General features: G+C 70.0%; 98 protein-coding genes and 2 pseudogenes (1 of these 100 running past the window's edge). 44 read left to right on the top strand and 56 right to left on the bottom strand.

Annotation, left to right across the window (positions count from 1 at the left end; genetic code table 11):
• Both AB0I69_RS12950 and AB0I69_RS12945 read left to right on the top strand, forming a co-directional pair.
• Nucleotides 1-1,233: the 3' portion of a sialidase family protein gene (locus tag AB0I69_RS12950; RefSeq protein ID WP_363095669.1), read on the top strand. The gene continues 639 nt to the left of window position 1, outside the view; 1,233 of the gene's 1,872 nt are visible here — the last part of the coding sequence; its start codon lies beyond the left edge, outside the window; it ends in the stop codon at nucleotides 1,231-1,233.
• Nucleotides 1,234-1,243: 10 nt separating this feature from the next.
• Complete coding sequence (locus AB0I69_RS12945) at nucleotides 1,244-2,482, top strand: DUF4185 domain-containing protein (RefSeq protein ID WP_363095668.1); 1,239 nt, start codon at nucleotides 1,244-1,246, stop codon at nucleotides 2,480-2,482.
• Here the strand turns inward: AB0I69_RS12945 and AB0I69_RS12940 are convergent.
• Nucleotides 2,415-3,431 (bottom strand): bile acid:sodium symporter family protein, encoded by a 1,017-nt coding sequence (locus AB0I69_RS12940; protein WP_363096131.1) that lies wholly within the window; start codon nucleotides 3,429-3,431, stop codon nucleotides 2,415-2,417. The genes AB0I69_RS12945 and AB0I69_RS12940 overlap by 68 nt on opposite strands.
• 174 nt (nucleotides 3,432-3,605) lie before the next feature.
• Between AB0I69_RS12940 and AB0I69_RS12935 the strand changes: the two genes are divergently transcribed.
• Nucleotides 3,606-4,475 carry a LysR substrate-binding domain-containing protein gene (locus AB0I69_RS12935; protein WP_363095667.1) on the top strand — a complete coding sequence of 290 codons (870 nt, stop codon included), beginning with the start codon at nucleotides 3,606-3,608 and terminating at the stop codon, nucleotides 4,473-4,475.
• 170 nt (nucleotides 4,476-4,645) lie between these two features.
• Here the strand turns inward: AB0I69_RS12935 and AB0I69_RS12930 are convergent, their stop codons facing one another.
• Nucleotides 4,646-5,794 carry a DUF3500 domain-containing protein gene (locus AB0I69_RS12930; protein WP_363095666.1) on the bottom strand — a complete coding sequence of 383 codons (1,149 nt, stop codon included), beginning with the start codon at nucleotides 5,792-5,794 and terminating at the stop codon, nucleotides 4,646-4,648.
• Nucleotides 5,795-6,003: 209 nt separating this feature from the next.
• Nucleotides 6,004-7,017 carry an Lrp/AsnC family transcriptional regulator gene (locus AB0I69_RS12925; RefSeq protein ID WP_363095665.1) on the bottom strand — a complete coding sequence of 338 codons (1,014 nt, stop codon included), beginning with the start codon at nucleotides 7,015-7,017 and terminating at the stop codon, nucleotides 6,004-6,006.
• 108 nt (nucleotides 7,018-7,125) lie between these two features.
• On the opposite strand from AB0I69_RS12925, the gene AB0I69_RS12920 reads away from it, so the two are divergent.
• Entirely contained in the window at nucleotides 7,126-8,637 is a 1,512-nt protein-coding gene (locus AB0I69_RS12920) for an MFS transporter (protein ID WP_363095664.1), read from the top strand.
• Nucleotides 8,638-8,878: 241 nt separating this feature from the next.
• Nucleotides 8,879-10,705 carry a long-chain fatty acid--CoA ligase gene (locus AB0I69_RS12915; protein ID WP_363095663.1) on the top strand — a complete coding sequence of 609 codons (1,827 nt, stop codon included), beginning with the start codon at nucleotides 8,879-8,881 and terminating at the stop codon, nucleotides 10,703-10,705.
• 12 nt (nucleotides 10,706-10,717) lie between these two features.
• Here the strand turns inward: AB0I69_RS12915 and AB0I69_RS12910 are convergent, their stop codons facing one another.
• The 4 genes from AB0I69_RS12910 to AB0I69_RS12895 are packed head-to-tail and all read right to left on the bottom strand — an operon-like array spanning nucleotide 10,718 to nucleotide 19,276.
• Nucleotides 10,718-12,784: a PQQ-dependent sugar dehydrogenase gene (locus AB0I69_RS12910; RefSeq protein WP_363095662.1), complete on the bottom strand. Its 2,067-nt coding sequence runs from the start codon at nucleotides 12,782-12,784 to the stop codon at nucleotides 10,718-10,720.
• Nucleotides 12,781-17,295, bottom strand: coding sequence for a glycosyl hydrolase family 28 protein (locus AB0I69_RS12905; protein WP_363095661.1), 4,515 nt, complete (start codon nucleotides 17,293-17,295; stop codon nucleotides 12,781-12,783). The genes AB0I69_RS12910 and AB0I69_RS12905 overlap by 4 nt, the downstream gene beginning before the upstream one ends.
• A 12-nt stretch (nucleotides 17,296-17,307) precedes the next feature.
• The gene (locus tag AB0I69_RS12900) at nucleotides 17,308-18,096 is read right to left on the bottom strand and encodes a Tat pathway signal sequence domain protein (protein WP_363095660.1); all 789 of its coding nucleotides are present in this window, start codon (nucleotides 18,094-18,096) and stop codon (nucleotides 17,308-17,310) included.
• A 4-nt stretch (nucleotides 18,097-18,100) separates the two neighbouring features.
• A complete protein-coding gene (locus tag AB0I69_RS12895; RefSeq protein WP_363095659.1) occupies nucleotides 18,101-19,276 on the bottom strand; it encodes a glycoside hydrolase family 88 protein in 1,176 nt (391 codons plus the stop codon).
• A gap of 555 nt (nucleotides 19,277-19,831) precedes the next feature.
• On the opposite strand from AB0I69_RS12895, the gene AB0I69_RS12890 reads away from it, so the two are divergent.
• Together AB0I69_RS12890 and AB0I69_RS12885 are read left to right on the top strand one after the other, a co-directional pair.
• Complete coding sequence (locus AB0I69_RS12890; RefSeq protein WP_363095658.1) at nucleotides 19,832-20,668, top strand: aldo/keto reductase; 837 nt, start codon at nucleotides 19,832-19,834, stop codon at nucleotides 20,666-20,668.
• Between the two features lie 178 nt (nucleotides 20,669-20,846).
• Complete coding sequence (locus AB0I69_RS12885) at nucleotides 20,847-21,539, top strand: glycoside hydrolase family 75 protein (protein ID WP_363095657.1); 693 nt, start codon at nucleotides 20,847-20,849, stop codon at nucleotides 21,537-21,539.
• Nucleotides 21,540-21,595: 56 nt separating this feature from the next.
• Here AB0I69_RS12885 and AB0I69_RS12880 read toward each other — a convergent pair whose 3' ends face one another.
• Nucleotides 21,596-22,300 carry an SDR family oxidoreductase gene (locus AB0I69_RS12880; protein ID WP_363095656.1) on the bottom strand — a complete coding sequence of 235 codons (705 nt, stop codon included), beginning with the start codon at nucleotides 22,298-22,300 and terminating at the stop codon, nucleotides 21,596-21,598.
• A 100-nt stretch (nucleotides 22,301-22,400) separates the two neighbouring features.
• On the bottom strand, nucleotides 22,401-23,291 hold the full coding sequence (locus AB0I69_RS12875) for a methyltransferase (protein ID WP_363095655.1): 891 nt from the start codon (nucleotides 23,289-23,291) through the stop codon (nucleotides 22,401-22,403).
• Nucleotides 23,292-23,415: 124 nt separating this feature from the next.
• Between AB0I69_RS12875 and AB0I69_RS12870 the strand changes: the two genes are divergently transcribed.
• Complete coding sequence (locus tag AB0I69_RS12870) at nucleotides 23,416-24,210, top strand: phytanoyl-CoA dioxygenase family protein (RefSeq protein WP_363095654.1); 795 nt, start codon at nucleotides 23,416-23,418, stop codon at nucleotides 24,208-24,210.
• An 81-nt stretch (nucleotides 24,211-24,291) separates the two neighbouring features.
• Here the strand turns inward: AB0I69_RS12870 and AB0I69_RS12865 are convergent, their stop codons facing one another.
• A complete protein-coding gene (locus AB0I69_RS12865) occupies nucleotides 24,292-26,007 on the bottom strand; it encodes a glycoside hydrolase family 6 protein (RefSeq protein ID WP_363095653.1) in 1,716 nt (571 codons plus the stop codon).
• 76 nt (nucleotides 26,008-26,083) lie between these two features.
• On the bottom strand, nucleotides 26,084-27,565 hold the full coding sequence (locus AB0I69_RS12860) for a cellulase family glycosylhydrolase (protein ID WP_363095652.1): 1,482 nt from the start codon (nucleotides 27,563-27,565) through the stop codon (nucleotides 26,084-26,086).
• Nucleotides 27,566-27,842: 277 nt separating this feature from the next.
• On the opposite strand from AB0I69_RS12860, the gene AB0I69_RS12855 reads away from it, so the two are divergent.
• The gene (locus AB0I69_RS12855) at nucleotides 27,843-30,761 is read left to right on the top strand and encodes a glycoside hydrolase family 48 protein (RefSeq protein WP_363095651.1); all 2,919 of its coding nucleotides are present in this window, start codon (nucleotides 27,843-27,845) and stop codon (nucleotides 30,759-30,761) included.
• A 374-nt stretch (nucleotides 30,762-31,135) separates the two neighbouring features.
• Here the strand turns inward: AB0I69_RS12855 and AB0I69_RS12850 are convergent.
• Nucleotides 31,136-31,579: pseudogene (locus AB0I69_RS12850) on the bottom strand (rhamnogalacturonan lyase); the annotation flags it as partial.
• A gap of 7 nt (nucleotides 31,580-31,586) precedes the next feature.
• A pseudogene (locus AB0I69_RS12845) lies at nucleotides 31,587-32,549 on the bottom strand (YafY family protein).
• A 39-nt stretch (nucleotides 32,550-32,588) separates the two neighbouring features.
• On the opposite strand from AB0I69_RS12845, the gene AB0I69_RS12840 reads away from it, so the two are divergent.
• Nucleotides 32,589-33,092, top strand: a complete 504-nt coding sequence (locus AB0I69_RS12840; RefSeq protein ID WP_363095650.1) for a hypothetical protein — start codon at nucleotides 32,589-32,591, stop codon at nucleotides 33,090-33,092.
• Nucleotides 33,089-33,556, top strand: a complete 468-nt coding sequence (locus AB0I69_RS12835; RefSeq protein ID WP_363095649.1) for a hypothetical protein — start codon at nucleotides 33,089-33,091, stop codon at nucleotides 33,554-33,556. Before AB0I69_RS12840 ends, AB0I69_RS12835 begins: the two co-directional genes overlap by 4 nt.
• Here AB0I69_RS12835 and AB0I69_RS12830 read toward each other — a convergent pair.
• The 3 genes from AB0I69_RS12830 to AB0I69_RS12820 all read right to left on the bottom strand — a co-directional run bounded on the left by AB0I69_RS12830 (nucleotide 33,534) and on the right by AB0I69_RS12820 (nucleotide 35,791).
• Complete coding sequence (locus AB0I69_RS12830; protein WP_363095648.1) at nucleotides 33,534-34,283, bottom strand: class I SAM-dependent methyltransferase; 750 nt, start codon at nucleotides 34,281-34,283, stop codon at nucleotides 33,534-33,536. The genes AB0I69_RS12835 and AB0I69_RS12830 overlap by 23 nt on opposite strands.
• A 65-nt stretch (nucleotides 34,284-34,348) precedes the next feature.
• The gene (locus tag AB0I69_RS12825) at nucleotides 34,349-34,654 is read right to left on the bottom strand and encodes a 4a-hydroxytetrahydrobiopterin dehydratase (RefSeq protein ID WP_363095647.1); all 306 of its coding nucleotides are present in this window, start codon (nucleotides 34,652-34,654) and stop codon (nucleotides 34,349-34,351) included.
• 108 nt (nucleotides 34,655-34,762) lie between these two features.
• Complete coding sequence (locus AB0I69_RS12820; protein WP_363096130.1) at nucleotides 34,763-35,791, bottom strand: ADP-ribosylglycohydrolase family protein; 1,029 nt, start codon at nucleotides 35,789-35,791, stop codon at nucleotides 34,763-34,765.
• 69 nt (nucleotides 35,792-35,860) lie between these two features.
• Between AB0I69_RS12820 and AB0I69_RS12815 the strand changes: the two genes are divergently transcribed.
• The 3 genes from AB0I69_RS12815 (at nucleotide 35,861) to AB0I69_RS12805 (ending at nucleotide 38,524) form a co-directional block, all read left to right on the top strand.
• A complete protein-coding gene (locus tag AB0I69_RS12815; RefSeq protein ID WP_363095646.1) occupies nucleotides 35,861-36,694 on the top strand; it encodes a helix-turn-helix transcriptional regulator in 834 nt (277 codons plus the stop codon).
• A gap of 85 nt (nucleotides 36,695-36,779) precedes the next feature.
• A complete protein-coding gene (locus tag AB0I69_RS12810; RefSeq protein ID WP_363095645.1) occupies nucleotides 36,780-37,643 on the top strand; it encodes a helix-turn-helix transcriptional regulator in 864 nt (287 codons plus the stop codon).
• A 65-nt stretch (nucleotides 37,644-37,708) separates the two neighbouring features.
• On the top strand, nucleotides 37,709-38,524 hold the full coding sequence (locus tag AB0I69_RS12805; protein WP_363095644.1) for an SAM-dependent methyltransferase: 816 nt from the start codon (nucleotides 37,709-37,711) through the stop codon (nucleotides 38,522-38,524).
• Nucleotides 38,525-38,528: 4 nt separating this feature from the next.
• On the opposite strand, the gene dnaK is transcribed toward AB0I69_RS12805, so the two are convergent.
• The 6 genes from dnaK to AB0I69_RS12775 form a co-directional block, all read right to left on the bottom strand.
• Entirely contained in the window at nucleotides 38,529-40,412 is a 1,884-nt protein-coding gene (dnaK, locus tag AB0I69_RS12800) for a molecular chaperone DnaK (RefSeq protein WP_363095643.1), read from the bottom strand.
• A gap of 115 nt (nucleotides 40,413-40,527) precedes the next feature.
• The gene (locus AB0I69_RS12795; RefSeq protein ID WP_363095642.1) at nucleotides 40,528-40,953 is read right to left on the bottom strand and encodes an OsmC family peroxiredoxin; all 426 of its coding nucleotides are present in this window, start codon (nucleotides 40,951-40,953) and stop codon (nucleotides 40,528-40,530) included.
• A gap of 71 nt (nucleotides 40,954-41,024) precedes the next feature.
• Nucleotides 41,025-42,830 (bottom strand): hypothetical protein, encoded by a 1,806-nt coding sequence (locus AB0I69_RS12790; protein ID WP_363095641.1) that lies wholly within the window; start codon nucleotides 42,828-42,830, stop codon nucleotides 41,025-41,027.
• A complete protein-coding gene (locus AB0I69_RS12785) occupies nucleotides 42,827-43,888 on the bottom strand; it encodes a MoxR family ATPase (RefSeq protein ID WP_363095640.1) in 1,062 nt (353 codons plus the stop codon). Before AB0I69_RS12785 ends, AB0I69_RS12790 begins: the two co-directional genes overlap by 4 nt.
• A gap of 79 nt (nucleotides 43,889-43,967) precedes the next feature.
• Nucleotides 43,968-46,043, bottom strand: coding sequence for a phage holin family protein (locus tag AB0I69_RS12780; protein WP_363095639.1), 2,076 nt, complete (start codon nucleotides 46,041-46,043; stop codon nucleotides 43,968-43,970).
• 82 nt (nucleotides 46,044-46,125) lie between these two features.
• Complete coding sequence (locus AB0I69_RS12775; RefSeq protein ID WP_363095638.1) at nucleotides 46,126-46,557, bottom strand: hypothetical protein; 432 nt, start codon at nucleotides 46,555-46,557, stop codon at nucleotides 46,126-46,128.
• Nucleotides 46,558-46,642: 85 nt separating this feature from the next.
• Here AB0I69_RS12775 and AB0I69_RS12770 point away from each other — a divergent pair, with 85 nt between their 5' ends.
• A complete protein-coding gene (locus tag AB0I69_RS12770) occupies nucleotides 46,643-47,416 on the top strand; it encodes an MBL fold metallo-hydrolase (protein ID WP_363095637.1) in 774 nt (257 codons plus the stop codon).
• Nucleotides 47,413-48,042 (top strand): VTT domain-containing protein, encoded by a 630-nt coding sequence (locus AB0I69_RS12765; protein ID WP_363095636.1) that lies wholly within the window; start codon nucleotides 47,413-47,415, stop codon nucleotides 48,040-48,042. The genes AB0I69_RS12770 and AB0I69_RS12765 overlap by 4 nt, the downstream gene beginning before the upstream one ends.
• 79 nt (nucleotides 48,043-48,121) lie before the next feature.
• Here AB0I69_RS12765 and AB0I69_RS12760 read toward each other — a convergent pair whose 3' ends face one another.
• The 7 genes from AB0I69_RS12760 to AB0I69_RS12730 all read right to left on the bottom strand — a co-directional run bounded on the left by AB0I69_RS12760 (nucleotide 48,122) and on the right by AB0I69_RS12730 (nucleotide 54,866).
• Nucleotides 48,122-49,186 (bottom strand): MBL fold metallo-hydrolase, encoded by a 1,065-nt coding sequence (locus AB0I69_RS12760; RefSeq protein ID WP_363095635.1) that lies wholly within the window; start codon nucleotides 49,184-49,186, stop codon nucleotides 48,122-48,124.
• The gene (locus AB0I69_RS12755; RefSeq protein WP_363095634.1) at nucleotides 49,183-50,430 is read right to left on the bottom strand and encodes an aminotransferase class I/II-fold pyridoxal phosphate-dependent enzyme; all 1,248 of its coding nucleotides are present in this window, start codon (nucleotides 50,428-50,430) and stop codon (nucleotides 49,183-49,185) included. The genes AB0I69_RS12760 and AB0I69_RS12755 overlap by 4 nt, the downstream gene beginning before the upstream one ends.
• 52 nt (nucleotides 50,431-50,482) lie before the next feature.
• Nucleotides 50,483-51,076 carry a hypothetical protein gene (locus AB0I69_RS12750; protein ID WP_363095633.1) on the bottom strand — a complete coding sequence of 198 codons (594 nt, stop codon included), beginning with the start codon at nucleotides 51,074-51,076 and terminating at the stop codon, nucleotides 50,483-50,485.
• Between the two features lie 215 nt (nucleotides 51,077-51,291).
• A complete protein-coding gene (locus AB0I69_RS12745; protein WP_363095632.1) occupies nucleotides 51,292-52,089 on the bottom strand; it encodes an RNA polymerase sigma factor SigF in 798 nt (265 codons plus the stop codon).
• A 118-nt stretch (nucleotides 52,090-52,207) separates the two neighbouring features.
• Complete coding sequence (locus AB0I69_RS12740; RefSeq protein WP_317887395.1) at nucleotides 52,208-52,480, bottom strand: DUF6158 family protein; 273 nt, start codon at nucleotides 52,478-52,480, stop codon at nucleotides 52,208-52,210.
• A 40-nt stretch (nucleotides 52,481-52,520) separates the two neighbouring features.
• Nucleotides 52,521-54,140, bottom strand: coding sequence for an ATP-binding cassette domain-containing protein (locus AB0I69_RS12735; protein ID WP_363095631.1), 1,620 nt, complete (start codon nucleotides 54,138-54,140; stop codon nucleotides 52,521-52,523).
• A 42-nt stretch (nucleotides 54,141-54,182) separates the two neighbouring features.
• Nucleotides 54,183-54,866 carry a histidine phosphatase family protein gene (locus AB0I69_RS12730; RefSeq protein WP_363095630.1) on the bottom strand — a complete coding sequence of 228 codons (684 nt, stop codon included), beginning with the start codon at nucleotides 54,864-54,866 and terminating at the stop codon, nucleotides 54,183-54,185.
• Nucleotides 54,867-54,943: 77 nt separating this feature from the next.
• Here AB0I69_RS12730 and AB0I69_RS12725 point away from each other — a divergent pair, with 77 nt between their 5' ends.
• From AB0I69_RS12725 to AB0I69_RS12715, 3 genes are all read left to right on the top strand, one after another.
• Complete coding sequence (locus tag AB0I69_RS12725) at nucleotides 54,944-56,461, top strand: phosphatase PAP2 family protein (protein ID WP_363095629.1); 1,518 nt, start codon at nucleotides 54,944-54,946, stop codon at nucleotides 56,459-56,461.
• A gap of 78 nt (nucleotides 56,462-56,539) precedes the next feature.
• Nucleotides 56,540-57,361 carry a class I SAM-dependent methyltransferase gene (locus AB0I69_RS12720; RefSeq protein ID WP_363095628.1) on the top strand — a complete coding sequence of 274 codons (822 nt, stop codon included), beginning with the start codon at nucleotides 56,540-56,542 and terminating at the stop codon, nucleotides 57,359-57,361.
• Nucleotides 57,362-57,432: 71 nt separating this feature from the next.
• Entirely contained in the window at nucleotides 57,433-57,780 is a 348-nt protein-coding gene (locus AB0I69_RS12715; RefSeq protein WP_363095627.1) for a VOC family protein, read from the top strand.
• Between the two features lie 27 nt (nucleotides 57,781-57,807).
• On the opposite strand, the gene AB0I69_RS12710 is transcribed toward AB0I69_RS12715, so the two are convergent.
• Entirely contained in the window at nucleotides 57,808-59,769 is a 1,962-nt protein-coding gene (locus tag AB0I69_RS12710; RefSeq protein ID WP_363095626.1) for a DUF5107 domain-containing protein, read from the bottom strand.
• A 158-nt stretch (nucleotides 59,770-59,927) separates the two neighbouring features.
• On the opposite strand from AB0I69_RS12710, the gene AB0I69_RS12705 reads away from it, so the two are divergent.
• Nucleotides 59,928-60,275: a DUF6204 family protein gene (locus tag AB0I69_RS12705; RefSeq protein WP_363095625.1), complete on the top strand. Its 348-nt coding sequence runs from the start codon at nucleotides 59,928-59,930 to the stop codon at nucleotides 60,273-60,275.
• Here the strand turns inward: AB0I69_RS12705 and AB0I69_RS12700 are convergent.
• From AB0I69_RS12700 to AB0I69_RS12665, 8 genes are all read right to left on the bottom strand, one after another.
• Nucleotides 60,247-60,798, bottom strand: coding sequence for a GNAT family protein (locus AB0I69_RS12700; RefSeq protein WP_363095624.1), 552 nt, complete (start codon nucleotides 60,796-60,798; stop codon nucleotides 60,247-60,249). The genes AB0I69_RS12705 and AB0I69_RS12700 overlap by 29 nt on opposite strands.
• A 19-nt stretch (nucleotides 60,799-60,817) precedes the next feature.
• Nucleotides 60,818-61,060, bottom strand: coding sequence for a LapA family protein (locus AB0I69_RS12695; protein WP_266864038.1), 243 nt, complete (start codon nucleotides 61,058-61,060; stop codon nucleotides 60,818-60,820).
• Nucleotides 61,061-61,103: 43 nt separating this feature from the next.
• Nucleotides 61,104-62,879, bottom strand: a complete 1,776-nt coding sequence (locus AB0I69_RS12690) for a CocE/NonD family hydrolase (RefSeq protein WP_363096129.1) — start codon at nucleotides 62,877-62,879, stop codon at nucleotides 61,104-61,106.
• A 172-nt stretch (nucleotides 62,880-63,051) separates the two neighbouring features.
• Nucleotides 63,052-63,984, bottom strand: a complete 933-nt coding sequence (locus tag AB0I69_RS12685) for an LD-carboxypeptidase (RefSeq protein WP_363095623.1) — start codon at nucleotides 63,982-63,984, stop codon at nucleotides 63,052-63,054.
• Complete coding sequence (locus AB0I69_RS12680) at nucleotides 63,981-65,933, bottom strand: prolyl oligopeptidase family serine peptidase (protein ID WP_363095622.1); 1,953 nt, start codon at nucleotides 65,931-65,933, stop codon at nucleotides 63,981-63,983. The genes AB0I69_RS12685 and AB0I69_RS12680 overlap by 4 nt, the downstream gene beginning before the upstream one ends.
• A 15-nt stretch (nucleotides 65,934-65,948) precedes the next feature.
• The gene (locus AB0I69_RS12675; RefSeq protein ID WP_363095621.1) at nucleotides 65,949-67,259 is read right to left on the bottom strand and encodes a M20/M25/M40 family metallo-hydrolase; all 1,311 of its coding nucleotides are present in this window, start codon (nucleotides 67,257-67,259) and stop codon (nucleotides 65,949-65,951) included.
• On the bottom strand, nucleotides 67,252-68,085 hold the full coding sequence (locus AB0I69_RS12670; RefSeq protein ID WP_363095620.1) for a M55 family metallopeptidase: 834 nt from the start codon (nucleotides 68,083-68,085) through the stop codon (nucleotides 67,252-67,254). The genes AB0I69_RS12675 and AB0I69_RS12670 overlap by 8 nt, the downstream gene beginning before the upstream one ends.
• A gap of 94 nt (nucleotides 68,086-68,179) precedes the next feature.
• Nucleotides 68,180-68,383: a hypothetical protein gene (locus AB0I69_RS12665; protein WP_363095619.1), complete on the bottom strand. Its 204-nt coding sequence runs from the start codon at nucleotides 68,381-68,383 to the stop codon at nucleotides 68,180-68,182.
• Between the two features lie 197 nt (nucleotides 68,384-68,580).
• Between AB0I69_RS12665 and AB0I69_RS12660 the strand changes: the two genes are divergently transcribed.
• Complete coding sequence (locus AB0I69_RS12660) at nucleotides 68,581-69,387, top strand: thioesterase family protein (RefSeq protein ID WP_363095618.1); 807 nt, start codon at nucleotides 68,581-68,583, stop codon at nucleotides 69,385-69,387.
• Here the strand turns inward: AB0I69_RS12660 and AB0I69_RS12655 are convergent.
• From AB0I69_RS12655 to AB0I69_RS12635, 5 genes are all read right to left on the bottom strand, one after another.
• Entirely contained in the window at nucleotides 69,359-70,090 is a 732-nt protein-coding gene (locus AB0I69_RS12655) for a TetR/AcrR family transcriptional regulator (protein WP_363095617.1), read from the bottom strand. The two genes, AB0I69_RS12660 and AB0I69_RS12655, sit on opposite strands and share 29 nt — an antisense overlap.
• A gap of 153 nt (nucleotides 70,091-70,243) precedes the next feature.
• Entirely contained in the window at nucleotides 70,244-70,969 is a 726-nt protein-coding gene (locus tag AB0I69_RS12650) for a class I SAM-dependent methyltransferase (RefSeq protein WP_363095616.1), read from the bottom strand.
• A 162-nt stretch (nucleotides 70,970-71,131) separates the two neighbouring features.
• Nucleotides 71,132-73,594: a SpoIIE family protein phosphatase gene (locus AB0I69_RS12645; RefSeq protein ID WP_363095615.1), complete on the bottom strand. Its 2,463-nt coding sequence runs from the start codon at nucleotides 73,592-73,594 to the stop codon at nucleotides 71,132-71,134.
• A 148-nt stretch (nucleotides 73,595-73,742) separates the two neighbouring features.
• Nucleotides 73,743-76,130 (bottom strand): MFS transporter, encoded by a 2,388-nt coding sequence (locus AB0I69_RS12640; RefSeq protein ID WP_363095614.1) that lies wholly within the window; start codon nucleotides 76,128-76,130, stop codon nucleotides 73,743-73,745.
• 191 nt (nucleotides 76,131-76,321) lie between these two features.
• Nucleotides 76,322-76,765: an SRPBCC family protein gene (locus AB0I69_RS12635; protein ID WP_363095613.1), complete on the bottom strand. Its 444-nt coding sequence runs from the start codon at nucleotides 76,763-76,765 to the stop codon at nucleotides 76,322-76,324.
• Nucleotides 76,766-76,933: 168 nt separating this feature from the next.
• On the opposite strand from AB0I69_RS12635, the gene AB0I69_RS12630 reads away from it, so the two are divergent.
• The 4 genes from AB0I69_RS12630 to AB0I69_RS12615 all read left to right on the top strand — a co-directional run bounded on the left by AB0I69_RS12630 (nucleotide 76,934) and on the right by AB0I69_RS12615 (nucleotide 80,771).
• Nucleotides 76,934-77,980, top strand: a complete 1,047-nt coding sequence (locus AB0I69_RS12630; RefSeq protein ID WP_363095612.1) for an Rv2578c family radical SAM protein — start codon at nucleotides 76,934-76,936, stop codon at nucleotides 77,978-77,980.
• Between the two features lie 139 nt (nucleotides 77,981-78,119).
• On the top strand, nucleotides 78,120-79,700 hold the full coding sequence (locus AB0I69_RS12625) for an alpha/beta hydrolase (protein WP_363095611.1): 1,581 nt from the start codon (nucleotides 78,120-78,122) through the stop codon (nucleotides 79,698-79,700).
• 98 nt (nucleotides 79,701-79,798) lie between these two features.
• Nucleotides 79,799-80,197 carry a RidA family protein gene (locus AB0I69_RS12620; protein ID WP_363095610.1) on the top strand — a complete coding sequence of 133 codons (399 nt, stop codon included), beginning with the start codon at nucleotides 79,799-79,801 and terminating at the stop codon, nucleotides 80,195-80,197.
• Between the two features lie 40 nt (nucleotides 80,198-80,237).
• Entirely contained in the window at nucleotides 80,238-80,771 is a 534-nt protein-coding gene (locus AB0I69_RS12615; RefSeq protein WP_363095609.1) for a GNAT family N-acetyltransferase, read from the top strand.
• Nucleotides 80,772-80,792: 21 nt separating this feature from the next.
• Here the strand turns inward: AB0I69_RS12615 and AB0I69_RS12610 are convergent, their stop codons facing one another.
• Nucleotides 80,793-81,368, bottom strand: a complete 576-nt coding sequence (locus tag AB0I69_RS12610) for an adenylosuccinate lyase (RefSeq protein ID WP_363095608.1) — start codon at nucleotides 81,366-81,368, stop codon at nucleotides 80,793-80,795.
• Between the two features lie 319 nt (nucleotides 81,369-81,687).
• Between AB0I69_RS12610 and AB0I69_RS12605 the strand changes: the two genes are divergently transcribed.
• From AB0I69_RS12605 to pssA, 9 genes are all read left to right on the top strand, one after another.
• Nucleotides 81,688-83,493 (top strand): 3-hydroxybutyryl-CoA dehydrogenase, encoded by a 1,806-nt coding sequence (locus AB0I69_RS12605; protein ID WP_363095607.1) that lies wholly within the window; start codon nucleotides 81,688-81,690, stop codon nucleotides 83,491-83,493.
• A 142-nt stretch (nucleotides 83,494-83,635) separates the two neighbouring features.
• A complete protein-coding gene (locus AB0I69_RS12600; RefSeq protein WP_363095606.1) occupies nucleotides 83,636-84,463 on the top strand; it encodes a TetR family transcriptional regulator in 828 nt (275 codons plus the stop codon).
• A gap of 424 nt (nucleotides 84,464-84,887) precedes the next feature.
• Nucleotides 84,888-86,225 carry a crotonyl-CoA carboxylase/reductase gene (ccrA, locus tag AB0I69_RS12595; protein WP_363096128.1) on the top strand — a complete coding sequence of 446 codons (1,338 nt, stop codon included), beginning with the start codon at nucleotides 84,888-84,890 and terminating at the stop codon, nucleotides 86,223-86,225.
• A gap of 17 nt (nucleotides 86,226-86,242) precedes the next feature.
• Nucleotides 86,243-88,270: a protein meaA gene (locus AB0I69_RS12590; RefSeq protein ID WP_363095605.1), complete on the top strand. Its 2,028-nt coding sequence runs from the start codon at nucleotides 86,243-86,245 to the stop codon at nucleotides 88,268-88,270.
• On the top strand, nucleotides 88,267-89,238 hold the full coding sequence (locus AB0I69_RS12585) for a CoA ester lyase (protein ID WP_317772595.1): 972 nt from the start codon (nucleotides 88,267-88,269) through the stop codon (nucleotides 89,236-89,238). Before AB0I69_RS12590 ends, AB0I69_RS12585 begins: the two co-directional genes overlap by 4 nt.
• A 5-nt stretch (nucleotides 89,239-89,243) precedes the next feature.
• Complete coding sequence (locus AB0I69_RS12580) at nucleotides 89,244-89,756, top strand: MaoC family dehydratase (RefSeq protein ID WP_363095604.1); 513 nt, start codon at nucleotides 89,244-89,246, stop codon at nucleotides 89,754-89,756.
• A 2-nt stretch (nucleotides 89,757-89,758) separates the two neighbouring features.
• Complete coding sequence (locus AB0I69_RS12575) at nucleotides 89,759-90,964, top strand: acyl-CoA dehydrogenase family protein (RefSeq protein WP_363095603.1); 1,206 nt, start codon at nucleotides 89,759-89,761, stop codon at nucleotides 90,962-90,964.
• A 169-nt stretch (nucleotides 90,965-91,133) separates the two neighbouring features.
• A complete protein-coding gene (locus AB0I69_RS12570) occupies nucleotides 91,134-91,790 on the top strand; it encodes a phosphatidylserine decarboxylase (RefSeq protein ID WP_317886748.1) in 657 nt (218 codons plus the stop codon).
• A gap of 22 nt (nucleotides 91,791-91,812) precedes the next feature.
• The gene (pssA, locus tag AB0I69_RS12565) at nucleotides 91,813-92,634 is read left to right on the top strand and encodes a CDP-diacylglycerol--serine O-phosphatidyltransferase (RefSeq protein WP_363096127.1); all 822 of its coding nucleotides are present in this window, start codon (nucleotides 91,813-91,815) and stop codon (nucleotides 92,632-92,634) included.
• An 87-nt stretch (nucleotides 92,635-92,721) separates the two neighbouring features.
• On the opposite strand, the gene AB0I69_RS12560 is transcribed toward pssA, so the two are convergent.
• Nucleotides 92,722-93,840 (bottom strand): glycerate kinase, encoded by a 1,119-nt coding sequence (locus tag AB0I69_RS12560; protein WP_363096126.1) that lies wholly within the window; start codon nucleotides 93,838-93,840, stop codon nucleotides 92,722-92,724.
• Nucleotides 93,841-94,051: 211 nt separating this feature from the next.
• On the opposite strand from AB0I69_RS12560, the gene AB0I69_RS12555 reads away from it, so the two are divergent.
• A complete protein-coding gene (locus AB0I69_RS12555) occupies nucleotides 94,052-95,128 on the top strand; it encodes an ADP-ribosylglycohydrolase family protein (protein WP_363095602.1) in 1,077 nt (358 codons plus the stop codon).
• Here AB0I69_RS12555 and AB0I69_RS12550 read toward each other — a convergent pair.
• The gene (locus tag AB0I69_RS12550; protein ID WP_363095601.1) at nucleotides 95,125-96,144 is read right to left on the bottom strand and encodes an NAD-dependent epimerase/dehydratase family protein; all 1,020 of its coding nucleotides are present in this window, start codon (nucleotides 96,142-96,144) and stop codon (nucleotides 95,125-95,127) included. The genes AB0I69_RS12555 and AB0I69_RS12550 overlap by 4 nt on opposite strands.
• Before the next feature lie 134 nt (nucleotides 96,145-96,278).
• Here AB0I69_RS12550 and AB0I69_RS12545 point away from each other — a divergent pair, with 134 nt between their 5' ends.
• A complete protein-coding gene (locus tag AB0I69_RS12545) occupies nucleotides 96,279-96,845 on the top strand; it encodes a TetR/AcrR family transcriptional regulator (protein WP_363095600.1) in 567 nt (188 codons plus the stop codon).
• On the opposite strand, the gene AB0I69_RS12540 is transcribed toward AB0I69_RS12545, so the two are convergent.
• Complete coding sequence (locus AB0I69_RS12540; RefSeq protein ID WP_363095599.1) at nucleotides 96,814-97,704, bottom strand: SDR family NAD(P)-dependent oxidoreductase; 891 nt, start codon at nucleotides 97,702-97,704, stop codon at nucleotides 96,814-96,816. The two genes, AB0I69_RS12545 and AB0I69_RS12540, sit on opposite strands and share 32 nt — an antisense overlap.
• A gap of 108 nt (nucleotides 97,705-97,812) precedes the next feature.
• Between AB0I69_RS12540 and AB0I69_RS12535 the strand changes: the two genes are divergently transcribed.
• Nucleotides 97,813-98,685 carry a helix-turn-helix transcriptional regulator gene (locus AB0I69_RS12535; protein ID WP_363095598.1) on the top strand — a complete coding sequence of 291 codons (873 nt, stop codon included), beginning with the start codon at nucleotides 97,813-97,815 and terminating at the stop codon, nucleotides 98,683-98,685.
• Nucleotides 98,685-99,182, top strand: a complete 498-nt coding sequence (locus AB0I69_RS12530) for an NUDIX hydrolase (RefSeq protein WP_363095597.1) — start codon at nucleotides 98,685-98,687, stop codon at nucleotides 99,180-99,182. The genes AB0I69_RS12535 and AB0I69_RS12530 overlap by 1 nt, the downstream gene beginning before the upstream one ends.
• Nucleotides 99,183-99,258: 76 nt before the next feature.
• Here the strand turns inward: AB0I69_RS12530 and AB0I69_RS12525 are convergent, their stop codons facing one another.
• Nucleotides 99,259-99,459, bottom strand: coding sequence for a DUF2191 domain-containing protein (locus AB0I69_RS12525; RefSeq protein ID WP_363095596.1), 201 nt, complete (start codon nucleotides 99,457-99,459; stop codon nucleotides 99,259-99,261).
• A 66-nt stretch (nucleotides 99,460-99,525) separates the two neighbouring features.
• Between AB0I69_RS12525 and AB0I69_RS12520 the strand changes: the two genes are divergently transcribed.
• The gene (locus tag AB0I69_RS12520; protein WP_363095595.1) at nucleotides 99,526-99,837 is read left to right on the top strand and encodes a hypothetical protein; all 312 of its coding nucleotides are present in this window, start codon (nucleotides 99,526-99,528) and stop codon (nucleotides 99,835-99,837) included.
• 70 nt (nucleotides 99,838-99,907) lie between these two features.
• On the opposite strand, the gene AB0I69_RS12515 is transcribed toward AB0I69_RS12520, so the two are convergent.
• Together AB0I69_RS12515 and AB0I69_RS12510 are read right to left on the bottom strand one after the other, a co-directional pair.
• Nucleotides 99,908-100,588 (bottom strand): HAD-IA family hydrolase, encoded by a 681-nt coding sequence (locus AB0I69_RS12515; RefSeq protein WP_363095594.1) that lies wholly within the window; start codon nucleotides 100,586-100,588, stop codon nucleotides 99,908-99,910.
• Nucleotides 100,589-100,599: 11 nt separating this feature from the next.
• Nucleotides 100,600-101,592: a pyridoxal-phosphate dependent enzyme gene (locus AB0I69_RS12510; RefSeq protein WP_363095593.1), complete on the bottom strand. Its 993-nt coding sequence runs from the start codon at nucleotides 101,590-101,592 to the stop codon at nucleotides 100,600-100,602.
• A 121-nt stretch (nucleotides 101,593-101,713) separates the two neighbouring features.
• Here AB0I69_RS12510 and AB0I69_RS12505 point away from each other — a divergent pair, with 121 nt between their 5' ends.
• Nucleotides 101,714-102,442 (top strand): Sir2 family NAD-dependent protein deacetylase, encoded by a 729-nt coding sequence (locus tag AB0I69_RS12505; protein ID WP_363095592.1) that lies wholly within the window; start codon nucleotides 101,714-101,716, stop codon nucleotides 102,440-102,442.
• Here the strand turns inward: AB0I69_RS12505 and AB0I69_RS12500 are convergent.
• Both AB0I69_RS12500 and AB0I69_RS12495 read right to left on the bottom strand, forming a co-directional pair.
• A complete protein-coding gene (locus AB0I69_RS12500) occupies nucleotides 102,439-102,921 on the bottom strand; it encodes a methylated-DNA--[protein]-cysteine S-methyltransferase (RefSeq protein WP_363095591.1) in 483 nt (160 codons plus the stop codon). The two genes, AB0I69_RS12505 and AB0I69_RS12500, sit on opposite strands and share 4 nt — an antisense overlap.
• Nucleotides 102,922-102,955: 34 nt before the next feature.
• On the bottom strand, nucleotides 102,956-104,422 hold the full coding sequence (locus tag AB0I69_RS12495; protein WP_363095590.1) for an AlkA N-terminal domain-containing protein: 1,467 nt from the start codon (nucleotides 104,420-104,422) through the stop codon (nucleotides 102,956-102,958).
• A gap of 177 nt (nucleotides 104,423-104,599) precedes the next feature.
• Between AB0I69_RS12495 and AB0I69_RS12490 the strand changes: the two genes are divergently transcribed.
• Nucleotides 104,600-105,886, top strand: a complete 1,287-nt coding sequence (locus AB0I69_RS12490; protein ID WP_363095589.1) for an aminotransferase class I/II-fold pyridoxal phosphate-dependent enzyme — start codon at nucleotides 104,600-104,602, stop codon at nucleotides 105,884-105,886.
• A gap of 76 nt (nucleotides 105,887-105,962) precedes the next feature.
• Here AB0I69_RS12490 and AB0I69_RS12485 read toward each other — a convergent pair whose 3' ends face one another.
• Nucleotides 105,963-106,553: a TetR/AcrR family transcriptional regulator gene (locus AB0I69_RS12485; RefSeq protein ID WP_363095588.1), complete on the bottom strand. Its 591-nt coding sequence runs from the start codon at nucleotides 106,551-106,553 to the stop codon at nucleotides 105,963-105,965.
• Nucleotides 106,554-106,698: 145 nt separating this feature from the next.
• Here AB0I69_RS12485 and AB0I69_RS12480 point away from each other — a divergent pair, with 145 nt between their 5' ends.
• Both AB0I69_RS12480 and AB0I69_RS12475 read left to right on the top strand, forming a co-directional pair.
• The gene (locus AB0I69_RS12480) at nucleotides 106,699-107,451 is read left to right on the top strand and encodes an SDR family oxidoreductase (protein ID WP_363095587.1); all 753 of its coding nucleotides are present in this window, start codon (nucleotides 106,699-106,701) and stop codon (nucleotides 107,449-107,451) included.
• A gap of 116 nt (nucleotides 107,452-107,567) precedes the next feature.
• Nucleotides 107,568-107,954 (top strand): luciferase family protein, encoded by a 387-nt coding sequence (locus AB0I69_RS12475; RefSeq protein WP_043678676.1) that lies wholly within the window; start codon nucleotides 107,568-107,570, stop codon nucleotides 107,952-107,954.
• A gap of 110 nt (nucleotides 107,955-108,064) precedes the next feature.
• Here AB0I69_RS12475 and ppk2 read toward each other — a convergent pair whose 3' ends face one another.
• The 3 genes from ppk2 to AB0I69_RS12460 are packed head-to-tail and all read right to left on the bottom strand — an operon-like array spanning nucleotide 108,065 to nucleotide 110,421.
• On the bottom strand, nucleotides 108,065-108,955 hold the full coding sequence (gene ppk2, locus AB0I69_RS12470) for a polyphosphate kinase 2 (protein ID WP_363095585.1): 891 nt from the start codon (nucleotides 108,953-108,955) through the stop codon (nucleotides 108,065-108,067).
• Nucleotides 108,956-109,015: 60 nt separating this feature from the next.
• Nucleotides 109,016-109,249, bottom strand: a complete 234-nt coding sequence (locus AB0I69_RS12465; RefSeq protein ID WP_019062951.1) for a hypothetical protein — start codon at nucleotides 109,247-109,249, stop codon at nucleotides 109,016-109,018.
• A gap of 17 nt (nucleotides 109,250-109,266) precedes the next feature.
• A complete protein-coding gene (locus AB0I69_RS12460; protein WP_363095584.1) occupies nucleotides 109,267-110,421 on the bottom strand; it encodes an inorganic phosphate transporter in 1,155 nt (384 codons plus the stop codon).
• A 292-nt stretch (nucleotides 110,422-110,713) separates the two neighbouring features.
• Between AB0I69_RS12460 and AB0I69_RS12455 the strand changes: the two genes are divergently transcribed.
• Nucleotides 110,714-112,573 (top strand): M1 family aminopeptidase, encoded by a 1,860-nt coding sequence (locus tag AB0I69_RS12455; RefSeq protein ID WP_363095583.1) that lies wholly within the window; start codon nucleotides 110,714-110,716, stop codon nucleotides 112,571-112,573.
• Nucleotides 112,574-112,670: the final 97 nt, after the last annotated feature.

Below are 112,670 nucleotides of genomic sequence, written 5' to 3'. Positions count from 1 at the left end.
TGGGACGGGAGTCGGGTCACCGCGAACAACGCGGCGCTGATCGTGAGCGACGACGGAGGCGACCACTGGAGGATCGGCGCCACCGACTCGTATCCGATCGCGGCCGACGGGACCTGGCGGCAGAAGCCGTCCGAGGTGACGTTGACCGAGCGCATCGACGGTTCGGTCCTGGTGAGCGGCCGTGAACAGGACGGCACCGACCTCGGCCACCGCACCCAGGCGGTCAGCCGCGACGGCGGCGACAGCTTCACCGCGCCCTTCCGTGACCTGCCCGACCTGTACGCCCCGCAGGTCCAGTGCTCGACGCTGGGCGTCGGCTCCCGCATCCTGCTGTCCTGCGACGCCGACCCCGACCGCCGCCGCACGATGATGATCCGCTCCTCCTACGACGGCGGCCGGACCTGGGACAGCGTGGACCGCGGCACGGTCGTGACGAAGGACTGGTCGGGCTACTCCGACATGGCGCGCATCGACGGCGACACGGTGGGGCTGCTCTACGAGGGCGGTGCCGTGAGCGCCACCGACGAGATCCGCTTCGCCCGTTTCAACGAGGCCTGGCTGCAACCGCGTCGGGGCCCGGACCCGACGACCGCCGACCTCGCCCCGCACGCCGAGCGCTCGGCCGTACTCGGCGGCGCCCAGGAGACGGACGGCGTGTCCGGCGGCGCCCTGTCCTTCGACGGCGTCGACGACGCCGTCCGCCTGCCGTACAGCGACCGACTCCCCCTGGGCACAAAGGACTTCACGGCATCCCTCTGGTTCCGCTACACCGCCACGACCGGCGATCAGCCGTTCCTGTGGATGGGCGGGGTCGGCACCACCCAGCCGCAGGTCTGGCTGCGCGGTGAGCCCGCCGGCAACCATGTCCGGGCGCTGATCACCACCCGGGACGGTGCGACGACCGTCCACACCACCTCGGTCGTCACCACCGGCGCCTACAACGACGGCGAGTGGCACCAGGCCGTACTGCGGCGCGGCGGTGGGCAGTTGACCCTGTCCGTCGACGGTACGGCGGTGAGCACGGCGGACGTCGTGGGCTCCGTCAGCCGCAACTCGCCGTTCGGTGTGCACATCGGTCAACGTATGGACAGCCTCCAGTACTTCACCGGGTCGGTCGACGAAGTCCACGTCTGGGACCGGATGTTGACGGACGACGAGCTGGCCGCGCAGGATCCCCCCACCGCGGGGACCGTGCTGTGGCTGCCCATGGACCATGTGAGCGGCAGCCACTAACGTCCCGGGCGTGCCCGACGACCGACGAGCACGACAGCGCACGGGAGCCGGGGTCGGCCTGCTGCTGACCCTGGTTCTCGCGGCCGTGCTGCTCACCTCCCTCCCGAAGGACCACGACCGGGAGGGCGGCGGCGCGTGCACGGCCCGTACGGTGCGCTCCTGGTCGGCGGATGCTCGGCTCACCAACTCCTTTGCCGCGTACGGCGACGACGAGACCCGCACCGACGACTGGACCGGCGGCGACGGCACCCACTCGGTGCGGCTGCCGGACGGGCGGATGCTGTGGCTGTTCTCCGACACCTATCTCGGCCAGGTGCACGGCCCGCCCAACCCGGTCGGCGAGTCGTACGCCTGGCGGGACACCACCGCGCCGCTGGTGCGCAACTCGGCGGTGGTGATGCGCGACGGGCACCCCCAACTCACGCTCCCCGCACCGCTGTTCCCCGATCCCGCCCCGAACGAGTGGCGTTGGCCGGTCGCGGCCCGTGTCGAGCCCCGCTCCCCCGGCTCGGCCGAGTCGGTCGTACGGGTGCTGCTGTGGACGCGGACGGCCGGGCAGTACCCGTGGATCTACGGTGTGCCGACCGCGACCGAGGTGGCCACGTTGTCGCTGCCGGACCTGCGGGTCGAGTCGATCGTGAAGGTCTTCGACCAGCAGTTGGTCCAGGACCCGTCCCTGCGGGTGCAGTTCGGGACGACGTTGGTCGCGGTGGGCGGGTGGACGTACGTCTTCGGTGGGAACGACGCCCAGGCCGCGGCCCGGCCGACCTCCTCGGCGTATGTGGCGCGGGTGCCGGAGGGGCGGCTCGGGGAGCCGGTCGCCTGGGAGTACTGGGACGGCTCGGCGTGGACGGGTCGTGCCGGGCCGCGGCCGGTGCTCGGTGATGGTCGACACACGGGTGTGGGCAGCGCGTTCTCGGTGGTGCGGGACGGCGGGACGTACGTCCTGTTCACGATGGCCGCGGGCAGCCGGGGCCTCACCACCGTCACCTCGTACTGGGCCTGTTCGCCCACCGGGCCGTGGCACGGGCCGACCAGGAGTTTCAGCCCGCCGCTGCCGCCGGGGCAGGTCGCCGCGTACAACCCGCAGGTGCACACGGCGTTGCGCGGCGACGGGCGGATCGTGCTCAGCTACGACGTCAACTGGCTGGACGCGACGGCCACTTCGGCGGCGCTGAACCTCAGCCGGAACGTGTCCCTGTACCGACCGCGGTTCGTGACCCTGCGGTTGGGGCCGCCGACTCGGTGACCTCGGGCAGTGGATCGCGGGCGCGGCGCTTGGCGATGACCGCGCACACCATCAGCTGCATCTGGTGGAAGAGCATCAGCGGCAGCACGGCCAGTGAGGCGTGGGCGCCGAACAGGACGCTGGCCATGGGCAGTCCGGAGGCGAGGGACTTCTTCGAGCCGGCGAACTGGATGGCGATCCGGTCCTCCCGGTCGAAGCGCAGCGCCTTGCCGCCGTACCAGGTCAGGGTGAGCATCACCGCGAGCACGACGGCCTCGACGGCGAGCAGTCCGGCGAGGCGAACCGCACTCACCTGGTGCCAGATGCCCTGGACCATGCCTTCACTGAACGCGGTGTAGACGACAAGCAGGATCGAGCCGCGGTCGACGTAGCCGAGGATCTTCTTGTGCCGGGTGATGAAGCCGCCGATCCAACGCCGCAGCAACTGCCCGGCCAGGAACGGCACCAGGAGTTGCAGCACGATCTTGAGGAGTGAATCGGCGGAGAAACCGCCGCCGCTGCTGCCGAGCAGGGCGCCGGCCAGCAGCGGGGTGATGACGATGCCGGCGAGTGAGGAGAAGGAGCCGGCACAGATCGCGGCGGGCACGTTGCCGCGCGCGATCGACGTGAACGCGATCGACGACTGGACGGTCGACGGGACGAGGGTGAGGAAGAGCAGCCCCTGGTAGAGGGGGTGGGTCAGCAGCACCGGGACGAGACCGCGGGCGGCCAGGCCCAGCAGCGGGAAGACGACGAAGGTGCAGGCCAGGACGGTGGTGTGCAGTCGCCAGTGCTTGAGTCCGTCCAGTGCCTCACGCGTCGACAGCCGGGCGCCGTAGAGGAAGAAGAGGAAGGCGATCGCGGCCGTGGAGGCGCCCGAGGCGACGTCGGCGCCCGCGCCTCTCGCGGGGAGGAGTGCGGCGATGCCCACCGTCCCGAGGAGCAGCAGGATGTAGGGGTCGATCGGCATCCAACTCGGCCATCGCAGGCGTTTCACTGTGCTCCACTACCTCGCTGTACGTCCGCTCCGTCTTCCGGCACGGACTCGTGCCCTCCCATCGTCCTCGCCAGACCCTTGATCGGGAATCCGTCATACCGCTCTGACTGCCATCACGTTTCGCGATAACCGGTTACGGTGTATGGCATGTACGACCTCTCTCACCTGCGTACCTTCCTCGCGGTGTCCCAGACCCTGAGTTTCACGCAGGCCGCCCGGCGGCTCGGGCTGCGTCAGTCCACCGTGAGCCAGCACGTGCGGCGCCTGGAGGACGCGACGGGACGGCAGCTGTTCACCCGGGACACGCACTCCGTGGAGCTGACGGAGGACGGCGAGGCGATGCTGGGCTTCGCGCGCCGGATCCTGGAGGTGCAGGAGCAGGCCTCGGCGTTCTTCACCGGCACCCGACTGCGCGGGCGGCTCCGCTTCGGCGCGTCCGAGGACTTCGTCCTCACCCGGCTGCCGGAGATCCTGGAGGGCTTCCGGTACGACCACCCCGAGGTCGACCTTGAGCTGACGGTCGAGCTGTCCGGCACGCTGCACGAGCAACTGGCGGCCGGCAAGCTGGACTTGGTGCTGGCGAAGCGGCGGGCCGAGGACCTGCGAGGTGAACTGGTCTGGCACGACAAGCTGGTGTGGATCGGCGCGGAGCGGCTCCGCCTGGACGTGGATCGCCCTGTGCCGCTGATCGTCTATCCGCCGCCGGGCATCACGCGGGCGCTCGCGCTGGAGGCGTTGGAGCGGCAGGGGCGGGCGTGGCGTATCGCGTGCACCAGCGGGAGCCTCAACGGGCTGATCGCCGCGGCCCGGGCGGGGCTGGGGGTGATGGCGCACTCACGAGGTCTGGTGCCACCGGGGCTGGTGCGGGTGCCCGATCGGGCGGGGTTGCCGGAGTTGGGCGAGGTCGACTTCGTGTTGGTGCACGGGCGGCGGCGGGTGTCGGCGCAGGGGGCGGCGGACGCGTTGGCGGCGGCGATTCTGGCGGGCGGGGATCGGTTGCACCGGCGCGGTCCGTAGTCCCGGTCTTTTCATTGCAGTTCGATGCCGGGATTCAATTCCGCGGGGGTGCGAGAAAACGCGTACAAGAATGCTGACGACGATGAATTCCTCGACCGTCTGCGGGTAATTCCCGACAGCGGGCGGCACTGCCGGAAGCAGCGCCGCCCGTTATGTCATCGGGGGGTGGTTCAGGAGAACGAGAATTCTCCTCCGTAGTCGGTGTCGTGATCGCGGTAGACGGAGCTGTAGTTGAGCTGGCTGGTGTCGACCACGCCGTCCTTGACCGAGAACTCGATCCAGACACCGGGTCCGTCGATGCGGACGTAGTCGCCCGCGGTGTCCAGTGCGGTGGTGCCGGAGTACGAGATGTAGGTGTCGTCGAGCTCCGACTTGTAGGTGCTCAGGGTGGACGCGGCGGTCGTGTCGTCCGCGGCCTCGACCCACGGCTCGATGGCGTCGAGCACCAACTGCTGCTGGTCGTCGGTCAGTTCGCTGACCGCGAGGCCCTCCTTGGTGTCGGGGAAGTCGCCGTCCTCGTCCGGGCCGAGCACCACGTCGCTGGTGGAGTCGGAGAGCTCCGCCTCCGTCAGTTCGTCGTCGCTCAGACCTTCGAGCATCGCCTCCACCCCGTCGTGCATCCCGGCCAGGGGTGCGTAGGTGGTGCCGTCGTCGTCGGTCCAGCTGGCGGGTTCCACCCCGGCGAAGTACGGGGTGGAACCCACGACCTCCCCGTCCTTGTAGGTGAGGTTCACGGCCAACTGGTCGCCGCCGAAGTGCAGTTGCCAGGTGCCGGAGGTGCTCGGGGTGCCCAGGAAGGCGAGGTAGTAGTTGCCGCTGCCGTAGCTGCTGTCGGTGTCGCCGAGGACGTCGTCGGCCGCCAGGATCTGGCTGATCTGGTCGTAGCCGGTGTCGGTCCCGGTGCCCGTGGCCGCCTCGACCACCGCCTTGGCGGCGGTGAGCTGGGTGTCGCTGAGCGTGCTCAGTTCGATGCCGACCCGGCAGGTCGAACCGCACGTCTCGTTCGACCAGGCGATGGCGTTCGCCTGCGTGAAGTCGAGGAGTACGTCGGCCTGTTGGTCGTCGTCCAGGGTCTTCAGGAACGCGTTGGCGGCGTCGACCACGTCCGAGACGGAGGAGCCCGTCCCGGCCGTGCCCGTGGGCTCGGGGGCGGAGGCGGAGGCCGGCGTGGACGGGGAGGTGGATCCAGGGGTGGTCGGGGACGTCGATCCGGGGGTGGTCGGGGACGCGCTGGTGGAGGGGTCCGGCGTGACGGATGCGGCGTTCGCGTTGGCGTACATCGCGCCGCCGAGGAGGGTCGTCGCCGCCGCTAAGGCCATGACGATCTTCCTGCGGCGACCCAGCGACCTGCGGTGAGCGTTTTGGGTCTTCAATTCGATATTCCCTTCAGGTGGCTCACCGGAAGGACTTCCGAAGACTATTTCCAAAAGATCTTTCGGGAAATCCCTGCGGCATCGGTTTGGACGAGCCACATTCGATCGCCGAACACTGTGATTCCCATCTCCGGGTGCTTGGTTTTGCGCATGATTTATCTTGAACTTACTTTGAGGGAGGGCGAGTTGAGCGGGAGCGTCCGATACGTCAGCTGCTTCACGCGCCGCAGGAACGGGCTCGCCTCCACATGCCGCACCCCGTCGAGCTGTCCCAGAGCCCCGCTGAGGTAGTCGTACAGTCCCGCCGTGTCCTTCACCACCGCGGTCACGACGATGTTGGACGGGCCGGCCGTGGCGGAGGCGTACGCGATCTCGTCGTGCGTGGCCAGTGCCTCGCCGACCGACTGCAGCGCGGCCGGGGTCGCCGTGATCCAGAGCACGGCCGCACGCGTGTAGCCGAGCACCTCCGAGTCGAACTCGATGTCGATGTACACCGCGCCCGAGCCGATCAGGGAGGCGAGGCGGCGTTTGACGGCGGACTCGGAGCGGCCGGTGGCGCGCTGGAGTTCGGGATAGCCGGCGCGGCCGTCGCGTTCGAGGACGGCGATCAGGGCCTCGTCCTCGGGTTCGATGCGGGCGGGGCCGGGTGCGGGCGCCGGTTCGGGGAGCAGCGCGGCGATCTGGTCGTCGGCGAGCACCTTGAAGCGGCGGAGCCAGCCCGTCGGGCCACCGTAGAAGCGGTGGAGCATCTGGTGGGCGCGGATGTCCAGGACGCTGGGGGTGCGCGGGAGTTTGCCGAGCAGGAGGTCGTCGTAGTCGCCGGGGCTGCGGGGGCGGGTCAGGCAGACGATCTCGGTGCCGCCGGAGGCGAGGCCGATCCACGCGGTGTCGGGGCGTTTGGCGAGGGCGTCGGCGATGTTGAGGGCGTTGTCGGGGGCGCAGCGCAGGCGCAGCATCCACTGGTCCTGGCCGAGGCGTTCGGCGTCGCGGATCGCGACGACCCGGAGACCGGCCTCGGCGGTGAGTCTGCGGAAGCGGCGGGCGATGGTCTGGTCGGAGGCGCCGAGCACCGCACCGAGGCGGCTGAAGGAGGCCCTGCCGTTGAGCTCCAGGGCGGTCAGCAGTTGCGTGTCGAGCCGGTCGAGGGTGTCGGATTCCATCTCCAGCATGCCTCCTCCTGTCGGATTCCGGCGGCAAGGTGTCCGACACCGACTTGATCGTCCGGGTGGAACCCATCGTACGGAGAACTGCACAACCCGGACAGGGGAGTTGAGGACATGCGTACATGGGGGCCGCTCACGGCGGTGTGCCTGGGCACGTTCATGTTGTTGCTGGACGTGACGATCGTGGTCGTCGCGTTGCCGGACATGGCGCGGTCGTTGCACGCATCGCTGAGTGATCTGCAGTGGGTGGTGGACGGGTACGCGCTGGCGCTGGCCGCGCTGCTGCTGGGGGTCGGTGCCGCCGCCGACGTCCTGGGGCGTCGGCGGGTGCATGTGGTGGGTGTCGTGCTGTTCGCGGTGGCGTCGTTGTCGTGCGGGCTCGCGGGCGGGCCGGGTGCGCTCGTGGCCGCGCGGGCCGTGCAGGGTGTGGGGGCGGCGGCGATGCTCGCCACGACGTTGCCGCTGCTCGGTTCCGTCTACCAGGGGCGGCAGCGGTCGGTGGCGCTCGGGGTGTGGGGTGCGGTCAGCGGCGGGGCCGCGGCGGTCGGGCCGGTGCTGGGCGGGGTGCTCACCGAGGGGCCGGGCTGGCGGTGGATCTTCTTCGTGAACCTGCCGGTGAGCGTGGCCGCGGTATGGCTGACGCTGCGGGTGGTGCCGGAGTCGAAGGGGCCGCGCGGGATGCGCATCGACTGGCTCGGCACGATCGCGTTCGCGGGGTTCGCGGGCGGGGTGACGTATGCGGTGGTGCGCGCCGGCGAGGATGGCTGGGGTGCGTCGGTGACGCTCGGGTCGTTCGCGGTCGCGGCCCTCGCGCTGGTCTGCTTCGTGCTGGTGGAGCGGCGGGTGGCGCATCCGCTGCTGGATCTGTCGCTGCTGCGCAAGCCCGCCTTCGTGGGCGTGATGGCGGGGGCGCTCGCCTTCAACGGGGTGGCGTTCGGCGGGATGCCGTATCTGTCGATCTGGCTGCAGACGCTGCTGGGGATGAGTCCCGTGCGCGGCGGGCTGACGCTGCTGCCGCTGACGGGTGCGGCGGTCGTGGTGTCGGTGCTCGCCGGGAAGCTGCTGCACGGGGTGCCGGCTCGGCTGACCATCGGCGGCGGGCTGCTGCTGATCGGTACGGGCTGCTTCTGCCAGGCCGTCCTCGGCGCCGGTTCGGACTGGACGACGCTGACGCCGGGGCTCGTCCTGGTGGGCATCGGCACGGGGCTGGTGGCGCCCGGGATCGCCGGGGCGGCCCTCGCGGCGGTACCGGCCGAGCGTGCGGGCATGGCGGGCGGCGCCGTGAATACCGTACGACAGTTGGGGTATGCACTCGGCGTCGCCGTGTCCGGGACCGTACTCACCTCGCGGATGCGGGACACCCTCCCGCACGACTCGGCGCACACGCTGGCGGGCGGCGGGGCCGGGGCACTGCGCGGGACGTTCTCCGAACACGCGCTGCGGGCCGCGTTCGCGTCGGGTCTCGACTCGGCGCTCGTGGTGGCCGGCTTCGTCGGGACGGCGGCGGCCGTGCTGGTGCTCACCCTGGTCAGGCCGGGTCGCGCGGAGCGGACCGGAGGGACGGCGGGTGTGACGGAATCCGCCGCGCGGACGCTGTTCGGAGAGGAGACGGCGTCGCACGGGTGACGTCGTGCGAGCGGGACGTCAGGGGTAATCGGGTCGTACAGATTCGGTGGAGATTACGGGACCGAAACCTACGGAACCGTAAGGATTTCTGTCCGACCCTTCCCCTTGTGAGGGCATTTTCCGTCGCTGACCAGTGCAGACGTGAGCACCGCTCGATTTCCGCCCCCCTCCCGCCCGTCGGCCCGGTGGGGTAGCTTTCACGGCGCTGTAGGGGAGTGCCAACAGGAGCGGGGAGCGGGGTTTGCGCGAGTACAACAACCCTCCGTTGGCGTTGGCACCGCCGGTGGGCGGTCTGGCCGACGTCGTCTTCGAGCGTGCCCAGGACGACCCCCTCCATGTCTCCCTCGGCCGCAAGGACGAGCAGGACGAGTGGCGGGACGTGACCGCCGCCGAGTTCCGTGACGAGGTCCTCGCGCTCGCCAAGGGCCTGCTCGCGCGGGGCGTCCGCTTCGGCGACCGGGTCGCGATCATGTCCCGTACCCGCTACGAGTGGACGCTGTTCGACTACGCGCTGTGGACGATCGGCGCCCAGGTGGTGCCGGTCTACCCCACGTCGTCGGCCGAGCAGTGCTTCTGGATGCTGCACGACGCGCAGGTCTCGGCGGCCATGGTCGAGCACGAGGACCACGCGATGACCATCGCCACCGTCATCGACCGCCTCCCCTCTCTGCACCAGCTGTGGCAGCTCGACACGGGCGCCGTGCAGGAGTTGTACGACGCCGGCGCGCACATCGAGGACGAGGTGGTGCACCGGCACCGCCAGGCCGTCACCCCGGACTCGACCGCGACGATCATCTACACCTCGGGGACCACGGGCAGACCCAAGGGCTGTGTCCTCTCGCACGGCAACTTCGTGTACGAGGCGGACACGGTCATCGACCGCTGGGAGTCCGTCTTCCACTCGAAGAAGGGTGACGAGGTCGCGACCCTGCTGTTCCTGCCGCTGGCGCACGTCTTCGGGCGGATGGTGCAGGTCGCGGCGATCCGCGGCGGGGTCCGCTTCGGCCACCAGCCGCAGCTCAACGCGGCTGCCCTGCTGCCCGACCTGGTCGCCTTCAAGCCGACGTTCATCCTCGCCGTGCCGTACATCTTCGAGAAGGTCTTCAACGCGGCCCGCCGCAAGGCCGAGAAGGACGGCAAGGCCGGGCCGTTCGAGAAGGCCGTCGAGATCGCGGTGAAGTACGCGGACGCCGTCGAGGCGAAGGCCTGGGGCACCGGCCCCGGCCCCTCGGCGGGGCTGCGCATGCAGCACCAGCTCTTCGACAAACTCGTCTACTCCAAGGTGCGGGCCGCGATGGGCGGCCGTATCCGCAACGCCATGTCCGGCGGGTCGGCCATGGACCGTCGCCTCGGACTGTTCTTCGCCGGCGCGGGCGTCCAGATCTACGAGGGCTACGGCCTCACCGAGTCGACGGCCGCCGCGACCGCCAACCCGCCCGACCGCACCCGCTACGGCACGGTCGGCCAGGCCATCCCGGGTGTCACCGTGCACATCGCGGACGACGGCGAGATCTGGCTGAACGGCCCCAACGTCTTCCAGGGCTACCTCAACAACCAGAAGGCCACCGACGCGACCCTGCACGACGGCTGGCTCGCCACCGGTGACCTGGGCTCCCTCGACGAGGACGGCTATCTCACCATCACCGGGCGCAAGAAGGAGATCCTGGTGACCTCCGGCGGCAAGAGCGTCGCGCCGGGAATCCTTGAGGAGCGGGTGCGGGACCATCCGCTGGTCTCGCAGTGCATCGTCGTCGGCAACGACCGCCCCTACATCGCCGCCCTCATCACCCTCGACCACGAGGCCGTCGAGCACTGGCTCACCATGCGCGGCAAGCCGCAGCTGAGCCCGGCCGAGCTGGTGCGGGACAGCGACCTGGAGACCGAGGTGCGGCGCGCGGTGGTGGCCGCCAACACCCTGGTCTCGCAGGCCGAGTCGATCCGCACGTTCCGGATACTGGCCCAGCCGTTCACCGAGGAACACGGCCTGCTGACCCCGTCCCTGAAGCTGAAGCGCAAGGCCATCGAGAACACGTACTCCAACGAGGTCGAGGCGCTGTACCGGGCCTGAACTCCCGCTGCCCTAGCCGATGTTCACGCGGAAGATCTTGTCGGAGCCGTCCGCCTGGTTGCCGTTGTTGTCGCAGTTGGTGGTCGACAGCCACAGCTGGTCGGCGCCGGGGACCTTGGTGACCGTGCGCAGACGACCGTACGTTCCGACGTAGTACGCCGTCGGGGTGCCGACGCTCTCGTTGTCGCCGTTGATGGGGACGCGCCACAGGCGTTCGCCGCGCAGGGACGCCATGTAGACGACGTTGCGGACGATCGCGATACCGCTGGGCGAGGCCTCGTCGACGTTCCAGGTGGCCTTGGGGTTGGTCATCCCGGCAACACTGCAACTCCCTTCGCAGGTGGGCCAGCCGTAGTTCGCGCCCGGCTTGATGAGGTTGAGTTCGTCCTTGGAGCTGTTGCCGAACTCCGCTTCCCACAGACGGCCGTTGCGGTCGAAGGCCAGTCCCTGCGGGTTGCGATGGCCGTACGAGTAGACGTAGTTGCCGAACGGGTTGCCGGGGGCCGGTTTGCCGTCCGTCGTCATGCGCAGGATCTTGCCGTTGAGGGAGGTCTTGTCCTGGGCGAGGTCGGGTGTCTGGGCCTCGCCGGTGGAGACGTAGAGGTAGCCGTCCGGGCCGAAGGCGAGGCGCCCGCCGTTGTGGTAGCGGTTCTTCTTGATGCCCTGGAGGAGGACCGTGTAGCCGGTGAGGGTGGTGCCGTTGTACGTCATGCGGACGACGCGGTTGCCCTCGGACGCGGTGTGCATGAAGTACACGTAGTGGTTGGTGGCCCACTTCGGGTCGACGGCGACGCCGAGGAGGCCGCCCTCGCCGTTGGTGGTGACCACGTTGGGCACGGTGCCCACCTGGGTGCGGGTGCCGTCCTTGGTCGTCTTCCAGACCCGGAAGTCGTCCCGCTCGGTGACGAGAGCGCTCTGGCCGTCGGGCATCCAGTAGGTGCCCCACGGGATCGTCCAACCGGTGGAGAGCGTGGCGATGGAGGACGGGACGCCGCCGTCGGTGGCGCAGGCCTTCGTGGTGAAGGTGACGGTGTTGCTCGGCTCGGAGAGGTTGCCGGCCGCGTCACGCGCTACGACGTTCAGCGAGTACGGGCTGTCGCAGGCGAGGCCGGTGAGGGTGGTCGAGGTGCCGGTGGTGACCGTCTTGTAGACGGTGTCCCCGCTGCGGATGTCGTATGCGACAACCGATCGGTCGTCGGTGGACGCGCCCCAGGTGAGGTCGACCGTATTCGATGTGCTGTCGACCGCGGACAAAGTACCGGGCTTCGTCGGCGGGCTGGTGTCGGAGCTGGGTTTCGTCGTGCAGTCGACGACCGGGCTGGCGGGCGAGGTGTTTCCGGCCGCGTCGCGGGCGATGACGGTGAGGTCGTAGGTGGTGTTCGGGGCGAGCCCGGTGAGCGCCTGGCTGGTCGAACTCCCGGACGCCTCACCGATCTTGTTGCCGTGCTCGTAGAGGTCGTACGCCGTGACGCCCACGTTGTCGGTCGAGGCGCCCCAGGCCAGCGTGAGGCCGTCCTCGCCGATGTCCGAGCAACTCGGCCGGCCGGGACGGGTCGGGGCCTGTGCGTCGGACGCGGTTGCGACGCTGATGCCGTCGAGGTTGGGGCCTCCGTTCGCGGTGGTCGCGGTGGCCCGGATCCTGTCGGTGCCGGCGGTCAGCGGGACGTTCACGGTCTTCGTCGCCCAGGTGTTCCAGTCGGCGGTGGCGGGGAAGGAGACGGCGGGCGCTACGACCGTGCCGTTGACGGAGATGTCCAACGGGCGGTCGACGGCGGTGCCGTTGGCGTAGCGCAGGGCGAGCGACGCGGTGCCGGTAGCGGTGGCGCTCACCGTGAACTCCACATACGAACCAGTGACGTTGGTGTAGTCGACGAAGCCGGTGCCCGTGTACCCGGTGTGGTTGGTGGCCACGGTGCCCTGGACGACGGTGGCGTCCTCGGCCTGGTAGTCGGTGGTCGCCGCGTGCGCGGTGCTGCCGGTGAGTCCGGCGAGCGGCACGGCGAGCGCCAGGGTGAGGGCGAGGGAGAGGATCGGCGAGAGGCCTCGCGTGCCCCGCGCCGGTGTTCTGTCGCGCGTCATGAGTGCCCCCTCGGAGTGCTGTCGACCGGGTTCACCCGGATCAGGCGGGTCTCGCCCGGCCGTAGCGTCGCGCTGTACGAGTCCGCGATGCTGCCCTTGTGGGAGCCGGACCAGAGGTCGGTGACGTCGCCGGAGCCGGTGAAGCCGACCTGCGACCAGTTCACGGAGACCGTCGCGCTGCCGGACGTACCGGTGTTGAACAGGGCGACCACGTACGCGCCGTCGCTCTCGCGTTTGCTCCAGACCTGCTGCACGCCGCTGTTCACCACGCGTTTCGCGGCGACGCCGTCCTGATCGACGCCAATGAGACGGTCGTTGGTGAGCATCGCCTTGTCGACGGGGTCGAGGTGGGTGACGTCGGTGCCGAGCAGCAGGGGCGAGCCCGCCATCGCCCACAGGGTGAAGTGCGAGCGCCGCTGGTCGGCCGTCAGGCCCACCTGGTCGCCGTTGCCGACCTCCAGGGAGTCCAGGTCGTTCCAGCCACCCGGACCGGCGTACGGCTGCCAGGACGCGGCGGTGTTGAAGCGCGCGGAGACGTGCGACCAGTCGGTGAGCGGATAGCCGCTGCCGTTGGCGCCGGGGCCGCAGTAGCACTCGACGTCGCCCTGCGTGCGCCAACTGTTCGCCAGCGAACGCCAGGTGGCGGCATCGGCGATCGGAAGGTTGTTGGACAGCGCGAAGTTGACGGTCCGTCCGCTCGCCCGCAGCGCCTTGTCCCAGGCCTGGACGTCCGGGATGTCGGCACTGCCCACGCCGTCGATCTTCAGGTAGTCGACGCCCCAGGAAGCGAACTGCTTCGCCCACGAGTTCACGAACTCCTGGGCGCCCGGCTTCCCGTAGTCGATGTAGTACATGTTCTTGCAGTTGTAGTTCTTCTCGGTCCTCGTCGTGTCCGCGATGTCCTTCGCGTGGTACGAGGTGCCCTCGATCGGAGTGTTCGCGGTGACGGCGTTCCTGGCGATGCCCGGGGTGACGTAGAAGCCGAACTTCAGCCCCTTGGAGTGGATGTAGTCGGCCAACGCCTTTATTCCGGACGGGAACTTGGCCGTGTCGACGGCCCAGCGGCCGTAGGAGTCGACGGTGAAGCCGTTGGCGTCGCACTTCTGCCAGAAGTCGTCGAGGTTGACATACACGAAGCCGTGGTTCTTGAGGCCGCTCGACACCAGGGCGTCAGCCTGGGCTTTGATCTTGGCCTCGGTGGGCGTGCGGCGGACATAGCTCCAGCTGCTCCAGCCCATGGCGGGACGGAGGGACTGGCCGTTGTCGGACTTCGTGGTGAAGGTCGCGGGGGTCGCGTAGGACGTGCCGATCCACCCCTCGTCGATCCGCAGCCGCTGGTAGCGGGCGGTGTCGGTGGCGGCTGCCCAGGTCGAGTCGACTTCGAGGCGGACGTAGCGGGCGTTGGCCGCGGTGAGGTCAATGCCCTGGATTCCGCGGCGACTTGGGAGCTGCCCGGTCTTGACCGCGCTCCCCCAGTTGGTGCCGTCGTTGCTCAGGAACACCTTGTAGTCCTTGATGCGCGCCGACTGTTCGGTGTCGGAGCGGGCGTAGGCGACGGAGTCCTCGCGCTGGTTGAGCCCGATGTACTGCACCCTCTTCGAACTGCCCAGGTCGAAGGTGAGGTTGACCGGCAGGGTCTTGTCGTTGTCCCAGTAGGTGAGGTAACTCCCGTCCCCGGCGGCCGAACCCGCGTGCCCGCTCGCCGAGGCGCTCGCGCTCACGGTGACGCCGGACAGGATGCCCTGGCGGCCGACGGTCGTGACCTTGAAGACGGTGTCGTACGGGTCCCAGCCGCCGAGACCGCTGAGCGTGAGCACTCCCCCGGACTGGGACCACGAAATCGCCGCGCCGGTACGGAGGTTGGTGACGGAGGCGATGCGGTAGCCGTTGTCGCGGATGCGCAGGGTGCTGGTGCTGGGCGGGGTCAGCACGTGGACGTACTGGAGGTTCGGGTCGGTCCGGCTGATCGTGGTGACGCCGTGGGCGCCGTCGTTCCAGAAGCCGGGTTTGAGGCCGCCGTACATGTAGCCGCCGCCCTCGGTGCCGTGCAGGGATTCCCAGATGGGGTCGAGGTAGGAGTCGGCGAAGGTGTTGAAGGCTGCCTGGTTCGCCGGGAATCTGCCGTTGACCTGGGCGGTCTCGGCCATCAGCGCCTTGACCGAGGAGCCGGCGTTGGTGACGAGGCGGCCGAGGGTGAGGGCGCGGTCGACGGTCGGGTCGGAGCCGTCGTACCACCAGGCGCCGGTCGACGGGAGCTTGAAGTCGGCTTCCGTCAGGCGGGGTTGTGCGGTGTACACGGCCTGCGGGTAGTCGTACGCGGGCGACATTCCCGTCTTCTGCTCGTTGCTGATCATGTCCATGATCGGCGTGTCTTCGTTGTTGTTGCTGAGCGTGTAGTTGGGGCGTTTCTGGTAGATCTGCTGGTAGAGGTCGTGGCTCTCCCAGTACGCGTTGTCGTTGTCGATCCAGAAGCCGCCGAGGTCGGGATAACGGTCCATGACCTCGAAGAAGTTGTCGTAGCTGAACTGCCCGAAGCCGTCGCGGGTGGTCAGGTCGACGTTCTTGCCCTTGTAGGCGGAGTAGGCCGCCGAGTCGAGCCACTCGTGGCCGCCCTCGTCGTGCCACTGCGGGTCGTCGGTCATGTAGAGGACGACCTTCATGCCCTTGGCCTTGGCGGCGGTGATCAGCTCGCCGAGGAAGTCCCGCTTCGTGGAGCAGGATCCGGGGATCTTCGAGGGCCAGGGGCGCGCGTAGCCGAGCCGGCTGTGGAATGTAGCCAGTACGAGGTATTGCGTATGCAGTTTCCGGGCCTCGTTCACCCAGTAGTCCGGCGTCCAGCCGCCGTTCGTGACATCGCTCTCCCAGCCGGTGCAACTGGTGTGGGCGGGCGCGGTGCGCAGACCCCAGTGCAGGAACAGGCCGCCGACGGAGTGACGGAGGAAGTCCTGGCGGGGGTTCTCCAGGTCGAGCGGGCGTGCGTTCGTGGCCGCGCAGTTCTCGGTGGAGCCGGTGCTGGACACACGCGTCGAACCGGCGCCGCTCACGCAGTATCCGTTCACGTCCTGGAAGCCCATGTCGTACGGCGAGTTGGAGCCGCGCTGGGCGGTGAAACCCGTGAACCGGATGCCGCTCGCCGCGTTGGCGACGACCGCCGGCCGTCCGTCGTTCGCCGCGAACTCGACCGAGCTGTCGGTGAATTGGACGTTGTAGGCGTTGTGGAGATACCAGCCGTAGGCGGGCCGGGTGCCGATGGCCTTGGGGTTGTAGTCCTTGGGGTCGTTGCTCGGCACACTGGTGGACATCGTGCCGTTGCCGCCGGGGACGGTGATGTCGACGTTCGTGAACGTGATCCCGTCGATGCGGTGACCGGTCTCGCCCCACAGAGTCGGGCTGAACGAGGGGCTGTTGCCGGTGGCCTTGATGTTGTCGTAGGTGACATCGCTGATCGAGCCGACACCCGGACTGTTGCCGCAGCGCTTTCGGGTGCCGATCTTCTCCATGATCGGTGAGTGGACGTCGGTCATGGTGATGTCGCGGTAGTGGACGTCGGAGATCTTCGCGCCGTCCATGGAGACCATGCCGAGGCCGGACTTGTCGGCGCCCTCGATCCGGATCTTCTCGAACCGGTAGTCCGAGAAGTCGCCGCAGGTCTCGGAGCCGAACATGAGGGCGTTGCAGCACTTGGCCGACAGATACGAATCACTCACCCGCACATGGCCGTTGGGGAGTTTGGCGCCGAGCGCGTAGTCGCTCTTGAAGACGAGTGCGTCGTCGTTCGCCTTGATGCCGGCGTTGGTCACGGTGACGTTCGTCGTGGAGATGATGTTCCAGCCGTCGCGGTCGCTCGCGGTGTCGATGGTCAGGTGGTCCGAGGTGACGTTCTTGCAGCCGTTGACGAGCGCGGCGAAGTGGCCGCCCCGGCGCAGGGTGAGCCCGTCACCGATGCGGAGCCCGTCGCAGCGCGTCAGCGACAGGATCTTGTCGGCCTGGCCCGACTTGGGGTTGCCGGTGATCAGGTTGCCGAGCCCGTCGATGACCCCGCCGCCGACGAAGCCGATGTTGGTGAGCCGGTCGCCGTAGATCATCGCGTCGTGGAAGTGGCTGTGCCCGTAGTCCTGGTACTGGTCGTACGGATTGGGCTCGGGGGCGTCGTAGGTGTCCGCCGACGAGCCCTGGATCGTGGCGCCGGTGTCGACCTGGAGCGTCACGTTGCTCTTCATGTGGATGGTGTTCTTGGACTTGTAGGTGCCGGCGGGGAAGCGGACCGTGCCGCCACCGGCCGAATTGGCCGCCGTGATGGCCTTGTTGACGGCCGGGGTGTCGTTGGCGGAGCCGTCGCCCTTGGCGCCGTAGTCGCGGACGTCGTACGCGACGGCGTGCGGCGCACGCGGTGCGGGATGCGCCGCCGCGAGGGCCGAGGGGTGGGCGAGGCCGAGGACGACGGCGAACGCGAAGAACACGCTCGCCGCCCAACTGCGGTGGTACATGGGCGATTTCATGGGGGGTTTCATGGAGCGTGCTCCTCACACGAGCTGGTAGCCGCGGAGATCGGTGAGCAGGAGGTAGGTGTCCTGCAGGGACCCGGAGGTGTCGCCGAGGGAGCGGTAGATGCCCCACTTGGGGCGCACCCGGTCGGCGAGGAAGGTGTCGACGCCGGTCCTCGACTTGTCGATCACGGTCGTGGAACCGGACTTGAGGATCCAGCGGACCGAACCCGCCGTGCCGTCGCCGACCTTGATCTGGAAGTCGACGTCGGTCCACCGGTCGTGCAGCGGATCGAGGTCGGTACGGCCGACCAGGACACCGGCGATCGGCAGGTTCAGCTCGATGGTCTGCACGCCGTTCACGCGGCGCAGGGACTGCACGACGATCGGCGAGGTGCCGTTGCCGGGCTGCTTCATCTGCATGATGTGGGTGAAGGTGGTGGTCGCCTTCAGGGAGCTGGGGATGTACATCGAGTACGTGATCCGCCAGGTCTGCCCCTGGGTCCACTTGAGGTAGCCGCTGCTGCCGGTACGCAGACCGGTGACCTCCTGGCGCTGCCGGTCGGTCGACGTGTCGCGGTCGACCGTGTGCATGTTGAAGCGCCAGTTGTCGCCGGTGGCGTAGATGTGCGGGTGCCCGGCCGGGTGCGAGTCGGCGCGGTCGTCCTCGACGGTCTCGAAGGCGCCGAGGCCGTCGCCGGTCGCGGTCGGCGCCCACTTCTGCTGCCAGGAGGCGGCGTGCGCGGGGGCGGCGGTCGAGAGGCCCGCCACGGCACCGGCCGCTCCGCTCACGGCGGCCCCGAGAAGGACCCTTCTGGACGTGCTCATGACACTAATCACCTCGCAGTTGTTCGTTCATGATCAGGAAGGCGCCCAGTCCGTGGAAGTCGTTCACGGCCCGGGTGCGGGCGACGTAGTACGCGTAGTCGCCGACGTTCGTGCCGATGGAGATGTCCGTGAGGTCGGTGCGACCGTCGGTGCCGACCGAGAGTTCCGCGAGGACGCCCTCGTAGCCGCGCCGGGCTACGTCGGCGAAGTGCCGGTCCAGGTAGCCCTGTTGGGCGCCGCGCGAGAGGGCGTAGGTGAACATGCTGGAGCAGGACGTCTCCGTCCAGTTGTCGCTCCGGGCACCCTTGTCCATGACCTGGAACCAGCGGCCGGTCGCCTGGTCCTGGTACTTCTCCAGTCCGGCCGCCAACCGGCGCAGGATGCCGAGGAGTTGGGGCCGTCGCGGATGGTCGGCAGGGAGTGCGTCGAGGACGTTCGTGATGGCCATCGCGTACCAGCCGACCGCGCGGCACCAGTGTTCCGGCGCGAGTCCGGTCACCGGATCGGCCCAGCTCGCGGTGCGCGACTCGTCGTACGCGTGCCTCAACAGGCCGTTCGCGACCTGGAGATGACTGCCGTAGACGTACAACTGCTTTGCCGCCTCGTCGTTCGTGTAGGCGCTGTCGCCGAACTCCTTGCCGTACTCGACGAGGAACGGGTTCACCATGTAGGCGCCGTCCGCCCAGAGTTGATGGGCGCGGCTGCTGCTGTCGGCGTGCCAGAGGCCGCCGTCGCCCGTGCGCGGGTAGGTGTCGAGGCGGTCGCGGATCTTCTTGGCGGCCTTGCGGTAGCGGTCCTGGCCGGTCTCGTGGTGCAGGATCACCAGGAGGCGGCCGGCCTGCATGCTGTCGAGGCTGTCGAAGGACTGGCCGATCGAGCCGTCGCTCTTCACGAAACGGTCGACGTAGCCCTTGATGTAGGTCAGGTAGCGGGCGTCGTGGGTCCGCTCGTAGGTGAGGTACTGGCCGTAGAGGTAGAGGCCGACCGGGTACGACCAGCCGCCGATGGTGCTCGGTGTGTAGCGGGCCGTGGTGGAGTCGACCACGGCCACGGACCAGTCGGGCGCCGCGGCCGGGCGGCTCGCCGCCGTCACCGTTTCGAGCGGCGGGGCCGCCGCGGTCAGGGTGGCGGTGGCGAGGGCCGCCGCGGTCAGGGCAGTTCGCAGTCGTCGGCGTCTCATGTTCCTCCTTTTCGCGTTGGGTCGGTTCGAGTGGCCCGTGCTGGTTCGCCGACGCGGGCCCGGTGCTCGGGATCACCGCGCCGGCCGTCATCGCTATTGACCGACTGGTCAGTCGGTCCGGGCGAAGAGACACCCGCTCGCCGTCGCCGGTCCGTTCGGCGTGCGGGCCCGTGGCCGACGAGGCCTTCACCACACCTTTTCATCCGATGTTTCCTGCATACGATGCGCTGTCTACGACATCCCGGGCGGCATCTGCTCGTGCATGCATACCTGCTCTCCTGAGGGGTGGGGGGTCTCGGAGTCCAAACAGGCGCTGATGTTCACATGGGCGTACCGCGTTCACGGACGCGTCCGGCGGCGTGCTTCAGCGTTGCGGCACGAAGGTCCGCGGTCAATGGTCCGGACCGAAAAAGGTCGGATGCATTTCTCGCCAATCTTCAGCGGACGGCGCCGACTCGCCGCTGGGTCCGGACGGATTTCGCGGTCAGGAATGCGGCACGGCCCGTGTTCGTTGACCATGGGAGTTCCACCCGACGACTGAAGGATCGAGAGCTCGTGAGCAGCAAGGTCCCCCCGATCATCCTCAACAACGGTGTCGAGATGCCCCAGCTGGGCTTCGGCGTCTGGCAGGTGCCGGACGACGAGGCGGAGCGGGCGGTGGCCACGGCGCTGGAGGCCGGGTACCGCAGCATCGACACAGCGGCGATCTACGGCAACGAAGAGGGCACCGGAAAGGCCATCGCCGCGTCCGACGTCCCCCGCGAGGACCTCTTCGTCACCACCAAGCTCTGGAACGCCGACCAGGGGTACGACGCCACCCTGCGCGCGTTCGACGTGTCGCTGGAGAAGCTCGGCCTGGAGTACCTGGATCTGTACCTGATCCACTGGCCGACCCCGGCCCGGGACAAGTACCTCGACAGCTACAAGGCGTTCGAGAAGCTGTACGCGGACGGCCGGGTTCGTGCCATCGGCGTCTCCAACTTCGAACCCGACCACCTGGCCCGGCTGATCGCGGAGACCTCGGTCATCCCGGCGGTCGACCAGATCGAGCTGCACCCGCAGCTCCAGCAGCGCGCGGGCCGCGAGTACCAGGCGGAGCAGGGCATCGCGACCGAGGCCTGGTCGCCGCTCGGCTCGGGCAAGGGCCTCCTGGAGGTCCCGGCGATCGTCGCCATCGCCCAGAAGCACGGCCGCACCCCGGCCCAGGTCGTGCTGCGCTGGCACATCCAGCTCGGCAACGTCGTGATCCCCAAGTCCGTGACCCCGTCGCGGATCAAGGAGAACATCGAGGTCTTCGACTTCAGCCTGGACACCGAGGACCTCGCGGCGATCAGCGCGCTGAACGAGGACCGGCGCCTGGGCCCCGACCCCTCGACGTTCAACGCGGCCTGACCCGGACCCGACCTCGCAGCACTCCCGTTGCGCCCCCGGAGCCCGACTCCGGGGGCGCTTCGCGTTTCCGTGACCGCGGACACTTGGTTCGTACCAGGGTCTTGACGCGAGCATGTCGATTGGTCCACCTTGTTGCGCACCCGGTAAGGAAACTTTCCTAACAGAAGGGTCCCCCACAGTGCGCATGCGAACACTGACCCTCGCCGCGGCCTCAGGTGCCGCCCTGCTCGCCGCCGGAGTGCTCCCCGCGAGCGCCTCCGGCGCCACTCCCAAGTCGGCCCAGGAGGGCTCGGTCAGCGCGGCCGACCTGCTCTCCAAGGTGACGTCCTGCTCGCAGATATCGAACGGCAAGTACCGTACGGACGACGAGACCTCGGCCACCATCCCGGTCTGCGGCAAGAACGGCGCCGTGTTCTGGAAGGCCGACATGGACATCGACTGCGACGGCCAGCGCACCACGAAGTGCAACGAGAACGCCGACCCCTGGTACCAGGACGACACGGCGTTCCACCAGTCCAACGGCCAGCCCCTGAAGGCGGATTCACTGCCGTACATCGTGGTGCCCAGCTCCAGCAGCATCTGGAAGTACTCCAGCTACGGCATCAAGGGCGGCGGCGTGGTCGCCGTCATCTACAACAACAAGGTCGAGTACGCCGTCGTCGGCGACACCGGCCCCACCAACATCATCGGCGAGGCCTCGTACGCCACCGCCAGCGCCCTCGGTATCGACCCCGACCCGGCGACCGGCGGCGCCGACTCCGGCGTGACGTACATCCTGTTCAAGAACTCGACGGTGTCCCCCATCGAGAGCCACAGCGCGGCGGTCTCGCTGGGCGACCAGCTGGCGAAGCAGTTCCTGGCGAACAACTGACGTACGGGTGGGGCCCGTTGCCGCTTTCCCCAGCGGCAACGAGCCCCACCTGTCTGTCAGTTGGGCTGCCCGATCGGTCGTACGACGACGGTGTTGATGTCGACTCCGGCGGGCTGGCGGATCGCCCAGAGGATCGTGTCGGCGATCTGGTCGGCGGTGAGGAGATGGCCGGACGGCAGGCTGCCGTTGCCGTCCCAGAACGGGGTCTCCACCCGGCCCGGGGCCACCAGTGTCACCCCGATGCCGAACTCAGTGACCTCGCGCCGGGTGTTCTCGGCGAGGCCGGTCATCGCCCACTTGGTCGCGCCGTAGATGTTGCCGGGTGTGTGCACGAACCCGGCGACGCTGCCGATCAGCACGATCCGGCCGTGCGTCTGCTTCAGCGCGTCGACGGACGCCCGGATCAGCAGGGCCGGCCCGAGGACGTTGGTCAGCACCATCTCGGTCCACCCGGCCGGGTCGCCCTCGGCGACCGAGTCGTGCGTGGCGATCCCGGCGTTGGCGACGACCGCGTCGAGCCGCCCGAACCGTTTGAGCGTCGTCTCGACGGCGGCCTGCACCTCGTCGTACTCGGCGGCACTGCCGGGGATCGTCAACAGGCCCTCGGGGTGGCCCAGTTGGGCGGCGAAGTCGTACAGCCGCTGCTCACTGCGGCCGGTGACGGCCACCCGGCCCCCGGCGCTGAGGAGTTGCCGGGCGACAGCGGCGCCGATCCCGCTGCCGCCGCCGGTTATGAGCGCGACGTGAGAGTTGTCGTTCATGGTGGTCGTACCCCCGTGGGTCGGTGAACTCCGCGCAGTCTGAGGGGCAGTTCATCACCTTGAGCACTCTCGAAGTCAAGCCGCCGAGATCACGGGTCTTTCACCCTGCCCGCACAGCCGTGTGGACGGTGTGCGCGGCGAGTACGAACACATCGGCGCGCCGATGCACACTCGCCGGGTCCCGCGGGTCGACGAGCCGGTCGAGGGTGGCCCGGTCGTCGGCGTCCAGGGCCTCGCCATAGGCATCATGGACGCGGGTCAGCCAGGTCGCGGCGTAGGCGCGGACGCGGTCCGGGGCCGGGGCGGGCAGGTCGAGGAGGAAGCTGCGGCTGCCGGTGTGCTTCAGCCCGACCGAGGTCAGGAGGGCGGGCCAGTCCTCGGTCTCGGTGACGGCGCCGGGAAGGTCGGCGCGCATCTGCGCGAACCACTCCGCCTCGATCGCGTCGATCCGCGCCTCCAGTCCCGGGCGGCCGATGCCGAAGTCGCGGGGCAGGAACCGGGAGGGCAGGCCGCCCTCCATGATGGCGAGGGTGCCACCGGGCGCGAGCCGCTCGGCGAACGCGGCGAGACCGGCGCGCTGGTCGCCCAGGTGGTGCAGGCTGCGGCTCGCCCACAGGATGTCGGCCGGGTACTCCAACTCCGCGAGCACATCGGGCAGTTCACCGGTGAGCGTGCCGAAGCGGTCACCGAAGCCCTGCCGGTCGGCGCGGGCGCGGGCCCGCTCCAGCAGCGGTTCGGAACCGTCCACCGCGACGACCCGGGCCCCCGGGAACGTCTCCGCGAACAGACACGCGACCACACCGGGCCCGCTGCCCACGTCGACGATCAGCCCCGGATCGGTCCGCTCCTTCGCGAGCCACGCCATGGCCCGCTCGTACAGCGGCGCGAACAGCTCCGCCTGCGACTCCAGCAGCGGGCCCATGACGGCCCAGTCGATGTCGGTGTGGTCGTGGTGGTGGGGTGCGTGCTTCTCGTCGTGCTCGTGCGCCATGGTGGTCAGCCTCTCGTCCGCGTGCCGCCAGCCTGCGCCGACGCACCGCCCGACGGCCACTTCCGTTGCCGAAGCGGCAAAAAATGGGATGCGATGTGGGCTGCCGGTCGCCGAGCATGCCCGTATGGACGACACGGACGACGTGATGGTGGAACGCTTCCTCGAAGACGGGTTCGTGAAGATCGAGGGGGCCTTCCCGCCGCGGGTCGCCGCCGACTGCGCGCGGCTGCTGTGGCGGGAGACGGGCTACGACCCCGACGATCCCGGCACCTGGAAGGACCCCGTGGTGTGGGTACCGGGCATGGGGCAGGGCCCGTTCGCCGCGGCCGCCAACTCCCCTGCGCTGCATGAGGCGTTCGACCTCCTGGTCGGCGAGGGACGCTGGGCGACGCGCTACGGTCTGGGCGCGTTCCCGCTGCGGTTCCCGCACGAGGAGGAGCCCGACGACGCCGGCTGGCACATCGACGGGAGCTGGACCCCCGAGGGCGAGACATGGGGGTACGCCAATCTGCGGTCGCGGGACCGGGCGCTGCTGATGCTGTTCCTGTTCACCGAGGTGACCGAGGACAACGCCCCGACCCGTATCCGCGTCGGCTCGCATCTCGATGTGCCGCCGCTCCTGGAGCCCTACGGCGAAGCGGGTGTGTCCTTCATGGAGATCGCCCCTCGGCTGGTCGAGGCCACCGCCCACCGCCCGCTCGCGTACGCCACCGGCAACCCCGGTGACGTGTACCTGTGCCATCCCTTCCTGGTCCACGCGGCCCAGCCGAACCACGGCACCCGTCCTCGGTTTCTGGCACAGCCGCCCCTGGACCCCGCGGTCCCGTACGAGTTGGAACGGTCCGACGGCAACTATTCGGCGGTGGAGTTCGCGATCCGCCGGGCCCTGTCCAACGAGGGCCAACCCCCGCGCCCCTGAAAGGGGCGCGGGGCTGTATCGATTTGCGGCTCCGCCGCGTGGGCGCGACCAGCCCCCACCAGCCCGCAGCTTGAATCTGACCTACAGAGGCGGATACGCGTTGGCCATCAGCTGCTGGAACTGCGCAGAGAACCAGTGCCCCGACAGCGGAGCGTTCGGCAGAGCACCGGACATGTTGTTCCCGTTACGTGCATTCCCCGTGTACGTCGGATCGCACATCCGGTCGAACCCCTTGCCCTCGTCGTTCGCGATGGCCGTACTGGACCCGTCCGACTCCCCCGGCGGCTTCATCCACACATACGCGTCGATCCCGGCGGCAGGAGCAGCCTGCGGCCGCTCGCCAAGACCCGCGCCGGACTGGTTGCACCAGTTGCCGACCTGGATGCGGCGGTCGTAGCGTCCGCCGTCAACGTATGTGTCCACACTGGTCGTTGCACCCGGACCGGTCGGCCGTGCCGAACCGCCCCAGCCGTTCCTCGATGTGTCGATCAGCATGCCGATACCGGAGTTGAAGCCGACCGACACCAACTCGCTGCGGAACGCCTGGGCGTACGACTGCTCGTCCACGTAGCGGTTCCAGTCGACCCACTTGGACTGGCGCACGGAGACGCCGTTCACGCTGTCGTTGATGGTGAAGTTGTTCTCCTTCAGGGCGCTGTAGTTGGCCGTGTTGGTGATGAAGCCGGCCACGTCGTTCACGGTCGCGCCCTCGGCGTTCGCGGCCTGGTAGAAGAGGTTCGCGGAGGGGGCGAAGTTGTCGTCCCAGCCGAGCCAGCCGTGGTGTCCGGCGTCGATGTAGTTGTAGACGTTGGGGATCGCGCCGAGCTTGTTCAGCGCGTAGCCGACGCCCTTCACGTAGTTGCCGTTGGCGAGCATCGTGTCGCACTGCGGGGTCGCGGTGGCCTTGCTGCCGGTGTTGGTCACGAGGTTGGGCAGCGAGTCGATCTCGATCGTGGTGACGATCCGCAGCGAGGCGTACTTGCTGTCGGCGAGGATCGCGGCGATCGGGTCGATGAACTCGCTCTCGTAGCGGCCGATTTCGGTCGGGCCGAGCTCACCGTTCGAGGCCAGGGCCGCGCAGTCGCGTCCGGGGAGGTCGTAGACGACAAGCTGGACGACTTCTTCGCCGGTGCCCTTCTGGGCGAGCGCCGCGTCGAGATGGGCGCGCAGGCCCATCCCGCCGTTGACGCCGTTGATGGCGGCGATGCGGTCGAGCCAGACCCCGGTGGGCTGGCCGGAGATCCGGCTGCCGCCAGTCTCGGCGGCGGCCTTCGCGGACCACTCCGGGTTCACGTACACCTTGGCGCCCGCGTACGGGTTGTCGACCCGCCCGCTGGGATCGGTGCCGCCCCCGCCTCCTCCCCCGCCGCTGCCGTCGTCGACGTTGCAGGTCACGCCGTCGAGGGTGAAGGTGGTCGGCAGCGCGTTGGTACCGCTGTAGGAGGCGTTGAAGCCGAAGCTGACCGAACTCCCGGTCCCCAGGCTCCCGTTGTAGGTCTCGTTGGCCGCCGTGACGGCGGTCCCGCTCTGGCTGATCTTCGCGTTCCAGCCACTGGTGACCTGCTGGTTACCGGCGTACGACCACTTCACGGCCCAACTCGACTTGGTAGCCGAGTTGTTGGTGACCGTCACGGCGGCGGTGAAGCCGGTGTCCCACTGGTTCTGCACCTTGTAGTCGACGCTGCAGGGGATCGCGGCGATGCCGACATCCGCCGAGGGGGTGACGGCGACCGCCGTCCCCGAGGCCCCGGCGACGAGCACCAAGGCAGCGAGCAACGCTGTTCTGGTACGGCTCATGAGTGCGGGTTTCCTTGTCTGTGAAGGAAGTTGGTTGCAGGTGCTGCGGTGTGCGTTCTTCGGAGTGCGGGGGCGCCTATCCGTTGAGGGTGCGCAGATGGTCGCGCAGCCCGATGCCGTACGCGGTGGGCGTACCGGCGTAGTCGGAGATCAGCGACGGACCCGAGGAACAGTCCCAGGTGTTCCAGGTCCAGCCGAGATACGAGAGCCCGCGGTCGTCGAACCACTTCATGACCTGGTCGACGAAGGCGTGCGAGCAGGTGTTCTCGCCGATCTCCCCTGCCACCAGCGGCACTTGGGCCGCGACGGGGGCGAGTGTGGAGTTCCAGCAGCTCTCGCTCGCGCAGGTGTTGAAGTTGTACACGTGGTACGCGGCGACGAGATTGCCCGTCGGATCGGTGGGCTTGTAGGCCAGCCACTGGCTCAGGTCGTTCGAGTACGCGAGCCCGCCGGCCATGATCACGTTGGTGGCGCCGGTGGACCGTACGGCGTCGACGAGATCCTGCATACCGGCGACCTCATACCCGATGCCGGGGCAGGTGCCGCCGTCCCGCCAGCACTGCCACGCCTGGGTGGTCGTGGAGGTCGCGCGGTCCGGGTAGGGCTCGTTGAACAGGTCGAACGCGACCGCCTGGTCGCCCTTGAAGGTACTGGCGACCGAGGACCAGAACGACGGTGTGTACTGCGCGTCCGGCATCGGCTTCTGGCAGGTGGCGTGCACGTCGGAGCAGCCCGCCGAGTTGCCGGTGTACTGGCCGTAGGTCCAGTGCAGATCGACGATCGGCGTCATGCCGTGCGCTTCGACCTTCGCCACCAGGTCCTTCACGGCGGCGATGTAGTTGGCGCCCGCGTACTCGGGCTTGATGTTGGAAAGGCCCAGCCAGCACTCCTCGTTGAGAGGGATGCGGACCACATTCGCCTTCCAGTCGGCGATCGCCGCGACGGCAGCGTCGTCCACCGGACCGTCCCAAATGCCGTAGCCCTGCACGCACATGAACTCGCCGCCGGACCGGTTGACGCCGAGCAGACGGCGGTTGGTGCCGTCGGCGTCCACGAGCTTGTTCCCGGAGACGTGCAGTGCGGGTGCGGTGCCGTTGGTCGGCGGTGAGGTCGGAGGCGGTGACGTGGGTGGCGTCGGCTCCGCATCGACGTTGCAGGTCGTGCCGTTCAGCTTGAACGCGGACGGTACGGCGTTGCTCCCCGACCAGTTGGCGAGGAACCCGGCGCTGATGCTCGCGCCGGTGCCGAGCGAGCCGTTCCAGCTCTCGTTGACCGCGGTGACCGTGGTGCCGGACTGGGACCACTTGGCGTTCCAGCCCTGGGTGACCTTCTGGCCGCCGGCGAAGTCGAAGCTGAGGCTCCAACTGCTCACCGGTGCCGTGTTGTTGGTGATCTGCACTGCGCCCTGGAAACCGGTGTCCCACTGGCTGGTGACCGAGTACTGCACCGTGCACGCGGGGGTGGCACCGGACGCCGTGACCACCGGAACGACCGTTGCCCCGACAAGGGCGGTCGCACCGGCGACGGCTAAATGTACTGAACGCGGAGGGTGTCGCATGAGCGACTCCTTGCAGCTCGGGCGCGTCGCACGGACGCGTCGACTGACGGAATCGCTCCCACTGGTGTCCAGGAAGGTAGCGCCAAGTGACGGTAAAGGACAGGGGAGTCACAGACTTTCGCTGACTTTCCCTCAACTCACGCCCGTCGAATCTTTTCGACTCCGTAAGCACCTTGACGACCCTCACCTCCGTCCTCACGATGGGAGCGCTCCCACTGGTTCAAGGCTTGTTGCTGCTCCGCCCCCACTTCTCCGAGCCGCAAGGAGGAACCAGCACATGCACCCCAGAAGGAGACACCGCGTAACGCGGAGACTCTGGACCGCTGTCGTGGCGGCCCTCACTCTTCCGGTCTCGATGCTCGCGACCGGCACAACTCCCGCCCAGGCGGCGACAGTTCAGTGCAGCGTGGACTACAAGACCAACGACTGGGGCTCCGGCTTCACCGCGGACCTGACCCTCACCAACCGGGGCACGGACGCGATCAACGGCTGGACCCTGACGTACGCCTACTCAGGCAACCAGAAGCTCGGCAACGGCTGGAACGGCACCTGGTCCCAGTCCGGCAGCGCGGTCTCGGTGACGAACGCGTCGTACAACGGGACGATCGCCGCGGGTGCGGCCGTCTCCACCGGCGCGCAGTTCAGCTACAGCGGCACCAACACCTCGCCCACCTCGTTCGCGATCAACGGCACCACCTGCGCCGGCGCGCACCAGCCGCCGATCACCGTGCTGACCAGCCCGAGCGCGGGCGCGATCTACACACAGGGGGCCGCGATCCCGCTCGCGGCGACCGCGGCGGCGGCCGACAACGCGACGATCAGCAAGGTCGAGTTCTACGACGACACCACGCTGCTCGGCACGGACACGAGCTCGCCGTACTCCCTTTCGGCCTCTGGGTTGACCGTGGGCAGTCATTCGCTGGTGGCGAAGGCCTACGACAGCCTGGGCGCTTCCGGGGAGTCGACGCCGGTCGGTATCACCGTCGCGTCGGGACCCGCGGTGGTGGCCTCGCCGACCCAACTGGGCGTCCAGCAGGGGAAGTCGGGCGCGTATGCGGTGTCGCTGTCGACGCAGCCGGCGTCGAACGTGACGGTCACGACGGCTCGCGCGAGCGGCAACACGGGGTTGTCGGTCACCGGAGGTACGTCGCTCACCTTCACGCCGTCGAACTGGAACACCGCGCAGACGGTGACGCTCACGGCGGACGCGTCGGGCACCGGTTCGGCTTCCTTCGAGTCGACCGCGACGGGGTTCACCAAGGCGACGGTCACCGTGACGGAGCTGGCGGCGTCGAACGCGTACGACGCCCGTTTCCTGGACCTCTACGGGAAGATCACCAACCCGGCGAACGGCTATTTCTCGCCCCAGGGCATCCCCTACCACTCGGTGGAGACCCTGATCGTCGAGGCGCCGGACCAGGGGCACGAGACGACGTCGGAGGCGTACAGCTATCTGCTGTGGCTGCAGGCGATGTACGGGAAGGTGACGGGCGACTGGTCGAAGTTCAACGGCGCCTGGGATCTCATGGAGAAGTACATGATCCCGACCCACGCCGACCAGCCGACGAACTCGTTCTACAACGCCTCGAAACCGGCGACCTACGCGCCCGAGCTGGACACCCCGAACGAGTATCCGGCGAAGCTCGACACCTCGGTGCCGGTGGGATCGGATCCGATCGCCGGTGAACTGAAGACTGCATACGGTACGGACGATGTCTACGGTATGCACTGGCTGGAGGATGTCGACAACACCTACGGCTACGGCGACACGCCGGGCGGTGGGTGCGAGGCGGGGCTGACGGCGAGCGGGCCGTCGTACATCAACACCTTCCAGCGCGGGCCGCAGGAGTCGGTGTGGGAGACGGTGCCGCAGCCGACCTGCGACGCCTTCAAGTACGGCGGTACGAACGGGTACTTGGACCTCTTCACCGGTGACTCGTCGTATGCCCGGCAGTGGAAGTACACGGACGCTCCCGACGCCGACGCGCGGGCTGTGCAGGCCGCGTACTGGGCCGACACGTGGGCCAAGGAGCAGGGCAAGGGCAGTGACGTCTCCACGACCGTCGGCAAGGCGGCGAAGATGGGCGACTATCTGCGCTACGCCATGTACGACAAGTACTTCAAGAAAATCGGCAACTGCGTCGGACCGTCCACGTGCCCGGCCGGCACCGGCAAGGACGCCTCGGACTATCTGCTGTCCTGGTACTACGCGTGGGGCGGCGCCAACGACACCAGCGCGGGGTGGGCGTGGCGTATCGGGTCCAGCCATGTGCACGGGGGTTATCAAAACCCGTTGGCTGCCTACGCGTTGAGTTCGTACGCGGACCTGAAGCCCAAGTCCGCCACGGGCGCGGCGGATTGGGGCACTTCGCTGTCACGGCAGCTGGAGTTCTACCGCTGGCTGCAGTCGAGCGAGGGTGCCATCGCCGGTGGGGCGACGAACAGTTGGCAGGGGCGGTACGCGAGCCCGCCGGCCGGGACGTCGACGTTCTACGGCATGTACTACGACCAGCAGCCCGTCTATCACGACCCGCCGTCCAACCAGTGGTTCGGCTTCCAGGCGTGGTCGATGGAGCGGGTCGCCGAGTACTACCAGCAGACGGGGAACGCGAGCGCGAAGGCGGTTCTCGACAAGTGGGTGGCTTGGGCGTTGTCCAAGACCACGATCAATCCGGACGGCACGTATCTGATTCCCTCGACGTTGCAGTGGTCGGGGCAGCCGGACACGTGGAACGCGTCAAGTCCCGGGTCCAACGCGGGACTTCATGTCACCGTGGCCGACTACACGAATGACGTGGGTGTGGCCGCCGCGTATGCCAAGACGTTGACGTACTACGCCGCGAAGTCCGGTTCCACGGCGGCGAAGACGACCGCGAAGGCGCTGCTCGACGGGATGTGGGGCAACTACCAGGACAGCCTGGGTGTCGCCGTTCCGGAGACTCGGGCGGACTACAACCGGTTCGACGACAGCGTGTATGTGCCGAGCGGGTGGAGCGGGACGATGCCGAACGGGGACGCGGTCAACTCCGCTTCTACGTTTGCGTCGTTGCGGTCCTTCTACAAGAACGATCCGGCTTGGTCGAAGATCCAGAGCTATCTGGCGGGCGGGGCTGCGCCTGTCTTCACTTATCACCGGTTCTGGGCTCAGGCGGATGTTGCGCTGGCCATGGGGTCGTATGCGGAGCTACTCGAATAGTTCCCCTGGCGGGTGCTCCGCGGGTTGGGCGGTTCGGAACAGTGCCGGTCCGTTGTGGCTGGTCGCGCGGTTCCCCGCGCCCCTAAAAGCAAAAACCAGGGCGTTGGACAGCGCCGTTTCTCGGAGAGTGCCTCGCAGTTCCGTGTACGTGGTCCCGTCACCTGACGGCGGGGCCCACCGGCCGGGCGGCCCCTACCCGCACTGGGGGTCGCCCGGCGCTCGTGTCTTGAACCCCTCTTCATTAGAGGACCCCCGTGCGAAGAACCCGAATCCGGCGGCGAGTCTTCGGTGGGCTTCGGGTTCACGGGGGGCGGAGGTGAACACGAAGCCGGGCGCGTTCAAAGTGGGCGATCACAGCCGCACGGCCACCTGTCTCACGGTGTGTATACGGTCGGTCGAGGTGCCGTCGTCATCCCGTCGCCGATGTAGAAGCTCGGGTGGGGCGGCTGGTTGTAGGCGGTGTTTTGCCAGGCCAGGGCCGTGCGGTACTGGGTGTTGTAGAGCAGGGTCGTGATCCTGGTGGTCGTCTCGTACGGGGTCGAGTAGATCCGTAGTGCCGTGTTGTCCGTGGTGGGCCAGACGGCCTCCTCGCGCCAGTCGCCGAGGATGTCCCCGGACAGGGTGGGGGTCGCCTTGGTGCTGTTGTTGGAGTGGACGTCGGAGGCGGTCAGGAGGCGGGTGTCGGCGGTCGTGCCGTACTTGTCGATGTGGGTGGCGTCGAGGAGTTCGCGCACCGGGTCGCCGTCCCACCAGGACAGGAAGTCGGTGCTGGAGGGCTTGCGGCTCGCCACCACCGTGCCCTTGCGACGGACGGGTTCCGTAGCCTCAGTTGCCGCCGCCTGTGAGCAAGTTGCCGTATCTCTCGGTCAGTTCGGCCACCGTGTGCGCGATGCGGTCGCGCAGTTCGGGCGGTGACAGGACCTCGATGTCCGTGCCCAGTCGGAGGAACTCGCCGTGCGCGTGCTCGACGGACTCGATCGGGACCGACATCAGGGTCCAACCGTCCTGCTCCGTCCGCCCGTTGACGGGGACCGCCCGGGCGAGCGTCGCCCCCGGTGCCAGTCGGACCACTGCCTCGCTCCGCTACAGGCGGTCGTGGAAGTCCCGTTGGTGGGCCGTCCAGTACGCGGCCAGGTCGAAGCCCTCCGGGCGGGTGAACTCCTCGTCGGAGTCGGAGGTGGTGAGGGCGAGGATCTGGTCGACGCGGAAGGTGCGCGGTCCGGGACCGGCGACCACATACCAGCGGCCCGCCTTCAGTACGAGTCCGTACGGCTCCAGTCGGCGCTCCACGTCGGTCGGCTCGCGCCAGCGACGGTAGATCGCATACAGGACACGGTTGTTCCATACGGCCTCGGCGACTGTATGCAAAAACGGTGTCTCGTCGACATCCGTGTACCAGCCCGGCGCGTCCAGATGGAACCGGCCGCTGATCCGGTCGGCATGCTCGCGCAGTTCGGCCGGCAGGGCCGCGCGCACCTTCAGCTGAGCGGCGGCCAGGACCGGACCCAGGCCCAGTTCGGCGGCCGGTCCCGGCACACCCGCGAGGAACAGGGCCTCGGCCTCGTCCGAGGTGAGGCCGGTGAGGCGGGTGCGGTAGCCGTCGATGAGGCGGTAGCCGCCGGCGTGGCCCGCGTCGCCGTACAGCGGGACACCCGCCGTGCTCAGCGCCTCGACGTCCCGGTAGACAGTGCGGACCGAGACCTCCAGCGCCTCGGCCAGCTGGGCGGCGGTCATCCGGCCGCGGGTCTGGAGCAGCAGCAGGATCGAGAGGAGTCGGCTGGACTTCACTGACACAGGATGTCAGTGAAGTGGTCCTAGCGTCCTGCCATGCCCTTCATGGAGAAACTGCTGACCGTGCCACCGCCGATCGAGGTGGCCGGGCGGCACATCAAGCGCTACCACGTCACCGCCGACCCCGCGGGGATCGCCCCGGAGGTGGAGCGGGCGGCGTACGCGATCCTGCCGGAGCTGCTGCCCGAGCCGCGCCCCGGTGACGGGCCGACGGGTGACGGCACTCCGCCGGCCACGTTCGTCGTGCTGCACCGGGGTGGTGACGACGGCGCCTATCTGAACGCGTACAGCTGGGTGTGGGACAACGTCCTGCACTTCCGGGGCGCGTCGGCGGGCCAGCCGGTGCTCGGTTGCCCGGACCTCGACCCCACCCACTTCATCAAGCCGGACCTGCCGTGGATCGGCTGCGTCTGGGAGCTGCCGCCGATCCTGCACGAACGGGACGCCTGGGTACGGCATCTGCTCGCGCCCGAAGTCCCGGACCTGGACGCCTACTTGGCCGACTCCCTGCCCGCCGGAACCACTGGAGACCGCTCATGAGCAGCCCGCACGACTTCGACTTCCTCCACGGCGAGTGGGAGGTCGCGAACCGTCGGCTCGCCGACTTCCTCCAACCCGACAGCGCCTGGGAGGAGTTCGAGGGCACCAGCCGTTGCTGGCCGCTCTTCGACGGTGCCGCGAACGTCGACGAGATCGACATGCCGTACCTGACATCGAAGGGGCTGACCCTGCGGCTTTTCGACCGGGAGACCGAACAGTGGTCCCTGAACTGGTCGTCGAGCCGCAGCGGGAAGTTGTTCCCGCCGGTGACCGGGCGGTTCGAGGACGGCCGGGGCGAGTTCTACGGCGACGACGCGCACGACGGGAAGGACGTGCGGGTGCGGTTCGTGTGGTCGGGGGTCTCGGAGAGTGGCGCACGCTGGGAGCAGGCCTTCTCGGCGGACGACGGGGCGAGTTGGGTGACCAACTGGACCATGGACTTCACTCGGCCGAAGGCTTCCTGAAGGCCAGGATCGTGAACTCGGGGTCCGCGCGCGGTCGTTCCTGGTCCGGGAGCAACTCCAGCTGTGCGGCGAACCGTTCGGTGAGCGGTTCGCCGGGCGGCAGCATGGTGAACCAGCCGCGTCGCAGGTCCGCGCTGGTGCTGCGGGGGCTGCGGCCCTGGCCGTGGCCCCGGAAGCGGGCCATGCCGACCGGGTGGAGGTCGTACTCGGCGGCGTACGCGCGCACGTGGTCGGGGCGGTCCTGGGCGGGGCGGCGTGGACGCGGTGCGAGGACGGCGTCGATGTCGCTGCCGACGTCGTGGGCGGCGGCCTTGTCGACCGTGGTGATGTACACCCCGCCCGGTCGCAGCACCCGCGCGCATTCGGCGACGATCGCCCGCACCTCTTCGGGGCCTTCCACGAGGTGCAGCAGCCATACGGTGGTGACCGCGTCGAACACCCGGTCCGGGAAGGGCAGTTGACGGCTGTCCGCGAGAAGTACGGCGCCGGGCAGCCGCGTTGCCGCCGTGCGGGCCATGGCGGGCGCCGCGTCCAGGCCGGTGACCCGCAGCCCGGGGCGGGCGGTGGCCAGGCGGCGGGTGACGATGCCGGTGCCGCAGGCCACGTCGAGCAGGGTGTGGGCCTCCTGCGGGACGAAGCCCAGTACGGCGTCGGCAGCGGCAGCTGCGCGGGGCTCACCGCCGCGGGTCGCGTCGTACGCGTCGGCTTCCTTGTCGTAGTCGAGCACGCGCTTGCGTCCTGCCCTTCCTGTCGTGGTCGAGCCCGCGGTCCCGTCCCGTCCGCCCCGTCCTGTCAGCTCGCGCCGTGTCCAGGCGCCAAGTCCTCGACTCTCCGGGCGAGTTCGAAGTCCAGCTCGGTGATCGCGCCGCCCACGCTGTGGGTGTTCACGGTGAGGGAGACGGTGTTGTAGCCGAGGGTGAGGTCGGAGTGGTGGTCGAGTTCCTCCTGGACCTGGGCGATGTGGACGACCATCGCGGTGGCCGCGAAGTGGGAGCCGAGCCGATAGGTGCGGGTGAGGCGGTCGGCGTCGGCGGACCAGCCGGGGAGTTCCGCGAGGCGGTCCTCGATCTCCTTCTGCGACAGCGGTGCGACGGGCATGGCCTCGCTCCTTCCTCGGGGTGGACTTCGGGTCGGACTCGGGTCGGGTGTCTCTTCAGCGTGCCACAGGCAGCTGGTCGCGTCCCTGGTCAGAAGGGTGCCCGGAGGTCAGCCCGGTACGCACTCGGCCGCGAGATCGTCGGCGAGGGCGGCGATCGTGGCACGGCCCTCGACCTGCTGGACCCAGCTGTGGGGCAGGCCGTGGTCGCCGTACCGGGCGCCGAGGAGGTTGCCGCAGATGGAGCCGGTGGAGTCGCTGTCGCCGGAGTGGTTGACGGCGAGGAGCAGCGCGGCCTTCACGTCCCTCGCGACCAGCGCGCTGTAGACGCCGATCGCGAGGGCCTCCTCGGCGACCCAGCCCGCGCCGAGCGACTCGATCTTCTCCGCGGTGGGCGAGCCCTCGGCGGCCAGGTCGAGGGCTCCGCGGAGGGCGGCCGAGGTCTCCTGGTGGGCGGGGTGGCGCTCCAGCAGTCGTAGCGCGCGCAGGACGGAACCCTCCAGGGATTCCCCGTCGACGAGGTGCGCGACGATCGCGGCGAGGGCGCCCGCCGCGTAGTAGCCCGTGGGGTGGCCGTGGGTGATCTGGGCGCCGCGGGCGGCCATCGCGAAGGCCGCGTCGGCGGGGTTGACCAGGCCGAAGGGGGCCGAGCGCATCACCGTGCCGCAGCCCTTGGAGTCGGGGTTGACGGGCCCCGGCTTGCCGTCGAGTTCGAGCCACGGGTCGGGCGCGTACATCTGGGCGACTCCGGACAGGCAGGCGTTGCCGGGGGCGCGGCGGGCGTACAGCCAGGGCTCGGCGATCAGACCGTCCGTGGCACTGTCGGCCGGTGCGGGCTTCGACTGGGTCTCCAGCCATCGCTCGTACGCGTGCCGCAGCAGCAGGGACCAGGCGCCGCCGATCCCCTTCTCCCGTTCCCGCGCGTGGGCCGTGATGAGCGCCTCGACGGTGAACAGGGTCATCTGGGTGTCGTCGCTGATCAGGCCCAGTGCGCTGTGGGCGCCGGGCACGTACCCCGTCACGCCGTGCCTGCCGTGGCTCGCGCGGATCCGGTCGAGGGAGGCGAACTCGATCGGGTAGCCGAGGGCGTCGCCCACCGCCCCGCCGAGCAGACAGCCCCGGACTCTGGCCCGGTACATCGCGGTGGCTTCCCCGGACGGGTTCCTCAGCTCGTTCACGTGCGTGCTCCTTCGACTACGGTCGTGCGTATGACCATTGTCCCGACCGGCACTGACATCTCTGCCACGGCCCCCGCCGGCAAGAGTGTCGGCCCGCTGCTGCGTGCCTGGCGGGAGCGGCGTCGGGTCAGTCAGCTGGAGCTGGCGTTGCGTGCCGACTCCTCGGCTCGGCACATCAGCTTCGTCGAGACGGGACGGTCCCGGCCGAGCGAGGAGATGGTCCTGCGGCTGGCCGAGCACCTGGACGTGCCGGTGCGGGAGCGCAACTCCCTTCTCCTGGCGGCCGGTTACGCCCCGCACTATCCGGAGACCCCGTTGGACGACCCGGCGTTGGGCGCGTTGCGCGAGGGTCTGGAGCGGCTGATCCAGTGCTACGAGCCGTATCCGGCGCTGGTGGTCGACGCCACCTACGACGTGGTGGCGGCGAACCGGGGCATCACCATGCTGCTGGACGGCGTACCGGAGTCCCTCCTCCAACCTCCGCTCAACGCCATGCGGTTGACGCTGCACCCGCAGGGCATGGCGCCGCGCATCCGCAATCTGGGTGAGTGGCGCGGGCATCTCCTCGCGCAGATGGAGCGGCAGATCGCCCTGCACCGGTCCGAGCCGTTGCGGGCGCTGTACGAGGAGGTCACGGCGTATCCGGCACCGGAGGCGGCATCCGGCGAGGACGAACCGGCCGGTCCTGTCCCGCACTTCGCGCTGCCGATGCGGATCGAGCACGACGGCCGGGTACTGTCCTTCGTCTCCTCGATCTCCACCTTCAACACCCCCATGGACGTCACCGTCTCGGAGCTGGCGATCGAGACGTTCCTCCCGGCCGACCCGGCGACGGCCAAGTACCTGCGCTCGTTGGGGGACTGACGGATGATCCCCTCGGAACCGCTGAGACAATGGCCGGAACATGGCACACTGCCCCCAGACTTCGGCGCGTATGGGGAGGCGTGGCGTGAGTGAACGGCGGCCCGCGCCCACAGTGGGCCAAGTGGTGCTGGGCAGAAGGCTGCAGGAGCTGCGTGAGGCGGCCGGCATCAAGCGTGAGGAGGCCGCGCAGGTCCTGCGGGTGGCCCCGGCGACCGTACGGCGGATGGAAATGGCCGAGGTCGCGCTGAAAGTGCCGTATGTCCAGGTGCTGTTGACGACGTACGGCGTGCCCGACGAGGAGGCGGACGCGTTCGTCGCGCTCACCGAGGAGGCGAACCAGCCGGGTTGGTGGCAGCGGTTCCACGACGTGCTGCCGGAGTGGTTCAGCCTGTACGTGAGCCTGGAGGGTGCCGCCGGGCTGATCCGCTCGTACGAACCGCACTTCGTGCCCGGCCTGTTGCAGACCGAGGACTACGCGCGTGCCGTGCTGGAGGCCGGGACGATCGGGCAGACCGGTCCGGAGACGATCGAGCGGCACGTGTCTCTGCGGATGGCCCGGCAGGGGCTGTTGGAACGGGACAATCCGCCGCACCTGTGGGTCATCATGGACGAGACGGTGCTGCGGCGGCCGGTGAGCATGCGCGGCGAGGTCATGCGCGAACAGCTCGACAAACTCCTGGAGTTCGGCGAGCGCGACCGGGTCACGCTCCAGGTCGCCGAGTTCGAGAACGGCCCGCATCCCGGGACGTACGCCCCCTTCTCGCTGTTCCGTTTCACGGAACCGGAGCTGCCCGACATGGTGTTCACCGAGTACCTGACCGGCGCCCTGTACCTGGACTCCCGTACGGAGGTCTCCGCGCATCTGGAGGTCCTCGACCACATGACGGCGCACGCCGCGTCCGCACAGCGCACCAAGAAGATCCTGCGGGACTACCGCGAGACCTTCTGAGCACCCAGCACGTACTGAGCACGGTCCCGGCACACAGACGCGAACTCCCGAGGAGACGACACCGCATGACCGGATCCGAAGCCGCGCCCACCCGTATCGACACCAGCCGGCCGCATCCGGCGCGGGTGTACGACTGGTGGCTCGGCGGCAAGGACAACTATCCGGTGGACGAGGAGCTGGCCCGCAGGATCCTCGCCACGGACGGCACCGTGATCCGCGGCGCGCGTGCCAACCGCCGGTTCATGCACAGGGCGACGCGGACCGCCGCCGAGGCGGGGATACGCCAGTTCCTGGACATCGGCACCGGCATCCCCACCGAACCGAACCTCCACCAGGTGGCGCAGAGTGTCGCCCCGGACGCCAAGGTCGTGTACGCGGACAACGACCCGATCGTGCTGCGGCACGCGGAGGCCCTGCTGCACGGCGCGGCCGAGGGCAGCACGGAGTACGTGCACGCCGACGTCCGCGACCCGGACACGATCCTGCGGCTGGCCGGCGAGACCCTGGACTTCACGCAGCCGGTCGCTCTGTCGCTGGTCGCGCTCACGCACTACCTGAGCGAGGCGCCCGACGGCGACGACGTGTACGGCCTGATCAAGCGCTACGTCGACGTGCTCGCCCCGGGCAGCTACCTGGTGATGTCGCAGGTCACCCCGGACCTCAGCCCGGCCGCCATCGCGAAGGCCGCCGAGCACTTCCAGCGCAGCGGCACCCCCTTCTTCCCGCGCACCCTGGCCGAGTTCTCCCGCTTCTTCGACGGCCTTGAGCTGCTCGGTCCCGGTGTCATCTCCGTCTACGGCTGGCGTCCGGCACCGGAGGACGTGGCCGCGCAGGCGGAGGGCATCGTCCCGGTCTACGGCGGTGTCGCCCGCAAGCCCTGAACGTCTACGCCGCTCCACCCTTCGTGTCACGTTCATCGTCGATGATCTCCGCGTCGACGACACCTTCCTCCTCCTCGTGCTGCCGCGCGGAGTCGGGCTCCTCGGTGCTCTCCGCCTGTTCCGTGGGTGACTGCTGCGCCGCCTGTGCGTACATCGCCTGGCCCATCCGCTGGCTGACGGTGGCCAGTTTCTCGACGCCGGCGCGCAACTCGGCGGTGTCCGCGGTGCGTTCCAGGAGGGACTTCAGTTCCGTGGCCGCCGCCTCGACCTCGGTCCTGGTGTCGGCCGGGACGCGTTCCTCGTTCTCGCGGATGAACTTCTCGGTCTGGTAGACGAGTTGCTCGGCCTGGTTGCGGGTCTCGGCGGCCTCACGGCGCTTGCGGTCCTCATCGGCGTACTGCTCGGCCTCCCGCATCATGCGGTCGATGTCGTCCTTGCCGAGGGCGGAGCCGCCGGTGACGGTCATCTTCTGTTCGCGGGCGGTCGCCAGGTCCTTCGCCGAGACGTGCATGATTCCGTTGGCGTCGATGTCGAAGGCGACCTCGATCTGCGGAACCCCGCGCGGGGCGGGCGGCAGACCGGTGAGGTCGAAGACGCCCAACTTCTTGTTGTACGCGGCGATTTCACGCTCGCCCTGGTAGACCTGGATGCCGACCGAGGGCTGGTTGTCGGTGGCGGTGGTGAAGATCTCCGAACGCCGGGTGGGAATCGTCGTGTTGCGTTCGATGAGCTTCGTCATGATGCCGCCCTTGGTCTCGATGCCCAGGGACAGCGGGGTGACATCGAGGAGGAGGACGTCCTTCACGTCGCCGCGGATGACCCCGGCCTGGAGGGCGGCGCCGACCGCCACGACCTCGTCGGGGTTGACGCCCTTGTGCGGGTCCTTGCCGGTGAGTTCCTTGACGAGGTCGGTGACGGCGGGCATCCGTGTCGAGCCGCCGACGAGGATGACGTGGTCGACCGCGGAGAGCTTGATGCCCGCGTCCTTGACCGCCTGGTGGAAGGGGTTCTTGCAGCGGTCCAAGAGGTCGGCGGTGAGTTCCTGGAACCCGGCGCGGGTCAGCTTCTCGTCGAGGTGCAGCGGGCCTTCGGCGGAGGCGGTGATGTAGGGCAGGTTGATCGTCGTCTCGGAGGACGAGGACAGCTCGATCTTCGCCTTCTCCGCACCCTCACGCAGCCGTTGGAGCGCCATCTTGTCCTTGCCGAGGTCGACGCCGTACTGCCCCTTGAACTTCTTCACCAGGTGGTCGACGACCCGCTGGTCCCAGTCGTCGCCGCCGAGATGCGTGTCGCCGTTGGTGGCCTTCACCTCGATGACGCCGTCGCCGATTTCCAACAACGACACATCGAAGGTGCCGCCGCCGAGGTCGAAGACGAGCACGGTCTGCTCCTCGCCCCGGTCCAGGCCGTAGGCGAGCGCGGCGGCCGTCGGTTCGTTGATGATCCGCAGCACCTTGAGGCCCGCGATCTCACCGGCCTCCTTGGTGGCCTGGCGCTGGGAGTCGTCGAAATAGGCCGGGACGGTGATCACGGCGTCGGTGACGTCCTCGCCGAGATAGGCCTCCGCGTCCCGCTTGAGTTTCTGCAGCACGCGCGCGGACAACTCCTGGGCGCGGTACCGCGTTCCGCCGATGGCGCCCGTGTCCGGGAACCGCCAACTCGTGTCGCCCATATGCCGTTTCACCGACCGCGCGGTGCGCTCGATGTTCGTCACCGCCTGCCGTTTGGCGACCTCGCCGACGAGCACCTCGCCGTTCTTGGCGAAGGCCACGACCGAGGGTGTGGTCCTCGCCCCCTCCGCGTTGGCCACCACGGTGGCCTCGCCGCCCTCCAGCACCGCGACCACCGAGTTCGTGGTCCCCAGATCGATACCGACCGCACGTCCCATCGCCGTCCCCTTCCGCCAGGCGCTGCCCGATCTCCAGCTGAGAACCTGGGTGCGGGAATGTCAATGCCGCACCCGTTTTTCCGGGCGCGGCATCGAGAGGGGAGAGAAGCGGGGGTCAGGCGGATTCCACCGTCAGCGTGATCGTCGTACCCGCGAGGGCCTGGCTGACCGGGCAGTTCTTCTTGGCGTCCTCGGCGGCGGCGGCGAAGCCGGCCTCGTCCAGGCCGGGGACCTCGCCGCGGACGGTGAGGTGGATGCCGGTGATGCCCTCGCCGGGCTGGAAGGTGACGTCGGCCTTGGTCTCCAGGCGGGTGGGCGGGGTGCCCGCGCCGGTCAGGCCGTGCGACAGCGCCATGGAGAAGCAGCTGGAGTGGGCGGCGGCGATCAGTTCCTCGGGGCTGGTCTTGCCGTTGGCGTCCTCGGCGCGCGACGCCCACGTCACCGGCTGCACACCGATGCCTGACGAGTCGAAGGTGACCTCGCCGCTGCCCTTGATGAGTTCGCCTTCCCAGACGGTGTGTGCGGTGCGCGTGGTTGCCACGATGATTCCCTTCGGTGGGGCCCGTGCCCGTTGGCCGGGCTTCGTACCTCCCCATCCGATCACATTCCGCTTCAGCGCACCCGGAAGACCGGCCCACGCGGGGTGAACGGCAGGCGAGCGCCTTGTGGAATCAGATAGGCGTGCTCGCGCCGCACCCGCAGCACGTCGCACCACCCGTCCGTGATGACGAGGACGGGCGCGCCCGGCGGGAAGTCGTCCGCGCGGTGCAACAGATCGACTCCGGGCTGCAGGACGGTGCCGCCGCGCCCGTGCACGCGCACCCGGCCGGCGATGTCCGTGACCGGCAGATAGCCCGCGTCGTGCGGGGCCGCGTCGCAGAACACGACCCGGGCGGCCGGTACGTCACGGGCCTCGGCGTACGAGGCGATCGCGCCCAATGCCTTGCCGAGGAGGGTGCGTTCCATGGAACCGGAGGTGTCGAGGACGACGCCGAAGGTGCAGCGGGCGACCTCTTCGGGCGGGAAGTACCGGCCGGCGCGCGGGATGTCGGGAGTGGAGGACTGGCGTCGCGAGGGGCGGGCGTACGACCGCACGGGCTCCGGGCGCGGCACGAACTCGTCGAACCAGCGGGCGAGTTGGGCGTCCCACGGCAGCGGCGGATGGCTGAGGGCGCGGATCTCCTCGACCAACCCGCCGGGCAGGAAGCCGCGTTCGTGCTGCTGGTGCAGGTCGAGGCCGCGGGCGAGGCCACGCCGGTAGAACTCGTCGAGGTCCACGTAGTCGCGGGCGCTGCCGAGCGGGCCGCCGAGGATGTCACCGGCGCCCTTGCCGCGCAGGGTGGCCAGGCGGCGCATCCGGCGCAGGTCGCCGGCGATCCGGTCGTAGACCTCCTCTGCGGAGAGGTCCTTCAACTCCGGGTCGTACAGCAGCCCTTCGGGCATCGTGCCGATGTCCATCTCGCGCAGCCAGCCGTTGATGACGTAGTCGGCGGCGATGTTGAAGAGGAGCGGGTCGCGGGTGCCGCAGCGGTCGCCGTGGCGCAGGGCGGCGTGCAGCATCTCGTGGGCGAGGACGAACCGCCATTCCTCGTCGTCGAGTTGGCGCAGCGGGTTGACGTAGATCTCGGCGGCCTCGGTGTCGACGGCGGCGACGGAGATGCCGTGGGCGCGGGCGAGTTCGGCGTCGGCGACCAGGGTGATGCCGGCCGCGATGCCGCCGAGGAGGGGGTAGGAGGAGACGAACCAGCTCAACGCCCGTTCCCAGGGCTGGAGTCGGGTGGGTCCGCCACGCATCGAGGCACGCCGACCGCCCGCCACGTCCATCGCCATGGCGACGGTGCGGGTGAGGGCGCTCGCGAAGTTGACCTGCCAGTCGGGGGCGTTGCCGCCCTGCCAGGTGTCCCACGGCACGAGCACCTGGTCCGGCTCACCGCCCGCCGTACCGCAGCGCTCGTAGAGGGGTGGGATGCCGTCGCGGCGCCAGCGGGCGGCGAGTTGCTCCTCGTCGCCGCCCGGGTAGGAGGCGGGCAGGTCCTCGGGGGTGACCCCGATGGGGAAGCCGAGCAGGAAGCGGTTGACGACGGTGCAGCGCGCCGCGAGGGCGGGCCCGTCGGGCTGGTCGCGCAGCTTCGGCGCCGCCGGGACATGGCCGAAGCCCAGGTGGATGATGCAGTGCGCGATCGCCCAGGCCCACGCGGCGGGTTCGGCCCGGCGGGTGGGGTGGACGTGCAGCACACCGTTGGAATCGACGCGCACCAGACCGGAGTTGGGCGTGTGGTGGCAGTCGTCCCGGCGGCAGATGCTGAAGCCGATGGCGGCGAGCGCGCGGTTGGCCCGCACCAGCCGCAGCCCCTCCTCGAAGGCCTCGGCGGCGAGGTCTTTCTTCTTCGGCTTCCCCTTGCCCTGGGTGCGGCTCACTGCCGGGCCTCGACCAGCCGGGGCATGTCACGGGCCGCCTCGACCAGGAACCAGGCGGGCAGCAGGGGGTTGCCGTCGGTGTCCGGGGCGATGACGCTCTGCGCGACCTCCACGGAGATCTCGGCGAGCTGCACGAGCAGTGACTTGGCGCGGTACGCGGTCTGCAGCCCGTTCGCCGACAAGTGGTCCTTGCTGGCCGGGAGTTCCTTGATGAGGCGGCCGCGGAAGGACTCGGCGAGGTAGTACAGGAGGTCGCGGTCCTCGGGGCGGTTGGGCCAGCGGGCGTCGCCCTTGAGGACGGCCTCGATGCCGAAGCGGCTGCGCACGATCTTGACGTAACCGCAGAACGCGACCGCGTGGGCGGGCGTCAGCGTGCCGTGCGCGATGACCTTGAGGGTGTCCTCGTCGAGGTCGGGCCCGAAGGAGCCGAGCGCGTCGGAGAGCATGTGCCAGGAGCGGGGTGTGGAGAAGGGTTCCTCGGTCTTCGGCGGCTTGGACCACAGGTGGTCGGGGCGGTCGGTGAGGTGGTCCAGGATCCACGGGTGGATGCCGTTGCCCGCCGCCCACACGAGCCAGTCCTTCGGGGACGCCTCCAGGTGGACGTGCGTGAGCCGGTTGATCAGCGCGGACGCGATCGGGCGGGCCAGCGCGTTGTCGGTCGCGCGGTTGCCCGCGCCGATGACTATCGAGCCCTTGGGCAGTTCGTAGCTGCCGATACGGCGGTCCAGGATCAGCGAGTAGAACGCCTTCTGCACATCCGGTGTGGCCGCGTTGAGTTCGTCCAGGAACAGGCAGTACGGCTCGTCCCGCGCGATGGCCTCCGGCGGGCAGAACACCGACCGTCCGTCACGGATCTGCGGGACGCCGATCAGGTCCTCGGGCGCGAGCTGCGTACCGAGCAGACTGACGCACTCCAGGCCCAGCGACTGGGCGAACTCCCTTACCAGGGACGACTTTCCGATGCCGGGCGCGCCCCAGAGGAAGACGGGGCGGACGGTCGCGAGACCCAGCAGCAGTTCGGGGATCCGGGCCGGAGTGACGGTGACGGCAGCCTGCAAAACAGCGGCTCCTGAAGGAGGTTCGAGGTGGGGAGACTCGAACAGTGTGTGCTCACCGCCCCCTCACCGCAGCCCATTTTCAGGCGGCCCGCTCCTCCCGCTCCGTCGACAGCGGCACCTGCGGGCCGTTCACCTCCCGTAGCCAGCGCCGCAGTACACGGTGGACGTGCTCGGCGCCGACGAGATCCTCGCCGTCGTCGACCGGTGCGGAGAGGGCGTACGGCGACAGCAGGAACGGCTTGCCCTGGGAGCCGCCGAGGCCGCCGTGGGAGCCGATCTGCTCCTCGAAGGCGAGGACTTCGCCCTCGGTGGGGTCGTACCAGGAGTTGACCATGATGTCGGCGGTGTGCGGGAAGGAGTGGGTGCGCCGGACGGCTTCCGCGGCGCCGGGGCCGAAGTCCGCCAACGGGCCCTGTTTGTCGTCGAGTTCGGCCACCGGGAGTTCGGCACCGTGCGCACCGAGCACGACCCCGCCGTGCTCCTCGCTGCGGACCAGGACGAAGCCGACGCCCGGGTGGTTGGCGAGGGTCGTCAGCAGTGCCGGGTGGCGGGCGTCGATCTCCTCCTTGGTCATGCGGTGCGGCACGTCCGGGAAGGAGACCAGGCCGAGGTTGCCGGAGGCCAGCACGATCGGCTCCGAGTGACGGCCGGGGTGGCGGTGCTGCCCGTCCTTCTCCTCGACCGGCCGGCGCAGCGCAGCGCGGACGGCCGCGCGGGCCTCGGCACCGCTGTGGGTGCGGCGGGCCCGGCGCGGCACGGGCAGCCCGCAGCCCGCCCGCACCAGATCGCCGAGGGTGAGGCCGTAGCGGCCCTGGAAGGTTTCGCCGGGGCTCTGCCCGTGGTCGGAGAGGACGACGATGCGGTACGGGCGCGGGGCGTGCTCGGCGACGTTCTCGATCAAGGCGATGGAACGGTCCAAGCGTTGGAGGACCTTGGCGGCGTCGCGGCTGCGTGGTCCGGAGTGGTGGGCGACCTCGTCGTAGGCCACGAGGTCGGCGTAGACGGCGGTGCGGCCTGCGAGCATGTCGCCCATGACGGCGGCGACGACCACGTCCCGTTCGACGACGGTCGCGAAGGCGCGGACGAGGGGGTAGAGGCCGCCGCGCTTGATCCGGGGGCGCTGCTTGGTGAGGCGGCTGCGGGTCGACTGGCCGATCTCGCGGCCGACTTCGGCGACGAAGGACATCGCGGTGCGGACGGCGTTGGCCGGGTCGGAGAAGTAGGCGAAGTAGCCCGCGCGGGAACGGTTCTCGCGGCCCCGGCGGCGAATGGCGATGGACAGGACGAGGGCCTGTTCGTCGGCGCCGCCGCTGAACAGGTTGCCGCGGCTGGCGCCGTCGAGTGTGAGGAGGCCGCCGTCGCCGGTGAACTCGACGGCGCGGCGCTGGAGTTCGGCGGCGCTGGTCGGGCGGTTGCAGACCATCACCTCGCCGGTGTCCTTCTCGTACCAGCGGAACGCGGGGATGTCGTGGTTGGAGCCGTGCAGGATGCCGAGCTGGCTGGCGCCGGTCTGGCTGGACCAGTCGGTGCGCCAGGGGGTGAGGCGGTGGGTGGGGCGGTCGCCGCCGAGGAGTTTCGCGACGGTCGGCATCAGGCCCTTGGCAACCGCGCCGAGCAGCACGTCGTGGCCGACGCCGTCAAGCTGGAGGAAGACGGTGCCGGGCGAGGACGGGCCGGGCGGCAGGGCTCTGCGGCGGCGGTCGGCGAGGCGGTAGAGACGCCGGCGGTAGGCGTCGTCGTCGCGCACGGCCAGGGCACCGCCGGTCGCGGAGGCGACGGCGGACATCACGGCGGCCACGACGACCGCGGTCTCCGGGGCCACCTGGCCGCGCAGCCCGCCGTCCGGGTTGATACGCAGGGCGATCAGCAGCAGGGACCCGTTGAGCACGAAGACGAGGAGGCCGAGGACGAGCGCGGGCACGAGCAGCAGCAGCCGTACCAGCAGCGGCCAGACCAGGGCCGACAGCAGACCGAAGGCGCCTGCGCCGAACGCGGCCGTGACGCCGATCCGGGTGGCACTGTCACCGTCCGCCGACTGGAGCTTGAAGTCCGGCAGGATCCCGGCGAGCACCAGCATGGTGACCGTGGAGACGGCCCACACCGCGATGCTCCGCCCGACCTGACTGGCGAGCCGCCGCCAACGCGCTCCACCCACGCCCCGTACACCTCACGTCCCGGGCCCGTCGACCTGCCGGGCCTCCACCCACCTTGTCACAAGGGACGGACGTGTCCCCGTGTCACCGGCCGTCGTAGCCCGCCGTCGGCATGGACAGCCGTCGGTGCACGCTGGCCTTCATCTGGGCGTCGTAGGAGGGTTCCGCGCGGCCGACCGTCTCGATGCGGACCCCGCGGCGCGCGCACTCGGCGGTGAACTCCTCGACGGAGGACAGCGCGCTCTCCAGGACGCGGCGGCTGGGGGCGACGAACAGGTCGAGGCCGGGGCGGACGCCGTCCCACAGGGCGGAGTGGTCGGGGCGCAGCCCGCGGACGAGGAGTTCGCGGGCGATCACGTAGCCGTGGTCGGCGGCCCAGCGGGCGCACATCGCGTGCTGGCTGCGGGAGTCGACCAGGAAGGGGTCGTCGTCCAGCTCCTCCAGCGGCGTCAGGCTGGCGATCGCCGTGACCCGCAGCCGCGAGGGCATACCCAAGGCACCCCGTACCTGTCCCATGGCGTCCCCCTCACCTCCGGGTTTCGCCGCCGACCCTACTCCTGCCCGTAGGCTTCGGGGGAGTCGCGCGAAGGAGGCAAAGAAGGTGCCGGTGGAGATCACCTGGTGGGGTCACGCCACCTGCACGATCGAGGACTCGGACGTACGCGTCCTCACCGACCCCTTGTTCGCGCGCCGGCTCGCACACCTCAGGCGCCGCCGGGGCGCCGTGCCGCCGCCCGCGGCCCGGCGCACGGACCTGGCGCTCGTCTCCCATCTGCACGCCGACCATTTGCACCTGCCCTCGCTCGCCGGCCTCGCCCCGGGCACGCGCCTGCTCGTGCCCCGGGGCGCACTCCGCGCGGTACCCGGACTGCGCCGGCTCCGGCAGCTGCGGATCGACGAGATGGCCCCCGGCGACCAGACGATGGTCGGTGACCTGGTCGTACGGGCCGTGCCCGCACGGCACGACGGACGCCGGCTGCCGATCGGACCGCACCGCTCCCCCGCGCTCGGCTACGTCGTGGAGGGCGAGGCGCGGACCTACTTCGCCGGGGACACCGGGCTGTTCGACGACATGGCCAAGGAGGTCGGGCCGGTCGACGTGGCGCTGCTGCCGGTGGGCGGCTGGGGGCCGTATCTCGGCGAGGGGCATCTCGACGCGGGGCGCGCGGCGCAGGCCCTCGCGCGTCTCTCGCCGCGCAGTGCGGTGCCGGTGCACTACGGCACGTACTGGCCGATCGGGATGGACGCGGTGCGCCCGCACGAATTCCACACGCCGGGCGACGAGTTCGTACGGATCGCGGCCCAACTCGCGCCCTCTGTTTCGGTGCACCGGCTCGGGCACGGGGAGAGCGTGCGCCCGGAGGTCGCCCGGTGAGCTGGATCGCGGACGCGCTGTCCGCGACGGCCACGACGTCGCCCGAGTCCACCCAACAGGCCATCGGTTACCCGTCGTTGTTCCTGCTGGTGCTGTTCGGGGCGTTGGTGCCGGTGATTCCGACGGGGGCGCTGGTGAGTTCGGCGGCCGTGGTCGCCTTTCACCAGACGGCGCCGTTCGCGCTGGCGCTGGTGTTCGTGACGGCCTCGCTGGCCGCGTTTCTCGGGGACGTTGCGCTGTACTGGCTGGGTCGGCGTGGGATGGGGTCGAAGAACGGGTCGCGCTGGCTGGAGGCGATCCGTGCGCGGGCTCCGGAGGAGCGGCTGGAGCAGGCCCAGAAGAAGCTGGCCGACCACGGGGTGACGGTGCTGGTGCTGTCCCGGATGGTGCCGGCGGGTCGTATCCCGGTGATGCTGGCGTGCCTGATCGCCGAGTGGCCGATCCGCCGGTTCGCCCGGGGCAATGCGCCCGCGTGTCTGGCGTGGGCGTTGACGTACCAGCTGATCGGCATCCTCGGTGGCTCGTTGTTCCCCGAGCCTTGGGAGGGTGTGGTGGCGGCGGTTGTGTTGACGGTGGTGATCAGTGTGGCGCCCAGTTTGTGGCGGCGGGTTCGGGCTGCCGGTTGAGGGCTCGTTGCGGGGTGCGGGTCGCGTGTGGCTGGGCGCGCCCCGCGGCGGAGCCGCAAATCGACACAGCCCCGCGCCCCTACGGCATCTGATCCAGCACCCTTGAGCCTCCCACCGGCAAGTCCCACAGGTCTTCGCGCGCCAACTCCGCGTTCTCCCAAGCGGCCTTGACCCGCGTGAGCGGCTCCAAGACCGGCTCCGCCGACAGGACGAACGTGCCCCAGTGCATGGGGGCCATCCGCCTCGCCCCCAGATCCTGTACGGCCTGTACCGCCTCCTCCGGGTCGCAGTGCACGTCACTGAGCCACCAGCGCGGGTTGTACGCGCCGATGGGGAGGAGGGCGAGGTCGATGCCGGGGTAGCGGGCGCCGATGCGGGAGAACCAGTGGCCGTATCCCGTGTCGCCCGCGAAGTAGACGCGTCGGCCGTCGGGTGCTGTCAGCACCCAACCGCCCCACAGGGAACGGCAGGTGTCGGTGAGGCTGCGCTTGGACCAGTGGTGGGCCGGTACGAAGTCGAGTCGTACGCCGTCGAGTTGGGCCGCCTCCCACCAGTCCAGTTCGGTGACGTGGGTGAATCTGCGGCGGCGGAACCAGCTGCCGAGGCCGGCGGGTGCGAACACCGGGGTGTGGCGCGGGAGTCGGCGCAGGGTGGGGGCGTCGAGGTGGTCGTAGTGGTTGTGGCTGATGACGACGGCGTCGATCGGCGGGAGTGTTTCCCAGGCCACTCCTACGGGGGTGATGCGGGCCGGGGTGCCGAGGATGCGGCGGGACCAGACCGGGTCGGTGAGGATCGTCAGGCCGCCGATGCGCACCACCCAACTGGCGTGCCCCGCCCAGGTGACGGCGACGGTCAGGGTGTCGATCTGGGGCAGGGGCTCCGGTGCGAACGGGAGTTGGGGAATGTCGGCGAGGCCCTCCGGGCGGGGTCGCACTGAACCCTCGCGGGCGAAGCGGGCGAAGGCCTTGAGGCCGGGCAGCGGGGCGGTGAGCCGGTCGTGGAAGGTCCGGGGCCACACGCGCCGCTCGCCGAGAGGGCGGGGCTCGGCGAGCGGCGGGGAGGAAGGGGCGAACGGGGGCGGCGGGGCGGCGCTTTCACGCGTGGTCGTGGTGCTGGTGGTGGTCGACTCGGACTGCTGCGTCATCGAGGAGGCTCCCATCGCTGAGCGTCGTCGCGGAGATCGTCGAAGATCGACCTCAAGGACATCAACGCGCGTTGCACGTGTGGCAGTTCCAACGGCAAGGGTGACGTGAGACATTCCGCGCGTTCCGCGTCCGTACGGCCCAGCAGCGGCCCGGTGGACAGCCGTACCCGCAGTGCGCCCAGGTCGTCGCCGAAACGGTGGCCGCCCGGCGCGGGCATTCCGAGGCGGGCGGTGAGGAACTCCTCCAGGTCCTGCGCGTCGCCCACTCCTTGCGGCGTGAGCACGTGGCGCAACGGCCCGAGATCGACGTACAGATGACGTCCCGCCTGCGGCGGCCGGGAGAACGCGCCCGCCCCGGTGACGGCGGCGTGCGCGGCGGCGGCCACGCGCGCGTGCAGGCGTACGGCGATGTCGCGGCGGGTGATGACGGGCGTGGGTTCGCCGAGGGCGTGGCCGGCCGCGGCGGCGACCGGTGCGGCTACGCGGGCGCCGAGTGCGGTGAGGACGTCGAGCACGCGCGCGCGTAGCGCCTGCCCGGCGCGGTCGGCGGGGAAGCGGGCGACGGCGGCCGGCCAGCCGGACGGGAGCAGCGCCCCAGCCAGGTCGGTGACGACGGTGACCTTGTCTGGCAGCATCTCGGCGGGGCTGAGCAGCATGGTGCGGCGAGGTGTGTGCAGGGTGTCGCGCCAGGTCTCGTCGCTGACCAGGTGCAGGCCCTCTGCGGCGGCGGCCTCGACGGTCTCGTGCATGACCTCGGGCGGTGCGACGGTGGCGGTGGGGTCGTCGGCGACGGACAGCACGAGCAGCCGCGGGTCACCGCCCTCGCCCCGGATCCGGCGCACGGTCTCCAGCAGGGCGTACGGATCGGGCACCCCGCCGCACTCGGCCGGGGTGCCCACATGGAACACGGATCTGCCCAACAGGCGGGCGTACGGCGCCCACCAGGCGGCGCAGGGTCTGGGTACGAGTACGTCACCGCCGAGCGCGGCGGTCAGGGCGACCAGCAGGGAGGGGGCGCCCGGGGCGGCGGCCACGCGGGCGGGTTCGGTGGGCAGGCCACGGCGTTCGAAGTAGCCGCTCGCGTCGTCGAGCAGGGCGGGGGCTCCGCCGACGGGCTGTTCCTCGGTGCGGCCCGCGGCGGCGGCGAGCACGGCGGCCAGTTCCGGCAGCACGGGCAGCCCGTCGTCGGGGAACACCGGCCCGTACCGGACGGGCCCCTGTCCTACCGCGTCCGCCTGCCGCATGGTGCCTCCGCGCCGTCCCTGATGCGTGCCGTGCCGTGTCCTGGTCGCGCCCTCAGCGTCCCGGCGTCGGCGTCCGCCTGCGCAGCCGGTACACGGCACCGCCGCACGCGCCCGCGATCAGCACACCCCCGGCGACCAGCGCCGGCACGGAGTCGGTGAAGGTGCCGCCCTCCCCCGCCCGCACCCCGCGCTGGATCGTGGCGGCGGCACCACAGGAATCACCCCGGGGCTCCTGACACGGCGGCTGCCCGCCCCCGCCACGCTCCACGGTGAAGGTCGCGCTCCAGGGCCTGCCCTGTCCGCCGGGCGGCGCCGGGCAGGTCCCGTCGACGGTCCACGCGGGGTCACGGCCGACCCCGTCGCCGTCGGAGATCCGGGCGGTGCCCCGATAGGCGGCTGCGGCGGCCCGGTCGTCGTTGCCGGGCACCCGTTGCAGCTGGACGGTCCCGTCGTCGAACCCCTGGGACGTGGCGTCGATGGTGTCGGGAGCGGTCCCGCCGATCGCCTCGCAGGAGACGGAGACGGTCACGCTCCCGCCGGCCTGGACGGTGCTGGGGCTGACCTCCGCGGCGGGATCGGCGGCCTGAGCGGGCCCGGCGGCGCCGACAAGGCCGACGACGGCCAGAGCAAGGGCGATGCGACGCATGAGCGGGTCTCCTTGGACCGAGGACGGCGGCAACACCATCACAGCCCGGCCAGGAGAGAGGCGCGCGCGGCCGAGCCCCATTGGAGGTAAGGAGAGGGGCCGAGCGGGTGAACGCAGGCCGGCTGGTGCTTTCAGGGGCGCGGGACTGTATCGATTTGCGGCTCCGCCGCGTGGGCGCGACCAGCCACAACGGACCCGCACCCGACATACGACCTCTACGCGGCCGCATCCTCCAGAACCTGTTCCCGAATCCGCCGGCAACACCGGCTGATCAACCGGGACACATGCATCTGCGAAATCCCGAACCGCTCGGCGATCCGGCTCTGCGTCATGTCCCCGAAGAACCGCAGATACAAGATCGCCCGCTCCCGCTCGGGCAACGCGGCAAGCCGAGGCCGCACAGCCTCCCGGTCCACCACGACGTCCAACGCCGGATCAGCCGCCCCGAGAACGTCGCTCAACGCGTATCCGTCCTCGCCGCCCAGCAACTCCGCGTCCAACGACAGCGCGCTGAAACTCTCCAGCGCCTCAAGCCCGGCCCGCACCTCCTCCTCGGAGAGAGACGCGTGCGCGGCGATCTCCGCCACGGTCGGCCGCCGCCCCGGCGTGGTCTGCGCCAGCTCCTGCCCGGCGACGCGCACCCGGTTGCGCAGATCCTGCACCCGGCGCGGTACGTGCAGTGTCCACATGTGGTCCCGGAAGTGCCGTTTGATCTCGCCGGTGATCGTCGGTACGGCGTAGCTCTCGAACGCGTTGCCCCGCTCGGGGTCGTACCGGTCGACGGCCTTGAGCAGGCCCAGGGCCGCGACCTGGCGTAAGTCCTCGGTGTTCTCGCCCCGGTTGCGGAACCGTCCGGCGAGCCGGTCGGCCATGGGCAGCCAGGCCTCCACGATCCGTTCGCGGACGGTGTCGTGCTGCGGACCGGGAGGCAGCGTGGCCAGTGTGCGGAACGCCTCCGCGGTGTCGGGGGCGTCATGGTGGGAATGTCGCTTCGTGTGCGTGCGAGTGGGCATGGTGCGTCACAACTCCCTTGAGCATGCTCCGGGTTGGACGGTCACCGGTGGGAACGCGTTTGCGATCCAGCGCTGAAGGTTCGCCTGCCCCCGACCTCACGGCACAAACGCACACCCCTCAGTCCCGCTCGCGTGCCCCCTGCCGGGTGCGGCCGGGGGCCACGAGGCGGCGCGGGTGGCGGCGCAGGTACTCGCCCTCCAGTCCGGCCATACGGTCGTTGTGGGCGCGCAGCGCGTCGTTCGAGCCGTACAGCAGGGTGTCGTGGCGCGTGCGGTGGATGGTCTCCAGCTCCTTCATGAGCTGGGAATCGTCCAGGCGCGCAGGGTCGACTCCGGTCATGGTGTGCCCCGCTCGTCGAGTCTCACGGTCCTGTGTCCACTCTACGAACATTCAGGCCCCACGGCCTCCGCACTGCACGGAACCATCGCGACTATCGCGCGCGCTCCACCCGCCGCTCGTCCCAGACGGGCTCGGTGCTCTCGCGGACCTTGCCGTCGCTGCCGAAGACCAGGTAGCGGTCGAAGGAGCGGGCGAACCAGCGGTCGTGCGTGACGGAGAGCACGGTCCCGTCGAACGCCTCAAGCCCCTCCTGGAGGGCTTCCGCGGACTCCAGGTCGAGGTTGTCGGTGGGCTCGTCGAGGAGGAGGGCGGTAACTCCCTGGAGTTCCAGGAGCAGGATCTGGAAGCGGGCCTGCTGGCCGCCGGAGAGCCGGTCGAAGCTCTGCTCGGCCTGGCCGGTCAGCTCGTAGCGGCGCAGTCGGGACATGGCGGGCCCCTGGGCCTGCGCGTGCTCTTTCCACAGGATGTCGAGGAGGGTGCGGCCCTGGAGTTCGGGGTGGGCGTGGGTCTGCGCGAAGTGGCCGGGCACGACGCGCGCGCCGAGCTTCCACTCCCCCGTGTGCTTCACGTCGTCGCCGGCGAGGAGGCGCAGGAAGTGGGACTTGCCCGAGCCGTTCGAGCCGAGGACGGCGACCCGTTCGCCGTAGAAGACCTCCAGGTCGAAGGGTTTCATCAGCCCGGTGAGCTCAAGTCCCTTGCAGGTGACGGCCCTTACGCCGGTGCGGCCGCCCTTGATGCGCATGGTGATGTCCTGCTCGCGCGGCGGCTCGGGCGGTGGGCCCGCCTCCTCGAACTTGCGCAGGCGGGTCTGGGCGGCCGCGTAGCGGGACGCCAACTCGTGGCTGATGGAGGCGGCCTGACGGAGGTTCAGGACGAGCTTCTTCAGCTGGGCGTGCTTCTCGTCCCAGCGGCGGCGCAACTCCTCGAAGCGGGCGAAGCGTTCGCGTCGGGCCTCGTGGTAGGTGGCGAAGCCGGCGCCGTGCACCCAGGCGTCGGCGCCGGTGGGCGAGGGTTCCACGGAGACGATCTTCTCGGCGGCGCGGGCGAGGAGTTCACGGTCGTGGGAGACGAACAGGACCGTCTTGCGGGTCTCCTTGAGCCGCTCCTCCAGCCAGCGCTTGCCGGGCACGTCGAGGTAGTTGTCGGGCTCGTCGAGCAGCAGCACCTCTTCGCTGCCGCGCAGCAGCGCCTCCAGCACCAGCCGCTTCTGCTCACCTCCGGAGAGGGTGCTGACCTGCCGGAACTGCGCCTTGTCGTACGGCACTCCGAGCGCGGCCATCGTGCACATGTCCCACAGCGTCTCGAACTCGTAGCCGTGCACCTCGGCCCAGTCGGACAGGGCCTGCGCGTAGGCGAGTTGGGCCGCCTCGTCGTCGACGGTCATGATGCCGTGCTCGGCCTTGTCGACCTCGGCCGCGACCTCGCGGATGCGGGGCGGGGCCACCGACACGAGCAGGTCTCGTACGGTCGTCTCGTCGCGTACTGAGCCCACGAACTGGCGCATCACGCCCAGGCCGCCGCTCACGGTGACCGTGCCGCCGTGCGGTTTCAGCTCGCCGGAGATCAGCTGCAGCAGGGTCGTCTTGCCGGCGCCGTTGGGCCCGACCAGGGCGACCACCGCGCCTTCGCCGACCCGGAAGGACACATCGCCGAGCAGCGGCCTCCCGTCGGGGAGGTAGTACTCAAGGTGTGCGGCTTCCAGATGTCCCATGACCACGCATTCTGTGGGGCGGCCTCGCGGCCGGGCAAACCCTTATTGTGCCCGCTCGGGCTTCTGGTCCTCGTCGAGCGGCTGTCCGGTCGGGCCCGCGTCCGTGTCCGGTCCGGGCGTCTCCACCGACGCGCCCGCCCAGGACAGCACCTTCCAGCCGTCGGCCGGTGAGCCGTCCAGGACGACGATGCCGGTGTTGTCGAGGGGGCGGGCGGCGGCGAAGGACACGTCGACGTTGTCGGCGCGGGCGGCCGTCCACATCCGGATCGCGGCGCCGTGGCTGACCATGGCGACGGTACGGGCGCCGCTGTCCGCGGCCTCCGCGATCACGCCGTCGTAGCGGGCGAGGGCCTCGGTTCCGCTCTCGCCGCCCGGCATCCGCAGCTCCGTGTCACCGGCGGCCCACGCGAACACGATCCGCATGTACTCGTGGCCGGGCTCGGTGTCGCCGGGCAGCATCTCCAGGTCACCGGCGGTCAGCTCCCGGATGCCGTCCCGAACGCGCACGTCGAGGCCGCGGGCGGCGGCCAGCGGGGCCGCGGTCTGCTGGGTGCGGACGAGGGTGGAGGCGTACAGGGCCTCGATGTCCTCGTCGGCGAGCGCCTCGGGCAGGGCGGCGGCCTGGCGGCGGCCCAGGTCGGTCAGCTCCGCGCCGGGGACGGCCGTGTCGAGGAGAAAGTCCACGTTGGCCGTCGTCTGGCCGTGGCGGATGAGGAGCAGGCGCATGCGGGGATCCTCCGATGGAACGGTCCGCCGACGGTCCGCCGGGCAGCAAACGGCCATTTCAGGGTACCCGGCACCGCATGAGCCCTGACGTCGACCTCACAGTCCCCCTCCCCGGCCGCCACGCCCTGCGGGAATGGCTGCTCACCCTCGACTCGCGCCTCTTCGAGGTGGCCGCCGAGCGGCACTGGCCCGCCGGCGCGCCCGTGCTGCCGAGGCTGAGCCGGAGTGCCAATCACGGCGTGCTGTGGTTCGCGACGGCCGCCGCGGTGGCCGCGAGCCGTACTCCGCGGGCCCGCCGGGCCGCCGCTCGGGGCATCGCCTCGCTGACCCTGGCCTCCGTGGCCATCAACACGATCGGCAAGCGGAGCGTGCGCCGCCCCCGGCCCGTCCTGGACCCCGTCCCGCTGGGGCGGCAGCTGAAACGGCAGCCGATCACCACCTCGTTCCCGTCCGGTCACGCGGCGTCGGCGGCGGCCTTCGCGACCGGCGTGGCCCTGGAGTCCCCGGGCTGGGGCGCGGTCGTGGCCCCGATCGCGTTCTCGGTCGCCATGTCCCGCGTCTACACCGGTGTCCATTTCCCGAGCGACGTGCTGGCGGGCGCCGCCCTGGGCGCGTGCGCGGCGTTCGCGGTGCGCGGCATGGTGCCGACGCGCGGGCAGATCGTGCCACCGGCCCGCACCCGCGCCGAGGTTCCGGCGCTGGAGGACGGTGAGGGCCTGGTGATGGTGGTCAACGCGGCGTCGGGTACCGCGGACCGGGCGGACGCGCTCACGGACTTCCTGCCGGGCGCGGAGGTCGTCGCCTGTGAACCGGCGGACATACAGGCCGAGTTGGAGAAGGCGGCGGTCCGCGCCCGGGTCCTCGGGGTGTGCGGCGGCGACGGCACGGTGAACGCGGCGGCCGAGGTCGCCCTGCGCCACGGCCTGCCCCTCGCGGTCCTCCCGGGCGGCACCCTCAACCACTTCGCCTACGACCTGTGCGTGGAGGGTCCCCGCGATCTGAGCCGCGCGATCACCCAAGGCGACGCGGTACGTGTGGACGTCGGCCGGTTCACGTCCGGCGCCACCCGGGGCATCTTCCTCAACACCCTGAGTCTGGGCGTCTATCCGGAGCTGGTGTGCGAGCGGGAGCGCTGGGCGCCCCGGATCGGTGGCTGGCCCGCGGGTGTGCTCGCGGCGCTGCGGGTGCTGCGCACGGACCGGCACCCGCTGGAGGCCGAACTCGGGGGCCGTACCCGCCCGTTGTGGCTGCTGTTCGCCGGCAACGGCACCTACCACCGGAGGGGGATCGCGTCGGGCCGCCGGGTCGACCTGGCGGACGGGCGGCTCGACATCCGGGTCGTGCACGGCGGTCACAGGCCCGCACTGCGGCTGCTCGCGGCGGCCCTCGCCGGCCCGTTCTCCCGTTCCCCCGTCCACGCCTCGGTCCAGGTGCACCGACTGCGCCTGACCGGCCTCAACCCCGGCACGCTCCTCGCGTACGACGGCGAAGTCACCGATGTGGGAGGCGAGTTGACGTTGGAGGAGCTGCCCGAGGCGCTGACTGTGTACCGCCCGCTGACGGAGTCCCTGATCACCCGTCAGTCCACATCGTAAAACGCAGGTCTCATCATGCGACATGCGCGCGTACCTTGATGCGTACGACGAAGAAGACGCGAAGGGGTAGGTAGAGCCATGCCGAAGCCGCAGGAGACCGCCGTCTACACGCACGGGCACCACGAGTCCGTACTGCGTTCGCACACACAGCGAACAGCCGCCAACTCCGCGGCCTACCTGCTCGGTTCGCTCAAGCCCCACATGAAGATCCTGGACATCGGCTGCGGCCCGGGCACCATCACCGCCGACCTGGCGGCGCTGGTCCCGGACGGTCACGTCACCGGTGTCGACCGCGAGCCGGGGATCCTGGACCAGGCAAGGGCCACCGCCGCCCAACGCGGCCTGGAGAACGTCGACTTCGCGGTCGCCGACGTCCACGCGCTGGACTACCCGGACAACACGTTCTGCGTGGTCCACGCCCATCAGGTGCTCCAGCACGTGGGCGACCCGGTGCAGGCGCTGCGGGAGATGGTGCGGGTGACCAAGCCGACCGGGTTCATCGCCGTCCGCGACGCTGACTACGCGGTGATGACCTGGTATCCGCTGGTGCCGGGGCTGGACGACTGGCTGGACCTGTACCGGCGGGTGGCCCGCGCCAACGGCGGCGAGCCGGATGCCGGACGCCGTCTCAAATCATGGGCACTGCAGGCCGGGCTGGCGGACGTCACGGCCACATCGAGCACCTGGACGTTCCACACTCCGGACGAGCGGGCCTGGTGGAGCGGCCTGTGGGCGGACCGTACCGTCGCGTCCTCGTACGCGGGGGTCGCCACCGAGGGGGGCCATGCGACCCCCGAGGAGCTGGGCGCCGTGGCGGAGGCGTGGCGGGAGTGGGGGAAGCAGGAGGACGGCTGGTTCGCCGTGCTGCACGGGGAGATCCTCGCTCGTAAGCCCGCCTGATCCGCCTGATCGGCACCGGGATCGTCCGAAAGGATCAGCATTGCCCCGTCTCCCCAACTAGGCTCGTCCGTATGGAGATTCTGGGAGCCACGCTGCGTATCTGCGTCGACGACCTGGAGACCGCCGTCCCCTTCTACGAACGCCTCACGGGCGCCTCGGCGCTCCGTTTCGAGCGCGGCGGGGTGTCGGTGGCCGCGGTCGGCTTCTTCCTGCTGATGAGCGGGCCCGAGGCGGAGTTGGAGGTGTTGCGCAAGGTCGCGGCGACGATCGCCGTCAAGGACGTCGACGAAGCGCACACGCTCCTCACCGAACTCGGTGCCCGGATCGTCGCGGGCCCGCTGGCGACACCGGTGGGCCGCAATCTGATTGCGGTGCATCCGGACGGGACGGTGTACGAGTACGTGGACCGGCGGGGCTGATCGACGACCGCCGGTCCACGGTTCGTCTCAGGGCGTTTCCGGCCGCATCCGGAAGTCGTAGCGCGTCGGCAGTGGCTCGTCGGTGAGGCGGGACCAGAGCCGGCCGATCGACTCGGCGCCCTCGCGCAGGTCGGCGACCTCGAAGCCGTCGCCGAAGACGGCCCACGCGTCGTCGCGGCGCCCTTCCGCGAGCAGCAACTCGGCCTGGAGCAGCAGGAATCGGCCGCGTTCGCGGGTGGCGGGGTGCAGCATCTCCCACACGGCGCGGGCGTCCGCCGTACGCCGCACCCGCAGCAGCGCCTCGACGGCCTCGCGGCCGAGCGCGGCCGTGGCGGCGGTCCACCGCTCCCCCGCGTCGCGCCGCTCGTGACACAGGTCGGCGAATGCCTCGTTGTACCGGTCCGCGGCCCGCTCGTGGTTGCCCGCCTCCTGATCCGCCACGGCCAGACAGCGCAGCAACGGCCAGAGGGACGGGGCGAGTTCGATGGCCCGCTCCCAACTGCGGACCGCCTGCGCCCGATCGCCGGCGTGCCACTGCGCGACGCCGAGGTGGTACTCGGTGAGCGGGGTCGCGGGCGCGGTCTCCAGCATGTCCCGCCAGTGCGAGGCGACCAGCGTCTCGCCGGGCGGCCGGACCCGGCGCGGCTCGGGCAGGACACCGCTGCGCAGGAGTTCCGCCCAGGGCTCCTGGGCCTCGCCGAGCAGGGACTCCTCGAAGGGCGTGCCGGGCAACTTCCAGTCCGTGCGCAGGACTTCGAGGGCGCCCCAGCCGGAGCCGGTGGCGAGGATCTCGCCGGGTTCGGTGTCGGCGCACGGTTTCCAGGCGGCGTAGGCGGCATCGAAGTCGGCGCGGGGCAGGGCGGTTTCGAGCCGTGCCTCGGCACCGTCCACGACGGTGGACCACTCCCCCTCCGCCTCCGCGTCGAGTGGCCCGTACGCCTCCAGCCAGGACACCTCGCTCTCCGGTTCCAGCCGTACGTGCTCCAACTGGGTGCGGGCCAGGCCCGCTTGGATCTCGCAGTAGCCACCGGTCCCCGGCTCGGTGAGCCACTCCTGCCAGCGCCGGCCGCCACTGCCGGTGCCCCACACGAACAGCTTGCGGCCCCGCAGCACGTCGGTGGACGTCTGCACCAGCCCGTGCCCGTCCGCGTCGAGCGCGGCGATCCAGCGGCGCCGACCGTCCGGCAGTTCGTAGAAGTAGTCGGCGGCGTAAGGGCTGTTGAGGGGATAGGACCGGTCCACTCCGTCGTACGACGGCACGGGCACCCGGTGCAGCCGTCGCTCGTACCCGAAGTGCCAGGCCTCCTCCGCCGGGGCGAGGACCCGGCGTTCCTCCGGTACGGCGATGTTGGACCACCAGTAGGTGGGCGCGGGTCGCTCGTGCGGGTTGCGGACGCGGACGCCGACGTAGAGGAAGTCGGAGCCGTCCGGGAGCCAGAGGTCGACCTGGAAGGGGAGGTCGCGGAGGCGCTCCCACTCCCACAGGCGGAGCATCTCGCCGCCGTCGGGGGCGGGGACGCGGGCGGCGTGCAGGGGTGCGCAGGAGAGGGTGGTGTGGCCGGTGGCGCCGATGTTCCACTCGATGCCGCCGGAGAACCAGGCGCCGTTGAGGGCGAAGTTGGCGGGCTGCAACACCGGGTTGCGGTACAGGAGTTCACGGTCGGTGGGCTTGTGGACGAGGGAGCTGATCCGGCCGCCGAGGGCGGGGAGCACGGTGACGCGCAGCCGGTCGTTCTCGATCACGAGGGCGTCGATCTCGCGGGGTGTGCGGTCTCTGTCGTAGCCGTCCCGGACGCGGGTCGGCAGCAGGCTGCGGAGGGGTTCGTAGCCGACCTGGCGGGCCATGTCGCGCGGCAGGTCCTCGCGGTCCCGGTCGTCGATACGGTGTGTCTCGTCGAGCGGACGCAGTGGGGGCAGCGGGTTGTCCGGACCCAACTCGGCGGTGGGCAGGGTCAGTACCTCACGTCGGATCGTCGTCACGATCACCATGGAACCCGGCAACGGGTGCGGTGGCCAGGGGCGCTGCCAGTCAGGATTCCGCAAAGACGGGGGTCCCGCGCGGAGGCGGCGGAAAATCCGCGTGCGGTCGCCGCCCGCCGACGTAGAGTCGGGCGTTCGACGGCACGGACCGAGGAGTGGAACGGCGGATGAGCGAGCAGCACACGTACCGGGTGATCGTCCGGGGCACCTGGGACGCGCTGACGGACGAGGCGCGGGAGCGGCTGCTGGGCGAGGCCGCGGAGCACGGGATGCCGAGCATGCGGTTCACCGAGGAGGGCTCGCTCAGTTACGAACCCTCGCCGCTCAAGCACTTCTCGTGGCGGTATGTGGTGCTGTCGGACGCGGCGGACGGCGAGGAGATGGCGGCGGCGCTCGCGGAGGACCGCGCCGAGACCGCGCTGAAGGGCCTCGGCTACGGCTTCCGTGACCTGAAGTCGACGGTCACGGACCTCGACACGATGAAGGTCAACCGGAAGTCCGCATCTCGGCGGTGATCGCCCAGCGCTCGTGGTCCCGCCAGGCGCCGTCGATGTAGATCATGTTCGGCGAGAAGCCTTCGAGGCGGAACCCGCAGCTGCGGGCGAGGCCGATCGACCCGGCGTTGCCGGGCTGCGCGTTGATCTCCAGGCGGTGCAGCCGCATCGGCCCGAAGGCGTGCCCCACCACGAGGTTCATCCCCTCACGCATCAGCCCGCGCCCGGCCGCGTGCGCGAAGGCGCCGTATCCCAGCGCACCGCACTGGAACCCGCCCTGGACGATGTTGTTGATGTTGATGAAGCCCGCGATGCCCCCGCCGTCCAGCTCGCACACGAGGAACCCGGCCTTGGCCGGATCCTGGATCAGCCGCCCCGCGTAGGCGGTGTACGCGTCCCCGCTGGCCGGCGGGAACAGCCACGGCTGGTGCAGGTCCTTGCTCTCCCGGGCACGCGCGGTGAACTCGGCACCGTCCTCGTAGGTGAAGTGACGTATCCCCACGCGGGGGCCCTCGGCGAGATAACGAGATGCGGTATGCGGCATCCCGACACCCTAATCCGGGCTAGCGGCGGCGTCGCATGAAATACCACCCGCACAGGGCGCCGATGATCGCCGTGCCCAGCAGGGCCATCCACAGAGGCATGGTGACCTCGGGGATCAGCAGGCGGATCTTGGTGGCGCGGGTGTTCTCGAAGATGAAGATCAGGGCCAGGACGGCGAGCAGCAGAACCGTGATCCGGGCGGGCGTCAGCACACGTTCCCGCTGGCCGGTCCTACCGCCGCTCTCGGTGGTCTTCGGGCTCATGCCTCCAGAGTGAGCCCGAATCCGCCATCACGCACGGTGAGACTCAGTCCGCGACGACCGGCAGCTCCAGCACGCCCGTGTCCTGCGGCGAGCTGACCACCGTCACCGGCTTGATCCCACGGTTCCCGGTGTACGCGTCGTCACTCGCCGCGATCACGAACTGCAGCCGGTGCCCCTTCGCGTACCGGTGCACGATCCCCGGCAGGGTCACCGTGAAGCTCTTCGTGACGTCCGGTACGCGGACAGGAGCGACCAACCTGTGGACGAGGGTCTTGGTGCCGTCGGGGGCGAGGTCGTAGAGCTTGGCGAAGAGGACCAGGTTGTCGGCGGCGTCGCCCGAGTTCTGGACACGCCGCGCCTTCGGGGAGACGACCTTCAGCGTGGCCTTCGGGGCGCCCACGACGTCCGTGGTGCGGGTCAGGGGTTCGCTGGTCCAGCCCAGATACGTGCCCGCCGTGTCGTACGGCGCCGGGTCCGGCAGGCCGATCGTCCCGCTCAGCGAGCTCTCCGAATGGCTCGTGGGGACAAGCCAGTTGGTGTAGCCACGGCTGCCGCGTGCCACCTTCGCCCGGTTGTCCACGAGCTTGCCGCCGCCGGAGAGGTACAACTTCTCGTCGAGCGCGGGGAGTTGGTTCGCCGTGGCGTAGGTGTGGGCCGGGTCCGTGATCCAGTCGCGGTAGTAGGCGAAGGCCGGTCCCGTGTCCACGTTCTTCCGCCGGTGCAGGTAGCGGTCGAACCAGGCCAGGATGCGTCGGCCGACGTAGCTCGACTCCAAGTCACCCTGGCTCAGGTCGAGTTCACCGGCGGCCGGGTCGGTCATCCCGCCGCTGTGACCCCATGACTGCCAGATCATCTTGGCGGTCGTCCCCTGCGCCTTCAGCGTCTTGTACGTCGCTGTCGCCTCGTTGAGGTTGAAGAGGCTGTCGGCCTGCCCCTGGACGAGCAGCGTCGGCGCCTTCACCCGGTTCAGATACGACACCGGTGAGACGCTGTGCGCGTACGCGAGCAGGTTCGCCGTCGCCCTGGCCGGATAGCTCCCGGAGTTCAGTGTGCGGATTATGGCGCAGGCCTTGCTGACGAAGTGCAGGCAGGTGACGGAGTTGATCCGGCTCGGGTCGAGGCTCGGTACGGTCAGGGGCTGGGTCTCGCCGATGAGGTAGAAGCCGTTGGTCCACTGCCACTTGAAGGCGCCGGGGACGCTGTTGCTGCCGCTCGCGTTGTTCGGGTCGAGCGAGTACGCCAGGTCGTTCCAGGTGATCAGCGGGACGAGTGCGTCCACCCGGTGGTCCACGGCCGCCGTCGCCAGCTGGATCGCGCCCCCGTACGAGCCGCCGATCATCCCGACCCGTGGGTCGCCCTTCGCGTCGAGCGTCACGAAGTCGACCCTGGTCCCGTCGTCGGCGGCCCGTGTGCCCGCCAGGAAGTCGATCAGCCCCGATGCTGCCGTCCCGTCGATGTCCGGGTCGTCGAGCGAGACGAGACACCCCGACCTGCCGAAACCGAGCCCTGAGTAGACGAGTCCGACGTAGCCGCGTTGCGCGAATGCCTTGCCGATGGCGTCCGTCGAACCGTCCGACTTGCTGCCCCCGAAACCGTTGGTGGCCAGCACGGCGGGCGCCGGGTGGGCGCGGTCCACGCCCGCGGGCCGGTACAGGTCGGCGTCGACCGTGCAGTCACGGCCACCCGCCCGGACGGTGAACTTCAGTACGGTGACGGTGAATTGGTCCGCAGCGGCGGCCGGGCCGCCGAGCACGAGAGGGGCGGTGAGGGTGAGCGGGGCGGTGAGAGTGAGAGCCAGCGCGGCGCGGAATCCAGGCACACGACGGGACACAGGGACCTCCACACTGAGGACAACCCGACTGAGGGGACGGTGACTTACCGACTGGTAAGTACCGGTCCACGCCCATGGTGTGACACGTGTCAGGCCGGGTCAATCACCGTGAAGGGTGTTTCTTGACAGCGATTCAACAAGCGATCCGGCACAACGGCGGCTACCGCAGCGCGGGCTCGTCCAGCGTCAACGTGCCCGCGTCCGCGTCCAGTTCGGCCCTCACGCCGAGCGGTATCGTCAACGCCCCGTCGCAGTGCCCGAACCCGAACTCCTCCACCACGGGCACACCGAGCCCGCCGAGCCGGTCGACGAGCACCGGGCGCAGTGTCTCGTAGGGTCCACAGCGGGCCCACGAGCCGAGGGCGATGCCCGCGACGCCGTCCAGCCAGCCGCTGCGCAGGAGTTGGGTCAGCATCCGGTCGATGCGGTAGGCCTGTTCGCCTACGTCCTCGATCAGCAGCAGCCCGCCTCGCGCACCGGTCGGCGCGTGCGGGGTGCCGAGGTCGGAGGTGAGCAGGCTCAGACAGCCGCCGAGGGTGACGCCCCGGGCCCGCCCCGGCACCAGCGCGCCGCCCCCGTTCGGGACGGCCCGGATGCTCTGCACCGACTCCGGGTCGAAGAGGGTCGCCCTCAACTGCTCCTGTGCGCGGGCGTTCTTGATGAAGTCGGCGCCCGCGGCGGCGGGCCCGTGCAGGGTGACGAGTCCCAGCCGTGCGGCGAATGCCTGGTGCAGCACGGTGGGGTCGCTGAAGCCGACGAACACCTTCGGCCCGGCGGCCCGCATCGCCTCCCAGTCGAGCAGGTCGACCATGCGCTGCACGCCGTAGCCACCGCGGGCGCACAGCACGACGGCCACGGACGGGTCGCACCAGGCGTTCTGCAGATCGGCGGCGCGGTCGGCGTCCGTGCCCGCGAGGTAGCCCAACTCGCCGTGCCGGTCCCGTACATGGGGTGTCACGACCGGGTCGAGGTCCCAGCCGCGCAGGATGTCGAGGCCGGCCTCCAGCCGTTCCTCGGCCACCGGCCCGCTGGGCGCGACGACGGCCACACGGGCGCCGGGGGCGAGTCGGTACGGCCGTACGAGTGCGGTCACTTGGTGAGCTCCAGGGTGGGGATGCCGGGCGGGGCGAGGCCGAAGACCTGCGCGTACAGGGAGAGTTCCGACTCCAGGACCCGGGTCATGGTGTCGGCGCGGCGGAAGCCGTGGCCCTCGCCCTCGAACGCGAGGTAGGCGTGCGGCACTTGGCGTCCACGCATCCGTTCCAGGAAGCGTTCGCACTGGACGGGCGGGCAGATCACGTCGGCCAGACCCTGCATCAGCAGAAAGGGCACGGTGACGCGGTCGGCGTGCTCGACGGGTGAGCGCTCGGCGTACCGGGCGGGCACCTCGGCGAGGGGTCCGACGAGGGTCTCCAGGTACTGGGACTCGAAGTCGTGGGTCTCTCCCGAACCCCAGTTGGCCAAGTCGAGGACGGGATAGATGATCGTGCCGCAGGCGTAGACGTCGGTCGTCACGAGGGACGCGGCGCTGGTCCAGCCGCCCGCGCTGCCGCCCCGGACGGCGAGCCGGGCGCGGTCGGCGGTGCCCTCGTCGGCGAGGGCCAGCGCAACGGCGGCACAGTCCTCGACGTCGACGACGCCCCACTGCTCGCGCAGCCGGTTGCGGTACTCGCGGCCGTGCCCGGTGGAGCCGCCGTAGTTGACCTCGGCGACGCCGATGCCGCGTGAGGTGAAGTAGGCGATCTCCAGGTCGAGGACGAGCGGCGCCCGGCTGGTGGGGCCGCCGTGCGCCCAGATGACGTACGGCGGGAGTTCGTCGCCGGGCGCGGCCCAACTCGGGTTGTGGGGAGGGTAGATGTGGGCGTGGATCTCGCGTCCGGCGGGGCCGGTGAAGGTGCGGATCTGCGGTTCGGGGTAGTGGGCGGGGTCCACGGGGTCGTCGTGGGCGGCGCCGATCACCCGGGCCCGGCCGGTGCGGGTGTCGAGTTCGACGACCTCGTAGGCGCTGCGTGGGCTGGCACCGACGCCGACGATCCGCTCGCCGTTCACCGCGAGGGTGGACGCGAACTCGGTCCAGGGTCCGGCCGCGTCGACGACCTCGCCGGTCTCCGGGTCCAGTACGCCGAGCAAGGTGGCACCCCGGCCGTGCACGACGGCGATCAGCCCGCTCTCCAGCGGCGCGAACCAGCGCTGGCCCAGCTTCCACAGCGGCCCGCCGAACTCCTCCTCGCGCGGACACAGCGGTCGGTGGTCGCGGTAGAGGTTCCACCAGCCGGTGCGGTCGCTCGCGTACAGCAGCGAGCCGTCGAAGCCCCAGTCGACCTGCGCGATCGACTCCTCGGGACCGCCGGCGACGATCCGCGGCTCCCCGAACGTGCCGTCCTCCGCGACCTCGGCGAGCACCAACTCCGTGCCGTCCCACGGCATCCGCGGATGATCCCAGGCCAGCCAGGCCGCCTGCCGCCCGTCGGGCGAGACGCGCGGCCCGGACACGAACCGGTGCCGGTCGTCGGCGAGTTCGCGTACAGCGCCCCGGTCCTCGGCGGCGGATCCGTCCAGCGGTACGGCGGCCAGCACGCGCCGCACGTCACCGGGGGCGTCGCCGGTGAACTCCTCCAGGACGCACCACACTTCACCCAGGTCCAGGCGCAACTGCGGTTCCGCCCAGCGGAGTCCGCCACCCACCGAGGACACGGGGGTGAGCGGGCTCGGTTCGCTTCCGGAGTTGTGGCGATACAGGCGCTGGTCGGTGAAGTTCACGAAGACCACGAGGGGTTGACCGTCTTGGACCGTTCCAGCCCAGGGCTGTCCGCCGTACTCCATGACCCGGCTGCGGACGTTCCACGGCGCGGGCAGCACCGACTCCTCGGAGCCGTCCGGCCGGCGCCGTACCAGGGTGCGGCGGCCACCCTCGGTCGGTCGGGGTTCGGTCCACCAGGTCTCGTCGCCGACGAAACCGACCCACTCGGGATGTCCGTCGTGCGCGGCGGCGAGGGCCGCGTCGATGGGCGAGGGCCACGAGCCGTACGCCAACGTCCGCATGTTCTCCCCCACTTGCTAGGCGTTCCGCAGGAAACGGTCGAGAACGTGGACGCCGAAATGGAGTGCCTCGACAGGGACCCGCTCGTCGACTCCGTGGAACAGCGCCTGGTAGTCGAAGCCCTCGGGGAGCTTCAGCGGTGCGAAGCCGTAGCCGGTGATGCCGAGGCGCGAGAACTGTTTGGCGTCCGTGCCGCCGGACATGCAGTACGGCACGACATGCCCCTCGGGTGCGAACTCCTCGACGGCGGCCCGCATCTGGGCGTAGGTCAGCGAGTCGACCGGTGCCTGGAGTGCCACCTCTCGGTGGTGGAACTCCCAGTCGACGTCCGGTCCGGTGAGCCGGTCCAGGGTGGTGCGGAACTCGTCCTCGCCGCCCGGGAGATAGCGTCCGTCGACGTATGCCACGGCCTCGCCCGGGATCACGTTGACCTTGTAACCGGCGTTCAGCATGGTCGGGTTGGCGCTGTTGCGGACGGTGGCCTCGACGAGCTTCGCCGCCGGGCCGAGCTTGGTGAGGAGGCCGTCCACATCGTCGAGGTCGGGGTCGATGCCGTACAGGGCGGCGAGTTCGGTGAGGGCCGCGCGGACGGTCGGGGTGAGCCGTAGCGGCCATTCGTGTTCGCCGATGCGTGTGATCGCGGCGGCGAGACGCGTGACCGCGTTCTCGTGGTTGACCTTGGAGCCGTGGCCCGCCCGGCCACGTGCGGTCAACTTGAGCCAGCCGGTGCCTCGTTCACCGGCGGCGATGGGGTAGATCTCCCGGCCGCTGCCGTCGTGAAAGGTGAACGCCCCTGATTCGCTGATGCCTTCGGTGCAGCCCTCGAAGAGCCCGGCGTGCTCGTCGGCGAGGAATCCGGAGCCGTCCTCGGCGCTCGCCTCCTCATCGGCGGTGAACGCGATCACGAGGTCGCGCCGGGGCCGTACGCCCTGCCTGGCCCAGGCCCGCACGACGGCGAGGATCATCGCGTCCATGTTCTTCATGTCGACCGCGCCGCGCCCCCAGACGACGCCGTCGCGGATCTCCCCGGAGAACGGGTGCACGCTCCAGTCCTCGGCCTGCGCCGGTACGACGTCCAGGTGACCATGGACTAGCAGGGCGTCCGCCGAGGGGTCGGTGCCCTCGATGCGGGCGACGACGTTGGTGCGGCCCTTGGAGCGTTCCAAGAGGGTGGGTTCGAGCCCCGCACCGGCCAGTTGCCCGGCCGCGTACTCGGCCGCGGGTCTCTCCTGGCAGTCGCCGCCGCCCCGGTTGGTCGTGTCGATGCGGATGAGGTCGGAGGTGAACGTCACGACCTCGTCCAGGGCCCGCTCGTCGATGTCAGCCATACTGCTCCTCCACCGCGGCCGAGACGATCGTGGTGACCGCCTTGAAGGTACGGATCCCCTCGTACATGGTGTCGCTGGTGTACGCGACCTTCCGCTCGCCGACCCGCCCGACACCGGGCACCACGGTGGCGGCCATCGCGAGGTGTTCGGCGTCGAATTCGAGGGCCACGGTGAACGGGCCGCCCCGCACCGGTTCCTGACGGACCGCCAGCTTCCCCGCCTCCTTCGCCGCCTCGCGGATGTCGGCGGCCGTCCTGGCCGGCGTACGGCACACGGCCGCGTACCGCGACACATGGTCCTTGACGGCCACCTTCAGCGCTTCGGGCGCGTACCCGAGGGCGTCCTCGCAGGCCACGTCGTCACCCGTGACAAGGACAACCGGTACCCCGTACTCGGCGACGACATGCGCGTTGAGCAGCCCCTCGCTCGCGCGGACGTCGTTCAGCCACACGCCAGTGATCGAGTTCGCGAGGTAGGTGTGGGCGAGGACGCCCTCCATGCCGGCGCCCGCGTGGTAGCCGACGAACGCGATGCCGTCGACGTCGCCGTGTTGCACACCCTCCACCATGGAGAGGGACTTGTGGCGTCCGGTGAGCATCTGGGTCCGCTCGTCGAGCCGCTCCAGCAGCAGGTTGCGCATCGTCCAGTGGGCCTCGTTGACGAGCACCTCGTCGGCGCCGCCGTCGTAGAAACCGAGGGCGGCGGCGTTCACGTCCGAGGTGAACATCGAGCGGCACCGCTCCCACTGCGGTGTCCCCGGCAGCACGTCGGCCGGCCAGGTGACGCCGGTCGCACCCTCCATGTCGGCGCTGATGAGGATCTTCATGCTGCATCACGTTACGCGTCGACGGGGAATCCACCGGGAAGGAGGGGGCCCTTCCGTCGTGGGCGTCGCCGTCACCCCATGGGGCGACCCCGGATCAGGGGCGTCCGCCGAGATCGCGGTTCCGCACCCGCCAGGCACGCACCAGCAGGAAGAGTCCGATCAGTGCGACCACGACGCCCAGCGCCGCGTACTGGCCATGACCGGACATGGCGGAGCCGCTCATCGCGCCGACGCCCTGCGCGATCCAGACCGCGCCGAGCACGACCAGAATGATCCCGCCGATACCACGGACCAACATATTCACTCCATGTCTCTGCACCGGTGCGTTCATCACTCAGCTTCGTCCCCTTCGGTGCGCCCGGGGCGGTCGAAATCCTTACGGAACACGAACGTCGTGGCTGCTGCGACTCCCGCGCCGAATACTGACTGTCGGTGTAGACACCATCGATACCCTTGAAGAGCCGACCCCGCGAACCGCCCGAGGAGAAACGTCCGTTGAACACCGCAGCCCCGGCCCCCGACAGCTACTACGAGCGCATCGACGAGCTCCGCTACAAGCCGACGGCCCACGCGGGCGGTGCCTGGGACCCGGCCGAACTGCACTTCAGCCCGCTCGGCGGGCTCGTCGTCCACGCCATCGAGCGGCAGCGGGCGGGGCGGCCGGACGACGGTCTCGTGCTGGCCCGGATCAGCTACGACATCCTGGGCCGGCTCGCGCTCGACGAGTGCGAGATCCGGGTGGAGACCGTCCGCCCCGGCCGCACGATCGAACTGGTCGAGGCCGTGGTGCTGGTCGCCGGCCGGCCGGTGGTCCGGGCCCGTGCCTGGTTCCTCGCCACCGTCGACACCGCCGCGGTCGCCGGCGGCCCTGACGACCGGCTCACCCCTCCCGAGCAGCTCGCCCCCTGGGAGATGAGCGTGTTGTGGCCCGGCGGATTCATCGCCTCCGTGGACATCCGGCCGCTCGCGCCACCCCGGCCGGGCCGCACGACGGCCTGGGTCTCCACCCGCCACGCCCTCGTCGCCGGTGAGCCGTGCAGCCCGCTCGCGTCCTATCTCGCGCTCGTCGACACCGCGAACGGCATCGCCGTACGACAGCCGCCCACCGCCTGGATCTACCCGAACGTCGACCTGACCGTCCACCTGCACCGACAGCCCGAGGGCGACTGGACGGGGCTGGACACGACGGTCACCTTCGGGCCCACCGGGCAGGGCCTCACCAGCACCGTGCTGCACGACGTCAACGGCCCGGTGGGACACGCCCTGCAGATACTCACCGTGCGGCCCGCACCGGACCAGTGACCGCGGCGTCTCCAGGACCCCACAACGCCTCCGGATCGAGGGGCAGTTCGGGCCGGGCCCGCTTGAACTCGGCGGCCAGCGCCTCGACGTCCGGGAGTTCGGCGACGGACGCGGCGAAACCGCGGAACAGGGTCGAGCAGTACTCGCCGGACAGGAACGTGGCGTCCCAACTGCCGTCCGGCCGCACCCACTGGTAGGTGTGGTTGTGCAGGTTGAGGAACTGCAGGGTGGCCAGGTCCGGTTCGACCGCACGGAAGGTCCCCTCTTCGACGGCCTCCGTGAGCAGGCCGCCGATGAGCTGCTCGAAGTCGACGCGCTGCCGGAGCACCGTCGCCAGTTCCTTGCCGCTGAGGCTGCGGTAGTCGTGCTCGTAGACCCAGATGTGGTCGAGTCTGCGGAAGATGATCGTCAGCAGCGACTCGGACAGCAGGCGCAGGCGCAGCAGCGGCACCTCGTCGAGTGCCGCGATCTCCTTGGCGCGGGCCAGCAGCGGCCCGAGCACCCGCGACTGGATCTCGATGAGCAGGTTCTCCTTGGAGCCGATGTAGTAGTACAGGGCGCCCTTGGCGAGCCCGACCGCGCGGCCCAGGTCGTTGATGGAGGTGGCCGCGTAGCCCTGTTGCGCGAACAGGGACGCCGCGGTGTCGATGATCTTCTGGCGTCTGACTTCGAAGCCCGGCCCATGACCCGACGGTCGTGCCATGTCTTCTCTCCCCTGGCTGTGACGACGGGCGCGCTGTCCCGGGGACGCCGCTCTGGTCTGCTGGACCAGACCGTACATTGGGGCGAGGGCCGTATTACCGCGGCGGTCATGCACCGTCGGTCATCTGATGGCGGCCCCCGCCTTCCCGCCGTCTCAAGCCGTGCGGCCCACGATCAGCCACTTCGAGGGCAGTTCGATGCGAGCGCCGTCGGCCGTGAACTCGGTGGTGATCAACGGCAGTTCACCGCTCGCGATGACGGTGAGGCCGGCCGCGCGGAGGAGTTCCGGCACCTCGTCGTCGGCCACCTCGCCGGGGACGATGCCGTGCCGGAGGATCGGGGCGAGTTTCGGCGGCGGGCCGTCCGGGTCCTGGGCCAGTTCGCCCAGGATCGGGCGGGCGGCCTCGGAGAGTTCGACGAGGAAGGCATGTCCGCGCTCCCCCAGCAGCGCGGCGATCCCGTCCACCGTCGACTGCCGGTCGTCGGGCTCGACCTGGTGCAGTACGCCCCTCATGTAGACGTTGGCGTCGCCGAGTTCGGCGTGCAGTGACTCGACCTCGGTCTTGTCGGCGGCGTCCAGCAGCCGGTAGGTCGCCTGCCCCGCCGGGTCGGCGTGCCGGGCGTGGTCGAGGGCCGCGGCGGACAGGTCGGCGCCCACGACATGGGTGAACCGGTCGGCGAGGAAGCGGGTCTGGGTGCCGTTGCCGCAGCCGAGGTCCACCATCTGCAGGCCGGGGTCACGCAACTTCGGCTCGAACAGGGCGAGATGGAGTCCGACCGTCTGGGCCGGCGCCGCATCCCAGAAGACGGCTCCTTGCTCGTCGGGCGCCTCGCGCCAGAAACCTTCCCAGGCCTCCCGGTACCGACTGGTCACGCTCATGCCCAACTCCCCAGGATGCAAGGCCGTTCCGCCATAAGTGACGGGCCAGTACGGTCTATCGCGCCCCGGTCCTGCTCACAAGCACACGGCGCATTCCTTCACCGCTCATTCGACCCGTGTACGCCGTTGTGCGCCCCTTGTGCCCCGTCCATCGCGCCTGCTTCAGCGGCGCGGCAGGGTCAGTTCGAACCAGACGGTCTTGCCCGCTGTCGTACGGCTGGCGCCCCACTCGCGGGCGAGCATTCCGACCAGGTGCAGTCCACGTCCGAACTCGGCGTCGGGGCCCGCGCCGAGCAGGGTCGGCAGGGTGGGGTCGTCGTCGTCCACCTCGCACAGCAGTGTGTCGCCGCGCACCAGGCGGAGCTCGATCCGGCGGCCGTGGGAGTGCCGTACGGCGTTGGTGACCAGCTCGCCGGCCAACAGGGCGGCGTTGTCGGCGAGTTTGGCGAGGCCCCACTCGTGGAGCTGTTCCCGGACCACCGCGCGGGCCCGGCCGGCCTCGACGGGGTCGAGGGCGAGCCGCCATTCGGCGACGTCGTCCGGTTCGATGCCGTTGAGGCGGGCCATCAGGAGGGCGACGTCGTCCTTGCGCCCGCCGCGGATGTTCAGGGTGCGGATGATCGTGTCGCAGGCGTCGTCCATGGACGCGGCCGGATGCGCGGCCGACTCGCACAGGGTCGCCAGGCCTACGCCGATGTCCTCGCCGCGCACCTCGACCAGGCCGTCGGTGCACATCACGAGCCGGTCGCCGGGCTCCACGCGCACGCGTACCGCCTCGAAGGGCACCCCGCCGACGCCGATGGGCGCGCCCGTGGGCAGGTCGAGCAGTTCGCTGCGACCGTCTCCGGCGTGCACGATCACCGGCGGGATGTGGCCCGCGTTGGCGATGTGGAGTTCGCTGGCGATCGGGTCGTAGACGGCGTAAAGGCAGGTCGCGAGATACGAGTCGCCGAGGCGCTGGGCCAAGTCGTCGAGGTTGCGCAGGAGTTGGGCGGGCGGGAGGTCCATGGCGGCCATGGTCTGCACAGCGGTGCGCAACTGGCCCATCATGGCGGCCGAGTTGAGGCCGTGGCCCATGACGTCGCCGACGACGAGCGCGGTGCGGGCGCCGGGCAGTTTCACCGAGTCGAACCAGTCGCCGCCGACGCGTCCCAGCAGTGTGCCGGGCAGGTAGCGGGTGGCGATGTCGCAGCCCGCCATGCGCGGCGGGATGTGCGGCAGCATGCTGTCCTGGAGGGTCTCGGCGACGGACTCCTGGTAGGTGTACATGCGCGCGTTGTCGAGCACGAGGCCCGCGCGGGCGGCGAGTTCGGCGCCGGTGACGCGGTCCATGTCGTTGAACTCGACGCGCTCCGGGTGGCGCAGCAGGATCATGAAGCCGAGGACGACATTGCGTGCTTTGAGCGGGACGACCAGCATGGAGCGGCCGGTGATCAGCGGCCGGATGTCGCGCTTCTCGAACTGCGAGGCGATCATGTGCCCCATCTGCTCGCTGATGCGCGGCACGAGGACGGGTTCGCCGGTGGTCATGCACTGGAAGAACGGGGTGTGCGCCGGGAACGGCATGGCCTCGCCGACCGGTACGACGTCGTCCCAGCGGCCGGGTTCGTCGGTGTGCTCCAGGGCGACCCGGTGCCACATGGTGGTGGTGTCCGGCACGCCGTCCGGGAATCCCTCGCCGGCGACGACCTGTTCGCGGAGATAGGTGCCGGCGACGTCCGTGAACTTGGGTACGACGGCCTTGCTGACCTCGATGATGGTCTTGGCGAGGTCGAGCGAGGTGCCGATGCGTCCGCTGACCTCGTTGAGGAACTCCAACCGCTCGCGTACGGCGACGTATTCGAGGTCCTCGCCCTCGTCGGCGACCTCCTGGGGCACGGGCAGGCCGTCGGCGACCGCGAGGGCGGCCCGCTCGCGGCGTGCCTTGCGCTCGGCGCGGCGGGCGACACCCCAGTCGGGGGTCACCGGCACCCGCTCGTTCTGGCTGAACTCCAGGACGGGATAGCCCAGTTCGAGGACCTGCGCGACGATGCGGGCGCTCTCGTCGACGCTCATGCTGGGCAGGATCTCGGGGAGCCTGCGGGCGAGTTCGTCGGCGCCTGGGAAGTCGGTGTGCAGGGCGAAGTTGGGTGCTATGCGCTCCAGGGCACCGTCCGGATCAGGGAGGTCCTGGCTCAGCCCGCCCGCGTCGGCGGCGAGTACCAACAGCCGCTCCCGGCCGGGGCCGACCAGGGGGTATGCCCACCAGAGAACGTCCACCCGGTCGAGCTCGGGGACAGTGAGGCGGGCGCGTCCGGCTGCCGGGTAGGACAGCCGTCCGTCGAGCGAGGACTCCAGGTCGGGGCCGAGTCCGTCGTAGGCGGTGAACCCACCGTAGGGACTGGTCTCCTCGTCCTCGGGCAGGGCGCCGGAGACGGGGAGCAGGTCGACTGCCGCCTGGCCGATCGCCTCTTCCCTGGTGGCGCCGAACAGGCGCCGGGCGCCGCGGCTCCAGTGGGAGACGAGGCCGTCGCGGTCGATCAGGATCACAGCCAGCGGGATGCGGCCGGCCGCGGTGTGCTCGACCACCACGTCGTCCCCGGCCCCGCGGCCGGGAGGTGCCTCCCGCTCGATGCCACGGTCCATGACCCAGGCCCTCTCTCCCCACGGCTCCGGAAGATCTGTGCCGCCGTTCACTACGCTACGGGGGCGGCCGGTGGCGATGTGTGGCATTCCTCGAATTGGTTCCACCAATCGCACCGGCGCGCGCCTCCCCCGCGCCCTGGGGTGGGGTTCAGTCCTCGTGACCGAGTTGGAGATCGCGCTCGGTGCGTCCCCCGCCCGCCACTTGGAGCACGGTGGCCACGGGCGGGTACCCGGCGGCGATCACCGTGTACTCGCCGGAGGACAGGTCGACGAACCGGAAGGTGCCGTCCGGTCCGGTGGTGAGGGTGTCGACGACGTTGCCCGCCGCGTCGAGGAGCGTCACGCGCGCGTCCTCGACGGGCCGACCGCCGCTCGCCCTGACGGTGCCGCGCAGCACGGCGCCGCCGGCGAGTTCGACGTCCTGGCGGGTCTCGCGGGACGCCTGGACGCTGACGGGGAGCGCGGCGGGGCGGAACGCGGGCGCGCTGGCGGCGAGGGTGTACTCGCCGGCCACCAACTCGCTGATGACATAGCCGCCTTCACGCCCGCTGCGGGTACTGGCCACGACCTCGCCGTGCACGTTGGTGAGCGTCACTGCGGCCTCCCGCACCGGGGTGCCGTCCGCGGTGAGCACGCTCCCGGCGAGGCGTCCGGCGCCGCCGAGGACGACGTCCAGTTCGACGGGCCGCTCGCCGACGGTCACGGACACGGCCTGCGGCTGGTGCCCGCCCGCCGCCGCGATCAGGACGTACGCCCCGGAGCCGGGCGTCGACAGCGCGTACCGCCCGTCCGGGCCACTGGCGCCGCGCCCGATCTGTTGTCCGGAGACGTCGATGAGGGTGAGCGCGGCCCGGGGCACGACGGTCCCGTCGGGATGCTGCACCGTGCCGCAGACGGGGATGCCGGCGGCGTACGAACGGGCCTGCGGGATCGGGGAGTTGAGGGGCGCGGCCTCGGACGTCTCGGCGGGGGCGTTGTGGGACACCAGCGGTTTCTCCTTGAGGAAGAAGGCGATGAGCAGGCCGAGGGCGAGCACCGGCACGAGGTAGAGGAAGATCCGTGGCATGGCGTCGGCGTACGCCCGGATGTAGCCGTCGCGCAGCGCCGGGGGCAGCGAGTGGACGAGCTGCGGGGTGATGGACTCGGGGTCCGGGAGACCGGCCCCCGCGCGCGGGGGAACGCGGTCGCGCAGGGCGTCGGTGAGCCGGTCGGCGAACAGGGTGCCGAAGATCGCGGCGCCGACGCTGCCGCCGATCTGCCGGAAGTAGTTGTTGGCGCTGGTGGCGGTGCCGAGGTCGGCGGGCCGTACGGAGTTCTGCACGGCGAGGACGAGGACGGGCATCACCATGCCGATGCCGGCGCCGAGGACTGCCATCCAGAGGCTGTACTGCAGCCGGGACGTGTCGACTTCGAGCCGGGACAGCAGCCACATGCCGAGGGCGGCGAGGGCGCTGCCGAGGACGGGGTAGATCTTGTAGCGGCCGGTGTGGCTGATGAGTTGCCCGGAGATGATGGACGCGCCGACGATGCCGCCCATCATGGGGAGCATCAGCAGTCCCGACTCGGTGGCACTCGCGCCGTCGACCATCTGCAGGAAGGTCGGCAGATAGCTGGCGGCCCCGAACAGCGCGACCCCGATCACCAGGCCCACCAGGGCGGTGACGTTGAAGACGGCGTCCTTGAACAGCCGTAGCGGGATGAGGGGTTCGGGCGCGAAGCGCTCGGCGACGAGGAAGAGGACCGCGGCGGCCACGGCTCCCGCGCCGAGGCCGAGGATGACGTGCGATCCCCAGGCGTACTCGGTCCCGCCCCAACTGGTCAGCAGGACCAGACAGGTTGAGGCGGCGGCGAGCAGCAGCGCGCCGAGGATGTCGAGGCGTGCCTTCACGGTCGGCTTCGGCAGTTTCAGTACGACGGTGACGACGGCCAGGGTCACCACGCCGAAGGGCACGTTGATGTAGAAGCACCACCTCCAGGAGAGGTGGTCCGTGAAGTAGCCGCCGAGCAACGGGCCCGCGACGGAGGCGAGTCCGAAGGTGGCGCCGATCAGGCCCATGAACCGGCCGCGCTGCCGGGGCGGCACGATGTCCGCGATGATCGCCTGCACGCCGATCATTAGCCCGCCCGCGCCGATGCCCTGTACCGCGCGGAAGGCGATGAGTTGGTCCATGGACTGGGCGCGGCCCGCGAGCGCGGAGCCGATCACGAAGACACCGATCGCGAACTGGAACACGCTCTTGCGGCCCAGGAGGTCGCCGAGTTTGCCGTAGACCGGGAGTCCTACGGTGGAGGTGAGGAGGTAGGCGGTGATCGCCCAGGACATCTTGTCCAGGCCGTGCAGTTCACCGACGATCTTCGGGAGCGCGGTGGCGACGATCATCTGGTCGAGGGCGGCGAGGAGCAGCGCGAGCATCAGCCCGAGGAAGACCAACCGCACGCGGTGGGGGCCGAGTTCGACCTTCTCGACGGGCGCGGGGCCGGGTGTCTCCGGGGGTGCCGGGGCCTGTTCGTCCTGCACCAGAGTCGTCCCGCCCACGTACCGCTCCCCTCGTCGCGCCTGCCGCACAATTCCCGCTTTAGGCGACAACTACGAGCAAGCGTGACGAGTTACGGCGTACGCCCGGCTCGAAAGGAGATCCACTCGAACCGGTGAGGGGCGCGGCGTGGGCACCAACGCGCCCTGGGGAGTTGACCTTTGGGGCCGACTCCCCGCACGCCCCTCATGACCTACTTCTCGACCTCGGTGGCGAGCCTGTCCAGCACCAGGTCGTAGATCCGGCCGAGGCCCTTGGGGGCGAAGGTGCGCTCGAAGAAGCCGCCGATGCCGGTAGCACCGTTCCACGTGCTGGTCACGACGACGCGGGACTTGCCCTCGCCGGCCGGGGTGACCCGCCAGGTGGTGACCATGGTGGAGTTGCGGTCCTTCTCGACCAGTTCGCCGTCGGTGGGCTCGCCGACCTCCAGGAGGCAGTCGCGGACGCGCTTGCTGGTGGCCTGGAGCTTCCAGTGGACGAGGGTGCCCTCGCCGTCGCCGCCCTCGCGCACCTCGTACTCGCTGAACTGCTCGGGCAGCAGCTTCGCGCGCGTGCCGCTGTAGTCGGCGAGGGCGTCGAAGACAGCCTCCGCGTCGGCTGCGACGACCCGCTCGGTAGTCGCCTCGACCTGCGCCATCGGTTTCCTCCAGGACATGAGTTCTCGGGGTGGGGGCAAGCCAACCACCCCCGCACACGGCCACCCAAATCGGGGTGCCCCAGGGCGCCGGAAGCGACAGGGAATGGCACTTGCACAGTAATTCGAACAAGTGTTTCACTCGGAGGGCAGGCCTACTTAGGAGGCGTCATGCGCTGGGAGAACCTCACCGTCGAGTCCGGCGGTCACAGCCGGGCGGCCGACGCCGCGCTGTTCGGCGCGGACGCCGTGGTCAGCCGTACTTTCGACACGCCGGAGTTCCGCGGGATCACCTTCCACGAGGTGCGGGCCCGCTCGATCATCAACCGGGTGCCGGGGGCCTCCCGCATGCCCTTCGAGTGGACGGTCAACCCGTACCGGGGCTGCTCGCACGCGTGCGTGTACTGCTTCGCCCGCAAGTCGCACAGCTATCTGGACCTCGACACCGGCCTCGGCTTCGACTCGCAGATCGTGGTCAAGATGAACGCGCCGGACCTGCTGCGCCGCCAGCTCGGCTCACGGCGCTGGCTCGGCGAGCACATAGCGATGGGCACGAACGTCGACTGCTACCAGCGCGCGGAGGGCCGCTACCGCCTGATGCCGGGCATCCTGGGCGCCCTGCGCGACCACGCGAACCCCTTCTCGATCCTGACGAAGGGCACGCTGATCCTGCGCGACCTGGACCTCCTCGTGCAGGCCTCCGAGGTCACGGACGTCGGCATCTCGGTCTCCGTCGGCTTCACCGACCCGACGCTGTGGCGCACGGTGGAGCCGGGCACGCCCTCGCCGGAGCGGCGCCTTGACGCCGTACGGACACTGACCGGGCACGGTATCGACGTCGGGGTCCTGATGGCCCCGGTGATCCCCTTCCTGAGCGACCACCCGGGCCAACTGCGCGCCACCGTAAGGGCGATAGCGGCCTCCGGGGCCAGCTCGGTGACTCCCCTGGTGCTGCATCTGCGGCCCGGTGCCCGCGAGTGGTTCATGGCCTGGCTCGGGCAGCACCACCCGCATCTGGTGCGCCGTTACGAGCGGCTGTACGCGGAGGGCGCGTACGCCCCGAAGTGGTACCAGCGCCGGATCACCCGTCAGGTCCACGACCTGGCGCAGGAGTACGGCATCGGTCCCGCGCGCGCGGGCATGCCGCGCCGGCTTCCCGAACCGGCGGAGCAGGTCGACGCTCCGGTGACCGGGCCGACGCAGCTCTCGCTGATCTGAGGGCGTTCGAGCGCATCCGGCGGCCCAATTGGGTCAAGTATCGACTGAACAGGTTCTTCCACCCCGAGTTTTCGGGACTATGCGCCGAGGACGGACCGCGAAACCCGCTGTCCGCCGCCTCTCCGTCCTGGGAGGACGTATGAGAAAACGCGCAGCCGTACTGTGCGGTGCCGCCGTCGTCGTGGCCGGGACGGTCACCGCCCTCCCCGCCGACGCGAGCACCGCGCACCCCACGACCGGCGTCCAGGTGGCGAAGCTCACCTGGAAGAAGTGCGCCACCACCGACTATCCGACGCTGCAGTGCTCAAGCGTCAAGGTGCCTCTCGACCACGCGAACCCGCACGGCAAACAGATCACGCTCGCCCTGTCCCGCGTCCCGCACACCGCGAAGACGTACCAGGGCCCGCTGCTGGTCAACCCCGGCGGCCCCGGCGGCAGCGGGCTGACGCTCGCGGGCTTCGTCGCGTCCTCGCTGCCCAAGGCGGTGGCGTCCCAGTACGACGTCATCGGCTTCGACCCGCGCGGCGTCGGCAAGAGCACACCCGCCCTGGACTGCAAGCCCGGTCACTTCAACCCGGTCCGCCCCGACTCGGTGCCGAGCACCCCGGCGCTGGAGAAGGCCAACCTCACGCGCGCGAAGGCGTTCGCGGCCGCCTGCGGCAAGAAGTACGCGAGCGTGCTGCCGTACATCAACACGATCAGTGCCGTGCAGGACATGGACTCGATCCGGCAGGCGCTCGGCGCGAAGAAGATCAACTACTTCGGCTACTCGTACGGCACCTACCTGGGCGCCGTGTACGCGAAGCTCTACCCGGAGCGCGTGCGCCGCCTGGTCCTCGACTCCATCGTCGATCCCACCGGTGTCTGGTACGACGACAACCTCGGGCAGGACTACGCCTTCAACGACCGCCAGCAGGCGCTCATGGCGTGGATCGCGAAGTACGACTCCACGTACAAGCTCGGCACCGACCCGGCCAAGATCGAGGCCAAGTGGTACGCGATGCGGAAGGCGCTGGCCAAGAAGCCGGCGGGCGGGAAGGTGGGGGCCTCCGAGCTGGAGGACACCTTCATCCCCGGCGGGTACTACAACGGCTACTGGCCCTACCTCGCCGAGGCGTTCGCCGCCTACGTGAACGACAAGAACGCCGATCCGTTGGTCGAGACGTACGAGAACTTCGCCGCGATCGACGCCTCCGGGGACAACGGGTACAGCGTCTACACGTCGGTGCAGTGCCGTGACGCGTCCTGGCCGCGCGACTGGAACCAGTGGCGCAAGGACAACTGGGCGGCCTACGACAAGGCGCCGTTCATGGTCTGGAACAACGCCTGGTACAACGCGCCGTGCGCCTTCTGGCCGACGAAGTCCCAGCAGCCGATCAACATCGCCAACGGCAAGCTGCCGCCGGTCCTGCTGTTCCAGGCGACGAACGACGCGGCGACCCCGTACGAGGGCGGCGCGACGGTCCATCAGCTCCTGGCCGACTCCAGTTTCGTGGTCGAGCAGGGCGGCGGGAACCACGGGATCACGCTGAGCGGGAACGCCTGCCTGGACAAGTACCTGGCGACGTATCTGACCGACGGCAAGGTGCCGCGCAGTGGCGGCGAGGTCGACGCGGTGTGCCAGAAGACGCCGGACCCGAAGCCACTGACCACGGCGAAGGCGGCGACGAGCACGGCACACGGTTCGACACTGCACGGCCTGCTGGGCTTCCGCGGCTGAGCACGGCTGAGCCTGGCTGAGTACTGCCCACCGTCCCCGTCGGTCCGCCGGGGGCGGTGGGCATCCTCGTTGTCAGACCCATGGTCCACCATGGACGCATGAGTGAACTGACGAGGATTCCCGCCCCCGACGGCGTCGCCCCCGCGACGGCCTACACGCACGTCGTAATGGGCACCGGCCGCTTCGTCGCGATCTCGGGCCAACTCGCCCTGGACGAGGACGGCAAACTCGTCGGCGAGGGCGACGCGACGGCCCAGGCCCACCAGGTCTTCGAGAACCTCCGCCGCTGCCTGGCCGCCGCCGGCGCCACATTCGACGACGTGATCAAACTGACCTTCTTCGTCACGGACATGGCCCACATGCCGGCCATCCGCACGGCCCGCACAACACACATACCCGACGACCGACTCCCTGCCGCGTCGGCTGTACAAGTCGCCGCGCTGGTACGGCCGGAGTTCCTGATGGAGATCGAGGCGTTCGCGGTGGTCACCGAATAATCGGAAGCGGGCTCGGTCGGCACCTCCCTAGGGTGCCGCCATGGACGACGCCGATCCCCTCCAGATCCGCCCGATGACCCTCGCCGACTGCGACCGCGTCTCCGAAATCCGCGTCCTGGGCTGGCAGTTCGCGTACCGGGGGCTCATGCCGCAGCCCTTCCTCGACGCGCTCAGCCCTACGGCCGACGCCGAGCGCCGCCGGGCCCGCTTCGCCCAGGGCGACGACAGTGTGGTGAACCTGGTCGCCTCGCTGGGCGGCGAGGTCGTCGGCTGGGCCGCCCACGGCCCGTACCGCGACGGCGAAGTCCGCACCGAGGACGCCGAGTTGTACGCCATCTACCTCGACCCACGGCACCTGAGCACCGGCGTCGGCCGGGCCCTCGTGCAGGAGTCCCTACGGCAGTGCGCGGGCCGCGGCCACGACCGCGTCTACCTCTGGGTCGTCCGGGGCAACGCCCGCGCCCGCCGCTTCTACGAGCGCGCGGGCTTCCGGGCGGACGGCACGGAGGAGCCGTACGAGGTGGAGGGGGTCGCGGTGCCCGAGGTGCGGTACGTCAAGGAATTGAGGGGCTGAGCGCCGCACCGGGCCAACGGCTCACCGCTGCCGCGGAATCCGCCCCAGCGCGTGCACCGCCGCCTCCGCCAGCGCCGGGTGGGCCAGCGCGTCGTTCAGTACCGGTCTGGCGCGCGGGTCGGCCAGTTCGCCCAGGCCCTCCACGCAGGCCAGGGCCACGCGGCGGTACGGGTCGTGGGGGCGGAGGCGTCGCTCCAGGGTGGTGATGAGTGCGGGGACGGATTCGGGGGCGCGCAGGTCGGCCAGGAGCCGGACGGGGTGCAGGGCGTAGGCGACGCGGAGTTCGTTGGTGGCGAGGGCGGCCGCGGCGCGGGCGGTGCGGGGATCGTCCAGGCGGGCCAAGGCGTACGCGGCGGAGGCACAGCGCTGTGCCTCGCGGTGGTTGAGGAGGAGGACGAGGGACTCGAAGGCACGCCGGTCGCCGGCGAGGCCGAGGCGGAACGCGGCCAACTCCCTTGCCCACAGCGGATGGCCGGGGGCGGTGAGCACATCCGCCAGTTCGTCGAGGTCACCGGTCGCCACGAGTCGCTCGTACGGCACCGCCCCTCCCGACTCCTGCCGTAAGCGCTCCGTGAGTGATCGCAACTCTTCGTCCATGAAGCCGAGCCTATGGGGGTCACAGGAAACCCGGGACCTACATCACAAACTCGGGGGCTGGCGCGCTCGTTACTCACCGGTTAAGCTCAGGTGAGCGAGTTACCCACTCGCGTATCTCCTTGCGGTGGCCTGGTGACGCAGCCGCCGTGAGTGCAGTCGGTTCGGTACCTCGTGTACCGCAGTACGACCAGGCTTGGGACAGGGCCGGTCGGAACTCTCTCTTCCCGCCGGGCGTGTGCGCTCGTTGCCCGGCATCACCCGCAGCATCACTCGCACTCCGTGCGCTCCCAGTCGTCACCCTCATTCCAGGAGTCCCGCGATGGCAGCTCCCCTGTCCGACGCTCCCCTGTCCCCGTTCAAGACCATTGCCGTCGTCGGTCTCGGCACGATGGGCACCGGTATCACCGAGGTTCTCGCCCGGGCCGGCCGCGAGGTCGTCGGCATCGACGTCAGTGAGGCCGCGACCGCCCATGCCGTCGCCGCCCTGGAGACCGCGACCGCCCGCGCCGTGCAGCGCGGCCGGCTGACCGAGCAGGAGCGCACCGACGCCCTGGCCCGCGTCCGCACCTCCACCGACCTGAGCGCCGCGGCCGACGCCGACCTGGTCATCGAGGTGGCCCCGGAGTCGTACGAGATCAAGCACCAGATCTTCCGCGAGCTGGACGGGATCGTGCGCCCCGACACCATCCTCGCGACCGGCACGAACGCTCTCTCGGTGACCCGGCTGGCCGCCGACTCCGCGCGGCCGGAGCGGGTGCTCGGGCTGCACTTCTTCAACCCGGCGCCGGCGATGAAGCTGGTCGAGGTGGTCTCCTCGGTGCTGACCGCGCCCGCCGCCGTCGCCGCCGTCACCGAGCTGGCGATCGAGCTGGGCAAGGAGCCCGTCGCGGTCGGCGACCGGCCCGGATTCGTCGCCGACGGGCTGCTGTTCGGCTACCTCAACCAGGCGGCCTCGATGTACGAGGCGAAGTACGCCTCCCGCGAGGACATCGACGCGGCGATGCGGCTCGGCTGCGGGCTCCCCATGGGCCCGCTCGCGCTCCTCGACCTGATCGGCATCGACACCGCGCGCACGGTCCTGGAGGCGATGTACTCCGAGTCCCACGACCGCCTGCACGCCCCCGCGCCGATCCTGAAGCAGCTCAGCGAGGCGGGCCTGACCGGCCGTAAGACGGGCCGCGGCTTCTACTCGTACGAGACTCCCGGCAGCGCGACCGTCGTGCGGGATGCCCTGACTCCGCCGGAGGGCGCGCAGCTCACCCCGGGCCGTACCGTGCGCTCGGTCGGGGTCGCCGGTTCCGGGACCATGGCGTCCGGTATCGCCGAGGTCTTCGCCAAGGCCGGGTACGAGGTCGTGCTCGCCGCCCGCAGCGAGGAGAAGGCTCAGTTCGCCAAGTCCCGTATCGGCAAGTCGCTTTCACGTTCTGTCGACCGGGGGCGGATGACCGCCGAGGCCGCCGCCGAGACCCTGGACCGGATCACCGCGGCGGGTTCCTACGACTCCTTCGCGGACGTCGACCTGGCCGTCGAGGCGGTCGCCGAGGACCTGGAGATCAAGCAGCAGCTGTTCGCGACGCTGGACAAGGTGTGCAAGCCGGGCGCGGTCCTGGCCACCACGACCTCGTCGCTGCCGGTCGTCGCGTGCGCCCGCGCCACCTCACGTCCGCAGGACGTGATCGGCATGCACTTCTTCAACCCCGCACCGGCGATGAAGCTGGTCGAGGTCGTCCGTACAGTGTTGACGGATGTTGACGTCCAATCAACAGTTCACGAGGTGTGCGTCAAGATCAAGAAGCATGCAGTTGATTGTGGCGACCGAGCTGGATTCATCGTCAATGCACTGCTTTTCCCGTACCTCAACAACGCGATCAAGATGGTGCAGGAGCACTATGCATCTCTTGACGACATCGACGCGGCGATGAAGCTGGGCGGCGGCTACCCGATGGGCCCCTTCGAGCTGTTGGACGTCGTCGGGCTCGATGTGTCCCTGGCGATCGAGAAGGTCCTGCACCGCGAGTTCCGCGACCCGGGGCTTGCTCCGGCGCCGCTTCTGGAGCACCTGGTGGCCGCGGGCTGCCTCGGCCGCAAGACGGGCCGCGGCTTCCGCGAATATGCCCGCCGCTGAGGGTTCCGGCGACCGGTTCGGCGTCGACGGGGACTGGGGCGGGCTGCTCGACCCGGGCAGCTCCGCCCCGCCCGCACGGCTCGGTGGGCCCCCGTCCCCGGCGGGCGGGGGAAACCCCCGACGTGCGCGCCAAGCTGCGCACATGCAGTACGTTCGGGTCATGCCCCAGCCCGCCAAGGCCTCACGTACACCAGCCACGCCCGACGCACCGGAGAGTGCCGCGGGCAGCCGCGCCGCCGCGCAGCGCCTCAAGATGCGGCGCGAACTGGCGGCGGCCGCGATGGAGCTGTTCGCGACCAAGGGGTACGAGGCGACCACCGTCGACGAGATCGCCGCCGCGGCCGGGGTCGCGCGCCGGACCTTCTTCCGCCACTTCCGTTCCAAGGAAGAGGCGATCTTCCCGGATCACGACGACACGTTGATCCGCGCCGAGGCGGTACTGAATGCCGCCCCCGCGCACGAGCACCCGCTCGACACGGTGTGCCGGGGCATCAAGGAAGTCATGCGCATGTACGCGGCCCAGCCGGAGATCTCGGTCGCCCGCTACAAGCTGACGCGCGAGGTGCCCACCCTGCGCGAGGCCGAGATCGCGTCGGTGGCCCGCTACGAGCGGCTGTTCACGCGCTACCTCCTGGGCCACTTCGACGAGCACGCGCACGACGACGACGCCAACGACGACCCGCTGCTCGCCGAGGTGGCCGCCTCGGCCGTGGTCACCGCCCACAACCACGTGCTGCGGCGCTGGCTGCGGGCCGGTGGCCAGGGCGACGTCGAGGCACAGCTCGACCACGCCTTCGGGATCGTACGGAAGACGTTCGGCACCGGCATCGGCGCCGGCCGCACCACGACCCCCAAGCCGGCCACCGCGGCGGTGCACCAGCACGGCGAGGTCCTGGTGACGGTCGCCCGCACCGACGCCCCGCTGGACGAGGTCATGCGGACCATCGAGGAAGCGCTGAGGGACCGCTGACCTGCCCCGCACTGTGTGATGACGGCCACCCCACGGGGTGGCCGTTTTGGCATGTCAGAGCCCCTTTTCACGCACCTTTCCGACCCCGTTCGATCGATCATCGCTCATTTGTTACGTAAAGATTTCACCTGAGAGCGATTCATGGCACTCGGTGCCTTGCGGGGTGACACGCAGTGTCATACGTTGAAGATGTCCGGGCGGCCGGCGTGCAGAGACCTTTCGTACGTCGGCTGTCCCCGCAACCCACCACTGGGCTGCGCGCCCGGACGCCTGCGTCACAGGCAACCTCCCGCGCCACAAAGCGCTGCCGAAGCACCACCCGCCGAACCGACGGCACCTCAGCACCCACCCTCAGCAGCAGCACCGACGTAACCCTCAGCGCCCCTCCCTCAAGGGGCTCTTCGCCGGAGGCAACACCGTGACCGTGAAGGACATCCTCGAAGCGATCCAGTCGCCGGACTCGACTCCGGCGGACTTCGCCGCCCTGCCGCTCCCCGAGTCGTACCGTGCGATCACCGTGCACAAGGACGAGACGGACATGTTCGCGGGCCTCACCACCCGCGACAAGGACCCCCGCAAGTCGATCCACCTGGACGACGTCCCGGTGCCCGAACTCGGCCCGGGTGAGGCCCTGGTGGCCGTGATGGCCTCCTCGGTCAACTACAACTCCGTGTGGACGTCGATCTTCGAGCCGATGGCGACCTTCGGCTTCCTGGAGCGCTACGGCAAGCTCAGCGAGCTCACCAAGCGGCACGACCTGCCGTACCACATCATCGGTTCCGACCTCGCGGGCGTCGTCCTGCGCACCGGCCCGGGCGTGAACGCCTGGAAGCCCGGTGACGAGGTCGTCGCGCACTGCCTGAGCGTGGAGCTGGAGTCGAGCGACGGGCACAACGACACGATGCTCGACCCCGAGCAGCGCATCTGGGGCTTCGAGACCAACTTCGGCGGGCTGGCGGAGATCGCACTCGTCAAGTCCAACCAGCTGATGCCCAAGCCGGGCCACTTGTCGTGGGAGGAGGCCGCCGCCCCGGGGCTGGTGAACTCCACCGCCTACCGGCAGCTGGTCTCCCGCAACGGCGCCGGCATGAAGCAGGGCGACAACGTGCTGATCTGGGGTGCGAGCGGCGGACTCGGCTCGTACGCCACACAGTTCGCGCTCGCGGGCGGCGCCAACCCGATCTGTGTCGTGTCCTCGCCCCAGAAGGCGGACATCTGCCGGGCGATGGGCGCCGAGGCGATCATCGACCGCACCGCCGAGGACTACAAGTTCTGGGCCGACGAGCACAACCAGGACCCGCGCGAGTGGAAGCGGTTCGGCAAGCGGATCCGTGAACTCACCGGCGGCGAGGACGTGGACATCGTCTTCGAGCACCCGGGCCGCGAGACCTTCGGCGCAAGCGTTTACGTCACCCGCAAGGGCGGCACGATCGTCACCTGCGCGTCGACCTCCGGGTACAACCACGAGTACGACAACCGCTACCTGTGGATGTCCCTGAAGAAGATCGTGGGCTCGCACTTCGCCAACTACCGCGAGGCCTGGGAGGCCAACCGGCTGGTCGCGAAGGGCAAGATCCACCCGACGCTCTCCCGCGTGTACTCCCTGGAGGAGACCGGGCAGGCCGCCTACGACGTCCACCGCAACCTCCACCAGGGCAAGGTCGGCGTCCTGTGCCTCGCCCCCGAGGAGGGCCTGGGCGTCCGCGACGAGGAACTGCGCGACAAGCACATCGACGCGATCAACCGCTTCCGGAACATCTGAGGGCCGAGGTCCAGTACATGACTGAGCGTCAGAAAGACCGGCCGTGGCTCATGCGCACGTACGCCGGTCACTCCACGGCAGAGGCGTCCAACGAGCTGTACCGGCGCAACCTCGCCAAGGGCCAGACCGGTCTGTCGGTCGCGTTCGACCTGCCGACGCAGACCGGCTACGACTCCGACCACATCCTCGCCCGCGGCGAGGTCGGCCGGGTCGGCGTGCCGATCGCGCACCTGGGTGACATGCGCCGACTGTTCCAGGACATCCCCCTGGACCAGATGAACACCTCGATGACGATCAACGCCACCGCCATGTGGCTGCTGGCGCTCTATCAGGTCGTCGCCGAGGAGCAGGGCGTCGACATCACCCAGCTCCAGGGGACGACCCAGAACGACATCGTCAAGGAGTACCTCTCGCGGGGCACGCACGTGTTCCCGCCGGTGCCCTCACTCCGGCTGACGACGGACATGATCTGCTACACGGTCAACCACATCCCCAAGTGGAACCCGATCAACATCTGCAGCTACCACCTCCAGGAGGCCGGAGCCACCCCGGTCCAGGAGATCGCGTACGCGATGTCCACCGCGATCGCCGTCCTGGACGCGGTGTTCGCCTCCGGTCAGATCCCCGAGGACCGCAGGGGCGATGTCGTAGCCCGTATCTCCTTCTTCGTGAACGCGGGCGTCCGCTTCATCGAGGAGATGTGCAAGATGCGTGCCTTCGGCCGCATCTGGGACGAGATCACGCGCGAGCGCTACGGCATCGAGAATCCGAAGCAGCGCCGGTTCCGCTACGGCGTCCAGGTCAACTCCCTGGGCCTGACCGAGGCGCAGCCGGAGAACAACGTCCAGCGGATCGTGCTGGAGATGCTGGCCGTGACGCTGTCGAAGGACGCACGCGCGCGTGCCGTGCAACTCCCGGCGTGGAACGAGGCGTTGGGGCTCCCCCGGCCCTGGGACCAGCAGTGGTCGCTGCGCATCCAGCAGGTCCTTGCGCATGAGAGCGACCTGTTGGAGTACGCGGACATCTTCGAGGGCTCGCACGTCATCGAGGCGAAGGTGGCCTCCCTGGTCGAGGAGTCCCTCGCGGAGATGGACCGCATCGAGGAGATGGGCGGCGCGATGGCCGCCGTCGAGTCGGGCTACCTCAAGTCGCAGCTCGTCTCCTCGCACGCCGAGCGCCGGGCCCGTATTGAGTCCGGTCAAGAGAAGATCGTCGGCGTCAACATCTTCAACACGACCGAGCCCAATCCACTCACCGCCGACCTCGATACAGCGATCCAGACGGTCGACCCGGCCGTCGAGGCCCGTGTCATCGAGTCGTTGCAGCACTGGCGGGACACGCGCTATCAGCCGCCGTTCAACCACCCGCGCCCGTGCAAGGCGCTGGAGCGGCTGAAGGAGGCCGCCAAGGGCACCGACAACCTCATGGAGGCCACCCTGGAGTGCGCCCGCGCCGGTGTCACGACCGGCGAGTGGGCCGGGGCCCTGCGCGAGGTGTTCGGCGAGTTCCGGGCGCCGACCGGTGTCTCGTCTGCGCCGGTCGCGGTCCCCGCCGAGGAGGGCTCGGCGATGGCCGAGGTACGCCGCAAGGTGGATGTGACGGCGCGCGAGATGGGCGCCGGGAAGCTGCGCTTCCTGGTCGGCAAGCCGGGCCTGGACGGGCACTCCAACGGCGCCGAGCAGATCGCCGTACGCGCGCGTGACGCCGGCTTCGAGGTGGTCTACCAGGGCATCCGACTGACCCCGGAGCAGATCGTGGACGCGGCCCTCGCCGAGGACGTGCACGCGGTCGGCCTGTCCATCCTGTCCGGGTCGCACGCCCAGTTGGTGCCGGACGTGCTGGACCGGCTGCGCGAGGCTGGTGCGGCCGACATCCCGGTGATCGCCGGCGGGATCATCCCGAACGCCGACGCCGAGCAGCTCAGGGCCGCGGGAGTGGCCGCGGTCTTCACCCCGAAGGACTTCGACATCACGGGAATCATCGGCCGTATCGTCGACGAGATCCGGAAAGCGAACAAGCTCGACCCTCTGGAGGTCCCCGCATGACCACGCCCGCCCCCGTGAACCGGCTTCGTCCGCGACGCTCCTGTCTCGCGGTCCCCGGGAGCAACCCGCGCTTCCTGGAGAAGGCGCAGGGCCTCCCGGCCGACCAGGTCTTCCTGGACCTGGAGGACGCGTGCGCGCCGCTCGCCAAGCCCGAGGCTCGGCACACCATCGTCAAGTTCCTCAACGAGGGCGACTGGACGGGCAAGACGCGGGTCGTGCGCGTCAACGACTGGACGACCGAGTGGACGTACCGCGATGTCGTGACCGTGGTCGAGGGCGCGGGCCAGAACCTCGACTGCATCATGCTGCCGAAGGTGCAGACCGCCCAGCAGGTCGTGGCCCTTGACCTCCTGCTGACGCAGATCGAGAAGACGATGGGCTTCGAGGTCGGCAAGATCGGCATCGAGGCGCAGATCGAGAACGCGCAGGGCCTCAACAACGTCAACGAGATCGCCACCGCTTCCCAGCGCGTCGAGACGATCATCTTCGGCCCGGCCGACTTCATGGCGTCGATCAACATGAAGTCGCTGGTCGTGGGCGAGCAGCCGCCCGGCTACCCGGCGGACGCCTACCACTACATCCTGATGAAGATCCTGATGGCCGCCCGCGCCAACAACCTCCAGGCGATCGACGGCCCCTACCTCCAGATCCGCAACATCGACGGCTACCGCGCGGTCGCCCAGCGTGCCGCCGCGCTCGGCTTCGACGGCAAGTGGGTGCTGCACCCGGGCCAGGTCGAGGCGTCCAACGAGATCTTCTCGCCGTCCCAGGAGGACTTCGACCACGCCGAGTTGATCCTGGACGCGTACGACTACTACACGTCCGAGGCGGGCGGCAAGAAGGGCTCCGCGATGCTCGGCGACGAGATGATCGACGAGGCCAGCCGCAAGATGGCACTCGTCATCTCGGGCAAGGGCCGGGCCGCCGGCATGGAGCGCACGTCCAAGTTCGAAGCCCCGGAGGCCTGAGCACCATGCAGTTCGGACGCACCTACGAGGAGTTCGAGGTCGGCGCGGTCTACAAGCACTGGCCCGGAAAAACGGTCACGGAGTACGACGACCACCTCTTCTGTCTCCTGACGATGAACCACCACCCGCTCCACATGGACGCCAACTACGCCGAGAACACAACGGACTTCGGCAAGAACGTCGTGGTCGGCAACTACATCTACTCGCTGCTGCTTGGCATGTCGGTGCCGGACGTGTCGGGCAAGGCGATCGCCAACCTGGAGGTCGAGTCGCTGAAGCACGTGGCGCCGACCTTCCACGGGGACACCATCTACGGCGAGACGACGGTCCTCGACAAGACGCCGTCCAGGTCGAAGAACGACCGCGGAATCGTTTACGTCGAAACCAAGGGCTACAAGCAGGACGGCACGCTGGTCTGCGTGTTCCGCCGCAAGGTGATGGTGCCGACCGAGACGTACATCAAGGAGCGCGGCGGCGAGCAGCCCGGCCGCCCCGACCTGAAGCAGCAGGAGAAGTAGCCATGGCGCGACTCGCCCAGACCGCCGGTCTCACCGACATCCAGCGGGAAATCCTGTCCACCGTCCGCGACTTCGTGGACAAGGAGATCCTCCCGGTCGCCACCGAGCTGGAGCACCGCGACGAGTATCCGCAGCAGATCGTCGACGGGCTCAAGGAGTTGGGCCTGTTCGGCCTGATGATCCCGGAGGAGTACGGCGGCCTGGGCGAGTCCCTGTTGACGTACGCCCTGTGTGTGGAGGAGATCGCGCGCGGGTGGATGTCCGTGTCCGGGATCATCAACACCCACTTCATCGTGGCCTACATGCTCAAGCAGCACGGCACGCAGGAGCAGAAGGACCACTTCCTGCCGCGCATGGCGGCCGGCGACATCCGGGGCGCGTTCTCCATGTCGGAGCCGGGGTTGGGTTCCGACGTCTCGGCCATCACGTCGAAGGCGGTCAAGGACGGCGACGAATACGTCCTGAACGGCCAGAAGATGTGGCTGACGAACGGCGGCACGTCGTCGCTCGTCGCCGTACTCGTGCGAAGTGACGAAGGACACCCGGAGGGCACCGCGCCCCACAAGTCGATGACGACCTTCCTGGTCGAGAAGGAGCCCGGTTTCGGTGAGGTCCGGCCCGGTCTCACCATCCCCGGGAAGATCGACAAGATGGGCTACAAGGGCGTCGACACCACCGAGTTGATCATGGACGGCCTGCGGATTCCGGCCGACCGCGTGCTCGGCGGCGAGACCGGCCGAGGTTTTTACCAAATGATGGACGGAGTCGAGGTCGGCCGCGTGAATGTGGCTGCGCGTGGCTGCGGTGTCGCTCAGCGTGCCTTCGAACTGGGCGTCTCGTACGCGCAGCAGCGTCACACGTTCGGGAAGCCCATCGCCCAGCACCAGGCGATCCAGTTCAAGCTCGCGGAGATGGCTACCAAGGTCGAGGCCGCCCATGCGATGATGGTCAACGCGGCACGCAAAAAGGACTCCGGGGAACGAAACGACCTTGAGGCAGGGATGGCGAAGTACCTCGCCTCCGAGTACTGCAAGGAGGTCGTCGAGGACGCCTTCCGGATCCACGGCGGGTACGGCTTCTCCAAGGAGTACGAGATCGAACGCCTTTACCGCGAGGCGCCGATGCTGTTGATCGGCGAAGGTACTGCCGAAATCCAGAAAATGATCATCGGGCGCAGGTTGCTCGAAGAGTATCGATTCCAGGGCTGATTGTCCGTTTCGGGGTGTTTTCATCGAGAAGAAGATCACACCCCGTCAACGCTTCCCAGCCGCCGACTCGGCTTCCTGGCTTGCCCAGTTGTGGCCCGCGACCGGTACGATCCCGGGAAAGCCGCCGTCCCCCGTTACAGCGCGGCATCATCCGCTACGAAGGTCATCCATGCCCCACAGCCAAACCTCTGCACCACGCGACAGCCTGGCAGGCGTACGCCTCGCGCGCGGAGCATCGCCGTGGCTCCTGCCGACCGTCGCCACCGCAGCCCTCAGCCTGGTACGTGCGCGCAAGTCCGGCGCCGCCAAGGCCGTGGCCGTACCCGCCACCGCGCTCGCGGCGGGCATGCTGTGGTTCTTCCGCGACCCCGAGCGCGAGATCACCCAGGGCCGGGTCATCTCGCCCGCCGACGGTGTGGTGCAGAGCATCATGCCGTGGAAGGACGGTCGCACCCGCGTCGCCATCTTCATGAGCCCGCTGAACGTCCACGTCAACCGCGCGCCGCTCTCCGGCACGGTGACGTCGGTCGAGCACATCCCGGGCGGTTTCGTTCCCGCGTTCAACAAGGAGAGCGAGAACAACGAGCGGGTCGTCTGGCACTTCGACACCGAACTCGGTGACATCGAGATGATCCAGATCGCCGGCGCCGTCGCCCGCCGCATCGTCCCCTACGTTCCGCAGGGCACGAAGGTCGAGCAGGGCGAGCGCATCGGCCTGATCCGCTTCGGTTCGCGTGTCGACATCTACCTCCCCGAGGGTGTCGAGGTGGACCTGGAGGTCGGTCAGAAGACGGTGGCTGGGGTGACTCGCATTGACCGTGGTTGATCCGGAGACACAGGCGGGCTGGGTGCCCGAGGCCGATGAGGTGGACGACGAGGAGGAGATGCCTCTTTCTCTCCGCCTCTCAATAGCGGACACCCTCACCCTCGGCAACGCCACCTGCGGCTTCATGGCGGTGTACTTCACCACCACCGGCATCCTGATCCCGCATCTGACGGGCAACGACGAGTCGACCGGCATGGCCCGCCACAGCGCGGCCACCGCGGTCATCCTGATGCTCTGCGCGGCGGTCTTCGACCTCTTCGACGGCCTCGTCGCCCGCAAGCTGCGCTCCTCCCCCATGGGCGCCGAGCTGGACAACCTGTCGGACCTGATCAGCTTCGGCCTCGCGCCGGCGTACTTCGTCCTCGTCTACGGCATGGTCGCCGACGACGCGCACCAGAGAGTGGCCGCGGTCGGTGCGATCGTGGTGCTGCTGGCCGTGGTGCTGAGACTCGCGCGCTTCTCGTGCGTGACGCCACCGAATGGCATGTTCCAGGGCATGCCCTCCCCGTTCGGTGCGCTGACGGTGGTCTCGATCGTGCTGCTTGAGCTGCCCTTCGCGGCAACGCTCATGGCGATCCTCGGCACCGCCTGGCTGATGGTGAGCCGGGTCGAGTACCCGAAGCCGCGGGGCCGCCTCGCGGTGGCGATGCTCGCCTGGATCGTCCTGTCGATGGGCCTGCTGGCATCCTGGGCGTTCGACGCCCCGGGCGGTCAACTGCTCCTGCAGACGGGCTGTGCGCTCCAGTTGGTCATGGGCGCGGTGATCCCCCTGTTCGCGACGGCCCGCCGGGTGAACAACTTCCGCGGCAACCGGCGTGAGGCACGGGCGGCACAGCTGCCGTAGCGGTCGTAGAACGCGCGTCGTACGACGACACGAAGGGCCCCGAGCCACTTGGCTCGGGGCCCTTCGGCGTTCCTCGGGCGGGACTCCTCAGACCAGGAAGTCCCGTGCGATGTTCTCCGCCACCCGCTCCAGGATCGGTCCGGCGTCGGCGATGCACTTCACGACGTCCGGTTCGACCGCCGTGAGGGGGTACGCGCGGCGGATGCCGGCGTGGCCCAGGGACTGTGGGGGCAGGGCCAGGCGGCCGCAGACCGCTACGACCTCCTTGCCCTCCGCGCGGGCCGCCGCGGCGACGCCTGCCGGGGCCTTGCCGTGGAGGGTCTGTTCGTCGAGGGAGCCCTCGCCGGTGATGACGAGGGTGGCGCCTTCCAGGGCGGAGGCGAAGCCGAGGACGTCGAGCATGACCTCGATGCCGGGGCGGAAGCGGGCGCCGAGGAGGAGCGCGCCGTAGCCGATGCCGCCGGCGGCGCCTGCGCCGGGTGCGGCGGCGTACTCGGCGGCCTTGGCGCCGGTCGCCTCCTCCAGGACCTTCGCGTAGTGGCCGAGGGCCGCGTCGAGGGCGTCCACGTCGTCCGGTGTGGCGCCCTTCTGGGGGCCGTAGACCGCGGGGGCGCCCTTGGGGCCGGTGAGCGGGTTGTCGACGTCGCTCGCGAGGATGAGGTCGACGGTGGTGAGGCGCGGGTCCAGGCCTGTGAGGTCGGCCGAGGCGAGGTCGGTCAGGGCGCCGCCGCCCGGGGGGACCGGTTCGCCCTCCGCGTCCAGGAAGCGGGCGCCGAGTGCGGAGAGCATGCCCGCGCCGCCGTCCGTCGTGGCGCTGCCGCCGACGCCGAACACGATCGTCCGCGCGCCCGCGTCGAGCGCGGCCCGCAGCAGTTCGCCGGAGCCGTACGTCGAGGAGGTGAGGGGGGCGAAGACGCCCTTGGGCAGGCGTTGCAGCCCGCTCGCCTCGGCCATCTCCACGACCGCTGTGTCGCCGCGTACCGCGAAGGCGGCGGTGACCTCGTCGCCGAGGGGTCCGGCGACCCGTATCTCCCGTCGCTCGAAGCCTGCCGCGACGGCCGCGTCCACCGTGCCGTCGCCGCCGTCGGCGACCGGCATCGCCGTCACGTCCAGATCGGGTACGACCCGGCGCAGCCCGGCCGTCACCCGCTCGGCGACCTGCACGGCCGTCAGCGACCCCTTGAACTTGTCCGCGGCGATGAGCACCCTGTGGGTGCCCTTCTGTGCAGCGTCCGCCACCTTGCGATCCCCTTGCTCTCCGGGCCCCCGCGCATTCCGGGGCCAGTCGCGCCGCTGCGACCTTAACCGGCGGACGCCCCCGCCGTCATGCCCCGACCGAACGCTGGGACCGGGCTGAGCGCACCCTGTGCCACACCCTGTGCTGCTGCCGGGCCCGGATATCGGGTACACCGGAGGTATGACCCCTGTAGGCACTGAGCCGGCACTCGCGGACCGCATCCTCGGGGGCTGGCTGGGCCGGATCGCGGGCAACATGCTCGGCAAGCCGGTCGAGCAGGGCGACCTGTGGACGCGCGACCGCATCGACCGCTACCTCCGGCAGGCCGCCGCCCTGCCGCTGACCGACTACCTCCCCGAGCCGCCCAGCGAGTCCGACGGCTTCGAGCTGCGGCCCGAGTGGCAGCGGTGCGTGCGCGGCCGGATCCACGGCAGCTGCCGTGACGACGACGTCGACTACGCCATCCTCGGCCTCGACCTCCTGGAGACCCACGGCTTCGGCTTCAGCACCGAGCAGGTCGGAGAGCTTTGGCTGCGGAAACTGCCGTACCTCCAGACCTTCACGGCCGAGCGGGCCGCCTACCGCAACCTCGCCAACGGGCTCAAGCCGCCCCTGACGGCGACGCACGACAACCCGTACCAGGAGTGGATCGGCGCCCTGATCCGCGCCGACATCTACGGTTGGACCGGTCCAGGCGCCCCGCGCCGCGCGGCCCAACTCGCGCGCAGGGACGCGGTGTTGTCCCACTCGGGGAACGGTGTCTACGGCGCCATGTGGGCCGCCGCTCTCGTCTCGGCGGCGTTCACCGCGCCGACCGTGCGGCACGCGCTGGACACAGCGCTGACCGTGATCCCGCCGGGCTGCCGCCTCGCGCGCACCGTACGCCGGGTGCTCACGCTGCACGAGACCCGGATGACCTGGGAGGACACGCTCACCACGCTGTCGGAGGAGACCGCGGGGCTCGGCTGGGTCCACACGGTCCCGAACGCGGCCGTCCTCACCGCCGGACTCCTGTACGGCGACGGCGACTTCACCCGCAGCATCACGCTGACCGTCCGCGGCGGCCTGGACACCGACTCGAACGGCGCGACGGCCGGTTCGGTCGCCGGGGTGCTGACCGGCGGGGACGCGATCCCGGACCAGTGGAAGGACCCGTTGGAGGACACCGTGCGCAGTGCGGTGTTCGGTTTCGACGGGGCGCGGATCAGTGAACTGGCGGCGCGGACAGTGCAGTTGGCGGAGTCCGCCGACGTCTAGACGGCGCCCTGCGCGATCAGGCTCCGGGCGCAGTCGAGGACGGCTTCCCGGGCCGGGCGCGGTTCCCAGCCGAGGACGCGGCGCGCCTTCTCCGTGGTGTGACGGTTGCGACGGCCGAGCGCGGGGGTGATCTCGCGCAGCGACGGGTCCTGGAAGCGGGCCGCGAGGCGGACCGCGAAGTCCGGAAGGCGGCGCGTGGAGACGGTACGGCCGTGCTCGCCGAGGCCCTCGCGCAGGGTGCGGGCGATGTCCTCCATCCACACGAACTCCCCGGTGGCCAGGAAGCGTTGGCCCGCCGCGTCCGGTGAGGTCATCGCGCGGATGTGGACGTCGACCAGGTCCCGGACGTCCACGACTTCGAGGCCGATCCGCGGGACGCCGGGCATCGTGCCGCTCACCATGCGCGCGATGATGCCGACGGAGCCCATGTTCGCGGTGGTGAGGACCGGTCCAAAGACGGCGCCGGGGAGCACGGTGGTCAGCTCGGTCGGGCCGTCGTAGTCGCGCATGAAGTCCCAGGCGGCGCGCTCGGCGAGGGTCTTCGAGCGGCGGTAGGGGATGAGGGTCGGGTCGTCTGGATCGGTCCAAAGCGTCTCGTCGGTGACACCTTCGGAGGCGTACGACGAGGGGCTCGCGGCGTTCGCGGCCGAGGTCAGCACGACGCGTCGTACGCCCGCCTCCGTGGCCGCGCGCAGAACGCGCAACGCTCCGCCACGGGCCGCGGCGATCAGGGCCTCGGGGTCGTCCGAGGCATCGCCGAGCGGGGAGGCGACGTGCAGGACGTAGTCGACGCCCTTGAGCGCGGCGTCCCAGCCCTCGTCGGCGGTGAGGTCGGCCACGGCGAAGCTCAGCCGGCCTGCGGGCTCGACGACGGTCGCGACGGCGTCGGTGACCGCACGCTCCTTGCCCGGGGCGCGGACGGTCGTACGGACGTCGTAGCCGCGGCGGAGCAGTTCGGCGACGCACCAGCCTGCGATGTAGCCGCTCCCTCCGGTGACGAGGACCAGTTCGGGCATGACGGTGCTCCCTGCGGTGTCGGGTGGGGGTGTGCCAGAATGGAGAGTGAAACGGAGGCCCCTCCGGTACATCTCCCAACGTACCGGAGGGCCCTCCGCTTGGCAATCAGACACCGGACGGACGAACCGCACCCGTGAACCCGAAACCGACCCGCCGCGACGCCCTCGACAACCGGGAACGCATCCTGACCGTCGCCCGCGAGGCGATAGCCGCGTCGAGCGGTGCGTCAACTGGCGTGTCCCTCACCGCGATCGCCAAGGAGGCGGGCGTCGGCATCGGGACGCTGTACCGCCACTTCCCCACCCGGGAGGCGCTGATCCTGGAGCTGTATCGGCACGACATACAGCACCTGATCGACCGCGCGCCCGTACTGCTCGCGGACCATCCGCCGCTCGTCGCGCTACGCCTCTGGTTGGACGAGGTCGCCCACTACGGGAGGCTCAAGTACGGCGTCGCCGAGGTCATCCACGCGGCGACCGACGGGGGTGCCGACGACGAGTACTTCGCGCCCTTCGTGGCCGCGATCGCCGTACTCCTGAAGGCGGGTGCCGCCGACGGGTCACTCAAGTCCGGGCTCGATCCGGAGGACGTGCTGCTTCAGCTGAGCGTGCTGTGGCGGATCGATCCGGCGCGGGGCGGGGAGGCGCGGGCCGCGCGGATCCTCGACCTCATCGTGGACGGGTTGCGGACGGCTCCGTAGGGGCCGTGTTGCCGAACGCCTCCGCCGTCACCCCGAACGCCCGCAGCACCAGCCGGTCCCGCAGGCCGTCCGGCAGGAAGCGCAGCAGGGCGAGGGTGCGGCCGTCCCGGCCGGTGGTGGTGAGGGTCGCGGGGCGGCGGGTGGTCAGGGCGCATACGACGGCGTCGACGGCCGGGGTGACCGGGCCCAGCGGCTGGCGGGCGGCTGTCGCGCGTACGGCGTCCAGGGCGCGGGCGTAGTGCCGCTGGGTCTCCGGTGAGCCGGCCCGGCCCAGGTCGGCGCTCGCCTTGTCCGCCGTGGCGAAGATGGGGGTGTCCATGGCACCGGGTTCGACGAGGGTGACCTTGACGCCCTGGTGGCGGAGTTCCGCGCGCAAGGAGTGGGTGAGGGCGGCGAGGGCTGCCTTGGAGGCGGCGATCGGGCCGAAGAAGGGCGGCGGTACGCGGGCCGAGACGGCGCCGATGTTCACGATCCGGCCGCCGGACGCCCGTAGCGCGGGCAGGAAGGCGCGGATGACGGTCGCCTGACCGATCACGTTGATCTCGAACTGGCGGCGCCACGCCTCGGTGGGAGTCAGTTCGACGGGGCCCTGGCCCATGATCGCGGCGCTGTTCACGAGCCCGTCCAGACGCGGGCCTACCTGTTCGGCCGCCGCGGCGACGGAGTCCTCGTCGGTCAGTTCGAGCCGGACGGGGGTGAAACCGGCGTCCCGCAGCGCTTCCTCGTCCGCGGGTTGGCGGTGGGCTGCGTACACGGTCCAGCCGTCGGCGTGCAGGGCGCGCGCCACCGCGGAACCGACGCCGCCGGTGGCGCCGGTGACCAGGACGGTGCGGGGAGGGGACTGGGACAGCTCAGCCACAAGGGCCGCCTTTCAGCTGGGAGTTGAGACCACCGGAGACCTTCGGTTCCGGTGTCCCTCCCACCCTGCGCCGGGCCGCGGCCCGGTTGAAGAGTGCAGAATTTACTGGTGCCGCCGACACCACCACCAGAAGCCAAGGAACCACCAGAAGCCAAGGATCACGGCCGCAAGGTGCTCGCCGCCTTTCTGCGGTCCCGGCGCGAGCGCGCCGACCCGGCGGAGACGGGGCTGCCACTGGGTGGCCGCCGTCGCACCCCGGGCCTGCGCCGCGAGGAGGTCTCCCTGCTCTCCGGTGTGAGCCTCACCTGGTACACCTGGCTGGAGCAGGGCCGCGACATCAACGTCTCCCCGCAGATCCTGCTGGCCCTGACCCGCGCGTTGCAGTTGGACGACGTGGAACGCGCGCACCTGTTCCGGCTGGCGGGCCGACCGGCGCCCGAACCGGCCGAGCGGTCCCTCCAAGTACCGGACGCCGTAAGGGCATTCATGGACACACTCATGCCGAACCCCGCCTTCGTCATCGACCGCTGCTTCGACGTCCTGGCCTGGAACCGCGCCCAGGAAGCCATCCTCGGCCCCGCCCTCCTCGACCGGCCGCGCCGCGAACTCAACAGCGCCTGGCTGCTGTTCAGGGAGCCCGGCATCCGCGCCCTGATGCCCGAGTGGGAGGCGGAGACGGAGTGGATGGCGGGCCTGCTGCGCCAACAGGCGGCGTACGAACTGGACAACCCGCGGTTCGCGGAGCTGGTCGACGAACTGGTCACCACCAGCCCGCACTTCGCGCGGCTGTGGGAGGCACACGATGTGGTGGAGTTCCGCTCCTCCGTACGTCGTTACCGGCACCCCGATGCGGGTGACATCGAGGTGTCGTTCGTACGGCTAGCGGTGCAGGAGGCGCCCTGGCTGAGCCTGATCTGCCACTTCCCTCAGCCGGGCAGTGAGTCGGAGAGACGGCTGCGCGGGCTGGTTACCCTTTCCTGATGACCACCACGCCAGACTTCGCCACGTACCTCGCGGGTCTCCCCCGCATCCTCGCCGGGGCCGCCGCCCTCTTCCGTGACACCGAGGGGCAGGTCCTGCTCGTCGAGCCCAACTACCGTGAGGGCTGGGCGCTTCCGGGCGGCACGATCGAGTCGGACGACGGCGAGACACCGCGCCAGGGTGCGCGCCGCGAGACCTTGGAGGAGATCGGCCTCGACGTCGAACTCGGCCGGCTGCTCGCCGTCGACTGGGTCTACCACGGCCCGAGCTACCCGCCGTTGGTGGCCTACCTGTACGACGGCGGAGTCCTCACCGCGAACGACCTCAAGTCGATCCGACTCCAGGAGGAGGAACTGCTGTCCTGGCGACTTGTCCCGCGCGAGGAACTCACCGAGTACCTGCCGGGTTCGCTGGGGCTAAGGGTCCTGGTCGCGCTCGATGTGCTCGGGGACGGGTCGGGGACGGCGGAGTTGGAGAACGGGCAACGGGTCGGCTGACGCGGGGCGGGCGAGATGGCCAACGCCGTGGGCGGCCGGGCAGGTTGGCCGGCACCGGCCGCCCGGCCACATGGGCTCAGCCCTCGACGTCCCGGGGTTTCACGTCCACGTCGCGCAGCGCGTCGTCGCGTGCCTCGGCCCTGGCCTCCGTGCGGTGGCCGCGCTCGATGTAGTCACGGACGACGAGTTCGACGGCGTCCTGCGGGTTGCCCACACCCGCGAGCACCATGACTTCCACGACGAGCGATGCGTCGAGCGAGACGGTCACCTTGGCCATGCGCGGACGGTAGCACCCGCCGCCGCGGCCCGAACATCCGGACGAAGCAAGGAGCGCACCACACTGATGACCAGCCCCTCCCCCGCGGACGACGACCGCGGCTGCCTGCGCCTGGTCCTCGCCGTTCCGCTGGTCCTGCTCACCCTTGCCGCCACGTCCTGCTGCTGGGCGGCGCTGGCCATCCGCCCGTCCGGGCCCTGGGACGACGACGCGTACGCCGGCATCGTTCTCGCGTGCGTGCTCTCCGTCGGTGCCGCCGGGGCGGTGGTGGGGGTGTGGCTGGTGCCGTCCGTGCGGCGGGTCATGGGCTGGTGGTGGGTGGGGCCGGCCGTGCTGGCGGGCGGGGTCGCGGCGGTCCGCTGGGTTACGGGCGGTTGATGTTCCTGTGCCCTCGTGCGGCTGGTCCGCCTGTTGCCGACCCGCCACCTGAACACCGTGCTGGGGCCGGTCAGAAGAGGTCGAGCAACTCCACCAGGGACACGACCGAGGGCACATCCGAAGTGGCCGAGTCCCGGCAGACCGCGCGCCCCGCGTACCCGAGCCCGATCGCGGCAGCGACGAGGCTCGGATCGTCGTCGACGAACAGGCAGTGCGCGGGCGCGAGATGCAGTGCGCTGCCGGCGTGGTGGTACATGCGGGGGTCCGGCTTTCTGCAGCCGAGCTCGGCGGAGATCGCGTACGCCTCGAAGAACTCCCCGATGCCCAACGCTGTGTGCCCGTCGCGCAGTTCCGGCCAGGCGTCCGAGATCACCGCCATCCGCACGCCCCGGCGCCTCAGCTCCCGCAGGGTTTCCATGACGTCCGGGTAGATCTCCAGAAGCGTGGTCACGGGGACGTCGCGGCCCAGGTCGGCGAGGAACCGCGGTGTCGGGTCCAGGCCGAGGTGGCGGAGATTCACCCGGTGGTAGTCGTCGTAGTCGGGCGTTGCGGACGAGGCGGCGAAGAAGCGGTCGCCCGCGGCGATGGCCGCGGCGAACTGTTCCGGCGTGATCGAGGGGTGTTGGGCGAGGACGGTCTCCTCGAAGTCCACCCGGGGGTTCCACCGTCCGCCGACCGGCCGGATCAGCACGCCGCCCGAGTCGAAGAGAACAGCGCGAAGATCCTCGGGAGAGGAGGGTCGTGTCGTCATCACCCGCCCAGTCAACTACTGGTGACCCAGCGGTGATAGGCGTCCACGTCGACGTTGCTGCCGCACACGATGGTGACCACGTGGCGGCCGGCGAAACGGTCACGGTCTTCGAGGATCGCCGCGATGCCGAGTGCGGCCGACGGTTCGACAACGAGGCCCGCGTGGTCGAGGAGCATCCGCATACCGGCGATGATCGACGCCTCCTGGACCAGGACGGTGTCGTCGGCGACCAGGAGGAGGTCGTCCAGGACGGCCGGGATGGGGTACCGGCCGGCGACGCCGTCGGCGATGGTGTCGGTCGAGTCGGTGGTGACGACGTGCCGCCCGCGCCACGAGAGGGTCATCGCCGGTGCGCCCAGCGGCTGGACGCAGATCACCTCGACCTCGGGCGCCAGGGCCTTCAGTACATGGCCCACGCCGGTGGCCAGCGCCCCGCCGCCGAGAGCGATCAGGACGGTGTCGATCGACGGCGCGGTGTCCGCCGGTTTCAACTGTTCCACCGATTCCACCAGTTCCAGGCCGATGGTCGCCGCGCCCTCGCAGGTCTCGATGTCCAGGCTGTCCTCGACCAGCCGGATGCCTTCGTACCGCGCGATGGCCGCGGCCCGCTCGCGCGCCAACTCGTGGTCGCCGTCCACCAGTTCCAGCCCGGCGCCCAACGCCCGGATGCGGTCAAGCTTGGCCACCGTCGCGAAGCGGGACGCCACGACGGTCACGTCGAGGCCCCGGCCGCGACCGGACCAGGCGAGGGCCTGGCCGAGGTTGCCCGCGCTGGCGCACACCACGGCCCTCGGACCGTGCTCGGCGAGCAGGCTGGTGACCACCTCGGTGCCGCGGCCTTTGAAGCTGCGGACCGGGTTCGCCGTTTCCAGCTTGATGCTCACCGTGCACCCGAGGCCGGGCTCCAGTGCCTCGCAGCGGTACAGCGGGGTGTCGAGAAAGACCGGGTCGATCACCCGGCGAGCGGCTCGGATCCGAGCGGTGTCGAGACGCGTCTCCTGCACGACGCAGAAGCGTAGCGCCACCGACGCTGCTCTTCCCTTCAGGCGGGCGGTGCGGCCGGAGGGCGCGGAGTCGCTCCGTTATCCGTTCGCTCCGGGCAGGCAGGCGTCCTACTCTCGGCCCATGGACAGGCCTCTCGTAGCGATCCTCAGTGGCGCAGGTATCTCCACCGATTCCGGAATCCCCGATTATCGCGGCCCCAACGGCCTGTGGCGGCGTGACCCCGAGGCCGAGAAGCTCGTGACCTACGAGTACTACATGGGCGACCCGGCGATCCGGCGGCGGTCCTGGCAGATGCGGCGCAAGAACCGGACGCTGCGGGCCGAGCCCAACGCCGCGCACCGGGCCGTCGTCGACCTGGAGAAGTCCGGCGTACCCGTGCGGGTCATCACGCAGAACGTCGACGGACTGCACCAGCTCGCCGGCCTGCCCGCCCGCAAGGTGCTCGAACTGCACGGCACCGCCCGGGAGTTCATCTGTACCGAGTGCCGTGCGCGGGGGCCGATGGCGGACGCGATCGCCCGGGTCGAGGCCGGGGAGGACGACCCCGTGTGCCTGGAGTGCGGCGGGATCCTGAAGTCCGCGACCGTCTTCTTCGGCGAGCGGCTCGACCCCGTCGTCCTCGGCGAGGCCGTCGCCATCACCAAGGCGTGCCAGGTGTTCATCGCCGTCGGAAGCAGTCTCCAGGTCCAGCCCGCCGCCGGACTCGCCGGTGTCGCCGCCGATCACGGGGCCCGGCTGGTCATCGTCAACGCCGAGGCGACTCCGTACGACGACCGTGCGGACGACGTCGTACGGGAGCCGATCGGCACCGCGCTCCCGCACCTGCTGCACACCCTGCAGGGCTCCTAGAAGAGCGCCGTCCCGCTCTCGAAGTCCAGCAGCCGCTGCTTGCGGTCGAGGCCGCCGCCGTAGCCCGTGAGGCTGCCGTTCGCGCCGACGACCCGGTGGCAGGGGACGATGATCCCGATGGGGTTCTTGCCGTTGGCGAGGCCCACCGCGCGGGAGGCGCCGGGCTTGCCGAGGGCGTCGGCGAGGTCGCCGTAGGAGCGGGTCTCGCCGTAGGGGATGCGGCGGAGCTTGTCCCAGACCGTTTGCTGGAACGGGGTGCCGTGCAGGCGTAGTTGGAGGGTGAACTCCTTCAACTCGCCTGCGAAATAGGCCTGTAGTTGGGCGGTCGTTTCGGTGAAGGGGGTGTCGTCGGGGGTGCCGAAGTTCTCCTCCGGGGGGCGGTGGCGCTGGTCGACCATGTAGAGGCCGCAGAGGGTGCCGTCGTCGGCGACGAGGGTCAGGGGGCCGTAGGGGCTGTCGATCACCGTGTGGTGCTTCATGTCTTCCGCGATCCCTTACGTGGTGCGTAATCCCTTATACGGGCAGGAAGTTGATCGGGTGGCTGTCCGTCGCCCACAGGTACTGGACCGCGTACGCCCGCCAGGGTCGCCAGGCCGCCGCGCGGGCGGTGAGGGCGGCCGGGGTCGACGGGAGGCCCAACTCCTGGGCGGCGCGCCGGATTCCGAGGTCGGTGGGGAGGAAGGCGTCGGGGTCGCCGAGGGCGCGCATGGCGATGACGTCGACCGTCCAGGGACCGAAGCCGGGGAGGGAGAGGAGCCGGGTCCGGGTCTCCGCCCAGTCGCTCTCCACGCCCAAATGGAGGGTCCGGTCGGCCAGTTGGGTGACGAGGGTGGTGAAGGTGGTGCGGCGGGTGAGGGGCATCGCCAGTGACTCGGGGGCCACGGCCGCGAGCGCGTCGGAGGACGGGAAGAGGTGGGTCAGGCCGCCCTCGGGGTCGTCGACCGGTTCGCCGTGCGCGATGACCAGGCGGGCCGCGTGGGTGCGGGCCGCCGCCGTGGAGACCTGCTGTCCCAGGACGGCCCGTACGGCGAACTCCGCCTCGTCGACCGTGCGCGGGACGCGTCGGCCCGGCGCCTTGTCCACCAGTGGCGCCAGCACCGGATCCGTACGCAACTGGTCGTCCACCGCGACCGGATCGGCGTCCAGGTCGAGCATGCGGCGGCAGCGGCTGATGGCCACCGGCAGGTCGCGCAGGTCGCTGAGGGTGAGGCGGCAGGCGATGTGGTCGGACTTGGGGGTGAGGGCCACGATGCCGTGGCCGTAGGGAAGGCGGAGGGTTCGGCGGTACGCGCCGTCTCGCCACTCCTCCACGCCCGGTACCGCGGTCGCCGCCAGGTGGCCGAAGAGGTTGTCGGGGTTGAGGGGGGCGCGGAACGGCAGGCGGAGCGTGAGCGTGCCGGGGGTCAACACAGTTGATTTCGGGCGCCTGTTGCGCAACTCGCTCGGGGAGAGGGCGAAGACCTCGCGCACGGTGTCGTTGAAGGTGCGGATCGAGGAGAAGCCGGCGGCGAAGGCGATCTCCGCCATCGGGAGCGCGGTCGTCTCGATCAACAGCCTTGCCGTCTGGGCGCGTTGGGCGCGGGCCAACGCGAGGGGGCCGGCGCCGAGTTCGGCGAGGAGCTGGCGTTCGATCTGCCGGGTGCTGTAGCCGAGGCGGGCGGCGAGGCCGGGGACGCCCTCGCGGTCCACGGTTCCGTCGGCGATCAGGCGCATCGCGCGGGCCACCAGGTCGGCCCGCTGGTTCCACTCCGGGGAGCCGGGGCTGGTGTCCGGGCGGCAGCGCTTGCAGGCCCGGAAACCCGCCTGCTGGCAGGCCGCCGCGCTCGGGTAGAACGTCATGTTCTCGGGCTTGGGCGGTACGACCGGACAGCTGGGCCGGCAGTAGATGCGGGTGGTCAGGACGGCCGTGAAGAACCAGCCGTCGAAGCGCGCGTCCTTGGACTGGACCGCACGCACACAACGCTCCGTGTCGGTGTGCATCCCGTTCTGCATACGTCCAGCATCCGATACCGGGCGGGCCGGGGCTGGCGGGAATCCGACGTCAACCTTGTGTGGCCTGGTCCCCGCCCAGGTCACCAGGCTGCCACAGGAGGGGTGAGGACCGCCGGTGGTCATCCGGTTTGTGGTGTGGCACCCGGCTTTGTAGCGTCGACCTCCGTGACCTCTCCCTCACCCGCACCCACCGCCGATTCCCTCCCGGCCCGCCTCGACGCCGCCCGGAGCGACTACGAAGCCCTCCTCACGAAGAAGCTGTCGCTCGACCTGACCCGCGGCAAGCCCTCCGCCCGCCAGCTCGACCTGGCCGCCGAGCTGCTCTCGCTGCCAGGCGACCGCTACACCTCCGCCGACGGCACGGACTGCCGCAACTACGGTGGCGCGGAAGGCCTGTTGGAGCTCCGGCAGATCTTCGCCGGATTCCTCCAGGTCCCGGCCGAGCAGTTGCTCGCCGTGGGCAACTCCAGCCTGGAGCTGATGCACGACTGCCTGGTGCACGCCCTGCTCGGCACGCTTCCCGGCGCGCCGCGCCGCTGGGCGGACGAGGAGCGGGTCGCGTTCCTGTGCCCCGTCCCCGGATACGACCGGCACTTCGCGCTGTGCGAGCGGTTCGGCATCGAGATGATCCCCGTGCCGATGACCGCCGAGGGTCCCGACATGGATGTGGTGGAGCGCCTGGCCGCCGAGGATCCGGCGGTCAAGGGCATCTGGTGCGTGCCCAAGTACAGCAACCCGGACGGGACTTGCTACAGCGACGAGACCGTACGACGACTCGCCGCCATGTCGACCGCGGCGCCCGACTTCCGGATCTTCTGGGACAACGCCTACGCCGTGCACCACCTCACCGACGAGGAGGTGGAGATCGCCGACCTGCTCGCGGCCTGCGCCGACAGCGGGCACCCGGACCGGGTCTTCGTCTTCGGGTCCACCTCGAAGATCACGCTGGGCGGTGCGGGCGTGGCGTTCTTCGGCTCGTCCCCGGCCAACGTGGCCTGGCTGCGCGGCTACAGCGCCAAGCGCTCCATCGGCCCCGACAAGATCAACCAGCTGCGGCACGCGATGTTCCTGCGCGACGCCGACGGAGTGCGCGCCCATATGCGCAAGCACCGTGAGCTGCTGCGGCCCAAGTTCGACACTGTGCTGCGCATCCTCGCCGAGCGGCTCGGCGACACCGGCCTCGCCACCTGGTCGACGCCCAAGGGCGGCTACTTCATCACCCTCGACGTCCGCGACGGCTGCGCACACGAGGTGGTGCGCCGCGCGGCGGACGCCGGTCTCGCCCTGACGCCGGCGGGCGCCACCCATCCGTACGGCGACGACCCCAGGGACCGTACGATCCGGATCGCCCCCTCCTTCCCGGACCTCTCGGAGATCGAGGAGATCATCGAGGGGGTGGCCACCTGCGTACGGCTGGTGGGCTACGAAAGGCTTGTGGCTGAGGCGAGTTGACCCGCCGGAGGATTTTCCGGCCTGGCCCGGCCGGTCGGGTCGGGCCGGTTTGGACCGGTCCAGGTCCGCAGTCGTCCTACGGCCGGGGCAGGACGGCCAAGGCGGTTTCGGCGATCGCGCGCAACGAGTCGGGGCTGCCTCCGCCTTTACCCAGCGCCTCGATCCCGCGCAGCACGGCGAGCAGGAGTCCGGCCAGCCGAGCGGGGTCCTCGTCCTGCCCGATGTCACCCGCCCGCTGCGCTCCGGCGACGCAGGAGGCGAGCAGTTCCCCGATGGCGGCGAACGTCCGGCGGGCAGTCGCCTCGACCGCCGGGTCCTGCCCTGAGAGCTCGGCGGTGCCTTTGGCGAGCAGGCAGCCGCGCCGAGAGGCGTCCGAGGCGGTGGCGTCCGCCACTGCCAGCACATGCGCGCGCAGCCGTTCGAGGGCGCCGGCATCCGGGCCGTCGAGCGCCTGCCGTACGGCGCCGACCAGTTCGGCACAGTGGTCGTCGAAGGTGCGCAGGAACAGTTGGCGCTTGTCGCCGAACGCACCGTAGAGGCTGCCTTTGCCCAGCCCGGTGGCCGCGGCGATGTCGTCCACTCTCGCGGCTGCGTAACCGATCGACCAGAACTGGTCCCTGGCGGCGCGCAGCACCTCGCCTTCGTCGAAGCTTCGGGGTCTTGCCATGACCCCACGATATCCGTTCTTGACCGCCTCGTCCAGAATCGACTACGTTCTGGACGAGGCGGTCAAGAACGATCGGCCGCCCGTCACGTCGTGCCACGGCCACCAGCAGCGTGCACGGCACAGTGCTCTCGAAAGGACGGGTGCCATGCGCCCCATGGACGGAAAGACAGCCCTGGTCACCGGTGCCTCCAGCGGCATCGGACGAGCGATCGCGAAGCGCTTCGCCGATGACGGCGCCCGCGTCTACCTGACCGGACGGCGCAAGGACGAACTCGAAGCCGCGGCCGCGGAGATCGGCCCCGACGCGGTCGCCGTACCGTGCGACGTCTCGCGAGCGGCCGACCTCGACCGGGTCATGGACGTCGTCCGCGGCGACGGACGGCGGCTCGACGCCGTCGTGGCCAACGCCGGCCTGGGCGACGGGGCTCTGCTCACGGACGTCACGGAGGAACAGTTCGACCACGTCTTCGGCGTGAACACCAAGGGCAGCCTGCTGACCGTGCAGAAGTCGCTGCCGCTGCTCGCCCGGCCCGCGTCGGTGATCCTTCTCGGGTCCACCACCATCCACCAGGGCGTCGACCGAATGGGCGTCTACGCCGCGTCCAAGGCGGCCGTACGCAGCCTGGGCCGGACCTGGGCCGCGGAACTCGCCCCGCGCGGTGTGCGCGTCAACGTCATCACGCCCGGCCCCATCGCCACACCCGCGCTCGACGGCCTGGCCGACAAGTTCGGCCAGAGCACCGAGGACCTCCACCGCGCGCTGGCCTCACAGTTGCCGCTGCAGCGCATGGGCCGCCCCGAGGAGGTCGCAGCGCTGGCCGCTTTCCTTGCCGGGTCGGAGAGTTCGTTCATCACCGGTGCCGAGCACTTCGTCGACGGCGGGCAGATCCAGGTCTGACCGAACGTCCGATACCCACGCACACCGGCCTCCCTGCTTATGTGCGGTACCTCACGCCCCGGTTACAAATCGCTCAACCCCTGGTTGCGAAGCGGTGAGCAGTACACGATGGGGACATGACCCTGGCCGAGCGAGCCATGCAGCGACTGGAAGGCTGGCGCGACCTCAGCGCGGTCCCGGCCAGTTGCGGTACGGGGCGGGCGCTGCGGTCCGCCCACAGCGAGATCGTGCATTTCCACTCCGACCACGATGTGGACCTGCATCTCACGGTCGGGGCCATCCTCCGGTTTCACCACGACCTCAGCGAGTCGACCGCGATCCGGATCATCCCGGGCTCCCGCTGGGTGACCGTCCACCTGGACTGCGAGACGGACGTGGACCTGCTGCTGAGCCTGGTCAGCGTCGCCCTCAAGGCACACGCGGGCGGGCCCCCGTCCGGGAGCCCGCCCATGACCGGCTGCAACTTCCACCGGGTGACACTGGTGCCGCGCGACGGTGACTAGGCGCTGCGCTGGCTGTACCCGCGATGTGCCGTCGTATTTTTTTCTGCCGCACCGTCGTGGCTGGTCGCGCAGTTCCCCGCGCCCCTTTGGGTCGCTGTCCTGACCCGGGACTAGAACACCGCCGCCGTGTCGTCCTCGCCCTCCTCCAGCAGGTTCGCCGCCGCGCCGACGACGCGGGGGTCGGGGCTGCCGACGACCTCCTCGTCCTTGTCGGCGTAGTCGAAGCGGGCCAGCACGCTGCGCATGGCCTCGACCCGGGCCCGCTTCTTGTCGTTGCTCTTCACCACGGTCCAGGGCGCGTGCTCCGTGTCGGTCTCGCGGAACATGGCTACCTTGGCGGCCGTGTAGTCGTCCCAGCGGTCCAGCGAGGCCAGATCCATCGGGCTGAGCTTCCACTGCCGTACGGGATCCACCTGGCGGATCGTGAAACGGGTGCGCTGTTCACCCTGTGAGACGGAGAACCAGAACTTGATCAGGTCGATGCCGTCGTCCGCCAACATCCGCTCGAACAGCGGGGCCTGGCGCATGAATCGGCGGTACTCGTCGTCCGAGCAGAAGCCCATCACGCGCTCCACGCCCGCCCGGTTGTACCAGGACCGGTCGAACAGCACGATCTCGCCAGCGGTCGGCAGGTGCTGGACGTAACGCTGGAAGTACCACTGCCCGCTCTCGCGCTCGCTCGGCTTCTCCAGCGCCACCACGCGGGCGCCGCGCGGGTTCAGGTGCTCGGTGAACCGTTTGATGGTGCCGCCCTTGCCGGCCGCGTCGCGTCCCTCGCAGACGATGACGAGCCGGCGCCCGGTCTCCTTGACCCAGCGTTGCAGCTTCAGCAGTTCTATCTGCTGGAGCCGCTTGTGCCAGTCGTACTCCTTGCGCTCCATGCGCTGTTCGTACGGGTAGTTCTCCCGCCAGGTGTCCACCGGACTGCCGTCGGGCCGGATCAGCACCGGGTCGTCCTGGTCGGTGTAGTCGACCTGCAGCCCGGTCAGCAGTTCAGTCATCCCGGCCTCCTCTCAAGGGGGTTCAGTGACTCAGAGGTGATCGGCGGTGATCCGTCACGTTCAGTGGAACTGCGGCACGATCAGATAGATGCCGTATGCCACGACAGCCGCACACGCGAGAAAGCACAACCCCGCCTGCGTCAGTCCGAGGGCATGGGTGCCGCCGTCCACTTCACGCGCGGCCTCGACCCGGGCGAGGCCCAGGATGCCCAGCGCGAAGACGACGACCACGCCGACGGTCACGCCGACACTCACCGCGAAGACCTCGCCGAGGGAGTTCCAGTCCACACTCATTGCTCAACTCCCTTGACTCAGGCGGCCGTACGGACGTCGGTGGACGCCTCGCTGCGGATGGTGACCTCGTGGGTCTCGTTCACGTTGTCCGCGTGCACGGGGTTGCGACGCGAGGCGATCACGATGAACAGGGCCACGGCGGCGGCGATCAGCGCGATCAGGGCCGTACCGAGGTTGCCACCGTGCTTGACGACGGTCGCGGACAGGCCGCCGACCAGGGCCGCGGCCGGCAGGGTGACCAGCCAGGCGATGACCATGCGGCCGGCCGTGCCCCAGCGCACCTCGGCGAGGCGTCGGCCGAGGCCCGCGCCCAGGATGCCGCCGGAGCAGACCTGCGTGGTGGACAGCGCGAAGCCCAGGTGGGCGGAGGTGAGGATGACGGTGGTGGAGGCGGCCTCGGCCGCGAAGCCCTGCGGGGACTGGATGTCGGTGAGGCCCTTGCCCATCGTGCGGATGATGCGCCAGCCGCCGATGTAGGTGCCCAGGCCGATCGCGAGTCCCGCCGCGGTGATGACCCACACTGGCGGACCGGCGTCGTGGCCGAGCGCGCCCACCGAGATCAGGGTCAGGGTGATGACGCCCATCGTCTTCTGGGCGTCGTTCGTGCCGTGCGCGAGCGAGACCAGCGAGGCCGAGGCGATCTGGCCGAGCCGGAAGCCCTTGGTGACCGAGTCCTTGCGGGCCCGGGCGGTGATCTTGTAGGCGAGGTAGGTGGCGAGGAGAGCGGCGATTCCGGCCACGAGCGGGGAGGCCACCGCGGGGATCAGGATCTTCTCGACAACCTTGTCGAAGTGGACCCCGTTGGAGCCCGCGCCGACCCAGACGGCGCCGATCAGGCCGCCGAACAGGGCGTGCGAGGAACTGGACGGCAGGCCCAGCAGCCAGGTCAGCAGGTTCCAGAGGATCGCCCCGACGAGCCCCGCGAAGATCATCCCTGGGCTGACCAGGGTGTCGTCGACGATGCCGCCGGAGATCGTCTTGGCGACCTCCGTGGACAGGAAGGCGCCGACGAGGTTGAGAGCTCCACTGATCAGAACCGCTGTTTTGGGCTTCAGCGCGCCGGTGGCGATGGACGTCGCCATCGCGTTGGCGGTGTCGTGGAATCCGTTGGTGAAGTCGAAGGCCAAGGCCGTGACGATGACGACCGCCACGAGGAACGTGATGTGGTCCATCGTTCGATGGAAGCAATCGAAGGCGTACATTCGGCCAACCGGAGGCCAAATTCCGGCATGGCCCGTTCAACGTCGGCGTGCACACGGCTCCCTCCGCCCGCTCTTCGCGCCTTCCTCCACTTCATGCGCACACTTCCCTCTCCTTATGGCATGGCCCGGTCAAATCTGCGAAGCTTCCCCCCGCGATCACGCAATCGCTACGCGCACCCCAGCGCCGCCCACCGGCACACCCAGTCCGGCCGGGCGGCCACCGAGCAGGCCGGAATCCCGGCCGCCGTAAAAGGAGTTCCGTGTGAGATCGACCCCCCACAAGGCCCTCGCTGCCGGCGTCTTCGCCGTCGCCGCGGTGGCCGCACTTTCGCTACCCGTCAACCCTGCCGCCGCCGCGCCGTCGGCCGCCCCGCTCGCCGCCGCCTGCACCCCGGCGCAGGTGGTCACGGGCGGCGACTTCGAGAGCGGCACGTCGTCCTGGACGCAGTCCTCTACGACCGTCATCACCAGCCGCACCGGCCAGACCGCCCACGCCGGTTCCAACTTCGCCTGGCTGGACGGCACCGGCGGCACGCACACCGACAGCCTGAGCCAGAGCGTCACGATCCCGTCCGGGTGCAGCAGCGCCACGCTCACCTTCTGGCTGCACATCGACACCGCCGAGACGACGTCGTCCACCGCGTACGACAAGCTCACGGCGAAGATCGGCAGCACGACGCTGGCGACGTACTCGAACCTGAACAAGGCCACCGGCTACGTCCAGAAGTCGTTCGACGTGTCGTCGTTCGCGGGTCAGACCGTGAGCCTCGCCTTCAGCGGCACCGAGGACTCCAGCCTCCAGACGAGCTTCGTCCTGGACGACATCGCCCTCAACACCTCGGGCGACACGGCCCCGCCGGCCGACTCGACGCGCACGCCGGCCGCCCCGGCGTACACCGTGAGTCTGAGCAGCAACACCGCAGGCACCGTCTGGACCGGCCACGAGAGCACGACCTTCACCAACGCGTCGGCCACCCCGCTCACCGAGGTGTACCTGCGGCTGTGGGACAACTACCACGGCACCTGCTCCGCGATGCCGATCGCGGTCAGCAACGTCACCGGCGGTACGGCGGGCGCGCTCTCGGTCGGCTGCACGGCCCTCCAGATAGCGCTCCCGACTCCCCTCGCGCAGGGTCAATCGACCACGATCGGCTTCGACTTGGGGATCACCGTCCCGAGCGGCGCCGACCGGTTCGGCTACGACGGCGCGTTCAGCATGATCGGGAACGCGCTGCCGGTCCTCGCGATCAAGGACGGCTCGGGCTGGCACCTGGACCCGTACACGAACAACGGCGAGTCCTTCTACTCCCTGGCCGCCGACTTCAAGGTGACCCTGGACCACCCGACCACTCTGCTGGTCCCGGCCACGGGCACCTCGGTGGACACCCCCGGCACCAGCGGCCGTACGGTGACCACGGCCACCGCGTCCAAGGTCCGCGACTTCGCCTGGGCGGCGGGCCCGTTCACGAAGATCTCGGGTACGTCGACGGCGGGCACCCCGATCAACATCTACTCGGTGTCGGGCATCAGCTCGTCCAACGCCCAGTCGATGCTCACCACCGCCAAGTCCGCAGTTGACGCCCACGCGGGACGCTTCGGCGCCTACCCGTACGGCGAGTTGGACGCCGTCATCGACAACAACTTCTGGTTCGGCGGCATGGAGTACCCCGGCTTCGTCCTCGACCTGGTCAGCACCACGGCACTCACCCATGAGATCGGCCACCAGTGGTTCTACGGCATCGTCGGCGACGACGAGTACAACAGCCCCTGGCTGGACGAGGCGTTCACCGACTACGCCACCGACCTGGCCCAAGGCCTGACCGGCACCAACTGCTGGAACAACGTCTCCTGGGCGTCCTCGGCGGAGAACATCACCAACTCGATGGCCTACTGGGACGCCCACTCGTCCCGCTACTCCACCGTCGTCTACGGCTACGGCAAGTGCGCCCTGCACGACCTGCGCCGCACCCTGGGCGACACGGTGATGGCCAAACTCCTTAAGGATTACGCCACTTCGCACTGGTACGGCGTCTCGACCACCGCCGAGTTCAAGGCGGCGGCACAGGCCGCGACGACCACGGACCTGACGTCGTTCTGGACGACGCACCGCATCGTCGGCTGACGGATGGGGGGTGGCGTCCAGGGCCTTGACCTTGAACTTGACGCCGGGGACCCAGTTGTTCTTGTTGGCGTCGTCGACGGCGATCTGGACGCCGTAC

It is taken from the genome of Streptomyces sp. NPDC050508 (assembly GCF_040655155.1).
Lineage (GTDB): Bacteria > Actinomycetota > Actinomycetes > Streptomycetales > Streptomycetaceae > Streptomyces.
This window is presented reverse-complemented; position numbering and strand designations above follow the sequence as displayed.

Excerpts from the sequence above, each read along its gene's own strand:
- AB0I69_RS12500 (WP_363095591.1), bottom strand. The coding sequence starts at position 102,921 with ATGAAGCACCACACGGTGATCGACAGCCCCTACGGCCCCCTGACCCTC.
- AB0I69_RS12670 (WP_363095620.1), bottom strand. The coding sequence starts at position 68,085 with ATGAAGATCCTCATCAGCGCCGACATGGAGGGTGCGACCGGCGTCACC.
- AB0I69_RS12590 (WP_363095605.1), top strand. The coding sequence starts at position 86,243 with ATGACTGAGCGTCAGAAAGACCGGCCGTGGCTCATGCGCACGTACGCC.
- AB0I69_RS12600 (WP_363095606.1), top strand. The coding sequence starts at position 83,636 with ATGCAGTACGTTCGGGTCATGCCCCAGCCCGCCAAGGCCTCACGTACA.
- AB0I69_RS12840 (WP_363095650.1), top strand. The coding sequence starts at position 32,589 with ATGCCCTTCATGGAGAAACTGCTGACCGTGCCACCGCCGATCGAGGTG.
- AB0I69_RS12495 (WP_363095590.1), bottom strand. The coding sequence starts at position 104,422 with ATGCACACCGACACGGAGCGTTGTGTGCGTGCGGTCCAGTCCAAGGAC.
- AB0I69_RS12635 (WP_363095613.1), bottom strand. The coding sequence starts at position 76,765 with ATGGCGCAGGTCGAGGCGACTACCGAGCGGGTCGTCGCAGCCGACGCG.
- AB0I69_RS12695 (WP_266864038.1), bottom strand. The coding sequence starts at position 61,060 with ATGAGCCCGAAGACCACCGAGAGCGGCGGTAGGACCGGCCAGCGGGAA.
- AB0I69_RS12700 (WP_363095624.1), bottom strand. The coding sequence starts at position 60,798 with ATGCCGCATACCGCATCTCGTTATCTCGCCGAGGGCCCCCGCGTGGGG.
- AB0I69_RS12585 (WP_317772595.1), top strand. The coding sequence starts at position 88,267 with ATGACCACGCCCGCCCCCGTGAACCGGCTTCGTCCGCGACGCTCCTGT.
- AB0I69_RS12760 (WP_363095635.1), bottom strand. The coding sequence starts at position 49,186 with ATGACGCAGCAGTCCGAGTCGACCACCACCAGCACCACGACCACGCGT.
- AB0I69_RS12630 (WP_363095612.1), top strand. The coding sequence starts at position 76,934 with ATGCGCTGGGAGAACCTCACCGTCGAGTCCGGCGGTCACAGCCGGGCG.
- AB0I69_RS12505 (WP_363095592.1), top strand. The coding sequence starts at position 101,714 with ATGGACAGGCCTCTCGTAGCGATCCTCAGTGGCGCAGGTATCTCCACC.
- AB0I69_RS12580 (WP_363095604.1), top strand. The coding sequence starts at position 89,244 with ATGCAGTTCGGACGCACCTACGAGGAGTTCGAGGTCGGCGCGGTCTAC.
- AB0I69_RS12715 (WP_363095627.1), top strand. The coding sequence starts at position 57,433 with ATGGAGATTCTGGGAGCCACGCTGCGTATCTGCGTCGACGACCTGGAG.
- AB0I69_RS12725 (WP_363095629.1), top strand. The coding sequence starts at position 54,944 with ATGAGCCCTGACGTCGACCTCACAGTCCCCCTCCCCGGCCGCCACGCC.
- AB0I69_RS12870 (WP_363095654.1), top strand. The coding sequence starts at position 23,416 with ATGGACGACACGGACGACGTGATGGTGGAACGCTTCCTCGAAGACGGG.
- AB0I69_RS12575 (WP_363095603.1), top strand. The coding sequence starts at position 89,759 with ATGGCGCGACTCGCCCAGACCGCCGGTCTCACCGACATCCAGCGGGAA.
- AB0I69_RS12655 (WP_363095617.1), bottom strand. The coding sequence starts at position 70,090 with ATGGCACGACCGTCGGGTCATGGGCCGGGCTTCGAAGTCAGACGCCAG.
- AB0I69_RS12925 (WP_363095665.1), bottom strand. The coding sequence starts at position 7,017 with ATGCTGGAGATGGAATCCGACACCCTCGACCGGCTCGACACGCAACTG.
- AB0I69_RS12820 (WP_363096130.1), bottom strand. The coding sequence starts at position 35,791 with ATGTACCGGGCCAGAGTCCGGGGCTGTCTGCTCGGCGGGGCGGTGGGC.
- AB0I69_RS12555 (WP_363095602.1), top strand. The coding sequence starts at position 94,052 with ATGACCCCTGTAGGCACTGAGCCGGCACTCGCGGACCGCATCCTCGGG.
- AB0I69_RS12730 (WP_363095630.1), bottom strand. The coding sequence starts at position 54,866 with ATGCGCCTGCTCCTCATCCGCCACGGCCAGACGACGGCCAACGTGGAC.
- AB0I69_RS12480 (WP_363095587.1), top strand. The coding sequence starts at position 106,699 with ATGCGCCCCATGGACGGAAAGACAGCCCTGGTCACCGGTGCCTCCAGC.
- AB0I69_RS12485 (WP_363095588.1), bottom strand. The coding sequence starts at position 106,553 with ATGGCAAGACCCCGAAGCTTCGACGAAGGCGAGGTGCTGCGCGCCGCC.
- AB0I69_RS12465 (WP_019062951.1), bottom strand. The coding sequence starts at position 109,249 with ATGAGTGTGGACTGGAACTCCCTCGGCGAGGTCTTCGCGGTGAGTGTC.
- AB0I69_RS12610 (WP_363095608.1), bottom strand. The coding sequence starts at position 81,368 with ATGGACGAAGAGTTGCGATCACTCACGGAGCGCTTACGGCAGGAGTCG.
- AB0I69_RS12935 (WP_363095667.1), top strand. The coding sequence starts at position 3,606 with ATGTACGACCTCTCTCACCTGCGTACCTTCCTCGCGGTGTCCCAGACC.
- AB0I69_RS12650 (WP_363095616.1), bottom strand. The coding sequence starts at position 70,969 with ATGAGCGTGACCAGTCGGTACCGGGAGGCCTGGGAAGGTTTCTGGCGC.
- dnaK (WP_363095643.1), bottom strand. The coding sequence starts at position 40,412 with ATGGGACGTGCGGTCGGTATCGATCTGGGGACCACGAACTCGGTGGTC.
- AB0I69_RS12550 (WP_363095601.1), bottom strand. The coding sequence starts at position 96,144 with ATGCCCGAACTGGTCCTCGTCACCGGAGGGAGCGGCTACATCGCAGGC.
- AB0I69_RS12570 (WP_317886748.1), top strand. The coding sequence starts at position 91,134 with ATGCCCCACAGCCAAACCTCTGCACCACGCGACAGCCTGGCAGGCGTA.
- AB0I69_RS12615 (WP_363095609.1), top strand. The coding sequence starts at position 80,238 with ATGGACGACGCCGATCCCCTCCAGATCCGCCCGATGACCCTCGCCGAC.
- AB0I69_RS12675 (WP_363095621.1), bottom strand. The coding sequence starts at position 67,259 with ATGGCTGACATCGACGAGCGGGCCCTGGACGAGGTCGTGACGTTCACC.
- AB0I69_RS12910 (WP_363095662.1), bottom strand. The coding sequence starts at position 12,784 with ATGACGCGCGACAGAACACCGGCGCGGGGCACGCGAGGCCTCTCGCCG.
- AB0I69_RS12835 (WP_363095649.1), top strand. The coding sequence starts at position 33,089 with ATGAGCAGCCCGCACGACTTCGACTTCCTCCACGGCGAGTGGGAGGTC.
- AB0I69_RS12710 (WP_363095626.1), bottom strand. The coding sequence starts at position 59,769 with ATGGTGATCGTGACGACGATCCGACGTGAGGTACTGACCCTGCCCACC.
- AB0I69_RS12665 (WP_363095619.1), bottom strand. The coding sequence starts at position 68,383 with ATGTTGGTCCGTGGTATCGGCGGGATCATTCTGGTCGTGCTCGGCGCG.
- AB0I69_RS12860 (WP_363095652.1), bottom strand. The coding sequence starts at position 27,565 with ATGCGACACCCTCCGCGTTCAGTACATTTAGCCGTCGCCGGTGCGACC.
- AB0I69_RS12880 (WP_363095656.1), bottom strand. The coding sequence starts at position 22,300 with ATGAACGACAACTCTCACGTCGCGCTCATAACCGGCGGCGGCAGCGGG.
- AB0I69_RS12805 (WP_363095644.1), top strand. The coding sequence starts at position 37,709 with ATGACCGGATCCGAAGCCGCGCCCACCCGTATCGACACCAGCCGGCCG.
- AB0I69_RS12475 (WP_043678676.1), top strand. The coding sequence starts at position 107,568 with ATGACCCTGGCCGAGCGAGCCATGCAGCGACTGGAAGGCTGGCGCGAC.
- AB0I69_RS12745 (WP_363095632.1), bottom strand. The coding sequence starts at position 52,089 with ATGCCCACTCGCACGCACACGAAGCGACATTCCCACCATGACGCCCCC.
- AB0I69_RS12855 (WP_363095651.1), top strand. The coding sequence starts at position 27,843 with ATGCACCCCAGAAGGAGACACCGCGTAACGCGGAGACTCTGGACCGCT.
- AB0I69_RS12905 (WP_363095661.1), bottom strand. The coding sequence starts at position 17,295 with ATGAAACCCCCCATGAAATCGCCCATGTACCACCGCAGTTGGGCGGCG.
- AB0I69_RS12865 (WP_363095653.1), bottom strand. The coding sequence starts at position 26,007 with ATGAGCCGTACCAGAACAGCGTTGCTCGCTGCCTTGGTGCTCGTCGCC.
- AB0I69_RS12515 (WP_363095594.1), bottom strand. The coding sequence starts at position 100,588 with ATGACGACACGACCCTCCTCTCCCGAGGATCTTCGCGCTGTTCTCTTC.
- AB0I69_RS12605 (WP_363095607.1), top strand. The coding sequence starts at position 81,688 with ATGGCAGCTCCCCTGTCCGACGCTCCCCTGTCCCCGTTCAAGACCATT.
- AB0I69_RS12520 (WP_363095595.1), top strand. The coding sequence starts at position 99,526 with ATGACCAGCCCCTCCCCCGCGGACGACGACCGCGGCTGCCTGCGCCTG.
- AB0I69_RS12815 (WP_363095646.1), top strand. The coding sequence starts at position 35,861 with ATGACCATTGTCCCGACCGGCACTGACATCTCTGCCACGGCCCCCGCC.
- AB0I69_RS12900 (WP_363095660.1), bottom strand. The coding sequence starts at position 18,096 with ATGAGCACGTCCAGAAGGGTCCTTCTCGGGGCCGCCGTGAGCGGAGCG.
- AB0I69_RS12735 (WP_363095631.1), bottom strand. The coding sequence starts at position 54,140 with ATGGGACATCTGGAAGCCGCACACCTTGAGTACTACCTCCCCGACGGG.
- AB0I69_RS12875 (WP_363095655.1), bottom strand. The coding sequence starts at position 23,291 with ATGGCGCACGAGCACGACGAGAAGCACGCACCCCACCACCACGACCAC.
- AB0I69_RS12645 (WP_363095615.1), bottom strand. The coding sequence starts at position 73,594 with ATGGACCGTGGCATCGAGCGGGAGGCACCTCCCGGCCGCGGGGCCGGG.
- AB0I69_RS12620 (WP_363095610.1), top strand. The coding sequence starts at position 79,799 with ATGAGTGAACTGACGAGGATTCCCGCCCCCGACGGCGTCGCCCCCGCG.
- AB0I69_RS12930 (WP_363095666.1), bottom strand. The coding sequence starts at position 5,794 with ATGGCCTTAGCGGCGGCGACGACCCTCCTCGGCGGCGCGATGTACGCC.
- AB0I69_RS12530 (WP_363095597.1), top strand. The coding sequence starts at position 98,685 with ATGACCACCACGCCAGACTTCGCCACGTACCTCGCGGGTCTCCCCCGC.
- AB0I69_RS12525 (WP_363095596.1), bottom strand. The coding sequence starts at position 99,459 with ATGGCCAAGGTGACCGTCTCGCTCGACGCATCGCTCGTCGTGGAAGTC.
- AB0I69_RS12720 (WP_363095628.1), top strand. The coding sequence starts at position 56,540 with ATGCCGAAGCCGCAGGAGACCGCCGTCTACACGCACGGGCACCACGAG.
- AB0I69_RS12750 (WP_363095633.1), bottom strand. The coding sequence starts at position 51,076 with ATGCGTCGCATCGCCCTTGCTCTGGCCGTCGTCGGCCTTGTCGGCGCC.
- AB0I69_RS12625 (WP_363095611.1), top strand. The coding sequence starts at position 78,120 with ATGAGAAAACGCGCAGCCGTACTGTGCGGTGCCGCCGTCGTCGTGGCC.
- AB0I69_RS12920 (WP_363095664.1), top strand. The coding sequence starts at position 7,126 with ATGCGTACATGGGGGCCGCTCACGGCGGTGTGCCTGGGCACGTTCATG.
- ppk2 (WP_363095585.1), bottom strand. The coding sequence starts at position 108,955 with ATGACTGAACTGCTGACCGGGCTGCAGGTCGACTACACCGACCAGGAC.
- AB0I69_RS12825 (WP_363095647.1), bottom strand. The coding sequence starts at position 34,654 with ATGCCCGTCGCACCGCTGTCGCAGAAGGAGATCGAGGACCGCCTCGCG.
- AB0I69_RS12705 (WP_363095625.1), top strand. The coding sequence starts at position 59,928 with ATGAGCGAGCAGCACACGTACCGGGTGATCGTCCGGGGCACCTGGGAC.
- AB0I69_RS12755 (WP_363095634.1), bottom strand. The coding sequence starts at position 50,430 with ATGCGGCAGGCGGACGCGGTAGGACAGGGGCCCGTCCGGTACGGGCCG.
- AB0I69_RS12775 (WP_363095638.1), bottom strand. The coding sequence starts at position 46,557 with ATGGGACAGGTACGGGGTGCCTTGGGTATGCCCTCGCGGCTGCGGGTC.
- AB0I69_RS12460 (WP_363095584.1), bottom strand. The coding sequence starts at position 110,421 with ATGGACCACATCACGTTCCTCGTGGCGGTCGTCATCGTCACGGCCTTG.
- AB0I69_RS12680 (WP_363095622.1), bottom strand. The coding sequence starts at position 65,933 with ATGCGGACGTTGGCGTACGGCTCGTGGCCCTCGCCCATCGACGCGGCC.
- AB0I69_RS12895 (WP_363095659.1), bottom strand. The coding sequence starts at position 19,276 with ATGAGACGCCGACGACTGCGAACTGCCCTGACCGCGGCGGCCCTCGCC.
- AB0I69_RS12940 (WP_363096131.1), bottom strand. The coding sequence starts at position 3,431 with ATGCCGATCGACCCCTACATCCTGCTGCTCCTCGGGACGGTGGGCATC.
- AB0I69_RS12740 (WP_317887395.1), bottom strand. The coding sequence starts at position 52,480 with ATGTTCGTAGAGTGGACACAGGACCGTGAGACTCGACGAGCGGGGCAC.